The organism is Pedobacter duraquae, from assembly GCF_004362245.1.
Lineage (GTDB): Bacteria > Bacteroidota > Bacteroidia > Sphingobacteriales > Sphingobacteriaceae > Pedobacter > Pedobacter duraquae.
The window spans coordinates 460765-576107 of sequence record NZ_SNWM01000003.1 but is presented as its reverse complement, the minus strand read 5'-3'; the positions used below and the strand labels follow the sequence as shown (position 1 = coordinate 576107).

The following is a 115343-nucleotide window of genomic DNA, read 5'->3' as shown; positions in this document are numbered from 1 at the left end:
AGCGTATCCAATACAACACCTACCAGAATCAGCAGGGACGTTCCTCCATAGAAATGTGCGAACTCTGATTTCAAACCAAATTTCACAGCAAGTGATGGTAGGATAGCGATAATCGCTAAAAAGATAGATCCAGGGAAGGTGATTTTTGAGATCACATCGTCAATGAAAGATGAAGTAGCTAATCCTGGCTTAATGCCTGGAATAAATCCACCATTCTTTTTCATATCGTCCGACATCTGTGTAGGATTAACGGTGATTGCTGTATAGAAAAACGTAAATGCAATAATTAAAAATGCAAAGGTCAGACTATAAGCCAAAGATGTATAATCACTAAACTGGATCAACCAGGTATTCTGCAGAGTTGGGAAAAATGAAGTTAATGTCATCGGGATAAACATCAATGCCTGAGCAAAGATGATCGGCATAACACCAGCAGCATTAACCTTTAAAGGAATGTATTGTCTTACACCACCAAATTGTTTGTTACCAACAATACGTTTTGCGTACTGTACAGGAACTTTACGAACACCCTGAACGATCATGATCGTAAACATCACAACAGCAAACAAAGCAACAATTTCCAATACCAATGCAATTAAACCACCGTCGCCAACAAAACGAGAGCTGATCTCTTGGTATAACGCGATCGGCAAGCGGGCGATAATACCCACCATGATGATCAATGAAATACCATTTCCGATACCTTTATCAGTAATCTTTTCACCAAGCCACATTACGAATAATGTGCCTGCTGCAAGAACAAAGGTGGATACAACGTAAAACAACGTTCTATCAATCAGAATCGCTTCAACAGGTACCTGTGTCTTAACATAACCAATCGCCTGCACTGCAGTGATTGCTACCGTTAAATAACGTGTAATCTGATTCAGTTTATTTCTTCCGCTCTCCCCCTCTTTTTGCATTTTCTGGAAGGTTGGTACCGCAATACCAAGTAACTGAACTACAATTGATGCAGAAATATAAGGCATAACACCCAGAGCCAAAATTGATACGCGGGAGAACGAACCTCCGGCAAACATATCAATCAGACCCAAAAGGCCAGACTTTTCATTATTGTCTAATGCAGTTGCATCAACACCTGGTAATACCACGTGCGATACAAATCTATAGACCAAAAGAATGATGAGCGTAAAAACAATACGCTCTCTCAATTCTTGGATTTTCCAAATATTACTTAAAGTAGTAAACAGCTTCTTCATTAATTACAATTTTTCGATTGAGCCTCCAACAGCCTCAATAGCTTTTTGTGCGCTAGCAGAAAAAGCATGTGCTTTAACTTCTATTTTAGATTTAACTTCACCACGACCCAAGATTTTAACCAGGTCATTTTTCGATGCTAAACCGTGTAATTGAATGGCAGCAAAATCGATAGTAGTGTAGTTGTTTTTTTCAGCAAGCTCTTGCAAAACATCCAGGTTTACACCTACATATTCAACACGATTGATTGGTTTGAAACCAACCTTAGGTACGCGACGTTGTAATGGCATCTGACCACCTTCAAATCCAATCTTGGTAGAGTGACCTGAACGGGATCCAGCACCTTTATGACCACGAGTGGAAGTACCACCACGACCAGAACCGGTACCACGACCTATTCTTTTACTATTTTTAGTAGAACCTGCTGCAGGTTTTAAATTACTTAAGTTCATTCTTGAAACTTATTGTGTTGCCCTTCGCTTTCACTAATCAGGGACAACGGTTAAACAAAATATATAGCGGTTGCAAATGTAGAACTATATTCCACATTTACAACCCCCATACTTATATACTCTCTATAGCAACTAAGTGATTCACTTTACGAACCATACCAATGATGGCACCGTTAGCTTCTACCTCAACAGACTGGTTCATTTTAGTTAAACCTAAGGCCTGCATTGTTCTTTTTTGGCGCTCGCTTCTATCGATAACGCTTTTTACCTGGGTTATTTTAATCTTAGCCATAATGTTATCCGTTAAAAACTTTGTTTAAATCTACACCACGGTGCTGAGCTACTGTATAAGCATCACGCATTTTAGTTAAAGCATCAACAGTTGCTTTTACCACGTTGTGTGGGTTTGATGAACCTTTTGATTTTGCCAGTACGTTATGTACACCAGCACTCTCTAAAACAGCACGCATCGCACCACCAGCAATTACTCCAGTACCCACTGCAGCTGGTTTGATCAATACAAAACCACCTGAGAATTTACCGATTTGCTCATGAGGAACAGTACCGTTTAACAATGGAACCTTTACCAGGTTCTTTTTTGCGTCGTCGATACCTTTAGCAATCGCTTCAGTTACCTCTTTCGCTTTACCAAGTCCGTATCCCACGATTCCGTTCTCATCTCCAACAACTACGATAGCTGAGAAGCTGAAAGTACGACCACCTTTGGTTACTTTGGCAACACGTTGTATGCTAACTAAACGATCTTTCAATTCGATCTCGCTAGTCTTAACTCTTTTTATATTGATAGTTGACATCTTATCCTATTTTCAGATTAAAATACTAAACCAGCTTCACGGGCACCTTCTGCCAATGATTTAACACGACCGTGGTATAAGTAGCCATTTCTATCGAAAACAACTTCTTTAACTCCAGCTGCGATTGCTTTTTCAGCTACTAATTTACCTACTGCTACAGATTGCTCTGATTTGTTCCCTGTACCAGCGAAATCTTTTGATAAAGAAGATGCTGAAACTATAGTATTTCCGGTTACGTCGTTAATGATTTGAGCATAAATTCCTTTATTGCTTCTATATACTGATAAACGTGGACGGCTTTCAGAACCTGTAAGTCTTTTTCTGATTCCTTTTTTTATACGATCTCTACGAGATAATTTTTTCCCTGCCATGATGATTATTTTTTAGAAGCTGATTTACCTGCTTTTCTTCTTAACACTTCGCCTACAAACTTGATACCTTTACCTTTATATGGCTCTGGTGCACGTAACGAACGGATTTTCGCTGCTACCTGACCGATCAGTTGTTTGTCAATACTTTCTAAAATGATTTTAGGAGTCTGACCTTTTTCTGAGGTAGTTGTAACCTTGATTTCTTCCGGTAACTGGAATACATAATGGTGAGAGAATCCTAAAACTAGATCCAGGGTATTTCCTGTGTTTGTAGCACGGTAACCCACACCAACTAGTTCCTGAGATAATTTGTAACCTTCTGTAACACCAATAACCATATTGTTTAACAATGAACGGTATAATCCGTGCAATGCTTTGTGTCTTTTTTGCTCTGTCGGGCGCTGTACTGTTAGTACGCCGTCTTCCTGACTGATGATGATATCTGAATCAACTGCCTGAGTTAATTCTCCTTTTGGACCTTTTACAGTTACTAAATTGTTTTTATCAACTGTAATCGTTACTCCTGCGGGGATAGTGATTGGGGCTTTTCCTATTCTTGACATTTTGTTATCCTCCTTTAATTAATAAACGTGACACAAAACTTCGCCACCAATGTTCAATTTAGCTGCTTCTTTATCTGTCATTACTCCTTTAGAAGTTGACAAGATAGCGATACCTAAACCGTTTAATACTCTTGGCATATTTTCTACACCGGCATATTGCCTTAATCCTGGTTTGCTGATACGCATTAAAGAACGTATTGCAGGGATTTTTGTGATCGCATTGTATTTCAAAGCGATTTTAATTACGCCCTGAACTGTAGTGTCCTCAAATTTGTAGTTAGCAATGTAACCTTTGTCAAAAAGTACTTTTGTGATTTCCTTTTTCAGGTTTGATGCAGGGATCTCTACAATTCTGTGATTTGCCTTAATGGCATTTCTTACTCTTGTAAGATAATCTGCTATTGGATCTGTATTCATTATGATATAGTTGTGATAGTGGTTTCCTTTCCGAACCATTCGGAACGACCTGCCATCGGTTAATATTCTTGTATTGCAATAACGTTAGAGTACCTGCAAAATTGCAGCCCCTCTAACGCATACGAGTTGTTACCAGCTCGCTTTTCTTACTCCAGGAATTTTTCCTGCTAAAGCCATATCGCGGAATGTTACCCTTGATATACCGAAAGTACGCATGTAACCACGTGGACGACCAGTCAGTTTACAACGGTTGTGTAAACGTACGGCAGATGAGTTTTTTGGTAACTTATCCAAACCTTCGTAATCACCGGCAGCTTTAAGTTCTGCACGTTTGTCAGCATACTTAGCTACCAATTTTTGGCGCTTAATTTCGCGAGCTTTTACACCTTCTTTTGCCATTATTGATTTGTGTTATTTTGGTTTTTAAATGGTAATCCGAATTGTTTTAACAATTCTAATGCTTCTACATCAGTAGTTGCAGTAGTTACAAAGGTAATATCCATACCTAAGATCTTGCTGATCTTATCGATGTTTAACTCAGGGAAGATGATCTGCTCAGTTATACCTAACGTATAATTGCCTTTTCCATCAAAACCTTTATCATTGATACCTTTGAAATCGCGGATACGTGGCAAAGCTACGGAAATTAAACGATCTAAAAACTCATACATGTTGTTATCACGTAAAGTTACTCTTACACCAACTGGCATACCTTTACGCAATTTGAAGTTTGAGATATCTTTTTTAGATTTCGCTCCTACTGCCTGCTGTCCTGAAATCGTAGACATTTCTAAAATAGAAGTGTCCATGATCTTTTTGTCAGTTACTGAAAAACGACCAACACCCTGGTTGATAGAGATTTTCTGCAACTTAGGAACTTGCATTACACTTTTGTAATTGAACTTATCTTTAAGTGCCGTTACAATTTCCTCTTTATATTTACTTTTTAATCTTGGTGCGTAAGCCATTATTTGATCTCCTCTCCTGATTTTTTAGATACCCTAACTAATTTCCCATCAGCGTTTAGCTTTCTGCCAACGCGGGTAGTCTCACCAGTTTTTGGATCAACTAACTGAACGTTAGAAATATGAAGAGCAGCTTCTTTTTTAATGATACCTCCGTTTGGAGTCGCAGCATTTGGTTTTGTATGTTTCGATACCAGGTTCACGCCTTCAACCAGGATTCTGCTTTTTGTAGTTAATACAGAAAGTACCTTTCCTTGCTGACCTTTTGAATCGCCGGCGATAACCTTTACTAAATCTCCTTTACGGATTTTTATTTTTGGTGTAGTCACTTGATTTTTCATTTTATAATACCTCCGGTGCTAATGATACAATTTTCATGAATTGTTTTTCACGCAGTTCTCTTGCAACCGGGCCAAAAATACGTGTACCACGCGGCTCATCCTGTGCATTCAGCAATACTGCTGCATTGTCATCGAAACGGATATAAGAACCATCCTTACGTCTGATCTCTTTTTTCGTTCTTACTACAACGGCTTTAGAAACTGCTCCTTTTTTAATGTTTCCAGAAGGTAACGCACTTTTAACGGTAACAACGATTTTATCACCTATAGAAGCGTATCTTTTTCCAGTACCACCAAGTACACGGATAACCAGTACTTGTTTCGCGCCACTGTTATCGGCTACGTTTAATCTTGATTCCTGTTGTACCATCTTATTTAGCCCTTTCTAAAATTTGCACTAATCTCCAGTTCTTGTTCTTACTCAGCGGACGAGTCTCCATGATCAGTACTGTATCTCCAATACCGCAATCGTTTTTCTCGTCATGAGCCATAAATTTGGTAGTTTTCTTAACAAACTTACCATAGATCGGGTGCTTCACTTTACGCTCAACCGCCACAACAACGGATTTATCCATCTTGTTGCTTACAACCAATCCGGTTCTTGTTTTTCTTAATTGTCTTTCCATTTCGACTCTAAAGTTATTTAGTTTCAGTAGCTGACGCAACTTTACGTTTTGTCAATTCAGTATTTAATCGGGCAATATCCCTTCTAACCTTAGTAATACGGGTAGGATTTTCAATAGCCGAAATTGTATGAGCGAATTTTAACTTAACTAAGTTTTCTTTTTCTTCTGCAATCCTGGCTACGAGTTCTTCTTGTGGAAGCCCTGTGATTTCTGAGTTTTTCATTTTATTAATTTTTATTTGATGGGTCCAGAGGTTGTAGTAACAAGCCGTACAACATTCAACCCAAAACTACTTATGCTTCTACGTAATCTCTACGTACTACAAATTTTGTCTGGATCGGTAATTTCTGAGCTGCTAAACGCATTGCTTCTTTAGCAACTTCTAAAGGAACACCTTCTGCTTCAAAAATGATGCGTCCCGGTCTCACAACCGCTACCCAATATTCTGGAGCACCTTTACCTTTACCCATACGTACCTCAGCTGGTTTCTTAGTTACCGGTTTGTCCGGGAAAATTCTAATCCACACTTGGCCTTCACGTTTCATGAAACGAGTTACCGCGATACGGGCTGCCTCTATCTGGCGACTTGTAATCCAGGTCGACTCGAGAGATTTGATCCCAAAAGATCCGAATGACAATTCAGCACCACGTGTTGCTAAACCCTTCATCCTGCCTTTTTGCATCTTTCTGAACTTCGTTCTTTTTGGCTGTAACATTTTATTTTAATATTATCGTTAAACGATCTGTTAACTAATTACTTACGAGGACCTCTGTTAGGAGTGTTTCCGCCTCTGTTATCTCTACCTTGACCAGGTGCTCCTTGACCAGGACCTCTTCCGCCACGACCTTTATTGTCGTTTCTTCTGTCGCCTGCGCCACCGCCTCTGTTATCTCTGTCTCTGCCGCCACCAAAAGCGCCTTCAGGTCTGCCACCTTTACCAGGAGCATTACTTACTGCACCAATGTTTGGAGAAAGGTCACGCTTACCGTAAACCTCACCTTTACAGATCCATACTTTAACACCTATTTTACCATAAGTAGTCAAAGCTTCAGCCAACGCATAGTCAATGTCTGCGCGGAAAGTATGCAAAGGAATTCTTCCTTCTTTATACTGCTCGCTACGTGCCATCTCTGCGCCACCTAAACGGCCTGATGTCATGATCTTAATTCCTTCTGCTCCCATACGCATGGTTGAAGCGATCGTAGATTTCATTGCTCTACGGAAAGAGATTCTTGCCTCTAACTGTTTTGCAACGCCTTCTGCTACTAACTGAGCATCAAGTTCAGGACGTTTGATTTCGAAAATGTTGATTTGAATCTCCTTTTTAGTCAATTTCTTCAACTCTTCTTTGATCTTGTCAACTTCCTGTCCTGCTTTTCCGATCACAATACCCGGACGAGCTGTGTGGATTGTAACAGTGATACGCTTTAACGTACGCTCAATTACAACTTTAGCTACTCCGCCTTTTGCGATACGTGCTGAAAGGTATTTTCTTATTTTTTCATCCTCAACTAATTTATCAGCATAGTTGTTGCCACCGAACCAGTTAGAATCCCAACCTTTGATGATTCCTAACCTGTTACCTATTGGATGTGCTTTTTGTCCCATGTCTATTAATTAGTTTGAGTTTCAACGTTTTTACTATCTACTATCAAAGTTACGTGGTTTGAACGCTTACGTATTCTGTAACCACGGCCTTGAGGTGCTGGTCTCAGTCTTTTCAACTGACGGCCGCCACCAACCATTATAGTTTTCACATATAATTGGTTTTCTTCAGGGCGAGAACCTTCATTTTTTGTTTCCCAGTTTTTGATGGCCGACAATAAAAGTTTCTCAACTCTGATTGCTGCGTCTTTATTGGTGAATTTCAAAATATGTAATGCTTTCTCTACACGCTCACCTCTGATAAGATCTACAACCAAACGCATCTTACGTGGTGAGGTTGGACAATTGTTTAATTTCGCTACTGCTTCCATCTCTTAATTATTTTTTCTTTTCAGAGTGACCCCTAAATGTTCTGGTTGGAGCAAACTCTCCCAGTTTATGACCAACCATGTTTTCTGTTACGTATACCGGTATAAATTTATTACCGTTGTGTACTGCAAATGTATGACCCACAAAATCTGGTGAAATCATTGATCTGCGAGACCAAGTTTTAATGACAGACTTTTTGCCTGAATCATTCATAGATACTACTTTCTTCTCTACGTTATGGTCAATATAAGGTCCTTTTTTAATCGAACGAGCCATTATTTCTTCCTTTTCTCTATGATGAAACGATTTGAGTATTTTTTAAGTGTACGGGTCTTAAAGCCTTTAGAATACATACCATTCCTTGACCTTGGCTGACCTCCTGATGAGCGACCCTCACCACCACCCATAGGGTGATCGACTGGGTTCATCGCTACCGGACGAGTCCGTGGACGACGACCTAACCAACGTTTACGACCTGCTTTACCTAATACTTCATTTGCGTGATCCGAGTTAGAAACAGCTCCTATTGTTGCTAAACAGGTAACCAAAATTAATCTGGTCTCGCCTGATGGCATTTTTAAAGTTGCATACTTTCCGTCACGTGCTGCCAATTGTGCATAAGCACCTGCACTTCGTGCTAATTGAGCGCCACGACCTGGATGAATCTCAACGTTATGGATGATAGATCCCAATGGAATCTTAGCCAATGTTAAGGTGTTTCCTACTTCTGGAACTGCTGTTTCTCCCGAAACTACTGTTTGTCCTACTTGCAACCCTTCAGGTGCAATAATGTAACGCTTCTCACCATCTGCATAATGCAATAATGCAATACGTGCGGTACGGTTAGGATCGTACTCAACAGTTGCTACTGTTGCAGGAATGTTAAACTTATCACGTTTGAAATCAATCAAACGGTAAGATTTCTTGTGACCACCACCCATGTAGCGCATAGTCATCTTTCCTGTATTGTTACGTCCTCCCGATTTTTTAGAAGATACAACCAATGATTTTTCGGGCTTGGTTGCTGTAATCTCCGAGAAACTAGCCCCAACTCTAAAGCGGGTACCCGGAGTGACTGGTTTAAATTTTCTTAAGCCCATAGTTATAAATTATTCACTTTTATTAAATATTCGCGTAATAATCAATTGTCTCTCCGTCTTTCAGGGTTACAATCGCTTTCTTGTATTTTGGGCTACGACCCGTTACTAAACCACCTTTAGTGTTTCTTGACTTTAGTTTACCATTTACAACCATTGTATTAATGGCTAAAATGTTCACACCGTACATTTTCTCTATAGCTGCTTTAATCTGCAATTTATTTGCTTTGTGCTCAACCTGGAAAGTGAATCTGTTTGACTTCTCAGTCAATGCAGATGCTTTTTCAGTTAAAATTGGTTTCTTTAAAAATTCCATATTACTTGGCAAATGCCTCCTCCAATGTTTTAACAGAATCCGCAGTTAACAAAAGCTTGCCACAGTTTAATACATCATAAGTATTCAACTGATCTGCAGTAATTACTTTCACTTTCTGAATGTTTCTGCTTGATAAATAAATATTGTTATTCTGTGAAGGTAAAACCAACAATGTTTTTTCGTTAGTCAAGTTTAATGCGCTAACTAAATTGATGTAGTTTTTAGTTTTGATAGAATCAAAAGTGAAATCTTCCAATACAACAACATTGTTGTCTTGTGCTTTGTAAGATAAAGCTGACTTACGTGCCAGTGATTTCAATTTTTTGTTCAGTTTAAAACTATAATCACGTGGTTGAGGACCAAATACGCGACCACCACCATTAAACAATGGAGATTTAATACTTCCGGCACGAGCACCACCAGTACCTTTTTGTTTGTACAATTTACGGGTCGAACCAGCAATTTCGTTACGTTGTTTAGACTTGTGCGTTCCCTGGCGTTGGTTAGCCAAATATTGCTTAACGTCTAAATAGATCGCGTGGTCAACAGGCGTAATGCCAAATACTGACTCAGGAAGTTGCACCTTGGCACCTGTCTCTTTTCCTGAAATGTTTAATACTTTAACTTCCATCTGCTTACTTATCTAAGATTACGTAAGAACCCTTAGCTCCTGGTACGGAACCACTAACTACTACAAGGTTTTGATCAGCATAAACTTTCAAAACTTGTAAGTTCTGAACCTTTACTCTGTCTCCACCCATTCTACCCGCCATACGCATACCTTTGAATACACGGGCAGGATACGAAGCCGCACCCAATGAACCCGGTGCACGCATTCTGTTGTGCTGACCGTGGGTTTGTCCTCCAACACCACCAAATCCGTGACGTTTAACAACACCCTGAAAACCTTTACCTTTTGAAGTACCAACTACATCAACAAAATCTCCCTCGTTGAAAATCGTTACGTTCACAGTATCACCTAAGTTAAGTGACTCTTCAAACGGATCAAATTCAACCAGTTTACGTTTTGGTGTTGTGCTTGCTTTCGCAAAATGGCCTTTAAGAGGCTTGGTAGTGTTCTTTTCTTTGGCTTCATCGAAACCCAATTGAACTGAAACGTAACCGTCTTTCTCAGCGGTCTTAACCTGTGTTACAACACAAGGCCCAGCTTCGATCACCGTACATGGAATGTTTCTTCCATCGGCGTCGAAAATGCTGGTCATTCCTACTTTTTTTCCAATAATACCTGACATTTTCTATTTTAATTTTAACACCCATCGAAGCAGTAGGGCTTCGTTCAAGGTGGATATACTTTCCCGTTAAGGGAGGGCAAAAATAGGAAATAAATCTTAATCTTCAAACAGTTAGCACATTATTTTTTCAAATAAGTGCTAATATTTTTTATGGGCAGAATATCGCCCCGGGAAATCGGTCTTTAGCCAACCAACTTATTGCTCAAACTAAATAATATAACTGCCAGCACAAAAAGTCCGATGGTCACATACATATAATCACGCTCAATCAGAAAGCTGAACACAGAAAAAACAACCCGCGTAATGGGTGTGAATATCAATAATAACGTTCCGAACTGGATAATTGCTTTACCATTGAAACTTAAAACTCCGGATAAAATCGCTGAAATTGAAGAATATTCGGCTAGCTCGGGTTTAAAAACATGGTAGTCTGCTATCTTATTGCTCGCTACAAGCAGGTAAATCAGCCCCCCTACAAACACCACAGTCATAGCAGTAACTACACCAACACGCAGTAAAGTGCCCAGGATAAATTGGATATCCTTATCTACAAAAACCGATTTAGCTTCCTTTTTCATGCTTATAATTTACCAGAAAGCCCGTTATAGATCATCTGCAAAGCCAGAAAACCGACCACAATTGCAAATATAATTTTCAATTTATCTGTCTTGGTGCGGATTAAAATCTTCGCCCCGACAGTGGCACCAATCAGTACACCAATGGTTACAGGCATGGCAATCCCAGGATCAATTTGTCCACGGTGCAGGTATACCACCGCACTTGCTGCCGCCGTAACCCCCATCATGAAATTACTGGTCGTTGTAGACACTTTAAACGGTATCCGCATAATGTTATCCATAGCCACCACTTTCAGTGCACCAGAGCCTATGCCGAGCAAACCGGAGATGATCCCAGCAAAAAACATCATCACAAAACCACCAACTACATTGTGTACCGCATAACTTTTTGGTCCTTCTGCAGTGGGGTAACTGCCATTCAACTTAAAAAAAGTGGCTAGTTTACCAGAAGTATCATTATCAGAATGATCAACCTTTTTCCGCAACATCATCACTGCCGAAAACATCAGGATCAGACCAAACATTACGGCAATAAAACTTGGGTTAAGATATACTGTAATAATAGCGCCCAGCACTGCACTGATCGTTGTTGCTATTTCCAGAAACATACCGATCCGGATATTTGTAATCCCCTCTTTTACATATGCAGCCGCAGAACCTGACGAAGTAGCGATTACAGAAACTATTGAGGCACCTATTGCATAATGGATATCAACACCAAGTACCAGCGTAAGCAAGGGAATAATGACGACACCACCGCCCAGTCCAGTAAGAGACCCAAGAAGGCCAGCGCAAAAAGCACCTGCCAGAACGATGATGGTAAACAGTAAGACGGTCATTGCTGCAAATATAGTATCTCTCCCCGGAACACAATAAAATTTAAATAGTATTGTTAGATTATAGGATTAACTTTATCAGATATTGCTTCTGTAAACCAAATAAGAATACGCATGAAAAAATTAATACTACCTATACTCACACTATTTATCTTCAATAGCAGCACCATCTTAGCGCAGGTACCTGCGCCCAGACCCGTGGTTATTGCTGATTCCGCGAAAATAGATCCGAGTCTTCAGGGACAATACCAATTACTGCTGGCCAAGTCCAAAACGCTGAACGGTTACAAGCTTGTTAACCCGGCTCGCCTTTCCAGTTTATGGAACAATGCCAAAGACAGTCTGCGGATCTCGCGTAGGCTGGTTCAAACTAATAACGCAAAGATCAGCAGTCAGGAAGCTGAAATCACAGCTTTAAAGGCTCAGATCGCGGGAAAAGATAATTCAATCGCAACATCAAATGCTAAAGTCAACGACATCACCTTTATGGGCATGTCGTTCGAAAAAGGAACATATAATACAATCGTCTGGTCGCTGATCATCATCCTTGCACTGGCTCTGGCTATAGTGATCGTACGCTCCGCAAAATTTATACAGGAAGCAAAATATCGATCTAACCTGTATGAGGAAATCAGCACAGAGTACCAGAATTACAAGGTAAAGGCAAACGACAAAGAGAAGAAGCTTGCACGCGAACTTCAGGACGAAAGGAATAAGCTGGACGAACTAAAGAACAGATAAACAAAAAGGCCCGATGTTTTCACACCGGGCCTTTTTGTTACTAATCAAGTATCATTAAACTTTGATTTCTACTTCAACACCGCTAGGCAATTCAAGTTTCATCAAGGCATCAACTGTTTTAGAGTTTGAGCTATAAATATCTAAAAGACGTTTATAAGCACACAATTGAAATTGCTCTCTAGCTTTTTTGTTCACGTGTGGTGAACGCAAAACTGTAAAGATTTTTTTCTCTGTAGGCAAAGGGATTGGTCCGCTTACCACTGCGCCCGTAGGCTTAACAGTCTTAACGATTTTCTCAGCAGATTTATCTACCAGGTTATAATCGTAAGATTTTAATTTGATTCTGATTCTTTGGCTCATCTTGTTTTTAATTAAGGCGGCCTGTTAGAGCTATTAATAACAGGCTGCCGGTTTTATTTATTCAGCAGATTTAATTCTGCCTTTTGATTTTGCAATAACTTCGTCCTGAACGTTTTTAGGCGCTGGCTCATAGTGATCAAACTCCATTGTAGACGTTGCACGACCTGAAGTGATGGTACGTAACTGAGTTACATAACCGAACATTTCCGAAAGTGGAACTGTAGCTTTAATTACCTGAGAACCATTACGTGTATCCATACCTAAAAGTTGACCACGACGACGGTTCATGTCACCGATTACATCACCCATGTTTTCTTCAGGGGTTAAGATCTCGATTTTCATGATTGGCTCCATCAGCGCAGGTTTACATTTCGGTAAAGCCTCACGGTATGCCATACGGGCAGCAAGCTCAAATGATAAAGCATCTGAATCGACTGCGTGGAATGATCCATCAATTAAACGAACTTTCATGTCTGGCAGTGGGTAACCGGCTAATACACCATTACTCATTGCAGCAGCAAATCCTTTTTCAACTGAAGGGATAAACTCACGTGGAATTGATCCACCTGTAATTTCGTTCACAAACTGTAAACCACCTTTTTCAAAATCAGCATCGATCGGAGAAATAATAACCTGGATGTCAGCAAATTTACCACGACCACCAGATTGTTTTTTATACGTTTCACGATGTTGAGTTGAACCATAGATAGCTTCTTTGTAAGCTACTTGTGGAGCACCCTGGTTAACTTCCACTTTAAACTCACGTTTTAAGCGGTCGATCAGGATATCCAGGTGAAGCTCACCCATACCAGAGATTACAGTCTGACCAGTTTCCTCATCAGTTTGAACTCTAAAGGTAGGATCCTCTTCAGCAAGTTTAGACAATCCCATACCCAATTTATCAACGTCAGCTTGAGTTTTAGGCTCAATAGCTAAACCGATAACCGGCTCAGGGAAGTTCATAGACTCCAGAATGATCGGGTGTTTCTCATCACAAAGTGTATCACCTGTTTTGATATCCTTGAAACCTACAACCGCAGCAATATCACCAGCACCTACATTAGGGATTGGGTTTTGCTTGTTTGCATGCATCTGGAAGATACGGGAAATACGTTCTTTGTTTTCAGAACGGGCATTATAGATATATGATCCTGCTTCAAGATTCCCTGAATATACACGGATAAAGCACAAACGACCTACGAAAGGATCCGTTGCAATTTTAAATGCTAAAGCTGCAAATGGCTCTTTTTCATCAGGTTTACGTAATACTTCTTCTCCAGTATCAGGGTTAGTACCTGTGATACCTTCTTGATCCATTGGTGAAGGCAATAATTCCATCACGTAATCAAGCATGGTTTGAACACCTTTGTTTTTGAAAGATGAACCACAAACCATAGGAACGATTTTAGCATCAAGTACTGCTTTACGTAAAGCATCAAGAATCTCACGCTCAGTGATTGAGTTAGGATCATCAAAGAATTTCTCCATTAATGACTCATCATAATCTGCAACAGATTCTAACAATTTCTCTCTCCACTCAGCAACTTCGTCAAGCATATCCTCAGGAATTGGCACTTCAGTAAAGGTCATACCTTTATCATGCTCATTCCAAACGATACCACGGTTGTTGATCAAATCAACAACACCTGTAAAGCTGTCTTCAGAACCAATTGGTAACTGCAAAGGAACAGCGTTACTACCTAACATGCTTTTAACTTGTCCAACAACTTTTAAGAAGTCAGCTCCGGAACGGTCCATTTTGTTAACGAAACCAATACGGGCAACATTGTAGTTGTTAGCCAAACGCCAGTTAGTCTCAGATTGAGGCTCAACACCATCAACAGCTGAGAACAAAAACACCAAACCGTCTAATACGCGCAACGAGCGGTTTACCTCTACGGTAAAATCCACGTGTCCCGGTGTATCGATGATATTGATATGGTAATCCTGACCTCTGTATTTCCAACCTACTGTAGTAGCAGCGGAAGTAATGGTAATACCACGCTCCTGCTCTTGTGCCATCCAGTCCATAGTTGCTGCACCTTCGTGCACTTCACCAATTTTGTGACTAACACCTGCATAATAAAGGATACGCTCTGTAGTTGTGGTTTTACCCGCATCAATGTGAGCAGCAATACCAATATTTCTTGTATATCTTAAATCTCTTGACATCTTATGATTTCAATAATTAAAAACGGAAATGTGAGAACGCTTTGTTGGCTTCAGCCATTTTATGCGTATCCTCTTTTTTCTTCACTGCTGCACCTTCACCTTTAGCTGCTGAAACGATTTCACCTGCTAATTTTTCTTTCATGGTTTTTTCACCACGTTTACGAGCGTAAGAAATTAACCATTTCATGCCTAAAGCAATTTTACGGTCTGGTCTTACTTCGGTAGGTACCTGGAAGTTTGCACCACCTACACGGCGTGACTTAACCTCTACTGCAGGCATTACATTTGTTAAAGCACGTTTCCATACTTCTAATCCGCTTTCGCCAGCTTTTTTCTCTGCCAAATCAACAGCATCGTAAAAGATAGAATAAGCAATGGATTTTTTTCCGTCAAACATCATGTTGTTTACGAAACGGGTAACCTGAACATCATTGAATTTAGGATCAGGAAGGATAATTCTCTTTTTTGGTTTTGACTTTCTCATTTTTCTTTCCTCCTAATTATTTCTTTTTACCTTTTGTTGGTGCTGCAGCTACCTGTCCTGGTTTAGGACGCTTAGTACCATATTTCGAACGACGTTGGTTACGACCGGCTACACCTGAAGTATCTAATGCACCACGGATGATGTGGTAACGTACTCCTGGTAAATCTTTAACACGACCACCACGGATCAACACGATAGAGTGCTCTTGTAAATTGTGACCTTCACCAGGGATATAGGCATTCACCTCTTTTCCATTGGTTAAACGTACACGGGCAACTTTACGCATTGCTGAGTTTGGTTTTTTAGGGGTAGTGGTATATACACGTGTACATACACCTCTTCGCTGTGGACAGCTGTCCAACGCAGGAGACTTACTCTTGAACTCCAGTGCTACTCTACCTTTTCTAACTAATTGTTGAATGGTTGGCATTGTTCTTTTTTTGTTTTCTATTAATGTTTAAAAACTTTACCCCTCAATAAGGGACTGCAAAGGTAGCACAATACAAGATAATAATCAAGCACTTATGTGAAATAAAATTCAATGTAAAAAGCCAGGACATCCATCCTGGCTTTTCACTTTATCAACTAAACCTAATTTTATAAATACTAACCAAATATTTACACCACAAAAGTAAATCGATCAGGTTAGCAAAATGTTAATTAAGTGTTGTATTTCAAATCGAAAACATAGGCTGCGACTAATTAAAGCTATCGCGTAACTTATCTATATTCATCGGCTCAGTTTTTTCCTCGAGCGTAAGCAGCCAACCCTTGGTTTTTAACTGTGCAATTTCCACCTTCGCCACAGAAAGATCCTTACCTTTTATAGCCGCATGAAAAACAAGCGGCGCCTTAGGCTCTTCATCGGCTGCAGTGTAATATATAACATCAAGCAGAAACTTAGGCCAGACCTGAATATCGCTCATATTTGCAGAATATATTCGCTTACTACTATGTGCATTTACAGTTCCCGCAAACTCAGCCTTAAAGTGCCCACCTTTTGAAGTGGTTAAGCTTAGCAACAAGTCGAACGAACTGTCATTTACCAAATGGAAGTGCGCAACCGAAGCACTATGCTGATCACTCACCAAACCAAGAAATACGCCATCACGCACAAACTCCGCAGCTACAGCAGCAGCAGCTGGCCGGTTTGTAACTACTGTATTCCCGTCAGGGATCTCGCCATAAACCAATGTGACCTTTGATGCAGGAACAGGAATTTCAAAATCATTGGAATCTGTAACCCCTATCATCTCCTTATCAATAATCCTGGTGATATATCCTTCTATATTCTCGTCCACAAAACGAACGAAGTCTCCTAGTTTTAAATCCATGCTACAAATTTACACAAACTTCCACAGTATTCTGCGGTCGGTTCCTGCGGGTTTTGTTCTAAAAGAATTTTGTTGAAGTCCATATTAATTCAAATGCAAATCCATAGTAAGTCCACTATTTTTTTACAAATCAGTGGACTCACTGTGGACTCAGTGTGGACTTACTGTGGACTTGCATAAAATTCATCTGCCCGTGTCCTGTACTGGTTATGCTTGTGTCCTATACTGGTTGTGCCTAAAAAATTTGATATCAGTCTCTATTGAACAGTTGCTAACCTTACACACATTTCTGTTGGGCTCACATTGCCCATTGATCTGCACCTAAACATCGGGCATATCTAGAAAAGCTTAAGATTACTGTTAAGTCACAATAATTGTATTTAAAATACCGAGAAAATTAAATCGTTTTTCTTCTTAATTTTGTAGCATGGCGGATCAAGAACAAGTCAACAATCCTTTACACGGAAAAACCCTCGAGTTTATCCTGAAGCAGTTGGTATGGCACTACGGTTGGGAAGAAATGGGCAAGTATGTAAAGATTGCCTGCTTCCTAAATAATCCTTCGTTAAAATCCAGTCTTACGTTTTTACGTAAAACAGACTGGGCGAGAAAAAAAGTGGAGAAGCTGTACCTCAACACTTTTCACTAACTTGACAATTAATTTAAACGAGCGGGTTTACGTTGTGCCACAGGAATTTTTAGCCAGGCCTGATAGGCCTGTGCAGTGTACAGGTTATAATTAAAAGGCCGTTCTGACTTTACCTGTAAGATCGTAGGCTTAAACATGAAGATGAAGTCCTTCAATTCCTCCCCTTTTATTTTAAGTAAGCTATTAACTGTTTTTTCATTGAAGTTTAGATCGATTTCATTTATATAGGCTTGATCTTCCGTAATCTTCTGTTCCTTCTCTTTTTTGTTCTTTAGCTTATCGAAGCCAAGGTTCAGTATCAACCCACCTGCACGATCAGTATTTTTCTTGTTTTCTACACCATCTGTAGCAATTCTTGTTACCGGTTTCTTACCGGCATTAATGTCTTCAATTCCCAGATATGGAGAAATCTTGGCCGTCCTGATCTTTACTTCTTCCAGATTATTAGCCAATGATGGCAGATATACCGCGAATTTCCTGAGTTCGGTAACAAATAAGGTATCCTTGTGATAACCAACCATAGAAAGTTCTAAAATATCACCTTGCTTACCATCGAGTGAAAAATCACCTGCAGCATTACTTACGGCAGATTGTTTATTCGTCAGGTTATTTACCTGAACTTTTGCCAAAGGAGCTTTGGTATCATAATCAAAAACACGTCCTTGAACAGTATTTTGTGCCCATGCTCCTAATGGAAGTGCAAGCATCAGAATCAACAGAAATCTATAAGTCATATAAGTGGCGGGTACAGCGTTAGTACGATACCTGCATAGTTTTAACAAAAGTAGTGTTAAAAGGATTGAATTATCTTAAAATATCAGCATATTCTTCTTCCTGAAAACCAATCAGAATGGCTTTCCCATCTTGCTCAATAACCGGGCGCTTGATGGAACTTGGATTAGCGAGCATGATAGCAACTGCCGAACCCTGATCTTTTACTCCATCCTGCTCCTCCTGACTTAACTTTCTCCAGGTGGTACCTTTTTTATTGAGCACCTTCTCCCAGCCAAAAACTGCACACCAGTTGTTGAGCTGCTCGGCGGTTACCCCTTGTTTCTTGAAGTCGTGAAAAGTGTAAGGCAGTTCCTGATCTTTCAACCAGGTAACAGCCTTTTTTACTGTATTGCAATTTGGTATCCCGTAAGCTGTAATCATGTTTGCAAATTAAAGGAAAATAATGTTATCCTTTACCTCCGCCTCCACCTTTGACATCGTCATTACTGATGCCACGCTGATTTTTCTTAACACCATCAGTCAGCTTGCCAAATTTCCAGCTCAGACTGGTGCTAAACCGTCTCCAGTAATTCTGTCCATAAGATCTTTGTGTAAAGTTATCACCCGTTGTTGTATTCTCCCAGGTTCTGAGTTTATTGAACGGATTATTTACACTTCCGGAAAGTGTCAGCTTATCTTTAATCAGGTCTTTCGATCCCGAGAATCCTGTATAGAAATTCGATCTCGATTTACCCTGTAATGAAATCCAGGCGCTGTTATAAGAGAAGTTTCCGCCAAAGCGCCAGCCTTTCTCCAGTTTATAGCTCAGGTAGCCGTACACATACCCTCTAAGTCCATCGTTCTTTACTTCAACGCCATTCACAATTCCTTGCAACCAAACATAGTTCATGTTACCACCAAGCGTAAGGTTTAGTGTAGATGTAAACGGATAGTTAATATTTATGTTGGCACCTAGTTTCTTATCTTTTCCGGTATTTACAAAATACGAACGGGTAATTTTAGTTGCCTCGTTATAGACGCTCACATTTTGAACGGTATTGTTTGCAAACGCATAACTTAAACCAAGATTAATAGAACCTTTTTTAAAGCGACTATAGTTCATCTCGAAGCTATTGCTAAGCACAGGTTTCAGATCAGGATTTCCTGTAGATTCGAAATTTGGATTAGATCTATCAACAAAAGGATTCAATTGCCAGATACCGGGGCGTTCGATCCGTTGTGTATAGCCAAAATTAAGGCTGCTCATATCTTTAAATTTCCGGTTTACCGAAACAGTAGGAATGATATTGATAAAGTCTTTATCCAGATTTGTGGCCTGCGACACAAAGTCAGCATTGATGGTTGTTAGTTCTGCCCTCACCCCTGCTTTAAAACCCCAGTTCGTTAGGTTGTATTGATACGAGTTATAAAGCCCATATACATTTTGATGATTATCGTAGTTATTAGAACGCAGAGGATCAACAATATACTGACCAGCACTATTCTGATTATTAAATTCGAAATCGCTGCTATTATCCCTTAATATCGCTTTTAGTCCACCTTCCAGGTTTAACTTTTTCGTTAAAGGATGAACATAATCTGCCTGTATAGTTTGCTCCATGCTTTTCCCTTGATTGTATTGGTTGAAGTTTGGAAAAGTAGTAGGGTCATAATTTAACCGATTCTGGATATCCTGATTTGAGAACGAATTTTCTGTTGAGTTACTCATTTTATAAGAAAAAGTCAACAGGCGGTCCTTGTGGCTATGAAACCCAAGTTGATAGTTTACGCTCAGATCTATTCCTTTCCAAAGCTGATCACCGCTATTAATTAAGCGATATCCCTGCGCTGGTATCCCACCCTGCATCAAGCTGGAATTCTGTTCGCCAAAATTATTATCCTTACTTCTGTTCAGGGAAAATTCTCCGGTAATCAGGTTAAGCGTATCAATTTCATAACTCAGTTCAGCACTACCGTAGCTAAATTTACCATCATACTTATTTTCTCCATTCTGAAGCAGGCTTGTTGGCACAGCCCCGGTAGTTGTCCGGATATATCCAGTAGGGGTTAATGGACTTTTATAAATACTTAATCCGCCATAGGCAGAAATACCAAATTTTCCCTGCTTCACAGTGATGGAGCCTGAGCCTCCCGGGCCACCGGTAGGAAATGACTCTCTCAGGTTGATACTTCCATTGTACCCGGCATCAATATTTTTCTTGGTAATAATGTTGATGATACCGGCAAGCCCTTCACTATCATACTTTGCAGGTGGCGTTGTGATCACTTCAATTTTCTCGATGTTTGCAGCGGGCATGCTTTTAAACACATCTGAAGGGTTTCTAGCAACCAGGGATGATGGTTTTCCATTGATCAGAATCTTATAATTACCGGATCCTTTTAACTGAATCTTATCGTCGGCATCTACAGAAAGTAAGGGGATCTTACGCATCATATCTAAAACAGTACTTACCTTACTTTCGGGATCCGCCTGCATATCGTAGGAAATCCTGTCTATCTCCTGCTTAATAACAGGTTTTGCAGCTGTGATGTTAACTTCATTCAGGTTGTTATCCTGGGCACTGATGATTAGCTTACCGAGGTCATACACAATATTTTCTTTAACGTCGATAGGAATTGTTTTGGCTTTAAAGCCCATTGCCACAATAACCAGATCGTATTTACCAACAGCAACCTTGCTCATCGTAAACGTACCGTTTGGTTCGGTGAGCGCGGTTTTTATTCCGATGTTTTCCTTTTTAAGTACTGCTGTAATATAGTCTTGTGGTTTTTTCGAAACAGAGTCAACAACCAGACCTTTAAGTGTAGCTGTAGCAGCTACAGGCGTTTGCGCTTGTAAGTTGATCTTGCAACATAGGGTAATCACAAAAATCAGTAAAAGTTTCTTCATCAATATTTGGTTAAAGTTTAAGTATTATACATCAGACGCAGACCTAATGTTATAGTTGCAAGTTTAGGAAAATATTTTTCCCTCGTCCGTTAATTAGTGTTAAATCTCTGTAGTGCTATATATAATGGCTATTATTGTATAAACTTTTACTTAGTGTCAATTTCTATGTTTAAACTGTCTTTTAAACAGCAAGTGCTTACGGGTTTTGCAGTATCGCTCACCTTTGTATTAATCTCTGCCGTAACATCGTTTTTTAGCGTCAAATCGGTTGCTGTTGATGCCAAATGGCAGACACACACTTATGAAGTTATCAATAGAACCGAGCGTTTGGAGCTCACCTTGCTTAATTCAGAGACTGGTTTACGTGGCTACATTCTTACCCAACGTCCTAAATACCTTGACCCTTATACACAAAATGTAGGAAAACTTATTCCCAGCATTAAGGAGCTGAAGATTTTAGTTGCTGACAACCCGGCGCAAGTGCAGCGTTTTGATTCACTGGAATTGTTTGCCAATGCGAAGCTGGCTGACATGACCTTGATTTTACAGGCAAATGCCAGTCGCGGACAGGCGGCCGCCATGCAAGCACTATTGACAGATAAAGGAAAGTATTACAAGGATATGATGCTGGAGATCAGCAAGCGGATTGTTGCAGCAGAAGTAACCCTACTTAAAATCCGTACAGAGGCTACTGCTAAAAGTTCCACGCAGGCTAAATGGGTGGTACTGGTTAGTGCAATCATCATTTTTTGTCTTATTCTATTTCTATTTTCCTATATCAAAACCACATTTGATCAGCAGAAAGAAACCGAAGAACAAATCAGAAAAACTAATGAAAATCTGGCACTGCTCTCGGCTGAAAATGAAGAAAAAAACTGGCTGTTATCTGGTGCCACGCTCGTTAACCAAGCTATGCGCGGTGAACAGGAAGTTGATGAACTTACAACAAACATTATTACCCAGGTTTGCAATTACATTGATGCCCCTATAGGCGCCATTTTCTTAGCTTCAAAACGGAATACATTAGTTCTTTCCGGAGGTTATGCATTTACGTTTAACGTGCTTAAACCGAAACAATATCAATTTGGCGAAGGCCTTGTTGGTCAGGCTGCGTTAGAGAAAAAGAGTAAGCTGATCAGTAGCCTCCCGGCCGACTATGTTAAGATAAACTCCGGGCTTGGGGATATGTTACCGAAAGCGGTATACCTTGCCCCTATTATTTTTGAATCGGAGACCATTGCTTTATTGGAACTCGGATTAATGGAAACGCCGGATACAGTTACGCTGACCTTTATAGAAAACATCACAGAAAACATTGGTGTTGCTATTAACAGTGCGAAGGCACGTGTTCAACTAAGAGAACTATTTGAACAAACGCAGCAGCAGGCAGAAGAACTGGAAAGTCAGCAGGAAGAACTGCGCACAACCAATGAGGAGCTGATGTTTAAGTCAGACCAGCTTCAGGCATCTGAGGAGGAATTGCGTGTGCAGCAGGAAGAACTGCGACAAACAAATGCCGAGTTGGAAGAAAAGGCGCAACAACTTGAGGAGCGGAACTTCTCGGTTAACCAAGCAAGGGATGCTATGCGCATGAAGGCCGAGGAACTGGAAATATCGAGCAAATACAAATCAGAGTTCCTGGCAAATATGAGTCATGAGCTACGAACACCGTTGAACAGTATTCTAATCCTCGCCAGGATCCTTAAAGAAAACAAGCCTGAGAATTTAACAGCCGACCAGATTAAATACGCGGGGGTAATACACAATGCTGGCTCCGACCTGCTAACGTTGATCAATGATATCCTTGATTTGTCTAAAATCGAGTCTGGCAAAATCGATCTGTCGATTGAAAATGTTAGGCCTGCTGAGATACAGAAGAATATGGAATCCCTGTTCTCGGAGCTTGCCAAAAGCAAAAAGATCAATTTCAATGTCTCTGTAGATCATGAACTACCAGAACAGGTTACAACAGATCTGGCACGTGTAGAACAGATTGTTAAAAACCTGTTGTCCAATGCATTTAAATTTACTCCTGAACAGGGTAATATCTTATTGGATTTAAAAATGGTTAAAGACCGATCTGTTTTCCATTCCGATCAATTGAAAACCTACGCTGGTGAGGTATTCTCCATTGCTGTTAAAGATTCTGGCATAGGTATTCCCGAGGATAAACAAAAACTGATCTTCGAAGCGTTCCAGCAGGCTGATGGTTCTACCAGCAGAAAATATGGAGGCACGGGTCTTGGGCTTTCCATCAGTAAAGAGCTGGCGCACTTGTTAGGTGGAGAGATTAATGTGAGCAGTACAGCTGGTGAAGGGAGCACGTTTACGCTTTTAATTCCGACGGAATTTACAGGTGAATTACCTCTGGAAAATGAAGAAATTGCTGCACCAGTAAATGTATCGTCAGGTCAGTCTGCTACAAGACCGACAGAAGTACTCCTAAACCCAGAACTAAAAAATGTAAAGCAAAAATTGCTGATCATTGAGGACGACCTTGTTTTTGCCGATGTACTAAAGGATTATGCGATTGAGAAGGGTTTCATGCCTATCCTGGCGCATAGTGGTGATACAGGACTTGCGATGGCAAGAGAACAGATGCCCGATGCTATTGTATTGGATATCATGTTACCGGTGATGGATGGTTGGTCAATCTTAAAAGCTTTGAAGGCAGATCCTGCTACCAAGCATATTCCGGTACATATGATGTCGGCGGGAGATGAAAAAATCGATAAGGCCGAACAAGAAGGTGCGATAGGCTTCCTAAAGAAACCCGTAGAGAAAGAACAGTTAGACCGGGCTTTTGGTCTATTTAGCGCTACATATCCGACCTATAATTTCAAAACTGTATTGATTATTGAAGATCAGGAAATGCAGAGTGATTTGGTTAAGCAACAGCTCAGCGGACAGGGAATAGAGGTTAAACAGGCATTTAACGGTGCAGAAGCGTTGAAAATTCTCGAGGACCAGATTTTCGACTGTATCATCCTCGACCTTAACTTACCGGACATTTCCGGATTTGATTTGCTCGATAAGATCAAATTGCAGCCACGCCTTGCCCATATTCCGGTAGTGATCAATACAGCAATGGAATTGGATCAAAGTAGAATGGCGCACATTATGAAATATACAGAGGCGATGGTATTGAAATCGAATAAGTCTAACGACAGACTTATCGATGAAGTCAGCCTCTTTATGAATAAGTTGAAGCAAAAAGACATCCCGGTTAATCAAAATGGCGTGAATCCTGCTGCTAAAAGCGTATCCACTATCGAAAAAGCCTTAAAGGACAAGGTTATTTTGGTTGCTGATGATGACATGCGAAATATTTTCGCTTTATCTACTGCTTTACAAGCCTACGATATGCAAATCGTTATTGCCAACAATGGCAGGGAGGCGATAGACAGACTGGAAGACAATCATGCGATTGACCTGGTCCTGATGGATATCATGATGCCTGAGATGGATGGTTATGAGGCGATGCGCGTGATCAGAACCAATAAACAATTTGGTAAAATACCGATCATTGCCCTTACCGCGAAGGCAATGAAGAACGACAGAGAGAAGTGTATTGAAGCGGGAGCAAATGATTATATCTCTAAGCCAGTGGATATTGATAAATTATTATCGATGATGCGGGTTTGGTTAAGTTAATATGCCACAAAAAGCAATTTTAGACCTCTATACGATCACTTTCGAGGAAATGACGGAATTGATTGGCCTGATTCGAAATATTCATGGTTTCGATTTCGGATCGTATACCCCTGCTTCATTAAAAAGGAGAATTACAAGAATTATGCAGCTTCAACATCTGACATTATTCGATTTACGTACGTTGCTGACAAACGATTCAGAATATTTCGAATCATTTTTAATTGAAGTCACGGTGAATGTGACCGAAATGTTTAGAGACCCTCAGTTTTACAGGTCTGTTAAAGACAATGTATTACCTTATTTAAAGTCTTACCAAAGAATCAAAATATGGAATGCTGGTTGTTCAACTGGGGAAGAACTGTATTCCTTTGCTATTTTAATGGCAGAGGAGAATTTATACGACAGGTGCTTTTTGTACGGCACGGACATCAATAGTGATGTTTTAGAATATGCAAAAAATGGAATTTACGACCTTCAGAAAATGAAGCTGTACGCAGAGAATTATTCAAAAACCGGTGCATTGCATAGCTTGTCTGACTACTACACGGCAAAATATGATGCTGCATCGATTAGTCACTCTTTGAAAAAGAATATCCTTTTTTCCGTACATAACCTTGCGTCAGACACTGTATTCAATGAATTTCAGTTAATTTCTTGTCGGAATGTCCTTATATATTTTAACGAAGAGTTACAAAAAAAAGTCATTGACTTATTTTACGAAAGTTTAGCTAACTTTGGGTTCCTATGTTTGGGTTCTAAAGAAACACTAAGAAGCTCAGAAACAGACCGTTTCAAAGTGGTTGACAAGAAGAACAATATTTATCAAAAAATAAAATAAAGCTACATACTTAATCCGCTCTTACCCGATCATGGAAAAAATTAACATATTAATTGTTGATGACAGACCAGAAAACATTATTGCGCTTGAAGCCCTGCTTTTTAGGGATGATGTGAACATTGTTACGACAACATTACCCAACGAAGCTTTGCGTATTGCATGGGAGATGGATATTTCCATCGCACTTGTGGATGTTCAAATGCCAGAAATGGATGGTTTTGAGTTGGTCGAAATATTGAAAAGCAACCCGAGAACTAAAGATATCCTGATCATTTTTGTAACAGCTATTTCTACTGACACAAAATATGCCGTGAAAGGTTTGAATACGGGAGCTGTCGATTATCTATATAAGCCATTAAATCCATATGTTACTTCGGCCAAGGTCGATTCTTTTATCCAGTTTGTACGTGGTCAGCGCGAACTAAAAAAGAAAAACCAGGAGTTGCTAGATCATCAGAAAGAATTGATTAAGGCAAAAGAAGAAGCTGAACAGGGTAAGAGAATCAAGGAAAATTTCCTGGCCAATATGAGCCATGAAATCCGTACGCCTATTAATGGTATCATTGGTATCACGCAACTGTTAGAAAAAACAATATTAACTACTGAGCAGGCTGAGATGATCAGCTTACTTGAAATATCTTCAAACTCGCTGCTCGGTGTAATTAATGACATTCTGGACTTATCTAAAATTGAAGCGGGTAAATTCAAGATTAACCGCGGCCCTACAGACCTGATCAAGACCTGTAGAGATGTGGTTAATTTACTGCGCATCCGCGCACGCGAGAAAGACCTTGATCTGATCATCGAAATGGATCCAGAACTTCCTGAACTGATCAATGCAGACTCTCTGCGGTTAAATCAGATTCTGATGAACCTGATCGCCAATGCTATTAAGTTCACTACTGAGGGTAGCGTGACATTGCGTGTAGAGATTCTGGACAGAAAGGGTAACAATCTGCAGCTTAAATTCTCTGTGATTGATACGGGAATTGGCATTGCCAAAGACAATATTGACAAGATTTTTGAAACGTTTGAGCAGGCTGATGAATCTACGACCATCAAATTTGGTGGTACGGGACTTGGGCTTTCAATCGTTAAAAACCTATCTAAGTTAAAGGGTGGAATTCTGGAAGTAGAGAGTGAAGAATTTAAAGGAAGTACTTTTGCCTTTACAAACTGGTACGAAACGATACAGAGTGATCAAAAACGTGTTGTACAAAAAAATGATGGTGCGCTTACCGCATTTGAAGGTGTTAGGATTCTTGTTGCCGAAGACAATGCGATCAACAAATTCCTGATCATTAAAATTCTTAAAGATTGGAATATTGATGTGGATGTTGCTGACAACGGACAGGAAGCTCTAGACCTTTTAAAGGAAAACGATTATCAGATCGTATTGATGGACACGTTTATGCCAGTAATGAACGGGCTGGATGCTATTAAACTGATCAGGAATGGTTATGTACCGGGCAAAGAACTTATTCCTATTATCACATTCTCTGCTGCTGCCATGGAGACAGATAAGCAGGTTGCCATTGCCGCCGGTGCCAATGATGTGGTGAGCAAGCCTTTTGAGCAACGTGTATTGCACGAAAAAATCATGCATTACCTCGATGCTACAGTGACACTATGAGTTGAACAGGGTCATGGTTTGAGCTGGACCAATAGTCACAAAGCTTTTAATCATGGCCACACTTTTATCGATCAGAGCCGGTAGTTCCGGTAGTTCATCCTTGTCAAAGCGCGACAATACATAGTCGGCCTGCTGACCTTTTCCGAAATTATCGCTGATTCCAAAACGGAGTCTTGGGTAGCCCTGTCCGCCGCAAAGTCCTTCAATACTTTTCAGCCCATTGTGTCCCGCACTGCTTCCCTGCAATTTAAGTCTTAATTTACCTAACGGTAACGCCAGGTCATCAACAACCACAATGATTTGCTCCAGAGGAATCTGGTATTGCTGCATCCAGTAGTTTACAGCCTTGCCGCTGAGGTTCATGAAAGTTGTTGGCTTGATCACATGTAGTTTTTTTCCCTTAAAAGATACTTCCGCATGGTAAGCCAGGCGTTTGATCTCAAAGCTTCCATCCAATTCTTTGACAAGCTGGTCGGCCACATCAAAACCAATGTTATGTCTGGTATGTGCATATTCAGGGCCGATATTTCCCAGGCCTACGATTAAATATTTCATGAACAACAAATATAGGATTTAAATAAAAAAAGGCTGCTTCTTTCGAAACAGCCTTTTAAAATTTTGAGATGCTGAGGCTTATTTTTTACCTGCTTCGTTCTCTGCTTGTTTCAATGCTCTTGACATACCAACAGAAACGATAGTATCTTCTGGAGTGTTTGTTACAAGATAATTACCTTTATCAAGGTCACGTACACGGAACAAGTTACCAACTTCTAATTTAGCAATGCTTACTTCCACAGTTTGTGGCATGTTTGCAGGTAATGCTTTAACACGAAGTTTACGTAATTTTTGAACCAGTTTACCACCCATTTTAACACCTGGAGAAGTTCCGGTTAATTTAACTGGGATCTCCATAAGGATTTCTTTCTCGTCAAATAACTGTATAAAATCTACGTGTAACAATAGGTCTGTTAACGGGTGAAATTGTAATTCTTTGATGATGGCTTTAGTTTTAACGCCATCAATAGTAATTTCTAAGAAGTTTGCTTCTGGAGTGTAGATAGCTTCTTTTAAGTCTGTTGAAACAACAGAAAAGTGTTTTTGCTCAGTTCCACCGTACAATACCGCAGGAACTTTGCCTTCATAGCGAAGCTCTTTAGCATCGCGTTTCCCTACGTTCTCTCTTGGAGAACCGCTAATTGCGATTGTTTTCATTTTTTATTGATTTTGAATTGTGTTGACTCCTGCCTGCGCAGGAATCTATTTATTTTAATTGTATTAAACTTTAAACAGATCACTGATTGACCCGTGCTCGTTTACATTAGCTATTGCCTTTGCAAACAAGTCTGCGGTACTCAACACCCTGATCTTGCTACTTTCCTGTTTCAAAGGAATTGTATCTGTTACGATCAACTCCGACAACATGGAATTCTCAATGGTTTCATAAGCCTTACCTGATAATACAGGATGCGTACATACTGCCCTTACACTTTTAGCACCTTTTTCCATAATCAGGGCAGCTGCTTTAGACAAGGTACCGGCGGTATCGCAGATATCATCGATTAAAACAATGTCCTGACCTACTACATCACCAATAATAGACATCGATTCGATCTCATTAGCACGTTTACGGCGTTTATCACAGATTACTACCTCTGCATTGAAAAACTTCGCAAAGGTACGGGCTCTATATGAGCCACCCATATCTGGTGAAGCGATGGTTAGATTCTCCAGGCCTAAACTTTTGATGTAAGGAACAAAAATGACTGATGCATCCAGGTGGTCTACGGGGATATCGAAAAATCCCTGGATTTGTGCCGCATGGAGATCCATGGTCATAATCCTGTGTATACCCGCAGATTTCAATAAATTCGCTACCAGCTTAGCACCTATTGCTACCCTTGGCTTGTCTTTTCTATCCTGTCTGGCTAAACCATAATAAGGCACAACTGCTGTGATGTAATGTGCAGATGCGCGTTTAGCGGCATCAACCATCAGCAAAAGTTCCATTAAATTATCAGATGGCTGGTTGGTAGACTGGATGAGAAAAACATCACAACCGCGGACCGTTTCGTCATATGAGGGCTGAAACTCGCCATCACTAAACCTACTTAACGTTACATTCCCTAAAGGCTTGCCGTAAGAATCGGCAATTTTATGGGCTAATGTTTTACTGTTCGTTCCGGCAAACAGTTTAACCGGGTTAAATTGCAATGGCATGATTAGACGGGTATCAATGCTGGGTTAAAAAAAATCGGATTGCGATTTGATACACAATCCGAAGATGATTTGTTGCCCGACCAGGATTCGAACCTAGACAAACGGTACCAAAAACCGTTGTACTACCTTTATACTATCGGGCAATCTTCCGTCAAAGGGTTGCTTTGAAATGGAATGCAAATCTACAGACATTTTTTAAATCTGCAAGGGCAAAATGAAAAAAAGTTAAAATTTCTTTTGTGGGCCCTGATTTAGCTTTTAATCGCGTTAATTTTTGTTAAAGTCTTTCTTATATATATCCGTTTATCAATCTTATTCTTTATTTTCGGCAGCATTTTTATTGCCCGAAATTTAATATTCAATACGCTAATGACTTATTCAAAAATTAATAACCTTACCGGCTGGTTCTGCTTTGCAGTAGCAACCATCACGTATATTCTGACCCTGGAACCTTCGGTGAGTTTCTGGGACTGCGGTGAGTTTATCGCCTCAGCCTTCAAAATGCAGGTTGTTCACCAACCGGGAGCACCACTATTTCTGATGATCCAACGATTTTTTGGATTATTTGCAGGTGCTGATGTCACTAAGGTAGCATACTTTATGAACGTTGGTTCTGCTGTAGCTAGTGGAGCAACGATATTATTCCTCTTCTGGACCATCACAGCGCTTGCAAAGAAGATGATTGTGAAACCAGGTGAAACTGCAGATACTTCCCAGCTGATCTCTATTATGGGTGCTGGTGTTGTAGGTGCCTTGGCTTATACTTTCTCAGACAGCTTCTGGTTTTCGGCAGTAGAATCTGAAGTATACGCCCTTTCGGCTTTATTTACTGCGATAGTATTCTGGGGCATCCTGAAATGGGAAGCCAATGCAGATGAGCCTAAAGCAGACCGCTGGTTGCTGTTCATCGCCTACATTATGGGGCTTTCAATTGGTATCCACTTATTGAACTTACTTACTATTCCGGCAATTGCCTTTGTATATTATTTTAAGAAAACACCTAAACCTACAACTACAGGCATCTTCAAAACATTTTTCGTAGGTATTTTGATTCTTGCTGTTGTGCAATATGGGATTATTCAATACTTAGTTTCTTTCGGCGCTTATTTCGACTTGTTTTTTGTAAATACGCTAGGTATGGGCTTTGGAACCGGTGTTGTGGTATTCGCTATTTTATTGATCACTGCCCTTGTTTTCGGAATCCGGTATTCTATTAAACACCAGAAAAGAGTATTGAACTTAGCATTGTTATCCACTGTCCTGATCATTTTCGGCTATGGATCTTTCGCGATGATCGTAATCCGTGCTAAAGCAAATCCAAACCTGAACAATAGCGATCCCGATAATGCATTTGCATTTTTAGGCTACCTGAATAGGGAGCAATATGGCGACAGGCCATTGCTTTTCGGCCCGAATTATAATTCGCAGAAGATTAACATCACGGAAGGCAAAACTCTTTACCGTAAAGGTGACAGCAAATATGAAGTTGCGGGTAAGAAAACAGATTACGAATATGATAAACTGACTCCTTTCCCGAGGATGTACAGTGACGATGAAAGACATATTGGTTTTTATAAGGAAATGATGGGTATGGATGATACGCATTTCCCTACACTGTTTGACAATATTGGATTCCTGTTTAAATACCAGATCGGGAATATGTACATGCGTTATTTCATGTGGAATTTTGTTGGTCGCCAGAACGATGACCAGGGACAGGGAAGTTTATATGAAGGGCAATGGTTAAGTGGAATCAAGCCTATTGATGCAATCCTGTTGGGTAATCAAAGTCACCTGCCACCATCAATCGAAGATAGCAATGCTTACAACCGTTTCTTCTTCTTGCCTTTATTGATTGGGATTTTTGGTGCGGTATGGCATTTCAAACGAAACCAGAAAGATGCTGGTATCGTTGCCTTGTTATTTTTCTTTACTGGTATCGCGATTGTATTGTACCTGAATCAAAAACCATTGGAGCCGCGTGAAAGGGATTATGCTTATGCGGGCTCATTCTATGCTTTTGCAATCTGGATTGGTTTCGGCGTGCTGGCAATCAGAGAATGGCTGGCTAAAAAAATCACACCTGCAACGGCGGGCATCGTTGCTTCGGTAGCCTGTTTATTCGGCGCACCTATATTAATGGGCGCTCAGGGATGGGATGATCATGATCGTTCTACGAAAATGGTTCCACATGATATCGCGCTCGATTATATGGAATCCTGCGCACCAAATGCAATTCTGTTTACGTATGGTGACAATGATACTTACCCACTTTGGTATATCCAGGAGGTAGAAAACGTAAGACCAGATATCCGATTGGTTAACTTAAGTCTGTTCGACACAGATTGGTACATCAATGGTATGAAACGCAAGGCAAATGCTTCTGAGCCGCTTCCTATCACTATGAAGGAATCACAATATGTTCAGGGTGTACGTGATGTTATGTACTATCAGGATTATAAAATAGCAGGCCCTGTTGAATTGAAAAGTATCGTTGATGTACTTTTATCTGATAATGATGAAGATAAAGTACCTTTACAAAACGGATCTAAAGAAAACTTTATTCCTACAAAGAACTTCAAGTTAACGGTAAATGCAGCTGATGTAATTAAATCAGGTACTGTATCCGCCGCTGACGCAGGTAAAATTGCACCTGAGTTATTGTGGACCTATAATAAAGGTTATGTTACTAAAGGCACGCTGGCTATGTTTGACATCCTGGCACACAACAACTGGAAAAGACCAATCTATTTTGCCAGTACAGTTCCTTCAGATCAATATAATGGCCTGGACAACTATTTATATAACGAAGGCCTTGCTTTACGTCTGATGCCTTTAAAAGCTGATACAGCTGCAGGAAAAGGCGAGTTATTAAATACGCCAGCACTATATGACCACGTAATGAATAAATTCAAATGGGGTAATATCAAAAGTGCTAAATATCTTGATCCACAATCGTCTGACGATATCTCAATCTTTGCCAACGTGTTTAACAATACGGTAACGGGGTTGATCAAAGAAGGCAGACTGGAAGATGCCAAGAAAGTAGTTAACCGATACTTCGAGGTAATGCCGACTAAATTCTACGGCATGCGTTCGATGATGGGTACTTATTTCATGGCAGAGAGTCTTTATATCCTTGGAGAGCCTGATCGTGCAAACAAACTGATTGAGAAATCTGCTGTATATATCCAAAAGGAACTTACTTACCTTGCTGATGTATCGCAAAGTAAAAACAGATTTGTGGGTGGCCAGAACGTACAATTGGGTATGTCGTTCTTAAGCCAGATGGCGAGAACTGCTGAAGAGCAAAAACAAACGAAATTGGCTAAAACACTGAACGATGAATTCAAAGCATTGGAAGTACGTTTTGGACCTTACTTCGGTCAATAATACCAGGCCCGGATTAAGGGCATAAAAAAAGAGGAAGATATTTCATCTTCCTCTTTTTTTATGCTGTAAACTGTGGTTATTCTACCACTACACCCATTGCGCAGAATTTATCAATTCTGGTAGCGATAAGCTTTTCAGTTTTCTCCTTGGTAAGCACTTTAAGGTCTTTAAGGATCTGTTCTTTCACTGTTGCAGCCATTGCTTCAGGATTCTGATGCGCACCTCCAAGCGGCTCCGGAATGATTCCATCGATCAACTGGTTGCGGAACATATCGTCTGAAGTCAGCTTAAGACATTCTGCTGCTTTCTCCTTGAAATCCCAGCTTCTCCATAAAATGGAAGAGCATGATTCAGGAGAGATCACGGAATACCAGGTATGCTCTAACATATATACTTTATCGCCGATACCAATACCCAACGCACCTCCCGATGCACCCTCACCTACTACGAAACACAGGATTGGAACTTTAAGTACCGACATTTCCAGTAAGTTTCTGGCAATCGCTTCACCCTGTCCACGTTCCTCGGCTTCAAGGCCTGGAAATGCTCCCATTGTGTCTATAAATGAGATAACAGGTTTGTTGAATTTTTCGGCAAGGCGCATTAATCTGAGTGCCTTCCTGTATCCTTCAGGATTGGCCATACCAAAATTGCGGTATTGACGTTCCTTGGTGTTTTTTCCTTTTTGATGCCCAATGACCATTACAGTCTGCCCATTGATAGAGGCAAAGCCACCGATGATAGCTTTATCATCCCCCACGGTGCGGTCACCATGCATTTCAATGAAATCATCACAAATCATCGAAATATAATCGAGTGTTTGTGGTCTTTCTGCGTGACGAGACATCTGTACTTTCTGCCATCCAGTAAGGTGGCTATATACCGATACCCTGGTATTAGCCAGTTTATCTTCCAGTTCAGTCAGCGTAGCAGACATATCTACTTTGGTTTTCTCTGAAACCTGTTTAACCTTTTCAATTTGCTGAACAAGTTCAGCAATAGGTTTTTCGAAATCAAATGACGTTTTTATCTGTTCCATAAGCGGGGTGTAAAAATAGGCATTTTATTTAAAACTTCGCAGCAACTCCCGGTTTAGGTAAAGATTTGCGGATAAAGTCTCTGATATGATCATTTCCTTTAACTAAATCGACCTTACGGAGATACATCATATGACCACTTTCATAACCTTCCCAGGTAATCCTATCTTTCAGTCGACCGGCAGCATCCAACTGCCACAGACTATACTTGGCATTGAAGTAATCGCAGGCCCCATCATAATATCCTGACTGTACCATCAGGTTCAGGTATGGATTTTGGGCCATCGCCTGACGGAGGTTGTCACCTGTACGGTCTCCACTTCTATCCCAGGGGTTTACCGGGCCAAACATATTATACTTCAGGTCGGTTTTATAATTTAATTCATTTCTGATATACATATTGATAGCAGGGGTAAACGAATGCAACCATGATGTGAGCTCGGCATTATAATCAGGACTATCTCCGGCAGCAGCTTTATCAATTCCTTTATATCTGGAATCCAGGCGACCAACGGTAAATCCTTTATCCCTTAACAGTTCCTTCCAAAAGAAGTCGGGCGAGACATCCAGGTTATGTTGTAAAATTACTTGTTCCGATAGACCAGAATACCTGGCCATTTTGGCAACAACTTCTTTAAGCTTTTGTGGCGATAAAGAGCTACCTCTTGCAATAGCAGGGAGGAGTTCGTTAATGGTAAACTCTTCTACCTCTGGCAAAAACTGCGTTAAGGTCTTGGATTGCAAATCTGCGGGAAGCGCCTTGTGGTACCAGGCTGTTGCAGCAAAGTATGGTACACGCAATGCAGATTCTACCGGGCCACCTCTTTCGATACCAAGTTCTGTAGGAGATACCAGGATTACTCCATTCAGATACATCCACTGGTTATTTTGTAACTCCAGGGCAAGACCGGATACCCTATTGGTTCCATAGCTCTCGCCGATCAGGAACTTCGGTGATGCCCATCTGTCTGTACGGGTAACGAAAGTATTGAGCCACTCTGCAAGATATTTAATATCGGCACGGACGCCAAAGAATTTATTGGTAGGCACGTCTTTACCCGTAGTACGGGAGTATCCTGTGTTTACAGGATCGATATAAACGATATCAGCTACATCAAGAATGGATGCTGAGTTATCCTTATAACCGTAAGGTTGTACCGGATAGCCTTCATCATCAATATTTAAAACTACTGGGCCGGTATAGGCAATATGCATCCATACTGACGCAGATCCGGGGCCACCATTAAAGGAAATCACTAAAGGTCGTGTACTACGATCCTTAATATCAGATCTTTCGTAGTATGTGTAGAATAAGCCAGCGATTGCCTTTCCTTCATCATCCCATACAGGTAATGTTCCTGTTGTTGCTTTATAAGGAACGCTTTGTCCTTTGATGGTAACCTGGTGTTGGGTAACCACAATACTCTCTGGAACAATGGACCGGGAATTGACTTTAGGATCTTCCTTCCCTGTTTTCATGGCAGGAACAGGGCCAGCCGGATTTGCCGGAGGGGTGGTTTGCGCCTCGAGTTGCAGGTTGGCAAAGAAAAAACAAATCAGTAATGTAAAAATTGATTTCATAAAATTCGGTTAGGATTGAACTGTAAATATCCTGTTTGAAATTTTAAAAAATCAATTTTTCTAAAATTGTTACGCTATAGAACAAGATTAGTCCTTCAGTAGTTTCTTACTGTAGATATGATACTCGCCAGGCGCCAATATTTTGGTATAGGCTGTCCCGTTCAGATTGACCGGATCACCGCCATTATTATCATACCATACACCTGAACTGCCAAAATCCACATTAGCTGTTTGGTTTACTACATCGAAATTCCCTACAACAACTACCGTATTATTGGCGTCGATCAACTTGATAGACTTGATATTGCCTGCTACGCTGAAACTCAGGTTAGTTGTTGTAAACACACTGTTATTCTTTTTCAAACTGATCAGATGTGCATAGGCATTGTATAGTGTCTTACGTGCTGGTTGTGCTGTGTATTCCCAGTGGATAGGCTTCTCTCCCGTCCTTCCGTTTACATTGATCCCAATATCGTAACCTAGTTCCTCAAACTGCCAGATCATTTTCGGTCCTGGTATGCTAAATAAAAATGCAGCAGCAAGTTCTTCGCGCTTCAATGCAGTTGCCAGTTCCTTCACATTATAGCTACCTGAGGCATTTCCATAAGCCAGATTTTTGGTCATGGTACGTTCCTCGTCGTGACTCTCTATATAAGTAACCAGATAATCTGGCTTTGTAAAACCATGCAAGCCATAAAAAGCTCTAGAGAAATCAGAGCTGGTATTATATCCCATTGTTGCTTCATTAAAGCTTCCATTCAGGTTATTCCAAAGTAACATGCCATCCGCTGCCAGCTCTTTTTCTTCATCATCAGCAGCAAAGTGCTCCAGGATGACATAAAAATTCGGATCTATGCTTTTCATATAGGCATTATAATCTTTCCAGATAGCTAGCCTGCCGGCGTCGTATGCACTCCATGCTGTAACTGCCGCATCAGAGGTCCCGGAGTTCTTCTGTGTAAAGCCTTTAGAAAGGTCAAACCTAAATCCGTCTACTTTATATTGCTGCATCCAAAATTTCAGGACATTTTTGGTAAAAGTTTTTGTGGCTGCACTTTCGTGATTAAAATCGAAGCCTACATTAAAAGGATGCGTAGGATCTGCATTGAACCATGGACTGTTTGCAGCGGGTTTACCTGTGGCGGCATCAAAATACAGCTGTACCATTGGCGACTGGCCGAAAGAATGATTCAGTACCATATCCATGATGACCGCAATACCTCTACTATGACATTGATCAATAAAATTTTGCAATGCAACCTTAGTTCCGTAAGCCTTATCAGGAGCAAAATAGAATGACGGATTATATCCCCAACTGGAGTTACCCTCAAATTCTGTAACCGGCATGAGCTCAATCGCGTTTACGCCAAGCCGTGTTAAATAACTCAATGTATCTGTCAACGTTTTATAGTTGCCTGATTTCAAAAAATCCCGAAGATGCAGTTCATAAACCACAAGATTATTCTTATCAGGTCTGTTAAATCCGGATGCCGTAAAATTATAACTAGCAGCATTTCCCTGCATTACACTAACAATTCCTGTGGTCTTACCTGTAGGATAACCACGCAGGTTTGGATAAGTGGCCGATGAAATAGCCGCATCATTATCGGGATCAAGTACTTTCTCGGTATAGGGATCGGCAATTTTCAAGGTGTTGTCAACCAGATATTGGTAGGCATACTCCTGCGCGGGATCGAGATTATCTATTTGAATCCACCATGAATTACCATCAGGAGTACGGTTCATAAACTGGGCAGCTACCGGCTGCCAATTATTGAAGTCGCCAATAGCATAAACATTCTGCTTTCCTGGCGCATAAAGTGTAAGTATCGCAGACTTACCTCCATTTAGAAAAACGACCCCTTGTTTAGCCGCAGCAGGCGGCTCAAGTGTTTGCACAGTTCCATTTAACAAAAAAGAAAAGGTACTCTGGGCGGTGTTAGTACCGTCGGTAGCGACAATCTTGATTTCCTGAGGTCCGCTTGCGGTAAACTTGGCTGTCCCCTGAATAGTCATTGACCCATTTGCAGTCGCAAAACTCAACCCATTTAGAGAAAGTGTGAGATTGGCAGCTTTAGAAGATACCGCTGATACTATCAGCGTTTCGCCAACTGTTTTGATACTTACTGCAGGTGAAGGGTTGTAAGTAGGCAACAACTCTGGTGCTGTGAAAGCAACATTTAAGGTGTTACTTTCAAATATAGGCAGATAAATATCACTGTTATCGGCATTCCGTCCCACCATTGTGCCATCAGCGGTTCTGAACAGCATGACCAGCTTCAGGATTTTCTCAGTTGCAGGAACTCCGTAAAATGTACGGGGAGAAATACTGATCTGATAGGTGTGGTTGGCAGCTGCCGTCATTTTAGCAGCAGCATCTGCCGTGTTAAAAGAACTACTTTTGATATACTTCCAATCAGAAGCCCCGGTACTTTTATCCGTAATTACTGCAGTATATATATAAATATCCCCTGTATAGCTTTGCAGGGCTTTATTTCCTTTAGTAGCGTCGAAGGTAAGTACAAATGCGGCGTCTGCACCCGGAAAATTAGTAGACGTTGTTACCAAACCGTTTTGATTAACAGGGGCTACAGGAGTTGTTTCGTCATCATTAACAGAAGCACTTTTCCTGCAGGCACTGAGAATAAGGCTGATCAGGCACAGCAGGATATATATTTTCCGCATTAGTCGCGTTCTTTACTTTGTATATATAAAACAGATATCGCACCGAGGATCATAAAGATTCCTGCAAGAACGATCGCATAAATTGCTTCACCATGGTAAAACTTCTTTACGATCAGGCCGCCAAAAAACCCATTAACGATTTGAGGCATAGTGATAAAGAAATTGAAAATCCCCATGTATACCCCCATTTTTCGTGGCGGTATGGAGCTGGATAAAATAGCATACGGCATGGATAATATACTTCCCCAGGCCAACCCGATACCGATCATAGAGTAAATGAGGTGATCTGGATTTGTTATGAAATAGATCGATAATAAGCCTGCACCTCCTGCAAGCAGGGAAAAGGCGTGTGCTACCTTACGACTTGTTAACCTTGCGATAGACGGAAGGATCAAAGCATACACAGCGGATATACCATTATATACTCCGAACAGAATACCCACCCAGTTACCTGCGTCGGCAAATTTAACCGATGAAGTATCGCCAGGCATCACTTTATAGATATGCTGTGCCACTGCAGGCGTTGTAAATACCCACATTGAAAACAAGGCAAACCAAGAGAAAAACTGTACCAAGCCAAGTTGTTTCATAGTTAAAGGCATCCTTGAGAAATCCTTCAGGATAGACATCAGTCCGGCTTCCTCTACTTCCTTCTCTGTAGTCTGGAAGCTTTCCATTTCTTCTGGTGGATATTCTTTAGTGGTCACTACTGTCCACAGAATTGTGCCCAATAAAATTGCTGCACCAACATAGAAGGAATAGATTACGTTATTTGGAATTTGTCCTTGAGCGGCAACTTTCGAAACCCCAGCATATTCAGAAAGAATATAGGGAAGCCACGATCCTGAGATCGCTCCGGCACCAATCAAAAACGTCTGCATAGAAAAGCCGAAACTACGTTGGCTTTCGGGCAATTTATCAGCAACCAATGCCCGGAAAGGTTCCATGGCTACATTGATAGAAGCATCCATAATCATGAGCATACCTGCGCCAATAATAATTGGCGGCATTAAGCTGGCCATCATAGCCGAGTTAGGCATTAGGATCAGTGCTATTGCAGTCAAAATAGCTCCAACTAGAAAATAAGGTCTTCTGCGTCCAAACTTGTTCCAGGTCTTATCACTATAATGGCCAATAATAGGCTGTACGATCATCCCCGTTAAAGGGGCAGCCAGCCAAAATAACGAGAGATGCTCAACATCAGCGCCGAAGGTCTGAAGTATCCTGGAAGCATTCCCGTTTTGCAGGGCAAAACCAAACTGAATTCCAAAAAAGCCCATGCTCATATTAAATATTTGTGCATTGGAAAGTCTTGGCTTGGCAACGCTTTTCTGGGTATCCTTTGTCATGATTTAAGTTTTAAAATTCGATAATCTGCACTGCACCGGGCATCAATTCTACATATACTGAGGTCGACGTGTTGTTCCTGATAGACGTGCCGGATAATATTTCTTTAGCTGAGTTGATTTTACGCTGCTGCAATACTTCTTCGGGGATAGTGATATCCTGTTTGATACTATCGTGTTCGTCGAAATTAACAAGCACCAGCAAACGCTGATTTGCTGTGTATCTATAAAAAGCATAAATTTTTGGGTGATCAGTAAAAGGCAGGTGATAAAATTTGCCTTTGATAATTGCTTCCGACGTTCCGGAAACAGTGAGCAGGCGCTGATAAAAAGACCGCAACCGTTGCTGTGCCACACTTAACTGCGCACCATCAAAGGATCCGTTGTTCATCCATTTCTGATGTTCAGGCACCCCCCAATAATCAAAGATAGTTGTTCTGCTATCCTCGCCACCAAATCCTTCAGCACCGTGAGCAGGCTCCCCTACTTCCTGACCGAAATACAACATCACCGGGCCACCAGATAAAGTTGAGGAAACTGTCATCGCCGGCAAAGCCTTGAAAGGATCTCCAGCAAAGGTTTTTGAGGCGATACGTTCTTCATCATGATTTTCCAGGAAACGCAGCATATGATCACCAAATCCGGCACTTTCCTTTTGCCATACATGGTCGATATCAGCCACGGTGGCCGAGGGCTCATTACGCATCAGTCTTTTTAGGCCATCGTATAGTCCAACTTTGTCATACAGGTAGTCAAACTTACCGATCGTCAGATAGGTAGCATAGGTTTTAGGATCATATGCCTCACCCATAAATACAATCCCTGGTTTAGCTTTTTTTACTTCTGGAATCACCCAGCTCCAAAACTCTACCGGCACCATTTCTGCCATGTCGCACCTAAAACCGTCGACACCCTTTCTACTCCAATAGATTAGGATATCGCGCATCTTGATCCACAACTGTGGTACCGGATTAAAATGTCCTTTTCTACCATCCTGATAATCCACGCCGTAATTTAACTTTACTGTTTCATACCAGTCATCTTTACTCGGCGTTGCCGAGAAAACATCGTTACCGGTGGCCTTTGCAGGGAATTCCTGGTATTTACCATCCGCCAGCGGCCCTGTAGGTTGTGTTCCCGCACCTGGAACAACAAAAGCCTTTCCAGGAACATAGTAATAGTCATTCGCCGGACTAAATGCCAGGTTTGTATTATCTTTTGCGCCAAAGTCTATCACCCCTGCAGGTTTAGCATTTGACTGATATTTACGTGCCACATGGTTGGGCACGAAATCAATGATTACTTTTAATCCTTGTTGATGTGTCCGTTTGACGAGTGATTCGAATTCTGCCATCCTATGCTTAACATCGACAGCAAGATCCGGATCCACATCATAATAATCACGGATCGCATATGGAGAACCTGCCCTGCCTTTCACTACATCACCGTCAGCATTAGGAATGCCATAAGCTGTATAGTCTGTAAGACTGGCATGGGCGATTACCCCTGTATACCACACATGTGTAGTTCCCAGTTCCTTGATCCCAATAAGCGCTTTCACCGTAATATCATTGAACTTTCCGCTTCCGTTCTGTTCAATGGTTCCGTAATGAATATTATTTGTTTGCTTGTTTCCAAACAAACGAGGTAACAGTTGATAAATGATCAACTTATTGGAGGTCTCTTGGGCTTCTAACATAACAGGGGCTGCAACAGATAAAAAAATGATTATAAGTAATCTTTTGTACAAAGTCATTATACTAACAATTCATTATATGATATGTGTTGTTCACCTTCCTTAATCGTATAACGTTGATTGAATACCGCAACTTCGATTTCCTGTGCAGAGAAATTGGTGATGCTGATTTGTGAAGCATCGATCTTAACTTTCAACTGGGTGCCTCTGAAGCCCATGCTGAAGGTGAATGAATTCCACTGACTAGGTAGAAAAGGATTAAACTGAAGCACATTATCACGCACTTTCATGCCGGCAAAGCCTTCCACAATACTCATCCAGGTACCTGCCATTGAAGTGATGTGTAAACCATCATCTGTATCATTGTTATAGTCGTCCAGATCCAGGCGCGCTGTACGCAGGTAAAACTCGTATGCCTTTTCCTCATCACTTAAGCGGGCAGCGAGGATACTGTGCACACAAGGAGAAAGAGAACTTTCATGTACAGTTCTGGATTCATAGAACTTGAAGTTTCTTTTCAGGGTATCCAGGTCATAGTCATCTTCGAAGAAATACATGCCCTGCAATACGTCTGCTTGTTTGATAAAGCCTGAACGCAGGATCCTGTCCCAGCTCCATTTTTGATTTAACGGACGGTCAGAAGCAGGCAGGTCTGAAACCAGCATTTGCTCTTTATCCAAGTAGCCGTCCTGTTGCAGGAATACCTGTTCTTTTTCAGAATACGGGTAGAACATCTGATCTGCGATGGAAGTCCAGTCGGCAAACTCTTGTTGCTCATTGAAGCTGGTTAAGCCGGTAATTTCTGCATATCTGGCAGCATCAGTAGTTTTAACGTATTCTGCCGATTCACGGGCATAACGCATGCACCATGCAGCCAGGATATTCGTATACCAGTTGTTATTGATGTTATTTTCGTACTCGTTTGGTCCTGTAACGCCGAGGATTACATACTTGTTTTTCTCTGCGCTCCAGTTTACACGTTGTTTCCAGAAGCGCGCAATACCGATCAGCACTTCAAGACCATATTCGGCCAGGTAGGCAGCATCGCCAGTATATCTGATGTAGTTGAAGATCGCAAAAGCGATAGCCCCATTTCTGTGGATCTCTTCAAAGGTTATCTCCCATTCGTTGTGACATTCCTCACCATTCATGGTTACCATTGGGTACAGGGCAGCACCTCCGCTAAAGCCAAGCTTTTCTGCATTTTCAATGGCTTTCTGCAAGTGGTTATGTCTGTAGATCAAGAGGTTTTTTGCCACTTCCTGCGGAGCAGTAGCCAGATAGAAAGGAATACAATACGCCTCAGTATCCCAATAGGTTGAACCTCCGTACTTCTCACCTGTAAATCCCTTAGGGCCAATATTTAAGCGTGCATCAGCACCGGTATAGGTCTGGTTAAGCTGGAAAATATTAAACCTGATAGCTTGCTGAGCGGCAACATCACCCTCAATCAAGATATCACTCTCTACCCATTTTGCTGCCCATGCTGCTACCTGATCTTGGAATAAGCCATCAAATTTCTTATCCTGCGCTCTGGCAATTGCCTTTTTTGCGGCATCTTGTAAAGCATCTTTCTCATAGTTTTGAGAAGTAACATTACAAGCATATTTATAGATATCTACAACTTCGCCCTGCTGAACAGTGACGTTAAATGCGTTAGAGATAAACTTATCTTTTTGGATGCTCTCCTGGTCCGGAGCAATATCTTTTCCATTAACGCTTACCTGAGTAAAAGCTGCTGTGCAAACGTCGAAGGCAGTTTTCTTGGTGGTCATGGTTAAGAACAGCGTTTCATCAGTGTATTGCTTTGCTGTTTCATCCCAGAACTTCTCATCATAATTAGAATCCTGATTTTTAACATCCCCGTCAATTGCAGAAGTAATTGCAATCGTTCCCGAGAAATTAACCGCTTTTACCTGATAATGGATAGCTGCAAGTTCATCATCGGCAATACTGCAGAACCGTTTTGCTACAACCTGAATTTGCTTGCCACTTTTCAGCTGAGCAGTAAACTGGCGTTCCAGATAACCCTCCTGCATATGCAATGTACGTTTGAAATCCGAAACCACAGCGTCGTGCAAGTCTACTGTTTCGCCATCAATGCTGATGGTGATGCTTACCCAGTTAGCTGCGTTTAATACTTTGGCAAAATAATCAGGATAGCCATTTTTCCACCAGCCTACGCGTGTTTTATCGGGGTAATATACCCCTGCAACATAGTTTCCAAGTAATGTTTCGCCACTATATGTTTCTTCAAAATTAGCCCGTTGCCCCATGCGTCCATTGCCGATGCTGAACAAGCTTTCAGATATTTTATTTAACTGAGGATCGAACCCTTCCTCAACAATTTTCCATTCGTTAGGTTGAATATAATTCTTCATCGTTCCGCTGCGCTTAATTGATTAATGCTTTTATTTCTTCTACTGTTATTGCCGAGAGGTCTTTGACAACCACATCTGCCCCCGTTAAATTTTCCGGTTCTCCAATACCTACAACTTTCATTTTTCCCGCGATTGCCGCCTGTACTCCAGCTTGTGCATCTTCAAAAACGATACACCGTGATGGATCGGTATCGAGTAATTCTGCTCCTTTAATAAATACTTCTGGATCAGGTTTAGAAGTGGTTACGTGATTGCCATCTACGATAGCATCAAACAGATGTGCCAGGTTGGTACGTTCCAGGATTAATCCTGAATTCTTGCTTGCAGAGCCCAATGCGATTTTAATTCCCGCGGCCCTTAAAGCTTCCAATAGCTCCACCGATCCCGGTAATACTTCCGCAGCGGTCATTTTACTGATCATGCCTACATAATTGTCGTTTTTTACTGTTGCCAGTGCTTCCTGCTCTTCAGCTGTTTTCTGCACACCACCCCATTCCAGGATCAACTGCAGCGAGCGCATTCTGTTTACGCCTTTAAGCTGTTCGTTTTGCGCTTTGGTAAAGTCGAATCCCAAAGAGTTGGCAAGTGCCTTCCAGGCTTGATAGTGGTATACTGCCGTATCTACAAGCACTCCGTCCAGATCGAACAGACATGCGATATTGTTATTGCTTATTTGCATTAGTTTAATTCTAATACCAGGGTAGCCCTGGCGGGAATTGAAATTGATTGGAGTGAATTAAGTTTGGCACCGGTGATAATGTCGGTAGCCGATGTAGCCTGACCTACCCTTTCCGCAAAGCGGGTGGTTGATAGTGTTTTTTCTTTATCTTCTGAATTGAAAATCAGCATCACTGTTTTTTTATTATCCGGTGTGTATCTGAAATAAACATAAAGTCCATCCTGAGGCACATATTGCATCAGTTTACCTGTTTGTAAAGCTAAACTTGTTTTACGATAGTTGGCCAGTTTACTGATATAGTTAAAAGCTTCATTTTCTTTCTCAGTTCTGCCAGCAGCAGTAAACTTACTGGTTTTATCAGCAGGCCAACCTCCAGGGAAGTCTGAACGTACTAACCCGTCCGGGTTAGAAAAGTTTTTCATCAGAATTTCTGTCCCATAGTACAACTGCGGAATGCCACGCATAGTCAGTAACATTGCCATACCAGCTTTGTACTTATTGAAATCTTCGTTGACTACAGAATAGAACCTGCTCATGTCATGGTTATCCATGAACACCACATTATTAGTTGCATCCTTATACAGGAAATCCTGCGCCAGTATTGCATAAAGTCTGAAAATACCATCCGTCCAACCTGGTTTACCATTAAGGGCTTCGAAGATCGCGTCTTTTATTACCGCATCGGTAATCCCGGGCAGGTGGGTATCAAAACCACGGTTAACAGTATTACCGCCAGTGAAGTAAGCCTGGCTCGCTACTGCGCTTACCAGCGTTTCGCCAAAAATTGACAGGTTCGGAAACTCAGCTTTTAATTTCTGGGCCCAGTCCGCCATGTATGGCCCATCGTTATATGGATAAGTGTCTAATCTCAGTCCGTCGATACCAGCATATTCAATCCACCAGATATGGTTCTGGGTAAGGTAATTCTGTACATATGGATTTCTCTGATTCAGATCGGGCATCGAAGGAACAAACCAGCCATCCAGCATTTGCTTTTTGTCTGCTTCTGATGCATGAATATCCATCACAGGCTGATCCCTGTAGCTTGTTTGCGTATACGTTGGCCATTGGTTCAGGAAATCTTTCATCGGAAGATCTTTGTATAGATAATGACCTGTACCGATATGGTTGTGTACGATATCCTTAATAATTTTTAGTCCTTTAGCATGTGCCTGCTCTACATAAGTTTTATATAAAGCATTGGTACCGTATCTTGGATCAATTTTGTAGTTATCTGTTGCAGCGTACCCATGGTAAGACGCATTCTTCATGTCGTTCTCAATCTCGGGAGTCATCCATAAAGTCGTTACGCCAAGATCCTTGAAATAGTCCAGGTGATTCATTACGCCCTGGATATCTCCGCCGTGGCGATAATACATAGAATCTCTGTTAAGTGTTGTTTCCTGCAGGCCTTTTACCACATCATTCTTAGGGTCGCCATTTGAAAAACGGTCTGGCATCAACAGGTAAATAAAATCTTTGCTTGTCACACCTTGTATGCGCCCGGCCGATTGGTTGCGTGCTTTTAATTCATAGGTGTAACTAAATGTCTTTTTTCCTTTTTGCGAAAACGCGATCTGGAAAGATCCTGGTTTGGCATCTGCTGCCACTTCAAGATCAATAAATAAATAGTTGGGATTTTCAACTTTGTTAACCTTAAGCAGGTTTACACCTGGATAGCTGAGTTGAACTTCGTTTTTAGCAATCTGATTGCCATGTACCAGTAGCTGTAACTTTGGATTGTGCATCCCAGTAAACCAGAACATGGGCTCTACTCTTTCAAGCTGTGGTAGCTGCGTAGTTTGTGCATGTATAAAAAATGGAGAGAGTGCTAGAAAGAAAATAAGTAAACTGCGCTTCATGTATGGGGGATATGATTGTAGTAAAAAAGAAACCCCGCAGAACTTACATTCTGCAGGGCATTCTAACCAATTCTAATTTTTAACCAGGGTGTAAGTCAGGGCACTTACATTTAGGGTTATTGTATAATTTCCTGCAGTTGTTAGTGGAATATCACCTCCTGTTGCAGATAAAGTACCGGCAGTTGCGCCTGCGCCAAGACTAAGTGTCCAGCCTCCGTCATTACGGAATTTAAAGGCTCCTACCTTAAGATCTACTGTTGCTCTCCAAACACCGTTGGCATCGTTGATAAACTTAAGATCAGTATCAGCGTCCCATCCTTTAGGAGTTGCATCACCAATAATTGTCCATGCTTTTACAGCTGCAAATTCTATTGTTTTCTTATTCAGATCAACAGTAAGTTGACGTTTACCAGCAACACCTGCATTAAGATCTCCACCAGTTGTGCTGATCAGACCAGCACCAGCATCACCATAAGCAAGATTCCAGTTTTTTGCAGGAGTAATTTTGAAACCAAGGTTACCAGCAGTATAGTTAATGATTCCGGTATATACACCATTGTTATCTTTCGACACCAAACTATCGGCAGTTTCAGGAGCCCATCCCTGGTAAGCACCAGGAACATAAATCCAGGCTGCGGCCAGGTAAGGTGAAGTACTCAGTGTAACAACATTTGAGTAGGTTACCGAATTTGGTGCCGGAGCTGACTTTAAGCGCACCTCAATTTGTGCAGTTGCAGCAGCTTTTATACCCAATGCCAATACCATTGCATTGAAGTCTGCTACAGTAGGGCTGTATGTTGTAGTTGTAATTACATATTCTTTCGGGGCGGCAAAGTTATTGCCTTTAACATCAAACTGCAGTGTTGAAGCAACCGGCACTTTATAACCTGTTACTGTTGCTGCGGGGAATGTCAATGTTACCGCAGGTTTAGTAGCGTTAGCCTGAGCCAATGCAACGGTAGTTGAAGACGCCGTAAGTGTTCCAGCCGAGCTTACGTTTGAAACGGTCAGATCTCCGTCTTTCTTACATGACCATAGTGAGACAGCAATTAAGCTGAATGCTACGGTTTTTAATAAAATTGATTTCATGTTGATATATCTTGAGGATTAATAACCTGTATTTTGAACTAAGTTTGGATTAGCGATCATATCTGCTGCTGGGATTGGGTACAAGTTGCGGTATGCAGGAATTGCTGCACCAGCTTTTGTTCCACCTTTAAACGGCCACAGGTAGGATCCATCAGTAAATTTACCGAAACGTACTAAGTCGGTACGGCGATGTCCTTCCCAATATAATTCTCTTCCGCGTTCGTTCAGATAAAAATCTGTAGTCAAGGCAGCCGCAGTTAAATTACCGTTAGCATTGCCATAAGCACGTGTACGCAGTGCATTCACATAAGTAAGCGCTTGGGCAGCAGAACCACCAGCACCACCTCTAGCTACAGCTTCACCGTAGATCAGGTACTGCTCAGCTAAACGGAACAGTGGAAAATCTAATGAGCTGAAAGTTCCATTTAGTGATGGAGCAGCTACACCAGCAGCAGTCACGTTTTTGAATTTAGTTACAGCTAAACCATCAGTAAAAGTACCGATTGCATCGACAGTAGCTTTAGTACCGAAGAAAATACCGCGTTTGTCTTGTGTTCCGTTTGGATCCGGGAATAAAGCCGGTAGATTCTGACGGGTTCTGTTACCCAACCATCCACCATTTGGTACACCGAAAGATGTAGGATTCATATCGCCGGAAATTGCAGCGTTAATCAGGAATGTGGTTCCGCCAAAGTTGGTTCCTTTGCTACCATCAAAATTAATAGTCAGGATGGTTTCGTTGTTATTTACAGTGTTATCAAGATTGAACAGGTCGGCATAGTTAGCTTTTAGCGCATAACCGCCGTTGATCACTTTTGACGCATATGTGATTGCTTCTGTATATTTAGCTGTCCCAGTATAAACCTGAGCATTCAGATATAATCTAGCCAATAAAGCCCAGTCAGCACCTTGATCAGCACGACCATATTCGTTGGTTTTTACAGCAGGCAATTCAGTTTCAATTGCTTTAAGTTCGGATTCAACATAAGTAAATAATGCTGATCTGGTGATTTGCTTAGGTGCAGTTTTACCGATCAGGTCATTTTCTGTTACGAATGGAGGATTACCAAATCCGTCTAATAACACCCAGTATTGGAAAGCACGCAGGAAACGGGCTTCAGCACGATATTTTGCAATTGCAGTAGCATCAGCACCAGTGATATTACGACTAGCTAATTTTTCCGGAGTACTTTCACGAAGGAATTCATTAGCCAATGTGATTTGAAGGATTGATTTTGAATACAAGCCTCGTAAAAACTGATTATCAACAGACCAGGTAGATTGATCTAATTCAGGAATACCTGTATCTCCCCATGCACAGATGGCTTCATCCGTTGTAAGCTCCTGCGAAGTCCAGAACAATCTTAGAAAATCTGCGAAACCGGGATCTAATCCACCGATATCACTGGCGTCAGAACCTGTTGGACTCGTTAATCCAAAAGTAGCATATAATTTCACTAATGAATTTTTGTACCCAGTTGGATTTGCATAAACGATGTCTGCTGTCACGTCATTTGTAGGCGTTAAGGTCAGATCACTTTTTTTGCATGAATTTAATGACAGCAGTAAAATACCGGATGCCAATATTGTTTTATATATACTTTTCATCTTTATATCTTAATTAAAAACCAACATTTAAACCTAATGTGTATGTTCTCGGTCTTGGATACAGCGTGTTATCGATACCTGAAGTTAACTCAGGGTCAATTCCTTTATACTTGCTGATTACAAAAACATTTTGAACGTTTCCAGTGATACGCAAGGTTGTTGCTTTATTTCTGAAGATTTTACCAGCATCATAACCGATACCTACGTTATCCATTTTCAGGAAAGAAGCATTCTTAATGTAGTAATCACTCAAAAACTGACTGTTCTGGAAATTTGTGTTTAGGAAATCGACACCTGCATTGTTAATCAGTCCCGCAGAGCTCATTAAGTTTGCTCTTGTACCGAAATTAGAAGATACGTTGTCATAAACATAATTACCGATGTTAGCTCTTAACACTGTTGACAGCGTCCATTTTTTGTAGTTAAATGATGAGTTGAAACCAAAAGTAAAGTTTGGATCTGGTGCTTTGTAAAAATACTGATCACTTGTGTTAATCACACCGTCGTTGTTTAAATCTTCATACACACCTTCCAATGGTTTTCCGTTGCCATCATAAACTTGTTTATATACAAAGAATGATCCTGGAATCTGATTAACTGCATTATATTTTAAAGTAATACCAGTACCACCAGTGATATTTCCAGCACCCACTTTAGATCCTGGATCAGGGTTCAATGTTAAGTTAGTCACCTTACGTTTATTGTAAGCTACGTTAAAACCAAAGTCCCAGTTTACATCAGCAGATTTTATCGCCTGGAAATTGATACTACCTTCAGCACCTTTAACTTCCATATTACCAACATTTGTGGTCAACAAGTTGTTGAAGTTAGTTCCTACCGGAATATTGATTGTACTTAACAGATCTTTTGTTTTCTTATAGTACGCATCAATAGCACCATAAATTCTTCCTTGTAGGAAACCGTAATCAATACCAGCATTATAAGTAGTAGTTGATTCCCATTTCAAATCAGGGTCATAAGCTGCTGGCGCATAGTAGTTATAAAACTGGTTACCAATCTGGTATTGGCCTGTTGTGCTGCTTGCGTAATATTTAGCAATATAATCGTAATCGCCGATACCGTCTTTATTACCTGTTTGGCCGTAGCTTAATCTCAATTTCAGATCAGACAGTACTTTGCTGTCTTTAAGGAAGTTTTCGCCAATAACTCTCCAAGTTAAGCCCACTGATGGAAAATAACCCCAACGGTTTTCTTCAGAGAATTTAGAAGAAGCATCGGCACGCATTGTTCCTGATAAGATATACTTGTTGGACAATGTATAAATGAACCTACCGTAGTAAGAAAGTAGTTTGTTACGAAGCGTATTATTTGGGAATGTAGGTTGAACCTGCAATTGACCAGTAGCTCTGTAAGACGGCGTGAAGAAATCTGTTTTGCCGTTATCATAATAGCCGTAACCAGCAGTTACATCGAAACGAGAATCAATACTTTCTACGTTTTTAGCATAGTTTAAATAAAACTCTGAGATTTTATCTGAAGTTGTTGCCAGAGATTGTGTATAGCTACCTTGTGTGCTGTAGCTTTGTGCAGCATACTGAGGCACACGTACCTGTCCATAACCTTTAGACACATCATAACCCAAGTTTAAATTAGCATGTAATTCTGGCAAGAAGTGGAATGAATAGTCAAACCTGATGTTACCGATGCTGCGTGCAGCGTTACCATTATTATCCTGTAGTCTCACTAAAGCAACAGGGTTTCTTGGTGCGTTTGGATTTGGCAAAGCGCCTTGCATCCATTCGAAATAGTTTCCAAAAGCATTGGTTGCAGTTACCGATTGTGTCGGATCAAACTGAATTGCTGAACCTACTGCTCCGTTGTTTGCGAAATGTGAATCCGTCAAAGCACCTTTTAAGTTCAAATCAACCTTCAGGTGTTTATCAAAAAACGTTGGGGAAAGACTGATTGATCCGGTAGCACGTTTAAGTCTATCTGTGATTAACAAACCTTGTTGATCAAGGTAACCACCAGATACACGGTAAGGTACACCATGGAAAGCTCCTGAGATGCTCAGGCTATTGTCTGTCGAAAATGCATTCTGATAAATTTCATCCTGCCAATCGGTATTTGAAGAACCAAGATATCCTTTTTGTACTGCAGTACCGTTTGCATTTACATAGGCACGGATCTGGTCAGCAGACAATACAGAAACTTTCTTTGCGATAGTTCCGATAGAATTGTTTGTAGAAAAATTGATCACCGGCGCACCTGATCCACCTTTTTTAGTGGTAATTAAAACAACACCATTTGAAGCTCTTGATCCGTAGATTGCTGTAGCATTCGCATCTTTCAACACGGTGAAAGTTTCGATGTCATTAGGATTGATTAAAGTTAGTGGATTGGCTACGTTGCCCGGACCATTACCACTTAGTGGCACTCCATCAACAACGATCAATGGGTCGTTACTTGCATTTAAAGAAGCACCACCACGGATACGGATTACACTTCCTGCACCTGGCGCACCACCATTTGATGTTACGTTAACGCCGGCTATCTTACCCTGAATTAATTGCTCAGGTGTAGTGATTGTACCTTTTTGAAAGTCTTTAGATCCTACTGTAGTAATAGATCCTGTAAGGTCTTTCTTTTGTGCAGTACCGTAACCGATAACAACGACTTCATTTAATTTTTGTGCATCAGGTTTTAAGTTGATGTTTGCTGTTGTGTTTCCTTGTACGGCTACAACTTGCTCTAACGTAGAATAACCAACAAAGCTAATGCTTAAGGTTACGCTGCCATTGCTCAATCCTGTGATGCGGTAATTTCCCGTAAGGTCGGTAGAGGTACTTTTGTTTAGACTCTTGATTTGAACGGATGCTCCTGGAAGGGGCAGTCCTGTTTCATCCACGACTTTACCGGATAGTGTACCGGTCTGCGCCTGAACCGTGATTGCTGTCAGGGTAAAAAGCAACAGGAGACAAGACTTCATTAGATAAAATACTTTCATATTTTGGACTCGTTTTTAGGTTATATATTTAGTTAATGCTCAGTGTGTATAACACTTGCGGTAAATTTACACCTCAGCCCGATAAATCAAAATTTTATATCATTTTTTATTTTTGGGCGATATTTTATACCATAAAAATTGATTTTTTGACGCAAATATTTTTGGCTACTTTTTTAAAAAATTCAAATTTATCATCACAAAAAACTATAAATCAATTCGTTAAATATCACAAAAACAAGCAAATGTGTGTTTTTTACACTAAGTTAAATTAACGAGTTTTTTCGGGAACGATACCGGGAACGTTCCCGAAAAAATGAGTCATTTTGAAGCGATGAAAAAAATTCGAACCTTAAATTCTGCGTATTTTGGACCAAGTCCTGATTTTTTTTGAAAAAAATCACCCAAAAATTACATGAAATTTAAGCCCAAAAATACTGATAAAAATGAGCTTGAAAAGCTAGGCTCCGGTGGAGTTTCGCTTCACTAATTTGGAGTCCAGGACAACCCTCTTATGTGGGTCTACTGACAGCGGATCTTCGAGCATTTTAAAGAGAAGCTCTGCCGCTTCGATACCGATTTTTGTTGCCGGCTGTGTGATGGTGCTTAATGATGGATTTAGCAACGGCGCGATTTCAAGACTTGAAAAACCAATCACTTTAAGCTGATCAGGAATATTCACATTTAGCTCATAACAAGCGTAATAGGTAGCAAAGGCTAGTCTTTCCACAGAAGTGAACACACCATCGGGCTTAATCTTCTTCAACATGTCTTTCAGGATTACATGGTTCTTCTTATAGCTCTGCGTACAATCAATGATCAGGTCCTCATCAAAAGGAATGTTAAACTTTGCCAAGGCATCTATATACCCTTGCATCCTTGTCTTTCCAATAGATAAATTTTTGTTGATTACCAGGTAAGCGATTCTTTTGCACCCCTGCTTAATTAAATGTTGTATAGCTATGAAGCTACTCTGGTAGTCGTTAGTAATGACTCTGGGCGTAATAATGTCTTCGTACACCCTATCAAAAAAAACGAGCGGCAATCTTTTCTTTGCCAGTTCATTGAGATAGGTATGGTCATTGGCCTCCCCAGACACCGACATAATGATCCCGTCGGCCCGGCCATTGTGGAGGTGACGAATAAAAGACACCTCTTTGGCAAAGTCATCCTCAGTTGCATAGATGAGAATATGATAGCCTTTTTCTCGCGCCACACGTTCAATGCCGTGAATAGCCTGCGAGAAAAAATTATTGGCGAGTTCGGGAACAATAACGGCAATAGTTTTACTGCGTTGTTCCCTCAGGTTACTCGCGTAATGATTAGGTTGGTAATTGAGTTGTTTGGCCATGGACAGAATACGCTCCTTGGTCTCCTTACTGATATCACTGTTATCGCGAAAAGCCCTGGACACAGTAGATGTAGAGAGCCCCAGCGCACGTGCGAGCTCTTTGATATTAATATTATCCATCTACGTTCAATCCCATTAAAAACCGTGATTAATTAGATCGTAAATATAATGTATATTACACACTAACTATTCACATAGTCAGTAAAATTATATATTTAAAAAAAGAATGCTTTCCAGCATAGAAATCAAGCTGTAATTTTATTTCTTTCGTTCAGTGGTAAAGCGAACCAGTTGCTCCAGTCCGGTACGGGCATCACTCTCTTCAAATGTATATAGGATATCGAATGCCTCCTGCTGATATTGTATCATTTTCTGATTGGCATAATGGACACCATCCATTTTATTCACAAAATCTATGATCTGCTGAATTTTTTCAGGTTCATCCTTATGGTTTTTAACCAGGCTGATCATTTTCTTGCGTTCCGTCCGATCTGCACGGTTCAGTGCATAAATCAATGGAAGGGTGACCTTTTTCTCCTTAATATCGATACCCAGGGGCTTGCCCACATCGTCGGTTCCGAAGTCGAATGTATCATCCTTAATCTGAAAAGCTATACCGACCTTTTCGCCAAACAGCCTCATCTTTTCAACCGTTTCTTCGTCGGCCCCGGAGGAAGCTGCTCCACAGGCACAGCAAGAAGCAATAAGAGATGCCGTTTTTTGCCTGATGACATCGAAATAGAGTGATTCACTGATATCCATTCTACGGACCTTCTCTATCTGCAGCAATTCGCCTTCGCTCATCTGCTTAACCGCTTCTGAAACAATTTGCAGTAACCTGAATTCATTGTTGTTTACTGAGAGCAATAGACCCTTCGCCAATAAGTAATCACCAACAAGAACTGCAATTTTATTTTTCCAAAGGGCATTGATTGAAAAGAAGCCACGACGTTCGTATGCATTATCAACAACATCATCGTGCACCAGGGTGGCCGTGTGAAGGAGTTCAACCAGCGCAGCCCCCCTGTGGGTAGACTCCAGGATACCACCGCAAAGCTTTGCGGCAAAGAAAACGAACATAGGCCGGATCTGTTTACCCTTACGTTTTACAATATAATGTGTAATTCTGTTTAATAAAGGGGCATCGCTATGCATAGAGGCTTTGAACTTGCTTTCAAAGACATCAATATCTGCGGCTATGGGTTGTTTAATTTGATTTATTCCTGGCATTCAGGTTAAAAATTTGTGCAAACTTAAAGTAAATTCCACGAAAAGCACATTTTATGCCATAGCTTTTGCACGCAGATGTTCAAATATCTGTGTCGCATGGATCCTTGAGTTCTCTATAAACCATTTGTGGGTATCCATTCCTCCGCATACCACACCTGCGAGGTACAGACCTTCGAGGTTACTTTCCATTGTTTCGGGATTGTATACCGGGCAGTTTATCCCTGCGCCAGACAAGTCTACCCCCAGTCGCTTTAGCATTTCAAAATCAGGGGTATACCCAGTCATGGCGATCACAAAGTCGTTCTCCAGAATTAGTTCTCCATCCGGCGTATTCAAAAAAACCTGATCCGGGGTGATTCTTGTGAGTTCTGAGTTAAAATAGGCTTTGATTTCCCCTTCTTTAATCCTGTTTTCAATATCGGGGCGTACCCAATATTTAACATACGAACCTATTTCAGCATTTCTAATAACTAAAGTAACATTGGCACCCTTTCTATAGGTCTCCAATGCGGCATCTATGGCCGAGTTATTTGCACCAACAACAACCACATTCTGAAATGCATAAAGATGTGGATCCTTATAATAGTGGGTTACTTTTGATAATCCTTCTCCAGGGATATCCATAGAGACAGGCACATCATAAAATCCAGTGGAGATAATGACATTCTTCGCCTGATATTGCTTTTTAGAAGTCGTTACGTGAAAGCTTCCATCCTGCTGTTTGGAAACATTGGAGACCATCTCAAAGAGCTTAATGTTAAGCGCAAACTTCTCAACTACCCTCCTGTAGTACTCAACAGCTTCATTCCTATTCGGTTTTGGATTGATACTAACAAATGGCACATCTCCTATTTCCAGTCGTTGTGAAGTCGAAAAGAAAGTCATGAATACCGGATAGTTATACAGGCTGTTTACCAGGGCTCCTTTGTCGACTACAACATAGCTCAATCCAGTCTTTTTTGCTTCAATCGCGCAGGCAAGTCCTATTGGTCCCGCTCCTACAATCAGGACATCGTACATTTCCATGATCCTATATTAAGCTTTTGCGAGTGTGCTGTTTTTTAAAGCTCCATATCCGCCGGCTATATCAATTACGTTTTCAACGCCCCTGGCCTTTAAGATTGAGGCTGCGATCATTGACCGGTAACCGCCAGCACAATGAATATAATACGTTTGATCTTTTTTAATTTCCGGAGTCCAGTCGTTAATATAATCGAGAGCCATCGGAAGAGAAAAATCCAGGTGTTCAGTAGCATATTCACCGGGCTTACGCACATCGAGTACATTGATTTCCGGATTTTCATCATATAGCAGTTCGAAATCAGCTGCAGAAACAGATGCAATGGTCTCAGTTTCTTTACCTGCATCAATCCATGTCTGGATTCCACCATCAAGATAACCGATAGTGCTATCGTACCCAACACGTGCCAAACGTGTAATTGCTTCTTGTTCCTTTCCAGGCTCGCAGATCAATAGCAATGGTTGTTTCAGATCTGTGATCAATGCACCCACCCATGGGGCAAACTGCCCGCTCAGGCCAATGTTAATGGAGGACGGAATAAAGCCAGCAGCAAAAACCTGAGGATCACGAGTGTCTAGCAGCAAGGCACCAGTATGATTTGCCTGTGCTTCAAATTCGGCAGCATCAAGTGGCTTCAGGCCTTTTTCGTAAACCTGATCCACGCTCTCATAACCATTTTTATTCATGGCAGCATTTTTCGCGAAATATTGCGGTGGCGGAAGAATACCTGAAGTAACTTCCTTTATAAACTCAGCTTTATTAGCGGCCTTAAGTGCGTAATTGACTTCTTTCTGGTGACCGAGGGTATCAAAGGTTTCCTTACTCATATGCTTACCACACGCCGAACCAGCACCATGTGCCGGATACACCAATACCTCATCAGGTAACGTCAAGATTTTATTATGTAAGGAATCATACAGCGTACCTGCCATATCTTCCATGGTCAGTGCACCCTGTTGTACTAAATCCGGCCTGCCAACGTCACCTATAAACAAAGTATCTCCGGTAAAAATACAGTAAGGCTTACCACTTTGATCTTTAAGCAGATAAGTTACGGATTCGTTGGTGTGCCCCGGTGTATGCAATACAGTGATTGTTATCGCACCAAGTTCAAATACTTCTCCGTCTATTGCGATATGAGCAGGAAAGGAGGTTTGCGCGGTAGGCCCATATACGATGGGTGCTCCCGACTGTACCGACAGGTCCAGATGTCCCGATACGAAATCGGCATGAAAATGAGTTTCAAATATATATTTGATTTTTGCGCCGGCCTTTTCTGCCTTTTTTAGATAGGCACTTACTTCTCTTAGGGGATCAATAATGGCTACTTCACCATTACTTTCTACATAATAAGCGGCTTCTGCTAAACACCCAGTGTAAATTTGTTCTATTTTCATGTACATCAGATTTGAACACAAAAATAGGGTTAATAACGGGTATCAGAAGTGATCATGGTTATATTACACAAGTTTTACCGTTAAACACTCAGTTCACCGCGTAGTGATTCTTCCATAGCTATACTCATTCCCCGCCTATCAAGGCCCTTGCCTAACAGGAACATAAGCTTGGTAATTGTTGCTTCAAAGGTCATGTCAAACCCACTAATAATACCCATTTGCTGAAGCTTCTTACTCGTATCGTATTTTCCTAACTCCACCGATCCACCCTGGCATTGAGATATATCTACAATAATCTTTCCTGCATCCAGCGCAGCCTGCAGGCAATCAATAAACCATGACGCCGTTGTCGTATTACCGGACCCAAAGGTTTCCAGAACAATAGCATCTACAGCAGATTTTGTGATCGCTTCCACAGCGTTCTTGTTAATACCAGGGTAGAGTTTCAGTACTCCGATATTGGTATTCATGGTATAATGAACTTCCAGTGCTGCTTTTGGTTGGGCCTGTATATAATTTTTAAAAAAAGAAAGGTGCACACCAGCCTCGGCCAGCTTAGGATAATTTGGAGAACGGAAGGCTTCAAATTTTTCAGAATTGTATTTGATAGACCTGTTGCCACGAAAGAGTTGATAATCGAAATATATACATACTTCAGGAACCATGGCTTTACCAGCTTTTTTTGTAGCTGCAATTTCCAAAGCAGTAATTAAATTCTCCTTCGCATCTGTTCTAATCTCCCCTATGGGAAGCTGCGAACCTGTAAGTACTACGGGTTTAGACAGATTTTCTAACATGAAACTTAGTGCAGATGCAGTATATGCCATCGTGTCTGATCCGTGCAGAATTACGAAACCATCAAAGTCGGCATAATTTGCCTGTATAATACCGGCGAGTTCTGCCCACACGTCGGGATTCATATTCGACGAGTCGAGTATAGGATCAAAAGAATGTACTGCAAGATCATAGTTTAATCGTGCAAGTTCGGGCACATTCTGTTTAATTTGCTCAAAATCAAAAGGGATTAATGCACCGGTTTGCGGATGATTGACCATACCGATGGTACCGCCTGTATAAATGATTAAAATTCGGTTTATGGACATCAGACTTTAAATATCAGTTTGGAATTATGTGTAGTGATTTCTGCTACTTCTTCTAGAGTTACATTATAAATATCTGCAACCTTATTTGCAATGTGGATCAGGTAACTACTTTCGTTAGGTTTCCCTCTAAAAGGCACCGGGGCGAGATAAGGTGAATCTGTTTCCAACACCAGCTTGTTTAACGGTACATATTTAAGCACCTCATCTAATCCGGCCTTTTTATAGGTAACCACGCCTCCTATTCCAAGATAGAAGCCGAGGTCAATAGCGTGAAGCGCTTGATCCAAGTTCCCGGTAAAGCAATGCAGGATACCAAACAGGTCGGGTCCACGTTCCTGTTCAAGCACTTCAAAAACCTCGTCAAAAGCCTCGCGGCAGTGTATTACAATAGGAAGTGCCAGTGACTTAGCCCAACGAATCTGTGTAACAAAGGCAGATTTCTGCTGCTCCAGAGTTGTTTTATCCCAATACAGATCGATCCCAATTTCACCGATAGCATAAATCTTACGTTCTTCAATACTTTCATAGATACCCGCGAGAGACGCTTCATAATTCTCCTTGACATCACATGGATGCAGCCCTGCCATTGCAAAACAATTGTCCGGATAAGCGGCAACAAGCGCATTGATTTTAGGAATAGATTCCAGGTCGACATTGGGAAGAAACAAACGATCGATGTGCTGATCAAAGCAGCGTTGCATCATTTCTACACGTTTTTGCTCATCTGTTTCATAATACAAATGCGTGTGGGTATCTGTTAATAGCATAGCACAAAGCTAATAAAAAAACCCTTTCCGAAAGCTTCGGAAAGGGTTCAATACCTGTAAATTCTATTAAGAATTAAAGGGTTATTATTTTGTTGCCGGCGCAGCTGCTACTGGTGCCGCAGCTCCTGTTGGTTTTTTAATATCCACAACTTCAACTTCAAAAACAAGTGGAGAGAAAGGAGCAATTTGTGGTTGCATACCTGCTTCACCGTATCCTAATCTTGAAGGGATAATAAAAGTTCCTTTACCACCTTTTCCAAGCATTTTCAACGCTTCATCAAAACCTAGAATAGCTCTTCCAATCAGGAAAGGACGTGGTGCATACTGAACTGCCGGGTTATAGGTACCAGCCGCTTCTGCATCTTTTTTAACACTTGTATCGAAGATATTTGCTTTACCGTCAGATTTCTTGGTAGTGAATTTACCAGTGTAGTTGATCATCAGGGTATCTGTAGGTGCAGGTCTTTGTGCGTCTCCTGGCTTCTCAATAACATACTGTAAGCCTGAAGCTGTAGTAGTCATTTTCAAATTATTGTCAGCAATGTATTTTTTGATCTTACCTTCTTCAGAAGATTTACGTTTTTCTACAGAAGCAGCATAGTCTTTCTGGAAGAACTCCTGTGCTTTTTTCTGGAACGTAGAATCTGCTTCACCAGCAGGTTTATGCAATACTTTTTCAATTTTCACAGTGAACACCCAATAGGTGTCTTTTGTACCTACTGGTTTCGGCTGACCGGTTTTCAGTGCCATAGTATCAAGGTTTAACTTGAAAGTTGCACTATCGCCTTCTCCGAAGTTGGTGAGGATGTCATTCATATCACCAGCATATGTTTTTTTGGCAACAGGGAATACCTGAGGTTGCTCCATATCATATGTGCTGTTCATGATAGAATCTTTCTCACTTTTGCGGATGAAGTTTAACTTAACGATATCACCCGGTTGAATTTTTTCGCCACCACCAGATTTATGGATCAGATACAAAGTGCCTCCCGGCGCTTTTTTGTAGTTGTTACAAGCAGCCAGTCCAAGAGTTGCTGCAAAAAGAATTACTAAACTTTTTTTCATTTGACTTTATTTGTTTTGATCGGTTATAATGCTCCCGGGAGCCTTCTTTATTTTACTTTTATTTATTGTGCTAATCCCATCAGGATAACAACTGTGTTCTATATTCAGGTAGAATTGCCTTAAACATCGCAATGGTATCTTCCAACGAATGTTCTGACGCGCCGCCTGCAGCGTTTCTGTGACCTCCACCATTGAAATACTTTTTACAAATTTCGTTTGCCGGAAAATCACCTGTCGAGCGCAAAGATAATTTAACTTTATCAGTTCTCTCAATGATAAATGCAGCCAGTTTGATGCCGTTTATCGAGAGCGCGTAATTCACGATTCCCTCCGTATCTCCAGTTACAATTTTATAATGCGCCAATTCTTCAGCAGTTACCGTTATTATGGCAGTATTGAATTCTCGCATGAGCTCCAGCTTGTTTGTAAGGCAATGCCCCAGAAAGCGTAGCCTGTTCTCTGTGGCGTTATCATAAACCAATTGATGAATCCGCCAATGTTCGGCACCGAGGTCAATCAGGTTTGCTCCGATCCGATATACTTCGGAGGTAGCTGATGGAAAACGGAAAGATCCTGAATCAGTCATGATACCAGTATAAAGACAGGTAGCAATATCCTTATTCATAGATTCGCCGTCTTCAAGTTCATTGACAATAAAATCATACACTAATTGTGCTGCTGCACATGCGTTGATGTTCCAGTGTCTGTAGTCGTCAAAATCTTCGGGCTCCAGGTGATGGTCGATCATCAGTTTATAAGCATCTGCAGCGCGGATCAATTCACCGAGTTCATTAATCCTGCTGAGGGTATTGAAGTCAAGGCAAAAAATCATAGATGCCTCGGCAACAAATTTTTCTGAATCAGCCTTGTTATCCGTATAAATAATTACATCCGAGTTATTAGGCATCCAATGCAGGAAGTACGGATAATCGGTCGGGGTGATCACTTTTACATGATGCCCTTTCTGAATCAGATAAGCATATAATCCTAATGAGGATCCCATCGCATCGCCATCTGGCTTATGGTGCGTGGTAATCACAATCTTCTGTGGCGTAGCCAACAAGTCCTTTAGTTCTGAAAGAGATAGCATAATAAGGGAACAAAGCTAATAATTTAATGATGATTTGAAGCGGATTATATTTCAAGCTTTAATATTAAAAGTATAAAACGTAATTTTGCAAAAAAAACAACAACATGAGTACGAACAGAACATTTACAATGATTAAGCCAGATGCAGTGGCAAACGGACATATTGGTGCAATCATCAATGATATTACTGCTGCAGGATTTAAAATCATTGCTTTGAAATATACTAAACTAACTGCTGAAACTGCGGGCGCTTTTTATGAAGTGCACAAAGAGCGTCCTTTCTATGCTGATCTTGTTAGCTTCATGTCTTCAGGACCAATTGTTGCTGCAATCCTTGAGAAAGACAACGCTATCGAAGACTTCAGAAAACTGATCGGCGCAACTGATCCGGCTAAAGCTGATGCAGGTACTATCCGTCAGAAATATGCAAAATCAATTGATGCAAATGCTGTTCACGGTTCTGATTCGGATGAAAATGCAGAAATTGAAGGTAACTTCTTCTTTACTGCTGCTGAGCGTTTCTAGTTTTCAGAAGGTACGATTTTTAATATATAAGCCTGATTATCGAAAGATAATCAGGCTTGTTTTTTGCTTAGAATATTAATTTGATCATCAAAAAGATAGACCAAGGATAACCCAGACGTTCCCTGCGTTATGTCTGGGTTATCTCTGGGTAACGCCTGTGCCATGCCTGTCAGATACGGAAGGAGTACTGTTTCAGGACAGAATTTACAGTCAAATTAACCCGACATACAAAAACTGTTTACTATTTGCAGTACCAGCGAGCTACATCCTTTATTTTTTACATAAAATTTATAACTTTCGGCCATAATTATCCAACACTATGAAAAGATCAGTGATCGCGATGGGCTTAGTCCTTTTATCAGGAGCCGCAATGGCACAGTCTAAAGGTAAAGTCCCGGTAAAAAAGAAAGTTGTTGCAACATCCAGCCCTGCGGTTTTGCAGATGAAAACAGCGCTGGACTCTGCCAGTTATAGCTTTGGCTCTGCTATGGCCAGCAATTTCAAGGGCAATGGCCTAACCGCCCTAAACTATGATTTACTGGTAAAGGGCCTGAAAGATGCATTTGCAGATAAGACGCCGTTGTTATCAAGAGAAGTAGCACAAGAAGCCATCAACAAAATATTTATTCAAGCGGGGCAGCAAAAATATCAGGGAAAAATCAGCGAAGAGAAATTTTTTCTGGAAAACAACAAAAAGGTAGAAGGTGTAAAAACCACTGCCAGTGGTTTACAATATATGGTAATGAAGGCGGGTAATGGTAAAAAAGCAGCTGTTACAGATACCGTATTGGTTAACTATAAAGGCATGACGTTAAAAGGGCAGGTTTTTGACACTAACGAAGGGAGAGAACCAATTGAACTGCCTTTAAACAGAGTTATTCCCGGCTGGACAGAGGCGCTTCAACTGATGCCTGAAGGATCAAAGTATCGTTTGTTTATCCCTTATCAACTGGCATACGGCGAACGTGGCGCAGGGGAAAACATTCCGCCTTATAGTGCTTTAATCTTTGAAGTAGAACTGGTAAAAATCAAATAAGGAAAGCCAATAGAAAACCTTTGGAATAGATTGTTGTTATAATCCGAAAACCAACAATCATGATTAAAAGATATTTTCCATTGGCAATCGTTGCCTTCCTAACCAGTACATTGGCGAGCTGCTCGCTAATTGAAGGCATTTTTAAAGCAGGCGTTTGGTCTGGCGTAATTATAGTTGTAATTGTGCTTGCACTGATCATCTGGGTAATCAGCAAAATCTTTGGTGGCGGAAGCAGATAGTTTCCGCTACAGAAAGATGATTTCTGTAATAACATCAGAACCGGCTCGTTCATTTAATTTCTGGATGATTCCGGTTCTGACCATTAACAGCTCATTTTTAATGACTGAGGATTCTATCCTAACGAACAGTCGTTTATGTGCAATGTAAATCTGTGTAGTTCTGTTTGCTACAGCCTTTCCCATAATTTCTGGCCATAAGAGAACTATTGACGTTTCGTCAAATTTCCCCTTTAAACGATAAACATTTAACAGCTTACCGATTCCTTCCTTTAGGGTAATATCATTAGGTTTACGCATGTTTAATTGATCCTTTATCTACTTCAAACAAAGTTACGTCAACTTTAATGCTATTAAAAATATTTAAGACCCTTTCCTTACCGGTATCTGTAATAAAGATCTGTCCAAAATCGTGATGGGACACCATTTCCATTAATTTATGCACGCGGCTATCATCCAATTTATCAAAAATATCATCGAGCAATAGCAAAGGCTTAAATCCTTTATGTTTTTGCAAATAGGCATATTGCGCAAGCTTTAAAGCAATCAAAAAAGATTTTTGCTGTCCCTGTGAACCAAACTTCTTCAGTGCCATATCCGTAATTGTAAAAATCAGATCATCCTTATGGATCCCTGTTGTTGTACGTTCTAACACTTTATCTTTTTCTATTGATTGCTTCAACAAATCTTCGAAACTTGTCTCATTGAGTTGAGAAGCATATTGCAGGGTTACCTCTTCCTGATTGTCTGTTAAAAAATGATAGTAATGATTAAACAGCGGAATGAAGTCGAGCATGAATTGTTTCCGCTTTTCAAAAATCTTTTTCCCTGAGCTAATGAGTTGCTCATCAAATATCTCCAGTAAAGCAGGATCATACTTACGTGTTACAGCAATCTGTTTGAACAAAGCATTTCTGTTTAATAAATGCTTATTATATAGAATGAGTTCATCAAGGTACTGGGCATCTGTTTGTGAAATTACGTTATCCATAAAGCGTCTGCGCTCTTCACTCCCATCCAAAATCAGTGTTGTATCATAAGGAGAGATCATCACTAATGGAAAGAGTCCGATATGATTTGCCAGTTTATCATATTCCTTTTTGTTCCGCTTAAACTGCTTTTTCTGGTTGCGTTTAACTCCACAGGTAATCTTCTCCTGCTTTTCCTTGCGCTCAAAGTCGCCCTGAATCAAAAAAAGATCTTCAGAAGTTTTAATCTGCTGGGTATCTATCGGGTTAAAGTATCCCTTACACAGGCATAAATAATGAATAGCATCCAGGAGATTCGTTTTACCGGCTCCATTGTTGCCCACAAATGCATTTACTGTTTTCGAAAAACGAATATCTGCATCTGAATAATTTTTGAAATTTAGTAAAGTGATGTTTTTTAACCACATAGTATCCTGCATCAAAGTTACTGTTTACCTTGCATATATTTAAACATCGAAAAAGAGGGTATGTGCTGCTAAAGTACAGGAGATTTAAAATTTATTTTGTGTCGGCTTCACGCTCAGATAATTAAAGTTTATTTAAATACTAAAAAAAGGGGTTGATACTTTAAGCGAAAAATGTATTTTTGCAATCCTTAATTTTTTTAAATAAAATGTCCACAACAGAAAAAGAAATAAATCAACCGGTAAGAAAGGGTTCTTTTGTATTAGAGAATTCTAAAAGCCTATTATTCATTGCTGCTGCAGTAGTTGTCCTGATTGGGATTTACATCTGGTATCAAAATGTATATTTAAAATCAAGAGCTGAAGAGGCTTCTGCAAAAATGTACAAAGCAGAGCAATACGTTGGGGTTGACTCGCTGGCTACGAAAGCTATAAGCGGAGATTCAGGATATCCGGGATTTGAGCAGATTGCAGATGAGTATGCAAATACAAAATCGGCTAACCTTGCTAATTTGTATTTGGGCGGCATCTATCTGCGTAAAGGAGAATACAAGAAAGCTGCTGAATCTTTGGGTAAATATTCTGAAACAGGTAGTCCAGTTGCAGATCCATTGGCTTTAGGCCTTTTAGGAGATGCCTATAGCGAATTGAAAGATTACAAACAAGCTGCTACTTTTTATAAAAAAGCAGCAGACAAAGCGGCAAATAAATTTACATCACCAATGTTCCTTAAAAAACTTGGTTTAGTAAATGAGCAGCTGAAAGATTTTAAAGGCGCACAGGAAGCTTACGAAAAAATTAAGTCTGAATATCCTACAAGTCAGGAAGCAGCAATGATTGACGAGTATATTGCTAGAGCGCAGGCTCAGGTTAAATAATTTATCTGATCTCATTTTTTACAAAAGGTTAGCAAGTTTTGCTAGCCTTTTTTTATTGGCATTAACTATCTTTGTTCCATGGCAACACAACTAAAAAACCTGTCTGACTTTTCTCATACAACAATTCCTGACGCGAGTCCTTATCGTTTCGCAATCGCAGTTGCAGAATGGAATGCTGAAATTACTGGAAGTCTTTACAATGGTGCACTGAATAAATTGCTCGATCATGGTGTTGCTGCAGACAATATCATATCTGTTGCTGTACCAGGAAGCTTTGAGCTTACAGGAGCCGCAGAACTTTTATTAAATAAGTACCCTGATCTTGATGGTGTGATCTGTCTGGGTTGTATCATACAAGGTGACACACGTCACTTCGACTTTATTTGTGATGCAGTTGCGCAAGGCTGTACGAATGTTGGGATTAAACATAACACACCTGTAATCTTCGGCGTATTAACGACAAATGACCAACAACAGGCGATTGACCGCGCCGGCGGAAAGCATGGCAATAAAGGTGATGAAGCTGCTATTACTGCAATTAAAATGGCTCATCTGGCTGCTACACTTTAAGGTATTGATTTTATTTGTTAAAAATTGTAGCTTAGACAAATCTTTAACAGAGATCTATCAGGTTAACCTTTTAAACATTATCCGATGAAAAAAGTAGCGATATTATTGCTTGGCGTGTTTTTTGCAACAGCCGTATTGCAATCCTGCAGTAACCGTTTATGCCCAGCTTATAGCTCATATCCGGAAGGCAGACAAAGAAGAGGATAATCCTCCATTTAGATAAAGATTAAAGATGCAGTGGAAAAACATAACTGATATCAATCAGATTAACGATATCAAAGATCAGAAAGGCTACAGCCTTATATTTAAGCACAGTACCCGTTGTTCGGTAAGTATGATGGCGAAAAGAAGGTTTGAAATGGATTGGGAGGTAATTCCTGAGGACACAAATCTTTATTTTCTGGATCTTATCAGCTTTAGACCAATTTCTGCTCAGATTGCAGAAACCTTCCAGGTACACCATGAATCACCGCAGATCCTGGTGATCAAAGACGGTGATTGCATACTTGATGCATCTCATGGTGATATCTCTGCCGATGAAGTGGCAAGCGTAATTAGTAATTAAAGGAAACCGTTTGTTTGATGTCCGGGTGTAAGCTTAATGCTACCGGACATGTACGTGCAGATCTTTCAATAATTGCTTTTGTTTTATCTGTATAACCATTATCCGGGAAATGGAAGTCAACAACAATTTCTGCAACTCTTCTAGGCCCATCAACAGCCATAATCTTAGTAATCTCGCAGGTCGTGCCATCTATATTAAAACCATGCTCTCCAGCTGCAATACCCACGATTGTTAACATGCAGTTACCCAGAGAAGTTGCAAGCAAATCCGTAGGAGAAAACGCTTCGCCTTTTCCCTTATTATCCACCGGAGCGTCTGTAATAATCTGATTTCCTGAACGCTCATGGATGGATGTCGTTCTTAACCCACCGTTGTACGTTATTTTTGATGTTGCCATAATTTTCTTTTTAGATAGCAAGGTTAAGATTATTTCCATACTTAATCAAATCTTCAGCTATTCCTGCAACATTACATCATTCAAACATTTCATGTTTATAACAATTCAAACCTATTGCTTAACTTTGTATCATGATTGAACTTCCGGTTGTTTCAGCTAATCCCGTTCAGCGTAAGCCAGATTGGCTACGTGTTAAGCTTCCAGTAGGCAAAGAGTACGCACAAGTCCGCAGTTTAGTGGATACACACAAGTTGCATACGATTTGCGAAAGCGGCAATTGCCCGAATATGGGTGAATGCTGGGGAGCTGGTACAGCCACCTTCATGATCCTTGGAAATATATGCACGCGCTCATGCTCATTTTGCGCTGTTGCCACCGGGCGACCACTTGCTGTAGATGTGGATGAGCCGTCTCGTGTAGCAGAATCTGTTAGATTGATGAAAGTTAAGCACTGTGTAATTACTTCTGTAGACCGCGACGATCTAAAGGATGGAGGATCTATTATCTGGGCAGAAACCTTGCAGGCAATCCGCAGAGAGAGTCCTGAGACGACTCTGGAAACACTAATTCCTGACTTTAGAGGTATCTGGGATAACTTATATCGAGTATTGGAAGAGCGCCCTGAAGTAATGTCACATAATGTTGAGACTGTACGTCGTTTGACAAAACAAGTTCGTATTCAGGCCAAATACGACAGAAGTCTGGAATGCCTTAAAAGAATATCGGATTTCGGTTTAAGAACAAAAACAGGTATCATGCTTGGTTTGGGCGAAACAGAAGACGATGTATTAGAAGCTATGGATGATCTTGTTGCCAATGGGGTTCACATCCTGACCTTAGGCCAATACTTGCAGCCTACACGTAATCACCACCCTGTAGTAGACTGGATTCACCCGGATCAGTTTGCTAAATATAAGGAAATCGGTCTTGCTAAAGGATTAAGGTATGTTGAAAGCGGGCCGTTGGTACGTTCCTCTTACCATGCCGAGAAACATCTTTTTGATTATTAGTTTTGATTCCTATTGTTTCTTGTTAAAAATGAGGAATAAAACAAAAAATTAGCCATCTTGTTGTACAATCTGTATATTACTGTATATTAGCATCACTTGGCACTAACAAAAAAAATATCTCTCTCCGAAGAAGAACTAGTCCGCGCGCTCAAAGCGAAGGAAACTATCGCTATTCAAGCGCTGTACGACATGTACTCAGGGGCACTTTTAGGAGTTATTTCCAGGATTATACTTCAGCCTGAAGTTGCTGAAGATCTATTGCAAGAAACATTCATCAAAATATGGAATTCAGGAGAGAGCTATGACAGTAGCAAAGGCCGTTTATTTACCTGGATGATGAATGTTGCACGTAACTTATCCATCGACAAATTAAGGTCCAAAGACTTTAGAAACTCCGTTAAAAACCAAGACATTGAAAATAACGTAGATTTCATTGACGCACAGAAAAAGGTAACGTTCAATGCAGATCTGCTCGGTTTACGAGAAATGGTTACTGCACTTAAACCAGAATTTACGAAAGTACTTGAATTGGTTTATTTCAAGGGTTACACACACATTGAAGCGGCAGAAGAGTTGGCATTACCGTTGGGTACCGTTAAAACGCGTATCAGGATGGCTATTATGGAATTAAGAAAGCATTTTAATTAAGTGGAAGAAACAGCAGCATATATTGAATCAGGCACACTCGAACTTTACGTTCTCGGACTTTTAAGTCCTGCAGAAGAAGAAGAGGTAGAGCGTATGTCAGCTAAATATCCTGACGTAAGGCAGGAGATTACAGCGATAGAGCTTGCTATGGAGCATTATGCTAAAGCAAATGCGATTGAACCCGCAATCGGTCTGGAGGATAAAATATTTTCGGCGATAGGCACTCCATCAACTTTTATTGAACCTACTCCTCAAGCAACAATAATTCCGCTAAATCAAACAAATCACTCACGTAAAGTACGCACCTTACAATATGCACTCGTAGCATGTATTGCACTATTGCTTGTAAGTACAGCAGCATTATATTCAGCGCATTCAAGATTGGATGATGCACAAAATCAAATAGCACAACTTTCTACACAACGTGACAAATTTGCTGCAAATGCTAGTTTTATAGAGCAGAAAAATATCGAATTACATCAAATTGCAGATATGGTAGCCAATCCGAGCTGGTCTATTGTTAAACTTGCAGGTACCGGAGCTACACCAAACTCAAAAATGATGGTGTATTGGAATAGGGACGAGCGGAGTGTCTTGCTTGACAATTCAAAGATGAACCTTCCAGCTAACGATACTGAACACCAATATCAATTATGGGCATTGGTTAACGGGAAACCGGTTGATCTAGGTGTATTTGATATGAAAACTGATCGGGAACACATTCTCCTGAAGATGAAAGAAATTCCAATGGCCCAGGCATTTGCTGTCACACTTGAAAAAAGAGGTGGTAGCCCTGTTCCTACAATGAGTGCGATGGCCGTTATCGGAAACGTAACTATTTAACTAGACCTCTTAATACTATAGGAATATGTTCTGCCACGGCAGTTGCTGTAACTGTATACCATTTTTTAGCCAGCTCATCTCCTGATCGGCCATGTAAATAACAGGCTAACTGTGCTGCTTCGATTTCTGTATAACCCTGGGCGATATAAGCTGCCAGCAATCCCGTCAATACATCACCCATTCCACCTTGCGCCATTGCAGGATTTCCACTTGGATTAATTGATACTTTTGAGGAGGGCTCTATGCAAAAAGTGTATTGATTTTTAAGAACAATAATTATGTTTAGTTGCTCGGCCTGCTTACGGGCTGTATCAATCCGACCGTACCAGGTTTCATGTTTACCAAAAAGCCGATCAAATTCTGTCATGTGCGGTGTGATCACTGAACCCGCAGGGATCTTTTTTAATAGTTCTGGTGATGCAGCTAATATATTTAATGCATCAGCATCTATCACCAATGGTTTTTGTATCCTGAAAAGATTTCGAAGATGTTTTTTTGCAGCAGCACTTGTACCCAATCCGGGTCCAATTGCAATCACAGTAAATTTATCCAAGTTGTTCGGAGCACTTAATGCTTTTCTTTCCAGAAACATGATCTCTGGAAACCTAGCATTTAACGCAGTAAGGCCCCTTGACGGGATAGATACAGTGGTTAGGCCAGCACCACCGTACAGACACGCAGAAGCTGATAATAAAGCTGCACCCATTGTCTTCTCCTGTCCGGCAACGAGTAACACATGTCCATAGGTTCCTTTATGCGAGAACAATTTTCGTGGCTTAACCAATCGGACAACATCAGCTTCAGTCAGCATTCTAAAAATCCCATTTCCAGCTATTCCGGCCGTCACCGTAGTTGTTGCAGGTGCAGATTGGTCTGCTAAAAATGTATTTAGAAACTGCTTTGCCATTTATCCCTCCATCTCTTTCTTTAAAAATTTACCTGTGAGACTAATCGGGTTTTGAATCAGGCCTTCTGGTGTCCCTTCAAAAAGGATTTTTCCACCACCTGCTCCCCCCTCTTCACCAAGATCGATCACCCAGTCGGCTACTTTTACGACGTCCAGGTTATGTTCGATCACTAAAACGGTGTTCCCTTTTTCAACAAGTTCGTTTAGAACACCAAGGAGGACATTAATATCTTCAAAATGCAAGCCTGTGGTAGGTTCGTCAAGTATATAGAATGTTTTACCGGTATCTTTTTTTGAAAGTTCCGTTGCCAGTTTTACCCGTTGAGCTTCACCACCTGACAGGGTTGTGGAAGCCTGACCAAGCGTAATATATCCAAGGCCTACGTCTTTAAGTGTTTTTATCTTTCTGTAGATAGCGGGCATATTTTCAAAGAATGTACAAGCATCTTCAATACTCATATCCAATACATCACTGATAGACTTGCTTCTGTAACGTACTTCAAGCGTTTCCCGGTTGTACCGTCTACCTCCACATTCCTCACAAGGCACGTGCACGTCGGGCAGGAAATTCATTTCCACAACCTTCATTCCGGCACCCTGACAGGTTTCGCACCTTCCCCCTTTTACGTTGAAAGAAAACCTTCCGGGTTTATACCCCCTGATTTTAGCCTCCGGGAGTTGCACGAAAAGATTTCTGATATCCGAAAATACCCCAGTGTAAGTAGAGGGATTAGATCGTGGCGTCCTACCGATAGGAGCCTGATCGATTTCTATAACTTTATCAATTTCTTTTAAACCATTTACCTTTTCATAAGGCAGCGGATGTTTCTTGGCCCTAAAGAAGTGATGGTTAAGTATAGGGTAAAGCGTTTCAGTAATCAGACTTGATTTACCACTCCCAGACACCCCTGTTACAGCGATAAATTTCCCCAGTGGAAAGTCTACAGAAACATCTTTGAGGTTATGGCCGCTAGCCTTGATAATAGAAAGCTTATGACCATTTCCCTTGCGTCGTTTTTTTGGAATTGCAATTCCTTTTTTCCCATTTAGATAAGCTGCGGTTAATGTATCAGATTTTAAGATTTCATCAGGCGTTCCCTGGGCCACAATCTGGCCACCATGAATTCCGGCAGCAGGACCTACATCAATTACATGATCGGCCTCCAGGATCATGTCTTTATCATGTTCTACAACAAGCACTGTATTACCAAGATCCCGCAGATTTTTAAGTGCACCGATTAATCGTTCGTTATCTCTTTGATGCAATCCTATGCTCGGTTCATCCAGAATGTACATTACATTCATCAATTGCGAACCAATTTGGGTAGCGAGCCGGATTCGCTGAGCCTCACCACCTGAAAGGGTCCTTGCTGTGCGGTCCAGAGACAGATAGTTTAAACCTACATCAGTTAGGAAGCCCAGTCTTGCACGGATCTCTTTAAGGATCTCTTTAGCAATCGTATTTTGTCTCTCAGAAAGTCTGCTCTCCAAATCGGTATACCACAGCTTAATACTACTGATATCCATTTCTGCCAGCTCGAAGATGTTTTTACCATCTACTTTAAAATGTAGGCTTTCCTTTTTCAAGCGCGCGCCATTACAAACAGGGCAGGTTTTAAGCTTACGAAATGCCTCCATATCGTCTACAGTACCTTCTCCTTTACGCTCCTGCTGTTCTTCTAGCAGTTTAATAATCCCATCGAAAGTGATTTGATAATTCTGAACATTCCATTTATTGTACTCAACAGCTACAGACAGCAATTCAGGAGAACCATTAAGGATAATATTGATAATGTCATCTCCTAATTTCTCAATAGGCGTTGACAGCGAGAAGTTATATTTTTTTGCCAGCGCCTTCAAGACCTGGAACATCCAGATATCGCGGTATTCCCCAAGTGGGGCAAGACCGCCATTTATAATACTTAGTTTAGGATTAGGCATAACGGATTCTTTGTCGACAACAAAGATATAGCCCAATCCATCACAACGTTCGCAGGCACCATAAGGTGAATTGAACGAAAAGCTATTAGGCTGTGGCTCATCATAAGAAATTCCCGTTGTTGGACACATCAGGAATCTGCTGAAGTGGGATACATTATTATCCTGATCGCTGATTTTAATTATTCCTTTACCCAGTCGCATAGCCGTTTGCAGGGAATCCTGAAGTCTTTTTGTATCTTCCGGTTCTACGATTAACCGATCTACAACAATCTCTATATCGTGGATCTTATACCGGTCTACCTGCATTTTAGCGGTAATGTCTTTAATCTCTCCGTCAATACGCACCTTAACATATCCTTGTTTACGGATCTGTTCAAAAAGTTCGCGGTAATGACCCTTACGACCTTTAACTACCGGAGCAAGGATATTAACGGGTATCCCACTATACTTTTTAAAAATCGTAGCCAAGATCTGATCTTCGCTCATGCGCTCCATCTTCTCCCCGGTATTGTAAGAAAAAGCATCCGCAGTACGGGCGAAGAGCAAACGCATAAAATCGTAAATCTCCGTAATCGTACCTACAGTAGATCTCGGATTTTTACTGGTAGTTTTTTGTTCGATGGCAATAACGGGGCTTAGGCCTGACACTTTGTCAACATCCGGACGCTCCATTCCCCCCATAAATTGGCGGGAATATGCACTGAATGTTTCCATATAACGGCGCTGCCCTTCAGCATATATTGTATCGAAGGCAAGGGAAGATTTTCCACTACCACTTAATCCCGTGATTACCACGAGTTTATTTCTCGGAAAAGAGATATCTATATTTTTGAGATTATGTACCCGGGCACCGTAAACTTCAACATCCTTTTGTTCGCCGAGATCAACGTTATTTTTACTCATATATATTCAAACGCTAGTAAAGCCTTTATGTTCAAGTTAGCAAATTTTCAGCCACAAAAAGGCTAGAAAACTAAAAAAGCCGGAATAAATTCCGGCTTCCCCATAGCATGTCTTTTATTCTTATTCTTCGTTTAAGGCTAGCAATGCTCTTGGAGCAGTGTAGCCGTAACGTACCGGATCTTCCACGATCTCTTTCATGGAAATGAGTTTATAAACGTAACCTCCGGTTTCCCGGTTGAGTCTCATCTTGTAGTAATTATCCTGACTTTGTTTGTTGATTTGGCGCTTCATGTGGGTATCGCCAACATTATATGCTGCGGCCACAAGTGTCCAGCTATCAAACACTCCATAGAGTTCTTTCAGGTATTTACAGGCGGCAATCGTAGATTTTCGTAAATTTTTACGTTCATCTACCCTTCCATTTACCTTTAATCCATAGGTGCGTGCTGTTCCGGGCATAAATTGCCAAAAACCAGCTGCTCCTTTTGGAGAAACACCACCCTGAAGGCCAGATTCTACTAAAGGCATATACTTGAAATCGTTCGGAATGCCATAAGCGGCGAGAATAGGTTCGATAATCGGGAACCATTCAGCTGCTTTTCTGTGCAAACGGTTTGTTTGTGTGTGTGTGTGATTAAAAGCAGTGAGAATTTTTCTCATTTTATCCTCCACCCGCCGGTCGCCCAGTGGTAAGGTTTCATCTGCAAAACTTAATTGAGCCATTAGAGATTCTGGCTGCTCGATCTTAGATCGAACTGGGGTATTGGGGGTATTTTTGGTACTGGTATTTTTACTTTTTAAAAGACTTTTTGCTGCTTGGGGCATGTGGTAAGCAAACACTTTTGCCATAACCAATAATGTTAAAATTATCGTACATGTTATTATGTGTTTCTTTATCATTTTCCTCCTTTTTTTGGTGAATAATATAGAATCCCTGCAAACGTACAACATATTATGTTAATTATCAAGCTATTACAAAAATTAGTTTAAAAATCAAGGTTTAAACACTGATAGGGCATGATTTTTATTTTAATTCAAACGCGTAAAATATCGGCTACAGATTGCGCGATTTTTATTAAATTTGCACCCGCATTAATTATGCGGTTAACAGTGTATCATGATGAAAAACAACAATAGGAACAGTCGGGATGACAAGTCCAAACCAGGAAGTCGGAGTACTACAGGTAGAGGCAGGAGTGCAACCGACAGTAGTTACAAAGGCAAGAGTTCTTTCGGAGATAAGGAAGGAAAAGATGCTAAGTTTGGTGGCGAAAAGAGTTACAGACCACGAACTGAAAAAGAGGGAGAGCGCGGAGAGCGGAGAGAACGCCCAACCGACCGTGGAGAGCGTGGGGAGCGTGGGGAACATAAACCTTATGCTTCAAGACCTGGTAAAGAGGGAGGTTCAAGAGATTCGGCAGAAGGACAATCCCGTAGTTATGTAAAAAAAGATCACTTTGGCCCTAAGGGCGATAAACCTTTCCGCAAATTTGATGATAAAAAAGGTGGCGCAGCAAGAAGCACTGACAGCAGGCCATTCAGAAAGTTTGATGACAAAAAAAGCGGCGATTCAGCCAGAAGTACAGAAGGAAGACCTTTCAGGAAGTTCGATGATAAACCGGGCGATTCTGGTAGAAGCACTGAAGGCAAGACTTTCCGCAAATTTGACGATAAAAAATCTGACGGACCTAGAAGTTCGGACAGCAGACCATATAGAAAAAGAGAAACTGAAGGTGGTGCAAGACCTACTTTCAGTAAAGACAGAGACAAAAGTCCTGTTTTACGTGGCAGAAAACCACAGGAAAAGGTTGACGATGGCATGATCCGTCTAAACCGTTATATTGCCAACTCTGGCATATGTTCCCGCCGTAAAGCGGATGAACTGATTGCCGCCGGTGTAGTATCTGTAAATGGCGTGCCTGTTTCAGAACTGGGCCATAAGGTGGATCCATCAAAAGACGAAGTAAGATACAACGGCGAATTACTGAAACGCGAAAAGAAAACTTACGTTTTATTAAATAAACCGAAAGACTATATCACCACTACCGATGACCCGCAAGAGAGACGTACGGTGATGCAATTGGTAGAAAAGGCAAGCAGAGAGCGTATTTATCCTGTAGGTCGTTTAGATCGTAATACAACTGGTTTATTGTTAATGACTAACGACGGCGATCTTGCTGATAAACTTTCTCATCCCAAAAATGGAATCACGAAGATCTATCATGTTGAGCTGAGCAAAAGCTTGAGTCAGGGTGATATGAATAAAATTCAATTTGGCCTGGAACTTGAGGATGGTCTTATTAAACCAGACAGTGTTTCTTATGTATCAGGCGCCTCTAAGAAAGAAGTAGGAATCCAAATACATAGTGGAAAGAACAGAATTGTTCGTAGGATATTCGAACATCTTGGCTACGAAGTTGTAAAACTCGACCGCGTTGTTTATGGAAACTTAACGAAGAAAGATCTTCCACGTGGAAGATGGCGTTACCTGGAAGAACATGAACTGATTCAGATCAAACATCTGATCAAATAATATTGTCTTATGAATAAATTACTTTACCTCCTGCCTGTACTGTTGTGCAGCCTGCAAACGCGGGCACAAAGATCGAATTACAACTTATTGATCGGAACGTACACCAATACAGGCAAGAGTGAAGGTATTTACGTGTATGATTTTAACACGAAGACTGCGGCTTTCAGACCCAAAAGCATTACTAAAAATGTAATCAATCCAAGTTATCTTACTGTAAGCAATGACAACAAGTTTGTTTACAGCGTAAATGAAGACGCAGCAAAAAGCACTGTCAGTGCTTTCCGTTTTAACGCAGCGAAAGGAAAGATTGAGTTTCTTAATCAGCAGGATGCTCAGGGTGCAGATCCTTGCTTTATTATTGCTGATAGCAAAAACGTACTCGTAGCAAATTATTCAGGTGGCAATATTGCTGTATTCGGACGAACAAAAGACGGCTCTATAACACCAGCAAAACAGGTTGTTCAGCATTACGGACATAGCGCCGACAAAAGCAGACAAAAATCTGCCCATGTACACATGGTTAAATTTAGTCCTGACGGAAAGTATGTATTAAGTAATGATTTGGGAACTGACCATATCTATGTTTATAGCTACAATGCTCTCGCCAATTCGAATGTGCTTACACTTACGGACAGTGTTGCCGTAGTTCCAGGGAGCGGACCACGCCACATCACCTTCAGCAAGGATGGCAAATTTGCTTACCTGCTTCAGGAAATGAGTGGTAACCTGACGGCATTTAATTATAAGAACGGCAAACTTGAAAAAATTCAGCAGACAACCGTGGTACCAAAGACTTTTTCTGGCGAAAATGGTGCAGCCGACATACATATTACACCTGACGGGAAATTTTTGTATGCTACGAATCGTGGCACAGCCAATACTATCACGTGCTTCGCCATACAGGCAGATGGCAAGCTAATCAGGAAGTCTACACAATCTACACTCGGAAAAGGACCAAGAAACTTCGTCATAGATCCCACAGGAACATTTTTACTGCTCGGCAACCAATACACAAATGAAGTTGTGATCTTCAAAGTCAATAAAGAAACCGGAGCACTAACGGATACGAAAAAACGCATCGATGTTGGCGCACCGGTCTGCCTGGTGTTCACAGCTGCCCAATAGCAGCTTTTATGCTGTAAAAACTTGTTTCGTTTGCCTTTCTAAAATCTGATTATAGAAATCAATATAGATAGGCAGGATTTTCTTTAAGTCAAAATCCTGAGCCCTTTTGAAAGCATTTTCCTTGAATGTATTCAACACTTCATCATCCTTTAGTATCATAATTGCTTTTGCGGCCATGTCATCGACATCCCCTACATTACTCATGTATCCGCAATAACCATCGATGTTCAGCTCGGGAAGCCCCCCAGCATTAGATGTAATAGCCGGAACTTTACAAGCCATTGCTTCCAAAGCCGCAAGTCCAAAGCTTTCTGACTCTGACGGCATTAAAAACAGATCGGACACAGAGAGAATCTCTTCAATAGCATCCTGCTTACCTAAAAACCGGACGTGTTCGCAAATATCCAGGCTACGACACAGTTGCTCGTTGTAAGAACGCTCCGGGCCATCGCCAACCATTAGAAGTTTTGAAGGGATAACCTCCTGAATCTTCTTAAACATCTTAATAACATCCGATGTACGCTTTACCTTCCTGAAATTAGAAGTATGAATCAGAATACGTTCATTGTTAGGAGCTATAGCTTTTTTAAAATGATCTTTAGGCTGTAAACTGAATCTATTAAAGTCGATAAAATTAGGGATTACTTTGATCTCCCTTTTAACATCGAAATGTTTAAGGGTATCTTCCTTCAGATCCTGCGAAACAGTTGTTACGCCATCTGACTGGTTAATTGAAAAGGTAACAACAGGTTTATAGGTTGGATCTTTACCTACAAGAGTAATATCGGTTCCATGGAGTGTTGTTACAAAGGGAATATTGATGCCATATGTTGCCAGAATTTGCTTAGCCATGAATGCAGCCGATGCATGTGGAATTGCATAATGCACATGGAGCAGATCCAATTGTTCAAATCTTACAACATCGACAAGCTTACTTGCCAGAGCAGATTCGTATGGCGCATAGTCAAATAAGGGATAGTCACGAACAGAGACCTCGTGGTAGAATAAATTTTCAGAGAAGAAGTCGAGCCGGGCAGGCTGACTATATGTTATAAAGTGTACCTGATGACCTTCATCAGCAAGCGCTTTACCCAATTCGGTTGCAACAACACCGCTACCGCCAAAAGTCGGGTAACAGACAATACCTATTTTCATGAGTATATGATTTGATTTGGAACCGACGCTGAGCTGTTTATTCAGATTTCAAAACGTCGATCCTATTTAAGCGCAAAGTACCACACTTAAACTTAGCTTTGTGTTAAACAATTGCAATTATTTCGTTGCAGGAGTCTACTTTTTCATCTCCGCCTGAATCACCAGGTACATCTCATTGGGGCGCTGCGTACCAATGTAATATTCAAGCCCATCTCGATCGGTTAACACAATGGCGTCCTTACCCGATGAGTAAAAACGTATGCTTCCTTTTCTATGGAGATTATACACGGGATTATTAAACAAGTAATTACTGTAAGTATCTTTTCTAACGTTGACAATACTATTAAGATCTATTTTAACTTTCTTTGCAGTCCACAATCCATCTATAGTAACGCTACCATTATCGATAGTGATTTTATAATGTATCAGAAAGAGCAATAAAATGGAAATACCGATAATTCCAAACCCTACTACCAGAAATAAATCCTGGGTATTATCACGGTCACGTTCATAAACATAGGCACCAAAACAGAATGCAGCCATAATCAGACGTATGCAAATTCTTATGTAATCACGTCCGATATATTGTTTTTCAAGAAAAGCGAATCTATTTGCCATCTAAACTATTTTTCAGTTCGAATATAGCGACTTTTTTTGTTGTAGCAGTTACTTTATATCGATTGTCCTGTCGCATACCCCCTATCCAGATCAAATCTCCGTTTCCGTTAATCAGTAGTGGTACCTCACTTTTTTGTGGTAATGGTACCTTTTCATCAACCAGGAAATTGCTGACTTTCTTAAAAGTTTTCATGCCGATAGGCACAAAAACATCACCGTCCTGTTTACTTCTTAGAATCAAGGGAAAGATTAACAGATCAAAATCGACAAATGCCATAGCTTGTTCACGCTCAAAATAAACAGCATCACTGTAACTTATCATCACTTGTTTGTTTTTGAATAGAACAGCCTGGCTGGATGGATGAATCATCAAATTTAATGCTTCATCATTTTGGCTTACAGATGTAATGATTAAGTCACTGCGATCAATAGTCAAGCTATGGGATGCACTGTAAAAAGATGTTCCACTTTGTTTATCAAGTGAAGTCAATATATCCTGCACGGTCACTTCAGTAAAATTGTAAGGCTTAAGCAATTCGTATAATAGCAGAAGTTTAGGTTTTAGAACTTTTACAGCAGCAATCTCTATATATATATATTTGCCTTCGATCCTGAACAAGGCTTCTCTATAAAGTGAAACGCTCTGGTTGAGTACCTGTTCTGTTTCAGCAAAACGCTGGATGTTTTGCGCAAACGTATGTTCGAGCTGAGGGTTCAGCGCTTTTAATTGCGGAATAACGTGGTGCCTGATTTTATTACGGGCATAGTGGTCGGACGAATTGGAACTGTCTTCAACGAAAGGAGCCCCCAATATTACTATCCAGTTTTCGATTTCAGTAGCGCTAAGAAAAAGCATTGGTCGGATAATTTTGCCCTTCAGTGGCAAAATTCCATGTAAACCTGAGATTCCGGTTCCGCGGGTTAAGTTGAGTAATACAGTCTCCATAGCATCATTCTGATGCTGAGCTATAGCAATGAAAACGTATCCTTGTTCCACCCTAACCTGTTCAAACCAGGTATAACGGAGATCCCGGGCGGCCATCTGAGTAGAGACCTTATTTTTTGCAGCATACTCTTTTGTATCAAACTGCTGCACATGAAAAGGCACTTCGAGATTCAGCGCAAGCATCCGAACGAAATATTCGTCCCGGATGGATTCCTCAGCCCGAAGATTAAAATTGCAATGCGCTATACCAAAATCGAATCCTGAGAGTTTAAATAAATGTGCCATCAGTACCGAATCTTTACCCCCGCTTACGGCAAGTAAGATTTTTTGTGCGGGCTCAAATAAGCCTTGCTGACTAACAAATGTTTTGAAACGGTCTATGGATAACATCTGTCAAAAATATTTAATTTAAAATGGTAAGCAAACTACTAACTTTGTAATGTGCAGAAATTACGCCTTTTAATACTGATAACTTTATTGCCTCTAGCATTGTTCGCGCAAAAAACAACTAAAATAACTGTTGTAAATGCTCCCAGGAACAGAGTGGATACAAAGAATCAGATCAGCTATCTTAGAAATCCTACATTTCGGCAGGGCAATGCTACATTTACTTGTGACAGTGCTGTATTTTACGAAGTAACAAATATAGTTGAGGCTTATAAAAACGTACACATCAATCAGGCCGATACCGTAAACATCTTTTCGGATAGGCTTACTTATAATGGCAATACAAAAATTGCCCACCTGACCGGCAATGTCCGTTTGTTAGATCGGCAATCGGTTCTGACCACTAACATCCTTGATTATAACATGGCAACAAAAGTGGGAACTTATGTTGAAGGGGGGAAAATAGTAAATAAGGATGTTACGCTGACCAGTAAAAATGGCTATTATTTTGCCAACACGCGTGATGCCTACTTCAGATATACCGTTGTAGTGGTGACACCACAGGTAACGATAAAGTCAGATACAATGCGTTACAATACCCTTACTAACTGGACATATTTTTATGGGCCCACCAATATTAAAAGTAAAGATGACAACCTATATACCGAGAATGGTGCATATAATACTAAATCAGAATATGCTTATTTTGGTAAGAAGAACTTATACACTTCCGGCAGCAGGTCGATGAAAGGTGACAGCTTGTATTATGATGGAAAGCTCGGTTATGGTAAGGCAGTAAGAAATATTATTTTCATTGATACTGCTGATAAAACAATGTTGCGAGGACAGCTTGGCTATTACTACAAAAAAGATGAGCGTACGTTGGTTACGAAAAATGCTTACATCGGCATGGGCACCTCAGATTCCATAATGGTAAAAGATATTAAAAGACCAGATAGTCTGTGGCTAGGTGCGGATACGTTGGAAACGCAGATGGTGCTACGGCAAACACTAAAGCTTATTCCAAGGCCTGTGGTAACAAACAATTTTGTAACTGCGGCCAAAGAAAAAATTCCGGGCGTGAGAGCGAAACCGAAAGCTGCTGCAGTAGTTCCGACAGTCGTGCAAAAGCTACCAAAAGACACCACTGGTAAAGTTGCAACGCCGTTAAAATCTGACACGAGCATCGCAAAAATTCTAATCAAGCCATCCACACTGGATAGCGCCAAGAAACTTAAAATCGACACCTTAAAAAAGACCAGTGTAAAGGCCAAGCCCGGCCCTGTGATTAATCCACTCGACACGGTGCGCGCAAGGATTATCAAAGCCTATCACCATGTTAAGGTATTTAAGTCAAACTTACAGGCATTATCAGATTCTTTATTTTACACAAGCGCTGATTCGACTTTGAGGTGGTATCGTAATCCAATTTTATGGGGAGACGGATCTCAACAGACTGCGGATACGATCTATCTGCAGATGAGAAACAAAAAACTTAGCTCTGTTGAAGCTTTTCAAAACGCATTTTCTGTAAATGTAGAGAAGGACTCTACAAGGTTCAATCAGGTTAAAGGCCGAAGGCAGACTGGATTTTTTGCAGATGGAAAAATTAAGGTTACTTATATTGACGGAAACGCAGAAAGCATCTATTTTACCAAAGATAAAAATGGTGTTTATGAAAATATGACGCAGACTGTAGGTAGCCGACTGAGAATCAATTTTAAGGACGATGAACTTGCTACTGTTGCAAATATCGGAGCAGGTAAGGGAGATGCAGAAAGTAAGATGACACCTGTAGGAAAGCTTAAAGAAAACATATTTTTGACCGGCTTCTCCTGGAAGCCCGAATTGAGGCCTTTGTCTAAGCAAGATATTACCAATCCGAAAGCTAAAAAGTCTATCATACAGCCAAAAAAGGCCGTTGTAGCCAAGCCGGCACCAGTAGTTAAAAAAGCTGTAACAGCTCATATAACGACACCATTAGCTGCACCAAAAAAAATGGACTCTTTATCTAAAAAAACTATAGATTCTAATATTATTAAAAAACAACCTCAGCTCCCACCAAAAAAGTAGTTAATCAGCAATTGATAAAAAATGAAGTAGCTTTTGCATCGCCAATGCACGATGGCTTATGCTATTTTTTTCCTGCATATCCATTTCGGCGAGCGTAACGGTATAACCATCAGGCTGAAAAATGGGATCGTAACCAAAACCTTGATTGCCTGAAGGCTTCGGTCTAATGGTACCTTCCAATGCACCCTCAAAGAAGAACTCTTGTCCTTTTAACAACAGACAAATTACAGTTCTAAATCTCGCTTTGCGATTTAAAACACCTTCCATCTTTGATAAAACTAGCTGGTAGTTTGCTACATCTCCCGCCCCACTGTAACGCGCTGAGTAAATTCCAGGTTCCATATTTAGCGCATCCACTTCTAGTCCGCTATCATCAGCAAAACAGTCAATCTGGTAGTTCTCCCATACGTAGGCGGACTTAATTGCCGCATTTTCTGCAAAAGTCAATCCTATTTCAGGAATTTCAGCATGACAACCAAGGTCGTCGAGATTGAGTATGGTAAACTGCGCCTTTAACATTAATGCTACCTCAGCTGTTTTATGTGCGTTGTGTGTAGCAAATACCAATTCCGGCATCATAAATTCATTTGTTTAAGACTTCCCCACAGCATTTTTTTTCCTTGCTGATCGCTACTGAGTTGATGCAGGTTAGTTGAAAAAATCATATTGACCGATTCATATTCTGAGACTGCATGTGGTGCAACATCTGGTAGACCCAATTGCTGCGGTGTTACGCCGAATGCGAAAAGCGTAGTGCTGTTCAAAGATTTTTTAAATTGGGCAAAACTGGTATTTGGGTATGTTGCATAATTCAACAGCGCAAAATCGTTAGCTGTGAGGCCGATTGCCTTAACAATATTTCTGAGTAACTCGCGTCCGGGCTCTGTGCTAACCTGATTATCGGCATCATGGACAAGAATCAGGATATTTCTTAGATTTTTACCCAGAAAGGTAAAGTTTACTTCGTCTGTGCGTGGCGGTACTATTTCCACTTCTTTTGCGTCAACAGTGGTAGTCGGGATTGGTACAGCTGGCATTGGTATAGTATCCTCAGGGGAATATACGTCTTCCTTAAGCAGATAAATATCATCTGTAAAAAACAACCTCAAAGCTGCACTATTATTCGTTAACTGATCACTCATTCCATTCGTTTTAAGCGAAATCATTTTTCTGTTAAAATTAGTTAAATATCTTATTATAGTGCCTTTATTTGTTACTTTTATAGCTTAAAAACAGAACTATCCTTTCCCGTCCAGGCCGTATGGCAGGACATAGCGCTAGTTACTGTTGGATTAGTATACATTTGCAATAGAAATAAGAATAACATAGAATGAAGAAAATTTTATTAATGACGGGTGGACTAATCTGCCTGTTCTTAAATGTTAAAGCCCAACCTAAAAATATAGATAAGGTAGTTGCAGTTCTGGGAAGTAACATCATCCTTGCTTCAGAATTGAACCAACAATATGTTTTGTTTTTAAATCAGGGTAATCCGCCGAACGAGAAAATGAAATGCTATATCTTACAGCAGATGCTTGTGCAGAAATTATTGAAACAGCAGGCGGAAATTGACTCTGTGATGGTAGAGGACTCACAGGTCGACAATGATGTAGAAAGAAGGATGCGCTATCAGATCTCCCGTGCAGGCGGTCAGGAAAGGTTGGAAGCACTTCTAAACAAATCTATCCTGCAATATAAAGATGAGATCAGACCAGACATCAAGGACGAATTGATCGCGAATAAAATGCAGGGTAAGATTACTGAAAATGTAAGTGTTACACCACTTGACGTCAAGAAGTATTTTGAATCCTATAAGAAAGACAGCTTACCAGATATTAATACAGAGTATGAGATAGGTGAGGTTGTGTTGCATCCAGAGTTAACTAAAGCGGAGAAACAACGTTTTTATGATAAACTTGATGCGATACGCTTGAGGATAAAAAGTGGCGAAGATTTCAGTTTCCTAGCAAAAACGTATTCAGAAGATCCGGGATCAGCTGGTGAGGGTGGTGACCTTGGTTTCTTTGACCGCCAGCAAATGGCTAAAGAATTTACTGCCTATGCATTTAAGTTAAAAGCAGGCGAAACATCGCCGGTGTTTGAAACTGAATTTGGATACCATATTCTTCAGGTGATTGAGCGCAGGGGTGAACAAGTGCATGCACGCCACATTTTAATTCGCCCTCAGACTACACCACAAAGTCTGGATCGCTTGAAACTCCATGCTGATTCTATCTATAATAATATCCAGACTAAAAAGCTGCCTTTTTCTACTGCAGCCTCTTTATATTCTGATGATAAAGAATCAAAGTATAATGGTGGGATGATGATGTATTCAGATAACGTATCAAGTCGTACAACATTTATTCCTGCCGACAAGATTGATCCAAAGATCTTCCTTGTTGTAGATACAATGAAAGTAGGATCTGTATCTAAACCGGTATTATTTACTGGTGAAGATGGAAAACAAGGATACAAAATTGTATTTCTGAAATCTAAAATCCCACCACATAAAGGAAATTTGGATCAGGATTATGCGAAGTTCAAGGAAAGAGCTCAGGAACAAAAAAGCAATAAAGTATTGAGTGAATGGTTTGAGAAACGTCGCGAGAATACCTATATTAAAATAGATCCTGAATATTCTACCTGTGATGAATTAAAAATCTGGGCAAAAACAGCTTCCAAATAGATAAATGACGAAATATAACAATGAGATTGAAGCTGTAGATGCGCTCCATCAGGCTTACAAGGAAATCAGGGATGAAATCAGTAAGGTTGTAATTGGACAAGATGAGGTTGTCAAGTCAGTCCTGATCTCTATCTTCAGCAACGGTCATTGTTTACTTGTAGGTGTTCCGGGTCTGGCAAAAACTTTGCTTGTGCAAACTGTTGCAAATGTCCTGGATCTCAATTTCAACAGAATACAGTTTACACCAGATCTGATGCCGAGCGATATTATTGGCTCAGAGATTTTGGGAGAAGACAGGACCTTTAAGTTTATCAGAGGTCCCGTTTTTGCGAATATAGTACTGGCTGATGAGATCAATCGTACGCCACCAAAAACGCAGGCCGCTTTATTGGAGGCCATGCAGGAAAAATCCGTAACTGCAGCCGGGCAAAAGCATTTGCTCCCACGTCCGTTCTTTGTACTGGCTACTCAAAACCCTATTGAGCAGGAAGGAACTTATCCTTTGCCTGAAGCACAACTTGATCGTTTTATGTTCAACGTACTGCTTGATTATCCATCTTTTGAGGATGAATTAAATATTGTGCGCAATACTACAGGAAATACCAATCTCAATTTGCGAAAATTGATTGATGCTAATCAGATTCATGAATTCCAGCAATTGATCAGATCTATCCCTGTAACAGACAATGTGTTGGAGTACGCTGTGCGACTGGTAGGCAAAACTCGTCCTAACAGTGCGTTAGCTACTCCAGAGATTAATAACTTCATCAGTTGGGGAGCAGGGCCGAGAGCATCGCAGTTTTTAATTCTTGGTGCAAAGTGCCACGCTGCTATTTCTGGAAAATATGCTCCGGATATTTCGGACGTGCAGGCTGTTGCTGAAGCGATCCTAAGACATCGTCTGGTTAGAAATTACCGTGCAGAAGCTGAGGGTCTTTCCATAGAAAAGATCATCAGAAATCTTTTTTAATTTTCATTTGCCATTTTATACAGATTCGGAAAATCTGTTGCCACACCATCAACGCCAAGGTTAATCAGGTACTTCATATCCTTTAGTGAATTGACGGTCCACGGTATAATTTTTACTCCTGCTTCGTGACAGCGATCCACCAACCCTTTTCCTACAAGCACGGAATACGGACTGTAAATTGTTGGAACAAAGCCCAACAATTTAACATTATCATCAAAATTCACCTGCTCATCAACCATCAGTGAAGTTCTGACCTGAGGATATTTTTCATGGAGATATTGCAATGTGCGGATATCCAGCGACTGCATAATCACGCGTTTCAGCAACTTCTTCTTTTTCACGACATCCATGATCAGCTCAACATACACTCCGGGTTCAGGCTGAAATTCACCATCACCTTTACGGATCAGGCTAGTTTCGATCGTATAATCCGGCTTTGCTAACTTCATTCGTTTCACATAAGCTTCCACAGAATCTATCGTTTCGGAAAGGAGCGGCTTATAGGCTTTGAATTTTTGCTGACCTGGAAATCGTGGATGAACTTTGCTGCCAACATCGAACTTCCTGACCTCTTCATAATTCATCTTAAAGATATTATAGCGTTTTTCGTCTTTAAAGGAAATGGCTTTACCTTCAGGAGTCAAACTAATCTCATGATTGAAATAGGGTTCATGAGATAAAACTACCTGTTTATCACCAGTAATGACGGCGTCCATATCCAATGTAGTAGCACCCAGATCTAAGGCCTTCAGCATGCCTCTAACTGTATTCTCCGGCATAATGCCTCTGGCTCCCTGATGTCCCTGAACAATAAAACGTTGCTGTGCCACTGTCACAAAGTAGCACAGTATAAAAAGAGAACTCAATAAGAATGATTTCATAGGTCTATATTAAATTAAAAAGGGTTTCTTACTATGATAAGAAACCCTTTTAGTTTATTGCTTTGGCTTAACGCTCAGCAGGCGCATACATCTGAAGAATAAGGTTCCAGGTATGGTCTACCTGCCGTTCATAGATATTTACATAATTAAAACTTTCTCTCAAGTCTGCTTTATAATCTATGGTAGCTACCCCATAGGTATATGCTAAATCGCCTCCGGCAGCTTTTTCCGCCTTGGTTGTTTTAAGCGTAATCTTACTTACCATCCCGTTATAAAAAGATATGATGTTATCTTTTCCGATAATTGGTTCACGCCCTGGGAAGAGTAAACGTGCATCAGGATTAAGGAAGCCACCAAATGCAGCAATTCCATAAGATTTAAGTGTAGCATCCAATGTCTTCTCTGTGGTCAGAATAATTCCTTTCCCAGTAAGTACATCTTTTTCATTTGCATATTTAGGCTTGAAAAAATCAAGCGGGTCTACAAATTGCGGCACTGCTTTGTTTAGTGGTTTATTATGATCCGTTGAGATATCTAATGTGGCCTGCCATTTTCCATTAACCATTTTCCAAATTGTCAGGTAGTCACCATAAGATTTAGTCGTTCCGTCTAACACAAAGGGTCCCGTTGTAAAGCCCCAGTCTGCACTTCTTGAGACCTTTGCAAATACAGGAGTCCAGCTCAGGCTCTTTGTATCTTGTTCTGTGCTGTAGTATGTTTTTGCATTTACCGGATTCGGCCTGAAGGCCACTGCATCATTAGCTGCGAAGGTATTAAAGGCAGATTTAACACCATTTTTCGAGGCAGTTTCGGAAAAATCCCGATCTGCATTAACCAATGATTTAACGGTTCCATCTGACTTTTGTGCAAAAGCAGCAAGAGAGAAAGAAGTAGCAATAACGGCGCAAAGTATTTTGTTGATCATAATTCTAAATTATTGGGGCTAATATAGGGATTAGCGGTTAAATTTTATTCCAGGTCGTACCTTCTTTACTGTCTTTTAACTGTATGCCCATAGATTGGAGGCCAATTCTTATTTTATCCGAGGTTGCATAGTCTTTATTTTCCTTCGCGGTTTTCCGAAGTTCTATGACCATGTCAAGAACAGCATTAAGTTCCACATTGGATGTATCCTCATCTTTTAGTCCAAATACATCAAATACAAAATCTTGCATTAGCTGCTTAAGCGCATCCAGGTCGGCAACGGTTAACCTGCCCTTACCATCATAAACGGTATTGATAATCCGTGCTGCTTCGAATAATTCCGCAATAACCACAGGGCTATTGAAGTCATCATTCATTGCATCAACGCAATTTTTCTGAAGCTGACTGATATCAAAATCACCCGTTTCTGCCGGCACAAGCTTTTCCAGTAGGTTTACGGCGTTCATCAACCTTCTGAAGCCTTTTTCTGATGCATCCAAAGCTTCGTTAGAAAAATCCAACGTACTCCGATAATGCGCCTGTAGCATAAAGAACTTCACTGTCATCGGACTAAATCCTTTGGCTAGTAAAGGATGATCTCCAGTAAATAATTGTAAAGGTAAAAATCCATTACCGGCACTCTTCGACATACGTGTTCCATTTACTGTGAGCATATTGGTATGCATCCAATATCTGGCCGGTTGTACATGGTTACAAGCTTCAGATTGTGCTATTTCATTGGTATGATGTGTTGCTGCAAGATCCATTCCTCCGCCGTGAATATCAAACTCCTTACCCAGGTATTTTGCACTCATGGCAGAACACTCTATATGCCAACCAGGAAATCCAACTCCCCAAGGTGACGGCCAGCGCATAATGTGCTCAGGCTTAGCCTTGATCCAAAGGGCAAAGTCTAGTCTGCCTTTTTTCTCATCCTGTCCACCAAGCTCGCGCGTATTTGCAAGCATATCTTCGAGGTTCCTGTTCGTCAAAATCGTATAGTTATACGCCTGACTATATTTTTCTACATCAAAATAAACGGTACCATTAACTTCATAAGCATATCCTTTTTCAAGAATCTCCTCTACCATTTCTATCTGTTCACTGATATGTCCTGTTGCTGTCGGTTCTATACTTGGCGGAAGGGTATTGAACATCTGCAAGACTTCATGGAAACCTAAAGTATATTTCTGAACAATCTCCATTGGCTCCAATTGCTCCAGCTTTGCACGCTTGGCAAACTTGTCTTCCCCTTCATCACGATCACCTTCCAGATGGCCCGCATCAGTAATATTTCGCACATAACGCACTTTATAGCCACTGTATTTAAGGTATCTGAAGATAAGGTCGAATGAGATGAACGTACGGCAATTACCTAAATGGACATCACTGTATACAGTAGGCCCACAAACGTACATCCCAACATTGGGTGCGTGTAGTGGCTCAAAATCCTCTTTCGTTCGGGTAAGCGTATTATAAAGCTGTAAGCCGTTTTTCATTTCTATTTCATTTAAATTAAACTATGACAGCGCATGAGACTGTTTAGCTTGCTTGTAATATTATGCAATGGTACGCTATTTCATCTGCCTGGATATATAGATAACAGTAGCGATACCGCAGCAAAGTTAAAAATTTAAGGGGTTAATTTTAAATCGCTTCGCACGGGAAAATGGTCAGACAGTTTCGCCGTAATCACACGGTGATTTATGATTCCGATATCCTTGGTTGTTGCGATATAATCAATTTGAAAATTAGGAAACTTCCCGTTATAGGTACGCCCAAGCCCTGTACCTTTTTTATCAAAACTTTTGTTCATTCCCTTCGTTAACTGCGTTACCGCATAGGATGGTGGGGTATCATTAAAATCACCAGCAATCAAAAATGGTGTGGTACATTTTTTCATTTCAGCCTTCATTACGTCTACCTGGGCACTTCTTTTCAGAAATGCAGTTTTAAGCATGGACAGTATTCGTTTAGAGGGCTTAAGATCGGGATCCATCTTGCTGGTTACCTTATCAAGGTATTCGTAATCCTGTTTGTCAAATGCAATGCTCTGCAGATGTACACTATAAATACGCATCATTTTCTTATTGATCAATACATCTATATAGATACTTGAATTACCACTATCTGCAAAAGCAATTGAGCCCTTACTCTCTATTGGATATTTAGAAAAAATAGCTAAACCGTTTGCTTCGTAGCCGTTGTCTGTGTCTGCAACAAAGTAATAATAAGGAGTCTTCAAGATTGCCTTTAAACTATCCGTCATATCAAAAGATCCTTTTTTCCTGGTAAAATATTCCTGGAATGCGATGATATCCGGATTTTCTTTCCTGACAATACTTAGAATCTGTTGTTTGACCGGTTCTACCGCTCCGGTATCAAAAGGTTTGAACCCATGGACGTTATAAGTCATCATACGCACCAGGTCTATGCTTTTTTTAGGCCCTTCACCTGCATCGCCTGAAAAGCGAATGGTAGCCCGAAAGGCCTGCCATCCGGAACCGATTACGATTAATGTGAGCAAAAATAAAATCCATCGTTTTCGAAGCACCCACCAGCCTAGTATAAATAGGTTGATTACCAATATATAAGGATAAGCAAGCCCAAAGAAGGGTATATATTTATTGTCGCGCGGATCAATATGCCCTGCCATAGCACCCAGAACCAGTGCAATCGCAAAGGCCAGGGCAACAAGCCTGACCAGTTTATCGATAAAGGTAACACTGGATTTCTTCTTCATACTCGTTATTTTATTTTCCGGCAAGTCTTTCTTGTCCTGATCTTCGTTATTGAGGTGTAAGATCATCGACCCAATTAATGATTACTGGCCTTAAATAGTGTTTCCTTTTCTTCCCGACTTAATTTATCGTAGCCCGATTTTGATATTTTATCAAGGATGGCATCTATTTCCTGTTGATTTACTATTGACGGAGCCTTTGAAGCCGGGCGTTTAAATGTTTCATTTTTTACGACCTTTAGTTTTGTCTTCTTTTTAAAGATGTCGCTCCAGTCAGCACCATTTTTAAGTGTTTTAATATATAGGAAACCAAAAAGTGCACCCCCAATGTGGGCAATATTACCTCCTGCATTAGTAGACGCAATGCCAATAACCGACAACAGGATATACGCTACCGCAAGGTATTTCAGTTTCACATCACCCAGAAAAAGCATACGGATGCTAAAATCAGGGACCAGCGTAGCAGTTGCAACCACAATACCCATAACAGCTGCAGAAGATCCGATTACATTTGCTGACTCAATAGCAGGAGCAAAAACAGGAAAGGTATGGTAGGCAGCAATAAAAAAGACGGCACCTAAAATTCCAGACCCTAGATATACAAAGTGAAACTGCCTGGTTTTCGTAAAATCGTTAAAAATATTCCCCATCCAATACAACCAAATCATATTGAAGAAGAAATGAAAAAACCCGTCATGTAAAAATTGATAAGTGATAATCGTGTAAAATCGATATGGAAGCTTAGCCAAGGAGGCCGGAAAACCAAGGTATTCTCTAACCAAATCAGAAACACCGCCCGCCCCATTTCCAGACAGGTATAATCCTACGCCAATTAGAGCGGTAACAATAAACACAATGGCATTAATTCCAATGTAAAAAAAGACAGGGTTACCTGAACGGAAAACCTTGAATTTTAAATCCTCATATAGATTGCTATTCATAATAATCGTAAAAAGTATTTTTATTCCGCCAAAGCTTAACTAATATATATCCAAGTAAGGCACCGCCGAGATGCGCATAATGGGCCACAGAATCTCCCTGAAACTGTGCTACACCAAGGAAGAGTTCAAGTACGATGTAAACAGGAACGATATATTTTGCTTTAACTGGTACAGGGATAAACATGATATACAATTCTACATTTGGATATAACATACCAAAGGCCACAAGCAGGCCAAAGATAGCTCCAGAAGCACCGACCATAGGTCCGCTATAAATACCAAGCAATGTTGACAATTGACTTTCTGACAATCCTTTAATAGTTGTTGAAACAACTTCTGTGGCTAAATCTATCTGTATTGCACCATGATTAACAATAGAACCTGTGATCTGATAAACTTCAAACGCCTGGACAAGTAGTTGAAGTGCCAAAGCGCCTAAACCGGTAATGAAGTAGAAATTCAAAAACCTTTTGGCACCCCAATGAACTTCCAATACGCTTCCGAAAGTGTATAACGCAAACATATTAAAAAAGATATGTGTTAATCCACCGTGCATAAACATGTACGTGATTGGCTGCCATATCCTGAATAACGGAGAGTCAAAATAAAATGCTCCAAGATAAAATCCGAGTTCTATCCCCTTGTTCCCTAATACCCAGGTTACAGCAAAGAAAAGTATATTAATTATCAGTAGGTTTTTAACTACTGGTGGTATTTGGACATTCATGTTTATTTATCAAATTTTTTATCTAACTCCGTCAGTCCTATTGTTTGTATCACCGGTCTGCCGCCGATACTGAAATTGGGACTCTTACATGCAAAAAGTTGTTCTATCAGCATGTTCATTTCTTCCTGCGCCATAGCTACACCACTTTTGATGGCACTGTTTCTTGCCAGACTTCTGGCAAGGGCATCTCTTTTATCTAATTTTAGTTCCTGCTGCGAATTCTTAAATCCTTCGATCAGACTTTCAAAAAGTTGCGTCTCGTTGATGTTATTGCTTCCAAGATCAACAGGAATACCTTCAATAACCAAAGTATTTTTGCCAAATTCACGTACTTCAAACCCCAGACTCTTAATATCATCCAACAAGCTCCTGGCCAGTTCATAGTCATTAGGACTTAACGTTACCGTCTGAGGAAACAAACTTTGTTGAGAAGCACCTTTACGATCTTCAAGGTGTACAAGAAACCTTTCATACAGCACCCTTTCATGCGCAGCCTGCTGGTCAATCAGCATCAATCCTGATTTAATCTGCGAAATGATATAACGGTTATGCAGCTGCATGAATTGCTTCTGCACAGGCATAAATTTTTCTTCAGCTGCATTATCCCCTGGCATCTCTATCCGGGCTTGTGTATCCGGACTGTGGTTTGCAATTTCGTATAAGGAACCCCAGTTTTTTGTACTACTGTTTGCGCGGTATTCCTGACCGCCATAGCTCGGCGATTCCCTGACCGCCGCTCTATCAGAAGCAAAGGGATTAAAGTCAGGATTAAAATTGATGCTTGGCGGCACAATATCTTCAGGCTTCTTTAAACTGATCATACCACTGAAACCTGTCTCCTGGTCAAAATCTATCGTTGGGCTGATATTGAATCTCCCCAGTGAACGCTTTACTGCAGCATGCAGAATCGCATATATTGATTTCTCCTCAAGGTACTTAATTTCTGTTTTTGTAGGATGTACATTGACATCAATTTTTGCGGGATCGATATCAATAAAAAGCACATACAATGGGAAATTCTCATCAGGCAACAAATCCTGATAAGCTTTAGTCACTGCATGATTTAAATAACCATCCTTGATGAAACGATTATTGACGAAGAAAAACTGTTCACCTCTAGTCTTTTTTGCAAACTCAGGCTTGCCAATAAATCCTTTTAGGTTGATGATCGTAGTTTCTTCTTCTACAGGAATAAGCCTTTCATTATAGTTATTCCCAAAAAGATGTACAATACGCTGCTTGAGAGACAATGCCGGTAGCCGGTAAATCTCCAGACCATCATGATGCAAACTAAAAGCAATATGTGGGTTTGCCAATGATACACGCTGAAATTCATCAATGATGTGCCGCATTTCCGCCGGATTACTTTTCAGGAAATTACGCCTGGCAGGAGTATTGAAAAAAAGATTTTTGATACAGATGCTCGTCCCTGCAGATGTAGCTACCGGCTCCTGTTTGATAAAGGTTGCTCCTTCAATTTCAATTAGGGTACCCAACTCATCTTCATGTCTGCGGGTCTTCATCTCTACCTGCGAAATGGCGGCAATAGAGGCCATAGCCTCACCTCTGAAACCCATGGTACGGATAGCGAAAAGATCCTCTGCTTTACGTACTTTGGAAGTTGCGTGGCGTTCAAAACACATCCGGGCATCAGTAACGGTCATTCCGCAACCATTATCTATTACCTGAATCAATGCTTTTCCAGCATCCTTTAGTATCAGCTGCACTTTTGTTGCCCCTGCATCTATCGCATTTTCCAGCAATTCCTTTACGGCCGATGCGGGTCTTTGAACCACCTCTCCGGCAGCGATTTGATTAGCTACGCTATCGGGTAAAAGCTGTATTATATCTGACATTTATATTCTCCGGTAAAGCTGCTAATTTAGCGAAAATAAGCCTTAACTCTAATTTCTTTTCATATAATTGGCTGTTATATGACGAAGTCACTACAACCTTTTTATATCTTTAAGGTTTACACCTGAACCACATGAACAAAGTTTTCTATGGCCTTATTGCCGCTACATTGCTGTTTAGTAGCTGCGGCACAAAGCAGGCCGACCTCATCGTTTACCATGGAAAAGTCTATACGGTAAATAATAACTTCGATACCGTCCAGGCATTTGCTGTTAAAGATGGTAAGATTCTTGCAACCGGCAGCGACGAAGAGATTCGTAAAACCTACAAAGCAACCACAGAAATAGATGCACAAGGCAAGGCTGTCTATCCCGGCCTGATTGATGCGCATGCACATTTCTACAGATATGGACTTGGATTACAGACCGCAGAACTCAAAGAAACCACGAGTTGGAAAGCTGTTTTAGACAAGCTTACAGACTTTGCGAAAACACATCCAGATGGCTGGTTGATTGGCAGAGGCTGGGATCAAAATGACTGGCCTGATCAGGCTTTCCCAGATAAGACTGAACTCGATAAACTTTTCCCAAACCGCCCGGTATTTCTTACACGAATAGATGGACATGCTGCTATTGTAAACCAACGCGCGCTGGATGCTGCAGGAATTAAGAAAAGTTTTATACTCACCGGCGGCGATATCGCAGATAAAAACGGAGTTCCAACGGGCTTGCTTATCGACAATGCCGTTGCACTAGTAGCTGATAAAATTCCTAAACCAGATCAGAAAACAACTGAAAAAGCCCTGCTTGATGCACAGGCTATGTGCTTTGGTGTTGGACTAACCACCGTTGACGAATGTGGCATCGATGCGCCGATGATAGATGTCATCAAGCAAATGCAAAATAAAGATGCGTTGAAGATGCGCCTTTATCTGATGCTTTCAGACGACAAAGCCAATTATGACTATCTATTTAAAACAGGGGCCATTAAAACCGATCGACTCAATGTTCGGGCGTTTAAAGTATATGCCGACGGCGCATTAGGAAGTCGCGGCGCCTCCCTACTTCAACCTTATACTGACATGCCCGGAAAAAGTGGGTTTTTATTGAGTAATCCAAAACATTTTGAAGAGGTAGCCACCATGATCAATAAACACGGATTTCAGATGTGTACACATGCCATCGGCGATTCGGCAAATCGTACCATCCTGAAAATTTACAATACAGTATTAAGCAGCAAGAACGATAAGCGCTGGCGCATTGAGCATGCACAGGTAATTGCTCCATCAGATTTCAACCTTTTCGGGAAAACAAGTGTAGTGCCTTCAGTACAACCTACACATGCTACATCCGATATGTACTGGGCGGGAGAACGATTAGGTACGCAAAGACTTAAGGGTGCCTATGCTTATAAACAACTTTTAGAACAAAATGGATGGATTCCCCTGGGCACTGACTTCCCTGTCGAAGACATTAATCCAATGTTTACATTCTACGCTGCAACAGCTCGAAAAGATGCCAAAAATTATCCCTCAGGAGGATTTCAGCCAGAGAATGCCCTCACTAAAGAAGAGGCATTAAGAGGAATGACCATTTGGGCAGCTAAGGCTAATTTTGAAGAAAAAGAAAAGGGAAGTCTTGAAAAAGGAAAATTGGCCGACTTTGTGATCCTGGATACCGATATTATGACTACCGCACCCGGAAATATTCTAAAAACGCGTGTATTAAAAACCTATGTTAATGGAGAGAAAGTTTATGAAAAAAAATAACCTTGGAGCGTTATTACTTATTTGCAGTATAGCTTTGAGTACCCTAACCGCCTGCGCGCAGGATCACAAAAAGAACCAGACGCGGCTTACAATGATAAATGACGCACTTAAAAACACAGTATTATTAAACAATCAAAACAACATTATCCCGCTTACAGCACTCGACAAAAAACAAATTGCTTCTGTAAACTTGGGCTATGCCAATCAATCTACAGTTGACAGCCTGCTGAATAAATACGCGAAGGTTACCCCCTTTGATGCAGGCAAATACAGTTCGCAAGCCACGTTAGACGAGCTGGAGGACGACCTCAAATACTATAACACAATTGTTGTTACCCTGACCGATCAACAAACTGGCAACGGCAGGTTCATTAACTTTATCAATATACTGGCAAAAAACAAGCAAGTTATTATCAATTTGTTTGGCAATGGAAAAAGCTTAGCTGCTTTCGATATGATTTCAGCGCCGATTGTATGGACAGACCTTACAGACATTGAGGCGGCTGCAATCGTTCCGCAGATTATTTTCGGCGGTATGCCAGCAACGAAAACGCTTACACGAGCTTACTCTGGAAAATACACTTCAGGATCCGGTTTCATCACGCAAAGCACCAGACTTATGTATACTGTTCCTGAAGACGCAGGTGTAAATTCTGATGATCTGGCAGAAATTGACCGTATTACCGCCGAAGCCATCAACGCGAAAGCCGCCCCGGGTATGGTTGTGCTCGTGGCTAAGGATGGTAAGGTTATTTTTAATAAGGCCTATGGCAGTCACACCTATGACGGCGCTATGCCTGATAAGCTTACTGACATTTTTGACTTGGCCTCGGTAACCAAAGTAACAGCGACTACACCCACCGTGATGCGGTTATTCGAACAAAATAAGCTGAATCTCGACACCAATATAGGTGCTTATATTCCCAAGGCCAGAATAACACCCATGAATAACATTCAGGTTAGGGAGGTAATGCTGCATCAGGCGGGATTTATCCCTTACATACCCTTTCAAGACGCTATTAAACCCGCAGACCACAGCTCCGACACATCTGCTGCTTTTCCTACAAAAGTGGCTGACGGATATTATCTCCGAAAAGATTATTTTAAAGATGTGATGTGGCCCAAGATGCTGAATTCTCCAATCAAGACAAGAGGTAAATATGTATACAGCGATATCAGTATGTACGTAATGAAAGACATTGTGGAACGCTTGAGTGGAGAACCACTAAATCAATACGTACAAGAAAACTTTTACCAACCTTTAGGAATGCAGACGGCTGGTTTCCTGCCACGCAACAGGTTTTCGAGAGATCAGATCGTTCCAACAGAAAACGACACCTACTTCCGCAAAACTTTATTGGTAGGATATGTACACGATCAGGGCGCAGCAATGGTAGGCGGTGTATCTGGGCACGCAGGGCTCTTCGCCAGTGCTAATGATGTAGCTATTATTTATCAGATGCTATTAAATAAAGGTTCCTATGGCGGCGAAGTTTATTTTAAGCCACAGACTGTGGAAATGTTTACATCCCGACAATCCAATGTAAGCAGAAGAGGGTTAGGTTTTGATAGATGGGATCCAGACCTTACAAAAAAATACCCTTCGGCAACGGCCTCTCCTCAAACTTTCGGTCATACTGGCTATACCGGAACCTGCGTTTGGGTAGACCCATCGCGTGGACTGGTCTATGTATTTCTTTCAAACAGAGTAAATCCAACGGTATCAGAACAACTTTCTAAATTATCCATTCGTGGTAGAATACAAGACGTGATCAATAAAGCCATTGATCTTGGCAAAACAAGTAAATAAAAATCAAGATAAAAAAAGAGGGGCATTGTAGATACTGCAATGCCCCTCTTCTTTTTTAAGATGAATTATTTCTTCAATCCGATTTCTCTCAATCTTTCATCAAGGTACTCGCCGGCAGTCATGTCTTCATATACTTTAGGATGCGCCTCATCAATGCATGATTCCAAACTCGTTAAATCCATATCAGAACGCGGGTGCAAAAAGAAAGGAACCGAATAACGTGATGTTTTCATCAGTTCTCGCGGTGGGTTTACCACTCTGTGCGTAGTCGATTTTAACTTGTTATTTGTTAACCTTTGCAGCATATCACCAACATTGACAACAATATCAGTATGATGCGCCTTAATGGCCAACCATTCGTTTGACCGCGTAAGTACTTCAAGCCCATCAGCACTTGCTCCAATCAATAAAGTTATCAAATTGATATCCTCATGTGCTCCGGCGCGTACGGCATCATCAGGAATAGATTCTGGATTCTCTATCGGAAAATAATGAATGCCCCTTAAAATAGAATTACCATTATGAACATGTGCGTCGAAATAATCGACAGGCAAACTTAAATAGGTAGCAATTGCACGTAACAAGTGCTTGCCATTCGCTTCCAATCGTTGGTAAATTTCACGCGTAACTTCGTTAAATTCTGGAAGCTCAGTCAGGAATTCATTATCCGGATATTCTGCTTTGATAGGATCCGCGTCAAGTACTTCCTGGCCAATCTGCCAGAACTCCTTAAGGTCTGCAGTTTTCGCACCTTTTGCAGTTTCTTTACCGGGACTGGTATAGCCACGTTGACCAGCCAGTTCAGGCTTTTCATATTCTTTTTTCTGATCGGGAGATAGCGCAAACATCGCTTTAATATTTTCATATAGCTTATCAATCAGCTCCTGACTAACGCCATGATTGGTGATCGTTACAAATCCTGAATCATTAAAGGCTCTGCCCAGTTCGTCAGAGAATTTTTTACGTTGCTCTTCTGTACCATTAATGTACGAGCCCAGGTCTAAACTTGGAATATACGGTGTTGACATATTTGTTTTTGCTAATGTGGATCTAAATTAAAAAACTAATCAGAAAAATGTGGATAGCCTAAATAATAGCAGTATATCTATTTTATTATAAACAACTTAAGTTATTAACAGTTTTCAATTACCGCAACATAATCAAGCCATTGTCAATTTCAAGACGAAATTTAGTAAAATAAATCTTTAACAAACAGACTTGCGTAAATTTACATACACAACACGAAAGACACAGATATGAAACGTTTAACTTTGATTGCGATACTGCTCTTAACCATCGGTAGCGTGCAGGCACAAAACAATAAATTACAAAAAGCCACTTTTGGCATGGGATGTTTCTGGTGTTCAGAAGCAGTATTTCAGCGCCTCGAAGGGGTGGTAAGCGTAAGATCTGGATACGAAGGTGGTGATGTACCAAGCCCTAGTTACGAAGATGTATGTACTGGGACCACGGGCCATGCTGAAGTAATAGAACTTACCTACGATCCTTCAAAAATTTCCTACGATGATTTGTTGGCCGTATTTTGGAAAAGTCATGATCCGACGACATTAAATCGCCAGGGTGCTGATGTAGGTACGCAATACAGATCAGTTGTATTTTACAATAGTCCAGAGCAAAAAGCTACTGCTGAACAGTATAAAGCAGAACTCAATAAAACGAATGCCTATGGCAGACCTGTTGTAACAGCAATTACCAAAGCGCAGCCTTTTTATGTAGCCGAAGCTTACCACCAGGATTATTTCAATAAAAATGCAGATCAGCCCTATTGCAGATTAGTTATCCTGCCTAAGCTGGATAAGTTAGAAAAAGTCTTTAAGGCGAAACTAAAGAAAAAATAAGTCTATAAAAAAGGCCCGCTGATAAATTCAGCGGGCCTTTCGTTTTATCTATTAGTTGTTATTCAGAGGGAATTTGACACCTCTATATTTTGTAACATCAACAATAGGAATAGACGAACCATACTTAGTGTTTATTGCTTTAATGAAAGCATTAGCAGTAATTGCATAGCCCATCGGGGTTAAATGGATTCCATCCAGGGAGAACAAGTTTCCTGTAATATAAGCAGAACTTACGACGGCGCCATTCACCTGAGTAGGTGTGTTATATTGTTTTAATAATGTGTTCGCATCCATCAGCGCCAATCCATTGGCACTAGCCACAGAGGTAATGGTGGCATTATAAGCCGCCGTGAAATCATTTACAGTAGCTACTTCGGTTGCATCCAACACATATTTATTTTCGATTGGATTTAAGGGATGTAAGCCGTAAGGCAACCCTGCACCGTTTGGAACTCCCATTACACCTGCAGAACTTAAGGTAAGCGTAAATAAATCAGCTGCAGTTGCTGCGCGTGTGCCGGCACCGGTTTGAATATATAACGTTGTTACGCTTGCACCAGCCGCAGTAGCACGGATAGTAGCCAATAAAGTAGCCAGAGTGACTGTTCTAAAATAAGGCGTAGTTGTTACGTCCGGGATTGTAGCTACAACACCTTTAGCTTTACTACCCACAAGCCGGTTTACGGTAGCAGCATAAAGTGCAGCAAAATCAGCCTTAGGAGTTGGAATATCACCTACCCCACCAGAACTGGCATAACCAAGGATATCATTATTCCCTAACCACATACTAAAGAAGGTATAAGGCTTAGCCATTACAAAATCCAGGTATGTTGTAGAATTGGTTCCTGCATTTCCCGGCAATAAGCGTTCATAATAACCATTCAGGTTACCATAGGCAGCCAGGTTTACGTGTGCCAGTTTGATTCCCGGTACACCATAATTATTTAAATCTCCGCTGTATTTGTCATATAAAACAACGTTTCCGAAGCCGGGAATAGCAACTTGTCCGCGAACTGCAAGGTTACTGGTTTCAGCCCCTATGTTCGGGGTACCGTTAGCATTTAACCCCAACAGCTTAGCGTAACCAGATCCATTAGCATGTGCTTCTGTAAAAAATGGAGTTGAGAAATTACCGCCGCCAACATTTTTCATTTGTGCAGCAAGCATCTCAGGATATGAATTTTTTTGTCCTTCAAGATAAAGGCCGTTATCGGCATAACCGGAAGTAAGCGAGTTCCCTATTGCAATGTAACGGGAGAAATCAGCCTGACCGTTAGTAGGAGTAACATCTTTCAGTTCTGGCTTACAGGAAGAGAGACCAGCAATAAATGCGACTGCCAGTACACTTTTAAGTATATGTTTTGAGTTCATTGTATTTTTCATGTTAGGTATGGCTAAAATTTATAAGAAAGAGAGATTCCTGGAATGTATGCTACTGTCTTGAAAGTACCGTCCAGGTTGGTTTCGATATTCTTCTCTGTTCTTGAAAGGACATTCTCGTAAAGGAATGAAAGGTCGATACCGAAACGGGATGTTGGCATATAACCTAGTCCTGCGCTAAGTAATACACGATTGGCATCAGGTACTTCTGGAGTAACATAACCTTTTCCTACGGGTGTGAAAGCATAAGCTACACCAGCTCTAAGAGCCAGTTTAGTTGTAGTTAAATTTTGGATACCAACACGTATTACACCAGCATCATGATAATTTCTTGGTGACTTAGTATCCGGAATACGCGTATTGTTGTCGTAATCAAACGCAAGTTCTTCGTATTTATGCCAATGTACCCAATTTGCATCAACGGCAATTGTTGTTTTCTCCGACGGATAAAAACCTAAACCCAGTGTTGTAGTAGCAGGCAAAGGAAGTGAAGCCGTAAATTTTGTTGGGAAAGTTGATGCTACTGAAGCAGGCACAACAAAAATTGCATCGCCGTCTTTCACATTTGCTGTTACTTGAGATCTGTGCGTAATACCAATGGAAACACCTGACAATGTTTTAACATAAATACCAGCGTTCCAACCAAAATCTTTGGTGTCACCTTTTAACTGTGCTGTACCAGACTGTCCTGTGCTTAATGTTAAGGGAACCGCACGCTGCAAATCTACTTTACCAAGCGCATATACCAGCCCTGCTCCAATACCTATCTGATCCGTAAGTTTCAAACTTAAGGTTGGTTGAATATATACCGCTTGTAGATCTAGGGAGGTTACAGTATACTTTCCAGTCCAGTTCTCATCATAATGCATGGCACCTCCAAATGGGGTATAAACACCAATACCGAAACGGAGTCTGTTTGCCGGATTACCAAAAACTGCGTAGGCCTGAAATGGCGGTGCTATTCTGTCTTTGTTATATTCTGTGATGTTTGAGCCGGTCTCTCTAAAGCCCGTTTTAAGATACAATGCACTGATACCGCCTTGAACACCATTCTGTTTTAAGAATGATACGGCACCCGGGTTAAAAAAAACTGAAGCCTCATCCAGTGCTACCCCAGTTCCGGCACCGCCCATGGCGATTTGTTTGTGGCCCTGAAGATTGACCTGAAAAGATTGGGAGAACCCAACAAAAGGCATAATCGTTAGAAAACTTAATAAAATCCTTTTCATAATATTTGGTTAGTTGATAAATAAAAGCGCTGCATCCGCAAAAGATACACGTACAACAAAATTCTTGTTGGTAAGTTTTACAATACAATTACTTATGCAAGCATAACAAAGTAACGCTTTTAGGATGTAAAATTGAAATATTTTTAAAGCATATAATTCAAAGGATAAACGGTATCATTTTAAAGTCAAAGCTTAAGCTTTTCTTCACGCTTAAACATAACATGAGTACATTTGCTAACACCGTTATCAAAAAGAAATTTCATATGAGCTTAATAAATGCATTAAAGTGGCGCTACGCTACAAAAAAAATGACTGGACGGGTTGTGCCGCAAGAAAATGTTGATCAGATTGTAGAAGCAGCTCACCTGGCTCCTACTTCATCGGGTTTACAGCCTTTCAAAGTAATTGTAGTATCGAACGCTGATTTGAAGGCTAAAATTGCTCCGATTGCTAATAACCAATCTCAAATTATCGATGGATCTCACCTGCTTATTTTTGCGGCTTGGGACAATTACACGGAAGAGCGAATCCGAAGTGTTTTTGCTAATGCCAATACTGAGCGTGGTCTTCCTGCCAGCACTACTGCAGATTACGAGAATATGCTTGTAGGTGCATATACCAATAAAACTGCTGAGGAAAATTTCCATCATGCAGCAAAACAAGCTTACATAGGCTTTGGTATCGCCTTGGCAGAGGCCGCTTTATTAGGTGTTGACGCTACGCCAATGGAAGGCTTCAATCCAGCACAGCTTGATGAGTTGCTAGGCTTAAACGAACTTGGTTTGAGAAGCACAACCATCCTGGCTTTGGGATTTAGAGATGCTTCTGCAGATTGGTTGGTAAATCTTAAAAAAGTTCGCACCCCCAAAGAACAATTTGTAATCGAGTACAAATAAACAAGATTCAAAGACAACAAAACGGCATCGACATTTATCGATGCCTTTTTTATGGCACGGATTCTCTTTTTAAAATGTCAAAATATGTTAAACTAACTGAAAAATATAGAGCCCCGGCTATATTTCAATATATTAGCCTATTATTCCGGTTAAATTTAATACATGAATTATTACAAAGTTATACCCTTCCTATTTCTATTCTTCCTGGGCTGTCATTTTTCGGGCTTCGCCCAACAGGATACTACAGTGTTAAAAAACATCCTTCAGAAGACAAAGAAGCTTTCAGATACGGAACCATTGGAAAAAGTGTACCTGCATTTTGATAAGCCTTACTATAGTGTTGCAGATACAATTTGGTTTAAAGCGTATTTAACAACGCAACAAAACATGTTATCACCGCTTAGCAAGATTGTTTATGTTGACATTATGAACAGCAAGGATTCGCTGATCAACACCCTTAAACTTCCTGTCAACAATGGTGTAGCTTATGGCAACATGCCTGTAGATCCAACCAACTTTAAACAGGGAAATTACTATGTACGTGCGTATACATTGTGGATGTTAAACTTTTCAGCAGACTACTTCTTTACGAAGACAATTCCTATTGGAAATGCGATTGATAAAGCAGCCCTGACAAACATAAAATACACAACTACCCAAACTGAAAAAGGACAGGTTGTCACAGCAAAGATTCAGTTTAAGAATGAAGAAAAAATTGCCTTGGCAAACCGGCCAGTTAGTTGGAAAATGATTTCTTCTTACGACTTGGTTGCCCAGGGTAAGGGAACAACTGACCAAAATGGATTTTTGACTGTAGAAATCAATTCAAAAAAAGGATCATATATAAAAAAAGGAGAGTTGCTAACCGATATTATCATGTCCGATAAGGAGGTAGTGAATACTAGCTTTGAAATTACTCCAATAGTTGCCGAGAACGACCTCCAGTTTTTCCCCGAGGGAGGCGAATTGTACAAAGGAGTGCCAACACAGATTGCTTTTAAAGCATTAAAGGGCACTGGACTGGGAATTGACCTTACCGGAACCATTGTAGACAATGATGGTAATCAGGTGACTACTATAACTTCATCACACGCAGGTATGGGATCGTTTTACTTAAATCCAGATCCGGCCAAAACTTATAAAGCAAATGTGACATTCAAGGACGGGAGTAAAAAAACATTTGCATTACCGGTAGCCAAAGAATCAGGCGTAAACCTGCAAGTAGTTAACGGGCCTACAGAATCCTTAAACGTTAAGATCATTGCGAATGAACCGTACTTCAACGAGCATAAAGGCAAAGCGCTGTATTTAGTAGCGCAGCACAACAACATCGTCTATTATGCTGCGCAAACGTCTCTGCAAAATCAGGTGACTTCAGCGAAGATTCCCAAAGATAAATTCCCATCAGGAATTGTACAGGTAACTTTATTTTCTGCTACTGGAGAACCAGTTAGCGAGCGGATCACTTTTCTGATGCATAAAGAAGCAATAGCATTGGCAGTTCAAACCGACTTGCCTGCTTACAAGCCCAGGCAAAAAGTCAAGATGACTGTGTCCGCTAAAAATGCCACACAAAAACTGGCTGGAGACTTTTCAGTAAGCGTTACAGACGAGACAAAAGTCCCTGCTGATGAAAATGCTGAAACAACAATCCTAAGCTCGTTATTACTTACATCCGATTTAAAAGGTTACGTCGAGAAACCTAACTATTATTTTAATAAAACTGACGACAAAAAACTCGCAGAACTAGATATACTTATGCTTACACAGGGCTACAGAAGATTCTCTTACAAAGAGATCCTCCAGGACAAACTGCCCGCCGTCGTATATCTACCTGAGCAGGGAATGGACATTACAGGTATTCTAAGGGACAGGACTGGAATGCCTGTGAAAAAAGGAGCGATGCGCTTAACCGTTTCTGGAAAGTCTATATCCGCTGAAACATTAACAAGCAACTCTGGTCTCTTTGCGTTTAAGAACCTCAATATCCCAGATTCGTCACAAGTGGTAATCACCAGTAGATTCGTTGCGGGATCAAACAACATGATGATTATGGTTGATCAGGCACCTGGCGCTGAAATCACAACAAATGTAAATGCTCCAGACGAAGTGATGAACATTGATAGTACACTATCAAACTACTTAAGCAATAGCAAAAAACAATACAGCTATATGCGCAACCTGAAAGAGGTTGTCATCAAAGGAGCAGCGATAAAAAAGATAAGTCACGCCGACTATCCTGCCTTGAGTAGTTTAGGCAATATGCCTGAACACATCATAGAGCCTGAACGACTTAAAGACTGCAGGGATCTTGTCACTTGTTTAAAAACAATGGCAATGGGGCTTACTTTTTTTGAGAATCAGTTTTATATTACACGCGACTATAATGCCGGTGGTCGGACGCCTGTAGGTATTTTCATCGCTGGAAACCCCGTTGATCTATATGCCATCAATTCTGTCAATGTTAACGAAATAGAGTCAATTGAAATCTTTTTAAAAGACCAGTTGGGTACGGTAAACAGAACTTACGGTACGAGTGGAATTGTATCCATCAATATGAAAAAAGTTGTGAAGAGCAAAATGAGCATGGAGGATCTGAAAAAGCTAATGCCTAAAAACAACGAGGTTACACTGATGCCGAAGGGTTACAGTAAACAACGCGAGTTCTATTCTCCTAAATATACCGCCACCTTTATTGCAAAGAACGATCTTAGAACTACCATTTATTGGAACCCAAAAGTTATTACTGATCCTGTTACGGGGGCAACGTCATTTGAATTTTTCAATGCAGACGGCAAAGGAAATTACAAGGCCGTTGTTGAAGGTATTGATAAAAATGGAAATATCGCCCGGACGGTTTTCAGGTACATCGTAAAATAACATGATGCAAAATAAACAAGGGAAGATCAGATCTTCCCTTGTTTATTATTCTTTACATTTCAGTCCCTCATCCGTCATTTCCCATACCCTGAAATCATTACTGTCATCATCGTAAGAATCGCAAGACCATGACCCGTATCTATCAAGAGAATAGCTGACATCTTTTTTGATATTCAACTTTGTTCCGACAGGAACCCTAAGCACCAATACTACCCGCTGATCCCTCCAGTTACTGAACTTATTCAGATGAAGTTTAGGACTAAAATTAAGCACCGAATCCTGTTGCGAAAATCCATATTCAATATTCTGTGCATTTTTTAATGCCATTGCAAATGTTTTTCCGTGCGCACTGTAATTTTGAGTTAGGCTTACCTTTCCATTATCGCTTTTCTCAATTTGAAGCCCCACACGACTTGGGGTTGTAAACGGCCCATGGTCGTCGCTGATGATTACTTTACCAGCATAACGCTCCGCTGTGATGTGATATCGTAAACTATCTTCATGGTTAAGAAACATAGTACGATCTACTCTGACATCATATACAGGATAAGGAGCCAACGGTCTAACCTGTGTAAATTCTGCCTGCTCTTTAAATTCTGTTGTTACTTTAGCCACATAAAATATGCTTGCCATCACCCCTGCCAGCCAAACTATCAGTAATCCATAAGAAACTGTTTTGTTTAACGCTTTACTATTGAAAGCTACGCGGATAGAGAACAAAACCAAAGCGATCAATGGTATAGCAAGTGTGATAAAAAATGCGAAAATAATCTGTGTTAGATAAGCCGCACTGACAATGTTCAGGGGGAAAAACTCATATGGATTCGCATCCCAAATCCCTAATAAAACAGCCAACGTAATGAAAAGTGAAAGCAGGAAGCATGACCCCATGATAATAATGATTATTGCTACTACTTTGACTATCGTTTTACCAAGTACACCTATAAATCGATCCAATGCCGATACGACTTCCCGGATAAAACCTCCTGAGCGTTTCATCAGTTGATTTGCTGCCAATTCTTCTTCAAAATTCCTGAAAAAACCCTGCAAGTTCAATGCTTCTCCACGCATGTACATCTTTTCCGACCTGCTCACGGCTCTTGGAACGATGATCCACATCACAATATAAGCTAGTATTCCCGAACCACCTAGAAAAATACTAATCAGCATTATCACACGAATCCAACGTTCATCGATGTGTATGTAATGAGCAAGTCCAGCGCATACACCAGCAATAATGGCATGGTCAGTATCACGATAAAGTTTCTTAATGCCGTCTTGTACCGGAATTTCTCCTGTAGCGTCTTCATCTATCTGCTCAAAGTCCTTAACAGATCCCATTTGAGCAATTATAACCTGTACATCGGCGAGTTCCACAACCTGACGCTGATCTCTTGAAAGGATCTCAGTAAACATTTCTGCAATCCTATTTTCAATATCTGTTACAATTTCAAAATCATCCGCACTACTTGAAAAATGTGCTTTAACCTCGTTAAGATATGTGGTTAATGTTTCGTAGGCATCTTCCTCTATATGGATAATAGAATTACCGATATTAATATTGAGCGTCTTTTTCATGATTTCATTTGTTTAGATGTTTCTATTGCATAAGATAATTCCATCCAGGTCATATCCAGTTTATTCAAAATTTCTTTACCTTCCGGTGTAAGCAGATAATATTTTCTTGGTGGGCCTGAGGTGGACTCTACCCAGTTATAACTTAACAAGCCATTGTTCTTAAGTCTGGTCAACAAAGGGTATAAGGTTCCTTCGACAACAAGCAGTTTAGCTTGTCTTAATTCAGCGATGATATCGGAGGCATAAATTTCTCCCTTCGATATTATAAGCAGCACACAATATTCTAGTATGCCCTTTCGCATTTGCGTTTGCGTATTTTCTGCTATCATAATACAAAGATATATGCTTTATAAGGTAATATGCAATACATAGTACTGTACAAACTCACAAAATGGCTTTAACCTACTGTATTACAGGACAATAATTTTAACATAAAAATCATGATCAAGAAAAAAATCAGAAAGTAGATTATGAGAAAAGGTGAGAAAGACACTGTCGTCTACGACATTTCAATTAAAAAAAGGTAAATAGACGAAATATCGTGTTTAATGTATTATACAAATTGACGCCAATAGAAGACACTGGTACTTAAAACGCTGCTCGTGAATGATCTCCTAGTCATAAAAACACGCTAAACCCCTTGTTTTTAAGCTCCCCCCATCAATTTGAAATGCATTTGTTAATAAAAAACGCAAATTATCAACATTTTAACATTTACGTAAATATTTGGCGCACAGTTTGTATTAAAGAAAATACATCTATTAAACATCTACCTATGCTGATCAAATTAACTCCACTCTTTTCTACTTATGCAAGGCATAGAGAAGAGAAAGCTGCAACAGCTTTGACCAGACAACAATGGATCAAGGCTGACCGCATTGTCATGATCGTTCTGTTGATTTGCACGATCACGACAGCGATCCTGCTTTCTTAGGATGTGAACGGCATTAATTAATTTTTTATCCTGGTACGGTTGTACCGGGATTTTTTTTTACGTTATAAAAGTAGGGTATCAATACGGTGAGCCTGCACTTTTTGCTTTTGTACAGACCAGCTGAAAATTGTAAAATGACCATCCTGAGAAGCAACAAGCGCGAGTGCATCATTTTGATCGTGAACAAATTGTGCTGCTGAAAGATGACGTGTACCACCCAATTTAGATGCGTGCATCATTACCGCACCACCTCCTAGAATAGGCTCACTAAAATAAATCTCTTCAACTGTTTCTTTGTTTTTTGCACGTCCGATCTTGGCACCGAAAGCCAATAATTCATATCCATCACTAACAATTGTTGCTCCATCAACGGCAGTTAATCCTGCAAGATGCTCCACTTCCCGCTTAAGTGCCGTTTGCCAAAAAATCTGACTTGCTTCTTTTCTGTCTTGGCTCAATAATTTCGAAAGACCCGAAAATGCTGGCTGTATGTCGTACTGTATCGGCTTTATAATGGAATGTAACCAGGTTTTACAGCTATCCGGAACTACAAGTAATGCTCCTCCTCGCTGATGTGCGCGCATAGAAACTGCAAGTTGAATTAGCACATTTACTGCATCATTCCAATAAGATGGTGCAGTAAGATCTAATAATGACAGAAGTATCGTTGGGGTATCCGGCACGCTGGTGCTGGACGAATCAACAATCTTAATCTGTTCTCCTTTTAGTACCGCCACGTTAGTGAACTTTCCGAAGCCATAAATCCTCCTGTGCTTGATCACAAGTAAACTCGGTTCAGAAACATCCAGCACAAAACAAAAGTTAGGTATGCTCGTGGTAGTTCCCCAAATGTAGACCTCGTCTCCATCATGCCAAATTCCCAGGTGAATTCCGGCACGTTCAACTCCAGGTGCTATCTTAGCTAATGTTGATGGAGTAAGTAACAAACGCTGCTTGAACAACAACGGATTTCCCGCTTGTTTAGGCGGTAAAAATGCCAAAGAAATTTTCGGAGAATGCCCTTCTTCCTTACGAAGGCTAGCCCAGAAAGTTGCGTCAATTATGACTTCGACAAACCGAGCTTCAGGTAAAGGTGCCAGGTCCTCTTCTCCACTTTCCCTTGCCAGATTCAAATGCTGCGCGAAAATTGCTTCCACCTGAGGAGCAATCACTACAGCCGCCTGGTAAGTTGATTGATAGATCATGCCATAAAGTTAAATTAAAAAAACATAAATACTGACCTAAAAAATGATGCCTCATTCGGCTTTACTCTACAAATTGACAATTCTGTACGCCTACCTAAATTTAGTGCCGCTTTTTTAAAATGTCTGTACAGGCGCTTAAACCGCCTTGAATCACATTTTGGTACATCAATTGCAAGTATTTGTTTATCTATCATAGAAAACAAATAAACAATGGATTCACAAGCCTTCAACCTCAACATCTTCAGTCATAAAGATTCCTTATACGCATTTGCATTTTCATTTACCCGGGATTCCGAAGATGCAAACGACCTGTTCCAGGATACAATGCTTAAAGCAATCAATTACTCCAGTCAATTTAAAGAAGGCACAAATCTAAAAGCATGGCTATATACTATTATGCGTAACACGTTTATAAATAGTTATAGAAAATCTGCAAAAACTACGGCTATTATGACTGTCACTGATGACCTTACTTCCGACAAACTTTTTTTAAGTGCTACGTTAAATAACAGCGAAGGTAAATTTGTGATGGATGATATCTACAAAGCACTCGAAAAACTGCAACCAGAATATTATACCCCATTCATCAAATATTTCGAAGGATTCAAATATCATGAGATCGCTGATGAACTTCAGATTCCTATTGGCACTGTCAAAACTCGCATTCATGTAGCTCGTCAATTGTTGAAAAAACAACTGCGAGTTTATTCAAAATTTGTAGACTCTCAGGAACGCGTAGCCTAGTTACTTTAGCGTATATCTTATTCCAAAAAAGCCTCTAATACCTTGATTCGGTCCATAAACATAATTTGGATCAAAAGTAAGTGCGTATGGATTGCCGGGCGTTGCAACAACCTGCCCGGCTCCGTTAAATTGGACATTTTTATCAAATGGATCATTAGCACCTGCTATTAGAAATGGTGTTCCCTTGTTTGGTGTCCAATTTAGCAGATTCTTCACACCACCATATACCTCAATTGCTTTAAGACCTTTATAGGTAAATTGAATATTCTGTATGCTCCATACTGGAGAATATTGTGGTCTCGGATCTAACGGCCCCAGTAAGGGGAGCCGCATTTTACCGTAGACGTTGCCTGTATAATCTAAACTCAGTTTGACGGGTTTAAACAAATAAGAAATTGCCCAGGTACCTGAAATTTTCTCGGTTAATATTTGCTGACTTTTTACGCCATTCTTTACAGTAGACACATCTTGATATGTTCCTCCTAATATAAACTTTAGTCCATTGATAAAGGTGATATCGATATTTGCACTGATCCCTTTGCTAATGGCGTATCCATCCAAATTGTCGTAAACAATCTGATTTGGATTGGTATCAAAATCACCAATAATCCTGTTGTTAAAATAAGTGTAAAAAGCTGAACCGTCCAGACCAATAAAAGTTGCATCTTCTGTATAAATCTTCTTTAGGTAATTCAGATTTACGTTATAAGTTTTTTCAGGTTTAAGCGCATTTGCGATCACAACATCACGCGCGCCAGTCAACGCAGCATGATCTTCTGTAAAAATATTGACAACTCTAAATCCCGTACCCGCATTTAGGCGCAATATATTTTCATCGTCAATAGCATATTTATAAGCTACTCTGGGAGTGATAATATTACCGTGTACAGAATTGTAGTCGTATCGCAATCCAGTAAGCAATTTATGTTTTTCTCCAATCTTAATTTCGTCCTGGATAAATGCACCAGGTAAAAAAACCTTATCCGCATGCGCCGTTGCCGGTGTATTGTCATCGTAATATGTATATCTTGACGCCAGGCCAAATAACAAGTCGTGATTCTCAACTTGCTTATCCCAGATTAGCTGCGCAAAAGCTATCTTCTGCTGGGCAATATAAGACACAGTTCCATAGCGACTATCCTGATTATGGTTGGTTAAAGAGAATGACAGAAACATCTTTTCCTGAACGGGCAATTGGTAGTTCCCGATAAGTTCTGCCCTTTTTGTATAAATACTTTCTCCATAAACCTGATCTCCACCACGGTAAGACTTGTTCCAATTCGTTTCCCCACCCCAGCGATCTTCATACACATAGCGACCTGCGATAGTAAATGCACGCTGGTGCTTACGTTTAATACTCCATTTTTGGAAAAATGAAATTCTATCTTGTAAGGTTATGTCAGTAAAATTATCATGGTTATGATCTACTACATTTCCAAATTTAAAATAGTTTATCCCGCTCAAGACAGTTATGCGACTGCCAATCTTACTTTTCAAAGAAAAATCAGTATTTAGCTCCTTATAACTTGTAGCAAAGATATCTACCGTTAATTTATCCGATTTCTCAGGACTCTTAGTGATGATATTGATCAATCCGCCAACCGCTTCGCTGCCATAAATTGATGATGCTGGCCCTTTAACAATCTCTATTTGCTCAACAATCGCATTAGGGATGCCAGATAGGCCATAAACGGTGGATAAACTACTTACAATTGGCATTCCATCGATTAAAACCATTGTATATGGTCCCTCCAAACCATTAATATGAATGTCGCCTGTATTACAAATATTGCAGTTAAGTTGTGGCCGCACTCCGTTTACATTTTGCAAAGCATCAAAAATGCTTGGTGTCGGATTTTTACGAAAAAATGCTTGGCTATATACCTCCACCGGCACGGGACTCTCTAATTTTCGCACAGGCTTCAGTGTACCCGACACAACAACTTCATTCAAGTCGTTCTCCTTATGGATACTGCTATCTGGCTTAATTGTCCCGTTTGTTGGTATCACTTGAGCAACGCCCGTATGGGCAATCATCATCAATGTAACGAATAGCGTATATGTTATTTTCATATATCAAATAATATTTTCAGAAAGCAAACATACAATATTTAGACCAATCTAAATATAATTTGACGATTATCTAAATGAAACTATTTTTATCGGGCTTAGCTGTGGATCAATCTTTGCAAGACTAATAGAAATTCTTACATGAAAAACCTTTTATTCGCGTTGCTAATGGTGAGCTCGCTTTACGGATATGCTCAAATAGATACAGATATCTATGGAACATATGACCGCGGACAACATGGCGACCCGCAGGGATTTGCCGATCTATTCGTCCTTAAAGACCATACCTTTGCTATTATATTTTTTGGCGGAGGAGTAGTAGGTACCTGGAAGATGGAGAAGGATCAGGTTATTTTCACTCCAACCGCTGCTCCCCAAACATTTGCATTATATGGTCGGCACAATCCAGATCTTACAGATAGCACTAGGATAGCGCTTATGGCCTTCAATGATGATGATACTTTTATCAGTCTAGGCAGGAAACAGGGCGCCCATGATGTGATGAAGCGCGTGTTTAATCCTGACGCTAACTGTGTTGATTTTCCAAATCTGATGAAATTTAAGGGCATGCAGTCCCAAATCGCTTTTACTAACAGACTTTATCAACGAGAAGGTGCCTCAGCAATTTTACAAGACACTTATAGTTTTTCAAATAGCAGTGGGTACAATGATTTTATTGCCTACTATTATACCCCCGCGCGCAGTTATCGCCCATTTAAAGCTGAAGTAAAAAAGGGGGGACTGCAATTCGCCGGGGACGTGATTACACTAAAAAAGCCACTCCCAACAAAAAAAGAAGACCTGGAAATGCTCAATTCCTTTCAGCACATTGAGCTTAATCCGCAGGAGGTTCAGTTTAATCCATATTACGGTAGTTATGAACGTGGAGATGTAAAAAAAGACAATCGCAACTATACTTATAATAAAAAGAAAAATGCGTGGATCAGTCCGTTAAACTATACAGAAGGCGAAGAACATAAAAAAAGTGACAATGCCTTTAACCAAACGAATATCATTTATGTATTTGATGCAATAAAACCAATTAAATCGAAGGCGGATTTTACTGTAGATGAGGTTCCCCTGTTTACGAGACGCTGCCCTGAAGATAAATGAGCAATTTAGATTATATTTGTATTCCCACAAGCAATCTATGTCTACAGAAATAAAATGCCCCAACTGCGCTCATACCTTCCCTATAGAAGAAGTTATGGCAGAAGAATACAAAAAAGACCTACGGGAAAAGATGGTTTCTTTTACCAAACAAAAAGACGAGGAATATAATAAGAAACTTACTGAGCTTAACCATTTACAGAAGCAGCAGGAACAACAGTTTGAGCAACAGCAAAAGACACGTGAGCAAGCTTATGAGCAACAACAAAAGGCACGCGAACAAGCTTATGAACAAAAGCTTGCCGCAGAAAAAAAACAACTACAGACAGAATTAGAACAAAGTCTGCACAAGAGAATATCTACTGACTTCGAGAATAAACTGCAGCTTCTAGACACCACTGTTAAAGACAATGAAGAAAAGCTAAAACTCGCACGGGCTAAGGAATTAGACTTTTTGCGGAAGGAAGAGCAGATGAAACTGAAGGAGGAAGAAATGGAGTTAAAAATCCAACGTACTTTACAAGAGCAACGCGCGGAGCTGGTAGAGCAGATCAGGAAACAGGAACTTGAAAAAAACAACATTAAGGATACCGAACACCAGTTACGCGTAAAAGAACTGGAAAAGCAGCTGGATGACCAGAAGAAGCTTGCTGAAGAAATGAAACGCAAGGCAGAACAAGGATCCATGCAGTTGCAGGGAGAAGTTCAGGAACTCATTTTAGAAGAATTACTTCGTAACGCTTTTCCATTTGATTTAATCACAGAAGTTGGTAAAGGGGTCCGCGGCGCAGACTGTGTGCATCACATCCGTAATCAATTTGGTCAGGATTGCGGCAAAATCATTTACGAGAGCAAGCGTACCAAGGACTTTTCCATGGAATGGATTGAGAAACTAAAAAAAGACATGCGCAGCATGGGCGTCGATGTAGCCGTTATTGTTACCCAGGCATACCCGAAAGGAATGGATTGCTTCGGAGAAAAAGACGGTGTATGGATTTGTTCATTTGACGAAGTCAAAGCCGTATCGTATATCCTGCGGGATGGTATTGTAAAGTTATTCAGTGCAGCGAAATCTCAGGAGAACCGCGGCGACAAAATGCACATGTTATATGATTACTTAACCAGCAACGAATTCTCCGAACAATGGAAAGCTATTCGTGAAGGCTTTATGAGCATGAAGTTATCTATTCAAAGGGAGCGTGACGCAATGGAAAAATTATGGAAAGCAAGAGAAAAACAATTGGAGAAAGTAATGCTTAATGCGGCACATATTCGGGGCTCAATCGAAGGTATAGCAGGCACAGACAGCATACAATTGAGCCTTACTGATGATGAAGAAGACGACCCACTCTTACTTGGCTTATAAAAAAAGCGGTCTTCAGATTTGAAGATCGCTTTTTTTTTGTCAAATCTAGCCTTGATTATTTTGTGTATTTCTTTTTCAGCACTGCAATATCTGATGCTGAAAGGCCTATTTGACCAGTCATAAAAGCGTCTATGCTCCCATAGTCTTTAACAATTGCATTATAAGTAGCAGCCAGGTATTCAGCTTTCACACCTGCCATGTCTTTTGCAACCTGCTCTTTAATACCCATTTGAACCATTCCAGCAACCATTTTCTCGTTTTCTTCCTTCCTGTACGCATTACTGGCAAGATAGTCTTGAAGAATTACTTCATCAGGGACGCCAAGCGTATAAAGTAACAGTGCAGCACCAATTCCCGTACGGTCTTTGCCTGCAGTGCAATGGAACAATAGGGAAGAGGTATCAGGAAGCGCTAACAATGCCTTAAAAAATGGCTGGTATTTTGCTTTCAAATGCTCAGTATGGCTATAAAAAGACGTCATCAACGAATCAGCAGAATTCAGTTTCGGAATTAACGTCATGAAACTGTTCAGGTTTTCGCTACCAGCAGGAAGTTGTAAATATTCAGCGTGTGCGGGCAAGCGATCTTTAGCCCTCGCAACTTCATCATTACTGCGAAAATCAACCACATAGTTGAGATGTTTCTTTTCCAATAAACTTAAGTCTGCATCCGTTAGCCTGCTAATCTCTCCCGACCTAAACAATTTTCCCCACTTAACGTGTGTCCCCTGTTTTGTTTCATAACCACCAAGATCTCTGAAATTGGTCGCCCCGGTTACAGGGACAAGACGCGAAGTGTCTACTACGGCTGCCTGAGCAGACTGTATCGCTGTAAAAGCAGCGATATATACAAAAAATTTAAATCTCATAATGGTCAATACTTAACTCACGAATGTAGCAAGACTACATTAAGACAATGTTGTATCTAAATTACTATTACAACATTAGCAACGCTTCGCGAATCAGTCTTTGTCCTGGAAAGTCCAGGCTACAAACCGGCTGATCTTTTGTCCCTGGGACATTTCTACAGTCTTCACTTTTGACGCACCAGCACGTTCTAGTAGCGTATAAATAAATGAAAGGTTTGCACTTTTTGAAACCAGGCTGGTAAACCATACGCACTGGTCTGCAATTTCAAGGCTCTCTTCAATCATATGCCGAATAAATGAAACCTCGCCACCTGGGTACCATAACTCGAAATGTTGACCACCGAAATTCAATACAT

109 protein-coding genes and 1 tRNA gene (2 of these 110 only partly in view) are annotated in these 115343 nt (G+C 40.6%); 29 read left to right on the top strand and 81 right to left on the bottom strand.

Going from position 1 to position 115343, the window contains the following annotated elements; all coding sequences use genetic code 11:
• The 23 genes from secY to CLV32_RS13905 form a co-directional block, all read right to left on the bottom strand.
• A protein-coding gene (gene secY, locus CLV32_RS14015) for a preprotein translocase subunit SecY (protein ID WP_133556550.1) crosses the window boundary here: on the bottom strand, positions 1-1220 show its 5' portion. The gene continues 124 nt to the left of window position 1, outside the view; the window shows 1220 of its 1344 coding nt (coding positions 1-1220); its start codon is at positions 1218-1220; the stop codon falls past the left edge of the window.
• A gap of 3 nt (positions 1221-1223) precedes the next feature.
• Positions 1224-1670, bottom strand: coding sequence for a 50S ribosomal protein L15 (rplO, locus tag CLV32_RS14010; protein ID WP_133556548.1), 447 nt, complete (start codon positions 1668-1670; stop codon positions 1224-1226).
• Positions 1671-1782: 112 nt separating this feature from the next.
• On the bottom strand, positions 1783-1962 hold the full coding sequence (rpmD, locus tag CLV32_RS14005) for a 50S ribosomal protein L30 (protein WP_133556546.1): 180 nt from the start codon (positions 1960-1962) through the stop codon (positions 1783-1785).
• A 4-nt stretch (positions 1963-1966) separates the two neighbouring features.
• Complete coding sequence (gene rpsE, locus CLV32_RS14000; RefSeq protein ID WP_108554172.1) at positions 1967-2485, bottom strand: 30S ribosomal protein S5; 519 nt, start codon at positions 2483-2485, stop codon at positions 1967-1969.
• Between the two features lie 17 nt (positions 2486-2502).
• Complete coding sequence (gene rplR / locus CLV32_RS13995) at positions 2503-2856, bottom strand: 50S ribosomal protein L18 (RefSeq protein ID WP_133556545.1); 354 nt, start codon at positions 2854-2856, stop codon at positions 2503-2505.
• A 5-nt stretch (positions 2857-2861) separates the two neighbouring features.
• Positions 2862-3419, bottom strand: coding sequence for a 50S ribosomal protein L6 (gene rplF, locus CLV32_RS13990; RefSeq protein WP_133556543.1), 558 nt, complete (start codon positions 3417-3419; stop codon positions 2862-2864).
• An 18-nt stretch (positions 3420-3437) separates the two neighbouring features.
• Positions 3438-3836, bottom strand: a complete 399-nt coding sequence (gene rpsH, locus CLV32_RS13985) for a 30S ribosomal protein S8 (RefSeq protein WP_133556541.1) — start codon at positions 3834-3836, stop codon at positions 3438-3440.
• A 129-nt stretch (positions 3837-3965) separates the two neighbouring features.
• Complete coding sequence (gene rpsN / locus CLV32_RS13980; RefSeq protein ID WP_133556539.1) at positions 3966-4235, bottom strand: 30S ribosomal protein S14; 270 nt, start codon at positions 4233-4235, stop codon at positions 3966-3968.
• Positions 4235-4804 (bottom strand): 50S ribosomal protein L5, encoded by a 570-nt coding sequence (gene rplE, locus CLV32_RS13975; protein WP_133556537.1) that lies wholly within the window; start codon positions 4802-4804, stop codon positions 4235-4237. The genes rpsN and rplE overlap by 1 nt, the downstream gene beginning before the upstream one ends.
• On the bottom strand, positions 4804-5142 hold the full coding sequence (gene rplX / locus CLV32_RS13970) for a 50S ribosomal protein L24 (protein WP_133556535.1): 339 nt from the start codon (positions 5140-5142) through the stop codon (positions 4804-4806). The genes rplE and rplX overlap by 1 nt, the downstream gene beginning before the upstream one ends.
• A gap of 1 nt (position 5143) precedes the next feature.
• Positions 5144-5512 carry a 50S ribosomal protein L14 gene (gene rplN, locus CLV32_RS13965; RefSeq protein ID WP_133556533.1) on the bottom strand — a complete coding sequence of 123 codons (369 nt, stop codon included), beginning with the start codon at positions 5510-5512 and terminating at the stop codon, positions 5144-5146.
• A gap of 1 nt (position 5513) precedes the next feature.
• Complete coding sequence (gene rpsQ / locus CLV32_RS13960; RefSeq protein ID WP_133556531.1) at positions 5514-5768, bottom strand: 30S ribosomal protein S17; 255 nt, start codon at positions 5766-5768, stop codon at positions 5514-5516.
• 13 nt (positions 5769-5781) lie between these two features.
• The gene (gene rpmC / locus CLV32_RS13955; RefSeq protein ID WP_133556529.1) at positions 5782-5991 is read right to left on the bottom strand and encodes a 50S ribosomal protein L29; all 210 of its coding nucleotides are present in this window, start codon (positions 5989-5991) and stop codon (positions 5782-5784) included.
• A 70-nt stretch (positions 5992-6061) separates the two neighbouring features.
• Positions 6062-6484, bottom strand: coding sequence for a 50S ribosomal protein L16 (gene rplP / locus CLV32_RS13950; protein ID WP_048907441.1), 423 nt, complete (start codon positions 6482-6484; stop codon positions 6062-6064).
• Positions 6485-6522: 38 nt separating this feature from the next.
• Positions 6523-7377 (bottom strand): 30S ribosomal protein S3, encoded by an 855-nt coding sequence (gene rpsC, locus CLV32_RS13945; protein ID WP_133556527.1) that lies wholly within the window; start codon positions 7375-7377, stop codon positions 6523-6525.
• Between the two features lie 5 nt (positions 7378-7382).
• Positions 7383-7745, bottom strand: coding sequence for a 50S ribosomal protein L22 (gene rplV / locus CLV32_RS13940; protein WP_012780780.1), 363 nt, complete (start codon positions 7743-7745; stop codon positions 7383-7385).
• A gap of 7 nt (positions 7746-7752) precedes the next feature.
• Entirely contained in the window at positions 7753-8019 is a 267-nt protein-coding gene (gene rpsS / locus CLV32_RS13935; protein WP_008244581.1) for a 30S ribosomal protein S19, read from the bottom strand.
• Positions 8019-8843 carry a 50S ribosomal protein L2 gene (gene rplB / locus CLV32_RS13930; protein WP_133556524.1) on the bottom strand — a complete coding sequence of 275 codons (825 nt, stop codon included), beginning with the start codon at positions 8841-8843 and terminating at the stop codon, positions 8019-8021. Before rplB ends, rpsS begins: the two co-directional genes overlap by 1 nt.
• 22 nt (positions 8844-8865) lie before the next feature.
• Complete coding sequence (gene rplW / locus CLV32_RS13925) at positions 8866-9156, bottom strand: 50S ribosomal protein L23 (RefSeq protein ID WP_133556522.1); 291 nt, start codon at positions 9154-9156, stop codon at positions 8866-8868.
• Between the two features lies 1 nt (position 9157).
• A complete protein-coding gene (gene rplD / locus CLV32_RS13920) occupies positions 9158-9787 on the bottom strand; it encodes a 50S ribosomal protein L4 (protein WP_133556520.1) in 630 nt (209 codons plus the stop codon).
• A 4-nt stretch (positions 9788-9791) separates the two neighbouring features.
• A complete protein-coding gene (gene rplC / locus CLV32_RS13915) occupies positions 9792-10409 on the bottom strand; it encodes a 50S ribosomal protein L3 (protein WP_133556518.1) in 618 nt (205 codons plus the stop codon).
• Between the two features lie 182 nt (positions 10410-10591).
• Complete coding sequence (locus CLV32_RS13910; RefSeq protein WP_133556516.1) at positions 10592-10987, bottom strand: DUF1634 domain-containing protein; 396 nt, start codon at positions 10985-10987, stop codon at positions 10592-10594.
• Positions 10988-10989: 2 nt separating this feature from the next.
• A complete protein-coding gene (locus CLV32_RS13905; protein ID WP_133556513.1) occupies positions 10990-11826 on the bottom strand; it encodes a sulfite exporter TauE/SafE family protein in 837 nt (278 codons plus the stop codon).
• Between the two features lie 111 nt (positions 11827-11937).
• On the opposite strand from CLV32_RS13905, the gene CLV32_RS13900 reads away from it, so the two are divergent.
• Complete coding sequence (locus CLV32_RS13900; RefSeq protein ID WP_133556511.1) at positions 11938-12564, top strand: hypothetical protein; 627 nt, start codon at positions 11938-11940, stop codon at positions 12562-12564.
• 54 nt (positions 12565-12618) lie between these two features.
• Here CLV32_RS13900 and rpsJ read toward each other — a convergent pair whose 3' ends face one another.
• From rpsJ to CLV32_RS13875, 5 genes are all read right to left on the bottom strand, one after another.
• The gene (gene rpsJ / locus CLV32_RS13895) at positions 12619-12924 is read right to left on the bottom strand and encodes a 30S ribosomal protein S10 (protein ID WP_008244591.1); all 306 of its coding nucleotides are present in this window, start codon (positions 12922-12924) and stop codon (positions 12619-12621) included.
• A 57-nt stretch (positions 12925-12981) separates the two neighbouring features.
• The gene (gene fusA / locus CLV32_RS13890) at positions 12982-15096 is read right to left on the bottom strand and encodes an elongation factor G (RefSeq protein ID WP_133556509.1); all 2115 of its coding nucleotides are present in this window, start codon (positions 15094-15096) and stop codon (positions 12982-12984) included.
• A gap of 16 nt (positions 15097-15112) precedes the next feature.
• Complete coding sequence (gene rpsG / locus CLV32_RS13885; RefSeq protein ID WP_133556506.1) at positions 15113-15580, bottom strand: 30S ribosomal protein S7; 468 nt, start codon at positions 15578-15580, stop codon at positions 15113-15115.
• 16 nt (positions 15581-15596) lie between these two features.
• Entirely contained in the window at positions 15597-16010 is a 414-nt protein-coding gene (gene rpsL / locus CLV32_RS13880) for a 30S ribosomal protein S12 (RefSeq protein WP_008244597.1), read from the bottom strand.
• Between the two features lie 268 nt (positions 16011-16278).
• Positions 16279-16914, bottom strand: a complete 636-nt coding sequence (locus CLV32_RS13875) for a hypothetical protein (protein ID WP_133556504.1) — start codon at positions 16912-16914, stop codon at positions 16279-16281.
• 427 nt (positions 16915-17341) lie between these two features.
• On the opposite strand from CLV32_RS13875, the gene CLV32_RS13870 reads away from it, so the two are divergent.
• Positions 17342-17563 (top strand): VF530 family protein, encoded by a 222-nt coding sequence (locus tag CLV32_RS13870; protein WP_133556503.1) that lies wholly within the window; start codon positions 17342-17344, stop codon positions 17561-17563.
• A gap of 8 nt (positions 17564-17571) precedes the next feature.
• Here CLV32_RS13870 and CLV32_RS13865 read toward each other — a convergent pair whose 3' ends face one another.
• The 3 genes from CLV32_RS13865 to CLV32_RS13855 all read right to left on the bottom strand — a co-directional run bounded on the left by CLV32_RS13865 (position 17572) and on the right by CLV32_RS13855 (position 21188).
• Entirely contained in the window at positions 17572-18297 is a 726-nt protein-coding gene (locus CLV32_RS13865) for a carboxypeptidase-like regulatory domain-containing protein (RefSeq protein WP_133556500.1), read from the bottom strand.
• A gap of 70 nt (positions 18298-18367) precedes the next feature.
• A complete protein-coding gene (locus tag CLV32_RS13860) occupies positions 18368-18718 on the bottom strand; it encodes an ArsC family reductase (protein ID WP_133556498.1) in 351 nt (116 codons plus the stop codon).
• A 25-nt stretch (positions 18719-18743) separates the two neighbouring features.
• Positions 18744-21188: an outer membrane beta-barrel family protein gene (locus CLV32_RS13855; RefSeq protein ID WP_133556496.1), complete on the bottom strand. Its 2445-nt coding sequence runs from the start codon at positions 21186-21188 to the stop codon at positions 18744-18746.
• A gap of 165 nt (positions 21189-21353) precedes the next feature.
• Here CLV32_RS13855 and CLV32_RS13850 point away from each other — a divergent pair, with 165 nt between their 5' ends.
• From CLV32_RS13850 to CLV32_RS13840, 3 genes are read left to right on the top strand one after another with little or no spacing between them, the layout of a single operon-like run.
• On the top strand, positions 21354-24842 hold the full coding sequence (locus tag CLV32_RS13850; protein WP_133556493.1) for a response regulator: 3489 nt from the start codon (positions 21354-21356) through the stop codon (positions 24840-24842).
• Between the two features lies 1 nt (position 24843).
• Positions 24844-25680, top strand: coding sequence for a CheR family methyltransferase (locus tag CLV32_RS13845; protein ID WP_133556491.1), 837 nt, complete (start codon positions 24844-24846; stop codon positions 25678-25680).
• Between the two features lie 31 nt (positions 25681-25711).
• A complete protein-coding gene (locus CLV32_RS13840) occupies positions 25712-27313 on the top strand; it encodes a response regulator (RefSeq protein WP_133556488.1) in 1602 nt (533 codons plus the stop codon).
• Here the strand turns inward: CLV32_RS13840 and pth are convergent.
• The 4 genes from pth to CLV32_RS13820 all read right to left on the bottom strand — a co-directional run bounded on the left by pth (position 27308) and on the right by CLV32_RS13820 (position 29673).
• Positions 27308-27868 (bottom strand): aminoacyl-tRNA hydrolase, encoded by a 561-nt coding sequence (gene pth, locus CLV32_RS13835; RefSeq protein WP_133556485.1) that lies wholly within the window; start codon positions 27866-27868, stop codon positions 27308-27310. The genes CLV32_RS13840 and pth overlap by 6 nt on opposite strands.
• A gap of 78 nt (positions 27869-27946) precedes the next feature.
• A complete protein-coding gene (locus tag CLV32_RS13830; RefSeq protein WP_133556482.1) occupies positions 27947-28525 on the bottom strand; it encodes a 50S ribosomal protein L25/general stress protein Ctc in 579 nt (192 codons plus the stop codon).
• Between the two features lie 63 nt (positions 28526-28588).
• Positions 28589-29530: a ribose-phosphate pyrophosphokinase gene (locus CLV32_RS13825; protein WP_133556480.1), complete on the bottom strand. Its 942-nt coding sequence runs from the start codon at positions 29528-29530 to the stop codon at positions 28589-28591.
• 72 nt (positions 29531-29602) lie between these two features.
• Positions 29603-29673 (bottom strand) — tRNA-Gln (locus CLV32_RS13820).
• A 226-nt stretch (positions 29674-29899) separates the two neighbouring features.
• On the opposite strand from CLV32_RS13820, the gene CLV32_RS13815 reads away from it, so the two are divergent.
• Complete coding sequence (locus CLV32_RS13815) at positions 29900-32923, top strand: glycosyltransferase family 117 protein (RefSeq protein ID WP_133556478.1); 3024 nt, start codon at positions 29900-29902, stop codon at positions 32921-32923.
• 76 nt (positions 32924-32999) lie between these two features.
• Here CLV32_RS13815 and CLV32_RS13810 read toward each other — a convergent pair whose 3' ends face one another.
• The 19 genes from CLV32_RS13810 to CLV32_RS13720 all read right to left on the bottom strand — a co-directional run bounded on the left by CLV32_RS13810 (position 33000) and on the right by CLV32_RS13720 (position 60876).
• Entirely contained in the window at positions 33000-33962 is a 963-nt protein-coding gene (locus tag CLV32_RS13810) for an acetyl-CoA carboxylase carboxyltransferase subunit alpha (RefSeq protein ID WP_133556476.1), read from the bottom strand.
• 28 nt (positions 33963-33990) lie between these two features.
• Positions 33991-35541 (bottom strand): S10 family peptidase, encoded by a 1551-nt coding sequence (locus CLV32_RS13805; protein WP_133556474.1) that lies wholly within the window; start codon positions 35539-35541, stop codon positions 33991-33993.
• A gap of 87 nt (positions 35542-35628) precedes the next feature.
• Complete coding sequence (locus CLV32_RS13800; protein WP_133556472.1) at positions 35629-38226, bottom strand: DUF4961 domain-containing protein; 2598 nt, start codon at positions 38224-38226, stop codon at positions 35629-35631.
• Positions 38226-39575, bottom strand: a complete 1350-nt coding sequence (locus CLV32_RS13795; RefSeq protein WP_208111009.1) for an MFS transporter — start codon at positions 39573-39575, stop codon at positions 38226-38228. The genes CLV32_RS13800 and CLV32_RS13795 overlap by 1 nt, the downstream gene beginning before the upstream one ends.
• Before the next feature lie 10 nt (positions 39576-39585).
• On the bottom strand, positions 39586-41271 hold the full coding sequence (locus CLV32_RS13790) for an alpha-amylase family protein (protein WP_208111008.1): 1686 nt from the start codon (positions 41269-41271) through the stop codon (positions 39586-39588).
• Between the two features lie 56 nt (positions 41272-41327).
• On the bottom strand, positions 41328-43649 hold the full coding sequence (locus tag CLV32_RS13785) for a glycoside hydrolase family 65 protein (RefSeq protein WP_133556468.1): 2322 nt from the start codon (positions 43647-43649) through the stop codon (positions 41328-41330).
• Between the two features lie 13 nt (positions 43650-43662).
• Positions 43663-44328, bottom strand: a complete 666-nt coding sequence (gene pgmB / locus CLV32_RS13780; RefSeq protein WP_133556466.1) for a beta-phosphoglucomutase — start codon at positions 44326-44328, stop codon at positions 43663-43665.
• A complete protein-coding gene (locus CLV32_RS13775) occupies positions 44328-46190 on the bottom strand; it encodes a glycoside hydrolase family 13 protein (RefSeq protein ID WP_133556464.1) in 1863 nt (620 codons plus the stop codon). The genes pgmB and CLV32_RS13775 overlap by 1 nt, the downstream gene beginning before the upstream one ends.
• Before the next feature lie 72 nt (positions 46191-46262).
• Entirely contained in the window at positions 46263-47279 is a 1017-nt protein-coding gene (locus CLV32_RS13770; protein ID WP_133556462.1) for a SusE domain-containing protein, read from the bottom strand.
• Positions 47280-47297: 18 nt separating this feature from the next.
• Complete coding sequence (locus CLV32_RS13765; RefSeq protein WP_133556460.1) at positions 47298-48887, bottom strand: RagB/SusD family nutrient uptake outer membrane protein; 1590 nt, start codon at positions 48885-48887, stop codon at positions 47298-47300.
• Between the two features lie 13 nt (positions 48888-48900).
• A complete protein-coding gene (locus CLV32_RS13760; RefSeq protein WP_133556458.1) occupies positions 48901-51855 on the bottom strand; it encodes a SusC/RagA family TonB-linked outer membrane protein in 2955 nt (984 codons plus the stop codon).
• 457 nt (positions 51856-52312) lie between these two features.
• Positions 52313-53323, bottom strand: coding sequence for a LacI family DNA-binding transcriptional regulator (locus CLV32_RS13755; protein ID WP_133556456.1), 1011 nt, complete (start codon positions 53321-53323; stop codon positions 52313-52315).
• A 138-nt stretch (positions 53324-53461) separates the two neighbouring features.
• The gene (locus CLV32_RS13750) at positions 53462-54433 is read right to left on the bottom strand and encodes a polyprenyl synthetase family protein (RefSeq protein ID WP_133556454.1); all 972 of its coding nucleotides are present in this window, start codon (positions 54431-54433) and stop codon (positions 53462-53464) included.
• 51 nt (positions 54434-54484) lie between these two features.
• A complete protein-coding gene (locus tag CLV32_RS13745) occupies positions 54485-55459 on the bottom strand; it encodes a YpdA family putative bacillithiol disulfide reductase (RefSeq protein WP_133556452.1) in 975 nt (324 codons plus the stop codon).
• A gap of 9 nt (positions 55460-55468) precedes the next feature.
• Positions 55469-56851 (bottom strand): MBL fold metallo-hydrolase, encoded by a 1383-nt coding sequence (locus tag CLV32_RS13740; protein ID WP_133556450.1) that lies wholly within the window; start codon positions 56849-56851, stop codon positions 55469-55471.
• Positions 56852-56931: 80 nt separating this feature from the next.
• The gene (locus CLV32_RS13735; RefSeq protein WP_133557162.1) at positions 56932-57948 is read right to left on the bottom strand and encodes an asparaginase; all 1017 of its coding nucleotides are present in this window, start codon (positions 57946-57948) and stop codon (positions 56932-56934) included.
• Positions 57949-57953: 5 nt separating this feature from the next.
• The gene (locus CLV32_RS13730; protein ID WP_133556449.1) at positions 57954-58721 is read right to left on the bottom strand and encodes a TatD family hydrolase; all 768 of its coding nucleotides are present in this window, start codon (positions 58719-58721) and stop codon (positions 57954-57956) included.
• Between the two features lie 84 nt (positions 58722-58805).
• Positions 58806-59786, bottom strand: coding sequence for an FKBP-type peptidyl-prolyl cis-trans isomerase (locus CLV32_RS13725; RefSeq protein WP_133556447.1), 981 nt, complete (start codon positions 59784-59786; stop codon positions 58806-58808).
• A gap of 79 nt (positions 59787-59865) precedes the next feature.
• Positions 59866-60876, bottom strand: a complete 1011-nt coding sequence (locus tag CLV32_RS13720) for a DHH family phosphoesterase (RefSeq protein WP_133556445.1) — start codon at positions 60874-60876, stop codon at positions 59866-59868.
• Between the two features lie 104 nt (positions 60877-60980).
• Between CLV32_RS13720 and CLV32_RS13715 the strand changes: the two genes are divergently transcribed.
• The 3 genes from CLV32_RS13715 (at position 60981) to CLV32_RS13705 (ending at position 62675) form a co-directional block, all read left to right on the top strand.
• A complete protein-coding gene (locus CLV32_RS13715) occupies positions 60981-61400 on the top strand; it encodes a nucleoside-diphosphate kinase (RefSeq protein ID WP_133556443.1) in 420 nt (139 codons plus the stop codon).
• Positions 61401-61719: 319 nt separating this feature from the next.
• Positions 61720-62436 (top strand): FKBP-type peptidyl-prolyl cis-trans isomerase, encoded by a 717-nt coding sequence (locus CLV32_RS13710; RefSeq protein ID WP_133556441.1) that lies wholly within the window; start codon positions 61720-61722, stop codon positions 62434-62436.
• A gap of 59 nt (positions 62437-62495) precedes the next feature.
• Entirely contained in the window at positions 62496-62675 is a 180-nt protein-coding gene (locus CLV32_RS13705; RefSeq protein WP_133556440.1) for a hypothetical protein, read from the top strand.
• Positions 62676-62681: 6 nt separating this feature from the next.
• Here the strand turns inward: CLV32_RS13705 and CLV32_RS13700 are convergent, their stop codons facing one another.
• Both CLV32_RS13700 and recF read right to left on the bottom strand, forming a co-directional pair.
• Positions 62682-62972 (bottom strand): DUF721 domain-containing protein, encoded by a 291-nt coding sequence (locus CLV32_RS13700; protein WP_133556438.1) that lies wholly within the window; start codon positions 62970-62972, stop codon positions 62682-62684.
• Positions 62965-64068, bottom strand: a complete 1104-nt coding sequence (gene recF, locus CLV32_RS13695; protein WP_133557160.1) for a DNA replication/repair protein RecF — start codon at positions 64066-64068, stop codon at positions 62965-62967. The genes CLV32_RS13700 and recF overlap by 8 nt, the downstream gene beginning before the upstream one ends.
• Before the next feature lie 206 nt (positions 64069-64274).
• On the opposite strand from recF, the gene CLV32_RS13690 reads away from it, so the two are divergent.
• The 3 genes from CLV32_RS13690 (at position 64275) to ytxJ (ending at position 66078) form a co-directional block, all read left to right on the top strand.
• Positions 64275-64943: a tetratricopeptide repeat protein gene (locus tag CLV32_RS13690; RefSeq protein WP_133556436.1), complete on the top strand. Its 669-nt coding sequence runs from the start codon at positions 64275-64277 to the stop codon at positions 64941-64943.
• A gap of 78 nt (positions 64944-65021) precedes the next feature.
• Complete coding sequence (ribH, locus tag CLV32_RS13685; RefSeq protein WP_133556434.1) at positions 65022-65513, top strand: 6,7-dimethyl-8-ribityllumazine synthase; 492 nt, start codon at positions 65022-65024, stop codon at positions 65511-65513.
• Positions 65514-65745: 232 nt separating this feature from the next.
• Positions 65746-66078, top strand: coding sequence for a bacillithiol system redox-active protein YtxJ (ytxJ, locus tag CLV32_RS13680; RefSeq protein WP_133556432.1), 333 nt, complete (start codon positions 65746-65748; stop codon positions 66076-66078).
• On the opposite strand, the gene CLV32_RS13675 is transcribed toward ytxJ, so the two are convergent.
• Positions 66068-66475, bottom strand: coding sequence for an OsmC family protein (locus CLV32_RS13675; RefSeq protein ID WP_133556430.1), 408 nt, complete (start codon positions 66473-66475; stop codon positions 66068-66070). The two genes, ytxJ and CLV32_RS13675, sit on opposite strands and share 11 nt — an antisense overlap.
• A 131-nt stretch (positions 66476-66606) precedes the next feature.
• Here CLV32_RS13675 and lipA point away from each other — a divergent pair, with 131 nt between their 5' ends.
• The 3 genes from lipA (at position 66607) to CLV32_RS13660 (ending at position 68976) form a co-directional block, all read left to right on the top strand.
• The gene (gene lipA / locus CLV32_RS13670; RefSeq protein ID WP_133556428.1) at positions 66607-67485 is read left to right on the top strand and encodes a lipoyl synthase; all 879 of its coding nucleotides are present in this window, start codon (positions 66607-66609) and stop codon (positions 67483-67485) included.
• A gap of 96 nt (positions 67486-67581) precedes the next feature.
• A complete protein-coding gene (locus CLV32_RS13665) occupies positions 67582-68133 on the top strand; it encodes an RNA polymerase sigma factor (protein ID WP_133556426.1) in 552 nt (183 codons plus the stop codon).
• On the top strand, positions 68134-68976 hold the full coding sequence (locus CLV32_RS13660; protein ID WP_133556424.1) for an anti-sigma factor: 843 nt from the start codon (positions 68134-68136) through the stop codon (positions 68974-68976).
• Here the strand turns inward: CLV32_RS13660 and CLV32_RS13655 are convergent.
• The 3 genes from CLV32_RS13655 to CLV32_RS13645 all read right to left on the bottom strand — a co-directional run bounded on the left by CLV32_RS13655 (position 68969) and on the right by CLV32_RS13645 (position 73576).
• Entirely contained in the window at positions 68969-69883 is a 915-nt protein-coding gene (locus CLV32_RS13655) for an NAD(P)H-hydrate dehydratase (RefSeq protein WP_133556422.1), read from the bottom strand. The two genes, CLV32_RS13660 and CLV32_RS13655, sit on opposite strands and share 8 nt — an antisense overlap.
• Positions 69884-72727 carry an excinuclease ABC subunit UvrA gene (uvrA, locus tag CLV32_RS13650; RefSeq protein ID WP_133556420.1) on the bottom strand — a complete coding sequence of 948 codons (2844 nt, stop codon included), beginning with the start codon at positions 72725-72727 and terminating at the stop codon, positions 69884-69886.
• Between the two features lie 120 nt (positions 72728-72847).
• Complete coding sequence (locus tag CLV32_RS13645; RefSeq protein WP_243732318.1) at positions 72848-73576, bottom strand: lytic transglycosylase domain-containing protein; 729 nt, start codon at positions 73574-73576, stop codon at positions 72848-72850.
• A 268-nt stretch (positions 73577-73844) separates the two neighbouring features.
• Here CLV32_RS13645 and CLV32_RS13640 point away from each other — a divergent pair, with 268 nt between their 5' ends.
• Both CLV32_RS13640 and CLV32_RS13635 read left to right on the top strand, forming a co-directional pair.
• Entirely contained in the window at positions 73845-75260 is a 1416-nt protein-coding gene (locus CLV32_RS13640) for a pseudouridine synthase (RefSeq protein ID WP_133556416.1), read from the top strand.
• A 9-nt stretch (positions 75261-75269) separates the two neighbouring features.
• A complete protein-coding gene (locus tag CLV32_RS13635; RefSeq protein ID WP_133556414.1) occupies positions 75270-76385 on the top strand; it encodes a lactonase family protein in 1116 nt (371 codons plus the stop codon).
• A gap of 6 nt (positions 76386-76391) precedes the next feature.
• Here CLV32_RS13635 and bshA read toward each other — a convergent pair whose 3' ends face one another.
• The 3 genes from bshA to tilS form a co-directional block, all read right to left on the bottom strand.
• Positions 76392-77540 carry an N-acetyl-alpha-D-glucosaminyl L-malate synthase BshA gene (gene bshA, locus CLV32_RS13630; RefSeq protein ID WP_133556412.1) on the bottom strand — a complete coding sequence of 383 codons (1149 nt, stop codon included), beginning with the start codon at positions 77538-77540 and terminating at the stop codon, positions 76392-76394.
• 135 nt (positions 77541-77675) lie between these two features.
• On the bottom strand, positions 77676-78158 hold the full coding sequence (locus CLV32_RS13625) for a hypothetical protein (protein ID WP_133556410.1): 483 nt from the start codon (positions 78156-78158) through the stop codon (positions 77676-77678).
• On the bottom strand, positions 78148-79494 hold the full coding sequence (gene tilS / locus CLV32_RS13620; RefSeq protein WP_133556408.1) for a tRNA lysidine(34) synthetase TilS: 1347 nt from the start codon (positions 79492-79494) through the stop codon (positions 78148-78150). The genes CLV32_RS13625 and tilS overlap by 11 nt, the downstream gene beginning before the upstream one ends.
• Before the next feature lie 153 nt (positions 79495-79647).
• On the opposite strand from tilS, the gene CLV32_RS13615 reads away from it, so the two are divergent.
• Positions 79648-81564, top strand: a complete 1917-nt coding sequence (locus CLV32_RS13615; RefSeq protein WP_243732317.1) for an OstA-like protein — start codon at positions 79648-79650, stop codon at positions 81562-81564.
• On the opposite strand, the gene rdgB is transcribed toward CLV32_RS13615, so the two are convergent.
• A complete protein-coding gene (gene rdgB, locus CLV32_RS13610) occupies positions 81565-82143 on the bottom strand; it encodes an RdgB/HAM1 family non-canonical purine NTP pyrophosphatase (RefSeq protein WP_133556404.1) in 579 nt (192 codons plus the stop codon). It lies immediately after the preceding gene.
• Positions 82140-82706, bottom strand: coding sequence for a hypothetical protein (locus CLV32_RS13605; RefSeq protein WP_133556402.1), 567 nt, complete (start codon positions 82704-82706; stop codon positions 82140-82142). Before CLV32_RS13605 ends, rdgB begins: the two co-directional genes overlap by 4 nt.
• A 188-nt stretch (positions 82707-82894) precedes the next feature.
• On the opposite strand from CLV32_RS13605, the gene CLV32_RS13600 reads away from it, so the two are divergent.
• Positions 82895-84253: a peptidylprolyl isomerase gene (locus tag CLV32_RS13600; protein WP_133556400.1), complete on the top strand. Its 1359-nt coding sequence runs from the start codon at positions 82895-82897 to the stop codon at positions 84251-84253.
• 4 nt (positions 84254-84257) lie between these two features.
• Complete coding sequence (locus CLV32_RS13595) at positions 84258-85223, top strand: AAA family ATPase (RefSeq protein WP_133556398.1); 966 nt, start codon at positions 84258-84260, stop codon at positions 85221-85223.
• On the opposite strand, the gene CLV32_RS13590 is transcribed toward CLV32_RS13595, so the two are convergent.
• From CLV32_RS13590 to mutL, 7 genes are all read right to left on the bottom strand, one after another.
• Positions 85220-86104, bottom strand: coding sequence for a glycerophosphodiester phosphodiesterase family protein (locus CLV32_RS13590; protein WP_133556396.1), 885 nt, complete (start codon positions 86102-86104; stop codon positions 85220-85222). The two genes, CLV32_RS13595 and CLV32_RS13590, sit on opposite strands and share 4 nt — an antisense overlap.
• Before the next feature lie 67 nt (positions 86105-86171).
• A complete protein-coding gene (locus CLV32_RS13585; RefSeq protein ID WP_133556394.1) occupies positions 86172-87029 on the bottom strand; it encodes a nuclear transport factor 2 family protein in 858 nt (285 codons plus the stop codon).
• Between the two features lie 37 nt (positions 87030-87066).
• The gene (gene cysS, locus CLV32_RS13580; protein ID WP_133556391.1) at positions 87067-88527 is read right to left on the bottom strand and encodes a cysteine--tRNA ligase; all 1461 of its coding nucleotides are present in this window, start codon (positions 88525-88527) and stop codon (positions 87067-87069) included.
• 134 nt (positions 88528-88661) lie between these two features.
• A complete protein-coding gene (locus CLV32_RS13575) occupies positions 88662-89837 on the bottom strand; it encodes an endonuclease/exonuclease/phosphatase family protein (protein ID WP_243732316.1) in 1176 nt (391 codons plus the stop codon).
• Positions 89838-89845: 8 nt separating this feature from the next.
• The gene (locus tag CLV32_RS13570) at positions 89846-90709 is read right to left on the bottom strand and encodes a rhomboid family intramembrane serine protease (RefSeq protein ID WP_133556389.1); all 864 of its coding nucleotides are present in this window, start codon (positions 90707-90709) and stop codon (positions 89846-89848) included.
• Positions 90702-91436 (bottom strand): rhomboid family intramembrane serine protease, encoded by a 735-nt coding sequence (locus CLV32_RS13565; RefSeq protein ID WP_133556387.1) that lies wholly within the window; start codon positions 91434-91436, stop codon positions 90702-90704. Before CLV32_RS13565 ends, CLV32_RS13570 begins: the two co-directional genes overlap by 8 nt.
• A gap of 2 nt (positions 91437-91438) precedes the next feature.
• Positions 91439-93292: a DNA mismatch repair endonuclease MutL gene (mutL, locus tag CLV32_RS13560; RefSeq protein ID WP_133556385.1), complete on the bottom strand. Its 1854-nt coding sequence runs from the start codon at positions 93290-93292 to the stop codon at positions 91439-91441.
• Positions 93293-93423: 131 nt separating this feature from the next.
• Here mutL and CLV32_RS13555 point away from each other — a divergent pair, with 131 nt between their 5' ends.
• Positions 93424-95058, top strand: a complete 1635-nt coding sequence (locus CLV32_RS13555; protein ID WP_133556383.1) for an amidohydrolase — start codon at positions 93424-93426, stop codon at positions 95056-95058.
• Positions 95030-96868, top strand: coding sequence for a serine hydrolase domain-containing protein (locus tag CLV32_RS13550; protein ID WP_243732315.1), 1839 nt, complete (start codon positions 95030-95032; stop codon positions 96866-96868). Before CLV32_RS13555 ends, CLV32_RS13550 begins: the two co-directional genes overlap by 29 nt.
• Before the next feature lie 65 nt (positions 96869-96933).
• Here CLV32_RS13550 and CLV32_RS13545 read toward each other — a convergent pair whose 3' ends face one another.
• Entirely contained in the window at positions 96934-97896 is a 963-nt protein-coding gene (locus CLV32_RS13545) for an isopenicillin N synthase family dioxygenase (protein ID WP_133556381.1), read from the bottom strand.
• Positions 97897-98124: 228 nt separating this feature from the next.
• Between CLV32_RS13545 and msrA the strand changes: the two genes are divergently transcribed.
• The gene (gene msrA / locus CLV32_RS13540; protein WP_133556379.1) at positions 98125-98727 is read left to right on the top strand and encodes a peptide-methionine (S)-S-oxide reductase MsrA; all 603 of its coding nucleotides are present in this window, start codon (positions 98125-98127) and stop codon (positions 98725-98727) included.
• A 51-nt stretch (positions 98728-98778) separates the two neighbouring features.
• Here msrA and CLV32_RS13535 read toward each other — a convergent pair whose 3' ends face one another.
• Together CLV32_RS13535 and CLV32_RS13530 are read right to left on the bottom strand one after the other, a co-directional pair.
• Positions 98779-100098 carry an SGNH/GDSL hydrolase family protein gene (locus tag CLV32_RS13535; protein WP_133556377.1) on the bottom strand — a complete coding sequence of 440 codons (1320 nt, stop codon included), beginning with the start codon at positions 100096-100098 and terminating at the stop codon, positions 98779-98781.
• A 23-nt stretch (positions 100099-100121) separates the two neighbouring features.
• Positions 100122-101336, bottom strand: a complete 1215-nt coding sequence (locus CLV32_RS13530) for an OmpP1/FadL family transporter (protein ID WP_133556376.1) — start codon at positions 101334-101336, stop codon at positions 100122-100124.
• A gap of 263 nt (positions 101337-101599) precedes the next feature.
• Here CLV32_RS13530 and CLV32_RS13525 point away from each other — a divergent pair, with 263 nt between their 5' ends.
• Both CLV32_RS13525 and CLV32_RS13520 read left to right on the top strand, forming a co-directional pair.
• Positions 101600-102232, top strand: coding sequence for a nitroreductase family protein (locus tag CLV32_RS13525; protein WP_133556374.1), 633 nt, complete (start codon positions 101600-101602; stop codon positions 102230-102232).
• A 162-nt stretch (positions 102233-102394) separates the two neighbouring features.
• Entirely contained in the window at positions 102395-105112 is a 2718-nt protein-coding gene (locus CLV32_RS13520) for a carboxypeptidase regulatory-like domain-containing protein (protein ID WP_133556372.1), read from the top strand.
• Positions 105113-105157: 45 nt separating this feature from the next.
• Here the strand turns inward: CLV32_RS13520 and CLV32_RS13515 are convergent, their stop codons facing one another.
• Both CLV32_RS13515 and CLV32_RS13510 read right to left on the bottom strand, forming a co-directional pair.
• Positions 105158-106690, bottom strand: coding sequence for a PspC domain-containing protein (locus CLV32_RS13515; RefSeq protein WP_133556370.1), 1533 nt, complete (start codon positions 106688-106690; stop codon positions 105158-105160).
• Complete coding sequence (locus tag CLV32_RS13510; protein ID WP_133556368.1) at positions 106687-107019, bottom strand: PadR family transcriptional regulator; 333 nt, start codon at positions 107017-107019, stop codon at positions 106687-106689. Before CLV32_RS13510 ends, CLV32_RS13515 begins: the two co-directional genes overlap by 4 nt.
• A gap of 446 nt (positions 107020-107465) precedes the next feature.
• Between CLV32_RS13510 and CLV32_RS23255 the strand changes: the two genes are divergently transcribed.
• A complete protein-coding gene (locus tag CLV32_RS23255) occupies positions 107466-107624 on the top strand; it encodes a hypothetical protein (RefSeq protein WP_208111007.1) in 159 nt (52 codons plus the stop codon).
• 62 nt (positions 107625-107686) lie between these two features.
• On the opposite strand, the gene CLV32_RS13505 is transcribed toward CLV32_RS23255, so the two are convergent.
• Positions 107687-108829 (bottom strand): putative sensor domain DACNV-containing protein, encoded by a 1143-nt coding sequence (locus tag CLV32_RS13505; protein ID WP_133556366.1) that lies wholly within the window; start codon positions 108827-108829, stop codon positions 107687-107689.
• Between the two features lie 210 nt (positions 108830-109039).
• Here CLV32_RS13505 and CLV32_RS13500 point away from each other — a divergent pair, with 210 nt between their 5' ends.
• Positions 109040-109573, top strand: a complete 534-nt coding sequence (locus tag CLV32_RS13500; RefSeq protein ID WP_133556364.1) for an RNA polymerase sigma factor — start codon at positions 109040-109042, stop codon at positions 109571-109573.
• Here CLV32_RS13500 and CLV32_RS13495 read toward each other — a convergent pair whose 3' ends face one another.
• Positions 109574-111646, bottom strand: coding sequence for a TonB-dependent receptor plug domain-containing protein (locus CLV32_RS13495; protein ID WP_133556362.1), 2073 nt, complete (start codon positions 111644-111646; stop codon positions 109574-109576).
• Positions 111647-111784: 138 nt separating this feature from the next.
• Between CLV32_RS13495 and CLV32_RS13490 the strand changes: the two genes are divergently transcribed.
• Positions 111785-112756, top strand: coding sequence for a hypothetical protein (locus CLV32_RS13490; protein ID WP_133556360.1), 972 nt, complete (start codon positions 111785-111787; stop codon positions 112754-112756).
• 94 nt (positions 112757-112850) lie between these two features.
• Entirely contained in the window at positions 112851-114119 is a 1269-nt protein-coding gene (locus tag CLV32_RS13485) for a DUF2130 domain-containing protein (RefSeq protein ID WP_133557154.1), read from the top strand.
• 55 nt (positions 114120-114174) lie between these two features.
• On the opposite strand, the gene CLV32_RS13480 is transcribed toward CLV32_RS13485, so the two are convergent.
• Together CLV32_RS13480 and rlmF are read right to left on the bottom strand one after the other, a co-directional pair.
• A complete protein-coding gene (locus CLV32_RS13480) occupies positions 114175-114987 on the bottom strand; it encodes a tyrosine-protein phosphatase (RefSeq protein WP_133556358.1) in 813 nt (270 codons plus the stop codon).
• A 93-nt stretch (positions 114988-115080) separates the two neighbouring features.
• Positions 115081-115343, bottom strand: the final stretch of a protein-coding gene (rlmF, locus tag CLV32_RS13475) for a 23S rRNA (adenine(1618)-N(6))-methyltransferase RlmF (RefSeq protein WP_133556356.1). Its footprint extends 640 nt past the window's final position; the window shows 263 of its 903 coding nt (coding positions 641-903); the start codon falls outside the window, past its right edge; its stop codon occupies positions 115081-115083.

Excerpts from the sequence above, each read along its gene's own strand:
- CLV32_RS13910 (WP_133556516.1), bottom strand. The coding sequence starts at position 10,987 with ATGAAAAAGGAAGCTAAATCGGTTTTTGTAGATAAGGATATCCAATTT.
- CLV32_RS13505 (WP_133556366.1), bottom strand. The coding sequence starts at position 108,829 with ATGATCTATCAATCAACTTACCAGGCGGCTGTAGTGATTGCTCCTCAG.
- CLV32_RS13485 (WP_133557154.1), top strand. The coding sequence starts at position 112,851 with ATGGCAGAAGAATACAAAAAAGACCTACGGGAAAAGATGGTTTCTTTT.
- recF (WP_133557160.1), bottom strand. The coding sequence starts at position 64,068 with ATGTGGTTAAAAAACATCACTTTACTAAATTTCAAAAATTATTCAGAT.
- rplE (WP_133556537.1), bottom strand. The coding sequence starts at position 4,804 with ATGGCTTACGCACCAAGATTAAAAAGTAAATATAAAGAGGAAATTGTA.
- rpsS (WP_008244581.1), bottom strand. The coding sequence starts at position 8,019 with ATGGCTCGTTCGATTAAAAAAGGACCTTATATTGACCATAACGTAGAG.
- cysS (WP_133556391.1), bottom strand. The coding sequence starts at position 88,527 with ATGAAAAACGGCTTACAGCTTTATAATACGCTTACCCGAACGAAAGAG.
- rpsH (WP_133556541.1), bottom strand. The coding sequence starts at position 3,836 with ATGAATACAGATCCAATAGCAGATTATCTTACAAGAGTAAGAAATGCC.
- CLV32_RS13800 (WP_133556472.1), bottom strand. The coding sequence starts at position 38,226 with ATGCGGAAAATATATATCCTGCTGTGCCTGATCAGCCTTATTCTCAGT.
- CLV32_RS13810 (WP_133556476.1), bottom strand. The coding sequence starts at position 33,962 with ATGGAACAGATAAAAACGTCATTTGATTTCGAAAAACCTATTGCTGAA.
- rplO (WP_133556548.1), bottom strand. The coding sequence starts at position 1,670 with ATGAACTTAAGTAATTTAAAACCTGCAGCAGGTTCTACTAAAAATAGT.
- CLV32_RS13645 (WP_243732318.1), bottom strand. The coding sequence starts at position 73,576 with ATGGCAAAAGTGTTTGCTTACCACATGCCCCAAGCAGCAAAAAGTCTT.
- CLV32_RS13690 (WP_133556436.1), top strand. The coding sequence starts at position 64,275 with ATGTCCACAACAGAAAAAGAAATAAATCAACCGGTAAGAAAGGGTTCT.
- CLV32_RS13850 (WP_133556493.1), top strand. The coding sequence starts at position 21,354 with ATGTTTAAACTGTCTTTTAAACAGCAAGTGCTTACGGGTTTTGCAGTA.
- CLV32_RS13640 (WP_133556416.1), top strand. The coding sequence starts at position 73,845 with ATGATGAAAAACAACAATAGGAACAGTCGGGATGACAAGTCCAAACCA.
- rpmC (WP_133556529.1), bottom strand. The coding sequence starts at position 5,991 with ATGAAAAACTCAGAAATCACAGGGCTTCCACAAGAAGAACTCGTAGCC.
- CLV32_RS13550 (WP_243732315.1), top strand. The coding sequence starts at position 95,030 with ATGGAGAGAAAGTTTATGAAAAAAAATAACCTTGGAGCGTTATTACTT.
- rplW (WP_133556522.1), bottom strand. The coding sequence starts at position 9,156 with ATGGAATTTTTAAAGAAACCAATTTTAACTGAAAAAGCATCTGCATTG.
- mutL (WP_133556385.1), bottom strand. The coding sequence starts at position 93,292 with ATGTCAGATATAATACAGCTTTTACCCGATAGCGTAGCTAATCAAATC.
- rpsN (WP_133556539.1), bottom strand. The coding sequence starts at position 4,235 with ATGGCAAAAGAAGGTGTAAAAGCTCGCGAAATTAAGCGCCAAAAATTG.
- rplX (WP_133556535.1), bottom strand. The coding sequence starts at position 5,142 with ATGAAAAATCAAGTGACTACACCAAAAATAAAAATCCGTAAAGGAGAT.
- CLV32_RS13710 (WP_133556441.1), top strand. The coding sequence starts at position 61,720 with ATGAAAAGATCAGTGATCGCGATGGGCTTAGTCCTTTTATCAGGAGCC.
- rpsG (WP_133556506.1), bottom strand. The coding sequence starts at position 15,580 with ATGAGAAAGTCAAAACCAAAAAAGAGAATTATCCTTCCTGATCCTAAA.
- pth (WP_133556485.1), bottom strand. The coding sequence starts at position 27,868 with ATGAAATATTTAATCGTAGGCCTGGGAAATATCGGCCCTGAATATGCA.
- rplD (WP_133556520.1), bottom strand. The coding sequence starts at position 9,787 with ATGGAAGTTAAAGTATTAAACATTTCAGGAAAAGAGACAGGTGCCAAG.
- rpsC (WP_133556527.1), bottom strand. The coding sequence starts at position 7,377 with ATGGGACAAAAAGCACATCCAATAGGTAACAGGTTAGGAATCATCAAA.
- CLV32_RS13705 (WP_133556440.1), top strand. The coding sequence starts at position 62,496 with ATGATTAAAAGATATTTTCCATTGGCAATCGTTGCCTTCCTAACCAGT.
- CLV32_RS13525 (WP_133556374.1), top strand. The coding sequence starts at position 101,600 with ATGAGCTTAATAAATGCATTAAAGTGGCGCTACGCTACAAAAAAAATG.
- CLV32_RS13785 (WP_133556468.1), bottom strand. The coding sequence starts at position 43,649 with ATGAAGAATTATATTCAACCTAACGAATGGAAAATTGTTGAGGAAGGG.
- CLV32_RS13845 (WP_133556491.1), top strand. The coding sequence starts at position 24,844 with ATGCCACAAAAAGCAATTTTAGACCTCTATACGATCACTTTCGAGGAA.
- CLV32_RS13585 (WP_133556394.1), bottom strand. The coding sequence starts at position 87,029 with ATGATCAACAAAATACTTTGCGCCGTTATTGCTACTTCTTTCTCTCTT.
- rplN (WP_133556533.1), bottom strand. The coding sequence starts at position 5,512 with ATGGTACAACAGGAATCAAGATTAAACGTAGCCGATAACAGTGGCGCG.
- lipA (WP_133556428.1), top strand. The coding sequence starts at position 66,607 with ATGATTGAACTTCCGGTTGTTTCAGCTAATCCCGTTCAGCGTAAGCCA.
- CLV32_RS13875 (WP_133556504.1), bottom strand. The coding sequence starts at position 16,914 with ATGGATTTAAAACTAGGAGACTTCGTTCGTTTTGTGGACGAGAATATA.
- ribH (WP_133556434.1), top strand. The coding sequence starts at position 65,022 with ATGGCAACACAACTAAAAAACCTGTCTGACTTTTCTCATACAACAATT.
- CLV32_RS13755 (WP_133556456.1), bottom strand. The coding sequence starts at position 53,323 with ATGGATAATATTAATATCAAAGAGCTCGCACGTGCGCTGGGGCTCTCT.
- CLV32_RS13760 (WP_133556458.1), bottom strand. The coding sequence starts at position 51,855 with ATGAAAGTATTTTATCTAATGAAGTCTTGTCTCCTGTTGCTTTTTACC.
- CLV32_RS13860 (WP_133556498.1), bottom strand. The coding sequence starts at position 18,718 with ATGATTACAGCTTACGGGATACCAAATTGCAATACAGTAAAAAAGGCT.
- CLV32_RS13490 (WP_133556360.1), top strand. The coding sequence starts at position 111,785 with ATGAAAAACCTTTTATTCGCGTTGCTAATGGTGAGCTCGCTTTACGGA.
- CLV32_RS13825 (WP_133556480.1), bottom strand. The coding sequence starts at position 29,530 with ATGCCATTGCAATTTAACCCGGTTAAACTGTTTGCCGGAACGAACAGT.
- CLV32_RS13840 (WP_133556488.1), top strand. The coding sequence starts at position 25,712 with ATGGAAAAAATTAACATATTAATTGTTGATGACAGACCAGAAAACATT.
- CLV32_RS13545 (WP_133556381.1), bottom strand. The coding sequence starts at position 97,896 with ATGTCAACACCGTATATTCCAAGTTTAGACCTGGGCTCGTACATTAAT.
- rpsJ (WP_008244591.1), bottom strand. The coding sequence starts at position 12,924 with ATGAGCCAAAGAATCAGAATCAAATTAAAATCTTACGATTATAACCTG.
- CLV32_RS13570 (WP_133556389.1), bottom strand. The coding sequence starts at position 90,709 with ATGAATAGCAATCTATATGAGGATTTAAAATTCAAGGTTTTCCGTTCA.
- CLV32_RS13815 (WP_133556478.1), top strand. The coding sequence starts at position 29,900 with ATGACTTATTCAAAAATTAATAACCTTACCGGCTGGTTCTGCTTTGCA.
- uvrA (WP_133556420.1), bottom strand. The coding sequence starts at position 72,727 with ATGAGTAAAAATAACGTTGATCTCGGCGAACAAAAGGATGTTGAAGTT.
- CLV32_RS13775 (WP_133556464.1), bottom strand. The coding sequence starts at position 46,190 with ATGAAGCGCAGTTTACTTATTTTCTTTCTAGCACTCTCTCCATTTTTT.
- CLV32_RS13500 (WP_133556364.1), top strand. The coding sequence starts at position 109,040 with ATGGATTCACAAGCCTTCAACCTCAACATCTTCAGTCATAAAGATTCC.
- CLV32_RS13600 (WP_133556400.1), top strand. The coding sequence starts at position 82,895 with ATGAAGAAAATTTTATTAATGACGGGTGGACTAATCTGCCTGTTCTTA.
- CLV32_RS13870 (WP_133556503.1), top strand. The coding sequence starts at position 17,342 with ATGGCGGATCAAGAACAAGTCAACAATCCTTTACACGGAAAAACCCTC.
- CLV32_RS13480 (WP_133556358.1), bottom strand. The coding sequence starts at position 114,987 with ATGAGATTTAAATTTTTTGTATATATCGCTGCTTTTACAGCGATACAG.
- CLV32_RS13700 (WP_133556438.1), bottom strand. The coding sequence starts at position 62,972 with ATGCGTAAACCTAATGATATTACCCTAAAGGAAGGAATCGGTAAGCTG.
- CLV32_RS23255 (WP_208111007.1), top strand. The coding sequence starts at position 107,466 with ATGCTGATCAAATTAACTCCACTCTTTTCTACTTATGCAAGGCATAGA.
- CLV32_RS13745 (WP_133556452.1), bottom strand. The coding sequence starts at position 55,459 with ATGGAAATGTACGATGTCCTGATTGTAGGAGCGGGACCAATAGGACTT.
- bshA (WP_133556412.1), bottom strand. The coding sequence starts at position 77,540 with ATGAAAATAGGTATTGTCTGTTACCCGACTTTTGGCGGTAGCGGTGTT.
- rpsE (WP_108554172.1), bottom strand. The coding sequence starts at position 2,485 with ATGTCAACTATCAATATAAAAAGAGTTAAGACTAGCGAGATCGAATTG.
- CLV32_RS13765 (WP_133556460.1), bottom strand. The coding sequence starts at position 48,887 with ATGAAAAGTATATATAAAACAATATTGGCATCCGGTATTTTACTGCTG.
- CLV32_RS13605 (WP_133556402.1), bottom strand. The coding sequence starts at position 82,706 with ATGAGTGATCAGTTAACGAATAATAGTGCAGCTTTGAGGTTGTTTTTT.
- CLV32_RS13905 (WP_133556513.1), bottom strand. The coding sequence starts at position 11,826 with ATGACCGTCTTACTGTTTACCATCATCGTTCTGGCAGGTGCTTTTTGC.
- rplR (WP_133556545.1), bottom strand. The coding sequence starts at position 2,856 with ATGGCAGGGAAAAAATTATCTCGTAGAGATCGTATAAAAAAAGGAATC.
- fusA (WP_133556509.1), bottom strand. The coding sequence starts at position 15,096 with ATGTCAAGAGATTTAAGATATACAAGAAATATTGGTATTGCTGCTCAC.
- CLV32_RS13535 (WP_133556377.1), bottom strand. The coding sequence starts at position 100,098 with ATGAACTCAAAACATATACTTAAAAGTGTACTGGCAGTCGCATTTATT.
- rplV (WP_012780780.1), bottom strand. The coding sequence starts at position 7,745 with ATGGAAGCAGTAGCGAAATTAAACAATTGTCCAACCTCACCACGTAAG.
- CLV32_RS13730 (WP_133556449.1), bottom strand. The coding sequence starts at position 58,721 with ATGCTATTAACAGATACCCACACGCATTTGTATTATGAAACAGATGAG.
- CLV32_RS13855 (WP_133556496.1), bottom strand. The coding sequence starts at position 21,188 with ATGAAGAAACTTTTACTGATTTTTGTGATTACCCTATGTTGCAAGATC.
- pgmB (WP_133556466.1), bottom strand. The coding sequence starts at position 44,328 with ATGCAAATAAGCAATAACAATATCGCATGTCTGTTCGATCTGGACGGA.
- rdgB (WP_133556404.1), bottom strand. The coding sequence starts at position 82,143 with ATGATGCCGGAATTGGTATTTGCTACACACAACGCACATAAAACAGCT.
- rplP (WP_048907441.1), bottom strand. The coding sequence starts at position 6,484 with ATGTTACAGCCAAAAAGAACGAAGTTCAGAAAGATGCAAAAAGGCAGG.
- CLV32_RS13675 (WP_133556430.1), bottom strand. The coding sequence starts at position 66,475 with ATGGCAACATCAAAAATAACGTACAACGGTGGGTTAAGAACGACATCC.
- CLV32_RS13805 (WP_133556474.1), bottom strand. The coding sequence starts at position 35,541 with ATGAAATCAATTTTTACATTACTGATTTGTTTTTTCTTTGCCAACCTG.
- rpsQ (WP_133556531.1), bottom strand. The coding sequence starts at position 5,768 with ATGGAAAGACAATTAAGAAAAACAAGAACCGGATTGGTTGTAAGCAAC.
- rplF (WP_133556543.1), bottom strand. The coding sequence starts at position 3,419 with ATGTCAAGAATAGGAAAAGCCCCAATCACTATCCCCGCAGGAGTAACG.
- CLV32_RS13720 (WP_133556445.1), bottom strand. The coding sequence starts at position 60,876 with ATGCTATCTCTTTCAGAACTAAAGGACTTGTTGGCTACGCCACAGAAG.
- CLV32_RS13655 (WP_133556422.1), bottom strand. The coding sequence starts at position 69,883 with ATGGCAAAGCAGTTTCTAAATACATTTTTAGCAGACCAATCTGCACCT.
- CLV32_RS13900 (WP_133556511.1), top strand. The coding sequence starts at position 11,938 with ATGAAAAAATTAATACTACCTATACTCACACTATTTATCTTCAATAGC.
- CLV32_RS13510 (WP_133556368.1), bottom strand. The coding sequence starts at position 107,019 with ATGATAGCAGAAAATACGCAAACGCAAATGCGAAAGGGCATACTAGAA.
- CLV32_RS13790 (WP_208111008.1), bottom strand. The coding sequence starts at position 41,271 with ATGTTAGAAGCCCAAGAGACCTCCAATAAGTTGATCATTTATCAACTG.
- rpmD (WP_133556546.1), bottom strand. The coding sequence starts at position 1,962 with ATGGCTAAGATTAAAATAACCCAGGTAAAAAGCGTTATCGATAGAAGC.
- CLV32_RS13635 (WP_133556414.1), top strand. The coding sequence starts at position 75,270 with ATGAATAAATTACTTTACCTCCTGCCTGTACTGTTGTGCAGCCTGCAA.
- CLV32_RS13740 (WP_133556450.1), bottom strand. The coding sequence starts at position 56,851 with ATGAAAATAGAACAAATTTACACTGGGTGTTTAGCAGAAGCCGCTTAT.
- rpsL (WP_008244597.1), bottom strand. The coding sequence starts at position 16,010 with ATGCCAACCATTCAACAATTAGTTAGAAAAGGTAGAGTAGCACTGGAG.
- CLV32_RS13520 (WP_133556372.1), top strand. The coding sequence starts at position 102,395 with ATGAATTATTACAAAGTTATACCCTTCCTATTTCTATTCTTCCTGGGC.
- rplB (WP_133556524.1), bottom strand. The coding sequence starts at position 8,843 with ATGGGCTTAAGAAAATTTAAACCAGTCACTCCGGGTACCCGCTTTAGA.
- msrA (WP_133556379.1), top strand. The coding sequence starts at position 98,125 with ATGAAACGTTTAACTTTGATTGCGATACTGCTCTTAACCATCGGTAGC.
- CLV32_RS13725 (WP_133556447.1), bottom strand. The coding sequence starts at position 59,786 with ATGAAAAAAAGTTTAGTAATTCTTTTTGCAGCAACTCTTGGACTGGCT.
- CLV32_RS13770 (WP_133556462.1), bottom strand. The coding sequence starts at position 47,279 with ATGAAATCAATTTTATTAAAAACCGTAGCATTCAGCTTAATTGCTGTC.
- CLV32_RS13865 (WP_133556500.1), bottom strand. The coding sequence starts at position 18,297 with ATGACTTATAGATTTCTGTTGATTCTGATGCTTGCACTTCCATTAGGA.
- CLV32_RS13750 (WP_133556454.1), bottom strand. The coding sequence starts at position 54,433 with ATGCCAGGAATAAATCAAATTAAACAACCCATAGCCGCAGATATTGAT.
- CLV32_RS13565 (WP_133556387.1), bottom strand. The coding sequence starts at position 91,436 with ATGAATGTCCAAATACCACCAGTAGTTAAAAACCTACTGATAATTAAT.
- tilS (WP_133556408.1), bottom strand. The coding sequence starts at position 79,494 with ATGTTATCCATAGACCGTTTCAAAACATTTGTTAGTCAGCAAGGCTTA.
- CLV32_RS13795 (WP_208111009.1), bottom strand. The coding sequence starts at position 39,575 with ATGACAAAGGATACCCAGAAAAGCGTTGCCAAGCCAAGACTTTCCAAT.
- CLV32_RS13590 (WP_133556396.1), bottom strand. The coding sequence starts at position 86,104 with ATGAAATCATTCTTATTGAGTTCTCTTTTTATACTGTGCTACTTTGTG.
- CLV32_RS13830 (WP_133556482.1), bottom strand. The coding sequence starts at position 28,525 with ATGAAAACAATCGCAATTAGCGGTTCTCCAAGAGAGAACGTAGGGAAA.
- CLV32_RS13495 (WP_133556362.1), bottom strand. The coding sequence starts at position 111,646 with ATGAAAATAACATATACGCTATTCGTTACATTGATGATGATTGCCCAT.
- rplC (WP_133556518.1), bottom strand. The coding sequence starts at position 10,409 with ATGTCAGGTATTATTGGAAAAAAAGTAGGAATGACCAGCATTTTCGAC.
- CLV32_RS13715 (WP_133556443.1), top strand. The coding sequence starts at position 60,981 with ATGAGTACGAACAGAACATTTACAATGATTAAGCCAGATGCAGTGGCA.
- CLV32_RS13515 (WP_133556370.1), bottom strand. The coding sequence starts at position 106,690 with ATGAAAAAGACGCTCAATATTAATATCGGTAATTCTATTATCCATATA.
- CLV32_RS13625 (WP_133556410.1), bottom strand. The coding sequence starts at position 78,158 with ATGGCAAATAGATTCGCTTTTCTTGAAAAACAATATATCGGACGTGAT.
- CLV32_RS13575 (WP_243732316.1), bottom strand. The coding sequence starts at position 89,837 with ATGATCTTACACCTCAATAACGAAGATCAGGACAAGAAAGACTTGCCG.
- CLV32_RS13530 (WP_133556376.1), bottom strand. The coding sequence starts at position 101,336 with ATGAAAAGGATTTTATTAAGTTTTCTAACGATTATGCCTTTTGTTGGG.
- CLV32_RS13555 (WP_133556383.1), top strand. The coding sequence starts at position 93,424 with ATGAACAAAGTTTTCTATGGCCTTATTGCCGCTACATTGCTGTTTAGT.
- CLV32_RS13595 (WP_133556398.1), top strand. The coding sequence starts at position 84,258 with ATGACGAAATATAACAATGAGATTGAAGCTGTAGATGCGCTCCATCAG.
- ytxJ (WP_133556432.1), top strand. The coding sequence starts at position 65,746 with ATGCAGTGGAAAAACATAACTGATATCAATCAGATTAACGATATCAAA.